We start from the raw sequence: 115,343 nt of genomic DNA on the forward strand, positions 1-115,343 counted from the left end.
AGAGCACCACCCATTTTCCCAGATAATCTGACAAACTGACATTGATGAATCAAGGGCGTTCAAAATTCTGTGTCAGTTGAATGAAAGCTGATATACTCAGCTAAATAAGGAGAACTGACATGACCGAAGAAAACACCGAATTTGATTTTCAAAAAGCCCTTAAAGGCATCCAGGAAGGTAAACCCTTCACAGGTAAGGGCGGCGTCCTTACATCATTAATCAAAAATCTTGCTGAAGCTGCTCTTGAAGGAGAGTTGGAGTCCCATCTCGGGCAGGAAGTTTCTGCCAACCGCCGTAATGGAAAAAGCAAAAAGACCATTAAATCCCTGGATGGTAAATTTGAGCTGGAAACCCCGCGTGACAGGGCCGGAACCTTCTCTCCACAGATCGTCAAAAAACATCAGACAACGCTCAGCGATGAAATTGAAAGAAAGATAATAGCCCTTTACGGCCTGGGCATGAGTTATAATGATATGGCTTCCCATTTACAGGAAATCTATGGACTTGAGATTTCAAATGCCACTCTGAGCACCATTACCGATAAAATCATCCATACCGTCAAAGAATGGCAGGCCAGGCCGTTGGAAAATGTGTACCCAATCGTATGGCTTGATGCCATACATTATAAAGTACGAGAAAACGGAAAGGTCGGCAGCAAAGCCGTTTACACAATTCTTGGGGTGAATATCGAGGGCCGCAAAGAGGTTCTTGGGCTGTACATATCCGAGAATGAGGGTGCGAACTTCTGGCTGCAGGTGTTAACAGACCTTTCAAACCGAGGGGTAAAAGATATCCTGATTGCCTGTGTTGATGGTCTAAAAGGTTTTCCCGAGGCCATTGAGACCATATTCCCGGACACAGAAGTTCAACTCTGCGTAGTCCACCAGATCCGAAATTCATTGAAATACGTTGGTTCCAAAAATAAAAAGGAATTTATGGCAGATCTAAAACGTGTTTATAAAGCGGTCAATAAGGATCTGGCCGAAGAAGAACTGGATATCTTGGAAAATAAATGGAATGACAAATACCCGATTGTGATAAAATCCTGGCGGAACAACTGGGAACGCCTCAGTCATTTCTTTAAATATCCAGAAGAGATTCGACGGATAATATACACCACAAATACCATTGAGGCTGTGCATCGACAGTTTCGAAAACTGACCAAAACAAAGGGATCATTCCCGAACCAGGACAGCCTGTTAAAGCTGCTTTACATGGGGATCCAGAACGCCAGTAAAAAATGGACAATGCCGATTCAAAATTGGTCACTGACAATTTCCCAGTTGGCAATTTTCTTTGAAGGCCGGCTGGATAAAGAGCTGGGAATTTGATAGGGATTTATTTACAGATGGAAAAGATGGTTCCAGGAACTCCACTCCAGCAAAAGTCAACTCCTCCGACGTGGCTGATTGAAGGCCCATTCTCGGACCTGACTTTTACTTCCGCTGGCGCTGAGGCAGATCCGGGAACCGAAACCGTGACACAGAATTCTGAACATTCCCGATGAATCCGCCTTTCTGGTAACCGGCTGCCGTAAATTCCGGGGCTTTTTTCCCTACTTTGATCATTGGTTTTATCTCCTTTTTCGCAGCGATGATTTCTTCCGGGATCTCTTTTGTCTCTTCCTGGGCAGGTCCGCCCGTGGGCCGGGTGCATCTGGCACTCACTTTTTCGGCCATAAATCCTCCTGTAATTAATTTGTTTGTGCAGAAGCTCTCGGGTTTTGAACGGCTCCTGCAAAAAAATGAAAGACCAGGTGTCATTGAATTTTGTGTAAGGCTTGTATCCTGGTATTTTAAATTATTTTTTTAAAAAAGAAAGGATTTAAATCAGTGATGTCCGGTTAGGTTTTTGCTTGCTCAATAATTTTTTGATCTTTGACAATATTGTCCCTGTTTGAACTATGAGAGCCCTGCTCCTCGAAGCCAAACAGGTCATTTAGAATGGCGGTTCGCAGCTGCCGAACTCTTTTGATCGTGACCTTTTCATTAAACTGTTTTTGGCAATGGATTGCCAGTAACAGGTAAGTGATAAGGCCGCCAAGAATCTGAACCATAAGGTCGTATTCACTGCGGGCAATGAGATGATATACCTTCAGATGTTCTTTCCACCATTTGAAAAAATCCTCAATGGTCCACCGGAGTTTATAAATTGTTGCTATTTGTTCCGCTGTTAAATCATGCCTGTCAGTTGCCACATAGTATTTGACGCCAGCCATTTTATAGCCAACAACCCGAACAGGCCTTTTCGTCTGGTTTTGATTCGGAGTACCAAGTTTAACCAGTGCATCATAAAAAATGTAGCTGTCGGAAGGGGTCTCGTGGTTATCAATAATTGTTCTTGTTGTCCTGGTTTTTATACGGCAGACAAAATGTTTGCCTTGCTCCTGAAGCAGGTCAAATTCTTTATGGGATTGATATCCACGATCCATAACACCTGTTTGCCCCTTGGAAAGTATTTTGGGAACAAAAGTGCGTTCAGCGCCGTTGCCTTCAGTCAAAAAGATTTTGTTTGGGATTCCGTGATTAATGTCAAATCCGCAATGTACTTTGGCTTTTTTACTTCCTTTTCTGTAGTTCGCCCAGTGCATTGAAAGGACTGCATTTATGAGACTACCGTCAATGGAAACCAACTCTCCTAACTCGGCGTGTTCACCCGGATGACACTCAAGAGCCTGTTTATAAAGATCCTCAAAGATAAATTGCAGTTGTTCGAGTCCCCTGTGATTGATGGCTTCACAGAAACTACTACGGCTGATACCACCGTCTGGCGCAATATTTTCTTTAGCAAAAACATTCTCCTTGAGATCCTGAATTAAATGTCGGGCAGACTTGTGCTCCTGAAGATGGAAATAAACCAAAGCATTTATCTGGTCTTCGAATGTCATTTTTAAAGGGCGGTCTCCTCGAGATTGTAATTCCGGTGCTTTTGAAAGTGACTTTATCAGAGGGCACCTGAAATTGTCAAAGTTCAGGGACCGTAGTTGTTTTTTAGGGACTGAGATGTGCGTCATTTGAGCTCCTTGAGTTAAGTTTTCAAGGCGCACAAAAATTTTTACGCACATTTGTCAACACAAAACAGACTGTTTTTTCAATGATTTTAGATGCTTTTTATATGCAACAACCTAACCGGACACTACTGGATTTAAATTATCAATGGAAAATAAGATAAGAGATTGGTTTAATCTATGGGGATTTACCAGAAGAAAATGTATTAAAGACTGGGTCTGCCAGGGGCGGTGGCCCCTGGCAGATAAAGATCAGGTCTTGGCTGGAAACCTGCTTTAGACCTCTTCGTCCCTTAACACCCGGCGCAACACTTTGCCGATGTTGGAAATGGGGATTTCATCCCTGAATTCAATGGCTCTGGGCCGTTTGTATCCGGCCATATTTTCCTTGCAGAATGCCGTGATTTCTTCCTGGGTGGCGGTTTCTCCCTCTTTGAGCTTGATATAGGCTTTAACGGATTCTCCGCTTTTTGAATCCGGCACACCAATGACGGCGCAGAGTTCCACCTTGGGATTGGTGTAAAGAATATCCTCCACATCCCTGGGGTAGACGTTGAATCCGCCCACAATGATCATATCTTTTTTCCGGTCCGTGATCAGAATATATCCGTCATCGTCAATGTGACCGATATCACCGGTGAGAAAATACCGTTTGCCCTCAAGGGTGATAAAAACCTCCTCATTGGCATCGGGCCGTTTCCAATAGCCTTTCATGACCTGGGGTCCGCAGGCGGCCACTTCACCGTCTTCTCCCTGGGCAAGTTCTTTTGAGGGATCTTCAAGATCCAGGATTTTTACATCGGTTCCGGGCAGGGGAAATCCAATGGACCCAATTTTCCGTGTTTTCCGATCCGTGGGATTGGCGGAAATCACAGGGGAGGTTTCGGTCAGGCCGTAGCCTTCAAATATAATGGCCCCGGTTTTTTCTTCAAACTGGCGGCAGACCTCGGGCGGCAAAGGGGCGCCTCCTGAAAAGCATCCCATGAGAGAAGACAGATCATAGTTGTCCAAAAGGGGATGATTGGTAAAGGCCACAAAGATGGTTGGAACCGCCGGCATGATGGTGGGCTTATGGGTCTGAACCGCCTTGAGCACTTCGGTGAACGGAGGATTGCCCGCCCTGGGATCCGGGATGCAGACCAGTTTGGAACCTGAGCCGGCAGCGGAAAGCAGGGCCACGGTGATGCCGAAGCTATGATACCAGGGCAATACCCCCAAAAATGTATGATATCCCCCGAAATACGCTTTTTCAGGCGGTTTGCCCTCGCCGTGGGAAAGGCGCAGGTATTCAAACAGGGCGGTGACATCATAGGTGAAATTGGTGTGGGTGAGTTCCGCGCCCTTGGGCACGCTTGTGGTGCCGCCGGTATACAGCATGATGGCGGTATCGTTTTCTGGGTCTATGGTGACCTGGGGGGGCTGGGGCTTAGACCGGGCCACCATATCGTCAAACATGATATGTCCGGGCTGGTGGGTGTCCGCCTTGGGAATCTTGCCCAGAAGGCCGCCTAAAAAGGCCTTGAATTTGGGCAGGTAGCTTTTGATATTGCAGACCACCACGGTTTCCACCTGGGTATTTTCAATGGCCTTTACCGTATTGGGATAAAACTCGGGGTGGTCCATGCAGAACGCCATTTTGGAGACAGAGTCCCGAAGCTGAAGGTTTAGTTCAGACGGGGTGTATACCGGGTTACAATTAACGGCGACAGCGCCTGCCTTGAGAATGCCGAACAAAATTTCCGGAAACTGGGGCAGATTGGGAAGGAAAATGGCCACCTTGTCTCCCTTGCCAATTCCTTTTTGAGCAAGGAAATAGGCAATTCTGTCCGCTGTATCCTTGACCTGGGCATAGGTTTTTGAGGCCCCGTTGAATATGGTAAATTCATTGGCAGGGTATTTTTGGGCGGCATCGTCCAAAAATTTAAAGATGGGAAAGTGGTAATCGGTCACGTTGTGGGCCACGCCTTCAGGCCAAAGGGTGGTTTTCCAGGCTTGATCCGTCATTGGGCCTCCTTTAATAAGGTTAATATCAATATTTGTGAATTGGCAAACCTCATATTGAAGAACGATGGAACAGTGAAAATCGCTCTTTCGTTTATAGCGTGGATTTCCGAGATTGGAAAGGAGTTTTTTTACAATTTTTTACTTGTTGATAACAAAGAATTGCTATATATTAAAGCCGTGATTATTCATGTTTTTGGATTATATTTATATTTTAACTGGGAGGCTGTATGAAAATTACCCAGAAGCAAAAGTTGGAAAACCGAAAAAAATTACTCGCTGCCCTGGTGGATATTGTGATTCAAAAGGATCTGAAAACGGCAACCATGAGGGAGATTGCCCGGCGCGCAGGCCTTGGGGATGCCACGATATATAATTATTTTCCCACCAAAGATGCCATGGTCTATGCCTATTACGAGGACCGGTTTGACCAAGTTACCCAGAGGCTTGTGGCCGTTCCTAAGTTTAATACCTATACCTTTCAAGAACAGCTCCAGGTTTTTTTTGAAACCAAACTTGAGCTGCTGTTGCCGGACAGGGAATTTTTGGAAAAAACATTTAAATCCGCCTTTTTCACCCTGAGCCAGGACTATGGACGGGTTCGTCCGGCAAAAGAAAAATTTTTAGCCATTGTCAGGGAGATTTTTGAGGCGGCTATTGAGGCCAAAGAAATTGAAGACCAGGTGTTTTTGGATCTTTTAATCCAATTTTTCTGGGAATATTATGTGGGGATTATCCTGTATTGGCTCAAGGATGATTCTGATAGTTTTGAATCCACCACCCTGCTCATTGATAAAAGCATTGATATTGCATCGGCAGTCATCAGGGCCGGAATCGGCAATAAAATTTTCGACATGGGGATCTTTTTGTTTAAAAACCATCTTTTGAGCCGGATGGATCTGGTCAAAGACCGGATCGACGCCCTCCACGGGATGAAACGCAGGTTCATGGACAAGACAGATGAATGAAAAACTGCCCACGGGCAAATTTTCCCGTACCTTTTCTTCAGGGAAAGCCGCGGCAAAAATGGGAACAAATCAGATCCAATATCTTGTGAAACGCCCCTTTCTTTCCCCTGACCGCTAAAAAGAATCCAAAGAAAAACGGGACAAGGACAATGCAAAAATCTTGTTTCAAGGGCTGTCCCTGCTCAGGGGAACCGCCCTTAAGGCCGCCCAGATGCTTAGTTTTGAACAAGATCTTTTACCGGATGCTTTTCAAAAAGAACTGGCCAAATCCTATTTTCAGGTGCCGCCCATCAACCGGGCCCTGGTCCGCAAGATTATTGTCAACGGGCTGGGGGCTCTGCCTGAAGATTTGTTTGACCGCTTTGATTTGACCGCTTTGATTTGACCGCTTTTGCCGCTGCAAGCCTTGGCCAGGTTCACCGGGCAAGGTCCGGGTGTGATCTTGCCGTAAAAGTACAATACCCGGACATGCAAAAGACCATTGACAACGATATCGGAATGATCCGTACCCTGGTCCGGCCTTTGGCAGAGTATGACCTGATCAGGGCAGCCCTGGATGAGATTCAAGGGGTATTGGCATCAGAAACCGACTATGAAAAGGAAGCTGAAAATATAAAATTTTTCAGGGATCATCTCAACCTGCCGCAGGTTAAGATTCCAGAGACATATCCTGATTTTTGTTCGGATCGGATCTTGACCATGTCATTTTTAAAGGGCCGGGTGCTGAGCCAATGGCTTAAAACCCGGCCTGATCAGGACAGCCGGAATCAAGTGGCCCAGACCCTGAACGATATTTTTGTTTAAGGCTTTTATGGGATGAACATGATTCACGCAGATCCCAATCCCGGCAATTTTCTGGTCATGGACAATTTAGATATCGGGCTGGTTGATTTCGGATGTGTCATGGCGGTGAGCCCTGGTTTTGTTGCCCAATACCAGGAACTGATCCGCATTGGCGGAAGCAAAAACAAAGAGGCCTATCACGCTTTGATGGTCCGGATGAAAATGATTTCCCCGGATCTAAATTCAAAAATTTTAAACCAAGTGATCTCCCTGTTCATGGACGTGGGGGAATGGATCAATCAATTGTTCAGGCATGAGTATTTTGATTTTAAGGACCATCCCGGTTTTATGGCCCAGGGACGAAATATGGGCCGGCATATCCAGAAAATTCGTCGGCATATCCAGGGGTTCCCGCCTGAATTCATTTTTTTGGACAGAACCCGTTACGGCCTGCTCAGGCTTTACGAGCAGATGGGGGTCAGAATCCGTTTCCGCAATGACCATGAGTATAACGACTATGTCTGATTCTTTGATGCAAAAGAATGAGAAAATCAAGCGGTTTTCTCATTCCCCGACCGGCTTTTTCCTTGCTGTCGCTCTTTGATTTTATGGATTTCGTCTTGATATTGGGGTGTTCCGATGGTAATGGATACCTAAATTTAAAGATGAGAGGGATATGAGATGAAATTGATGATAAAATATCTGATTTTGACAAGTCTTTTGATTTGCGGACTGGCTGCCCCCCTGTCTGCCAAGGATATCTATGTCACCGGGGTAACTAAAATTACCATGCGCACAGGTCCGGGAACAGAACATAAGATCGTTGTTATGCTGACTTCGGGAACCAAGCTGGAAATTGTCGAATATCAAAAGGACTGGTCCATGGTCAAAACCGCCCAGGGAAAATCCGGGTGGGTGTTAAGCCGGTTTTTAACCCAGGAGGTGCCCAAGGCCTTGATGGTCAAGCAGTTGGAAAAAGAAAACCAGGAATTGATTCAATCCCTTGATACGGCCCAGGCAAAAGCCAAGGACCTTGAGACAAAAAACACTGCCCTGGAAGGGATCGAAAAAAAATATAAACAATTGGAACAGGCCTCTGCCGATTATCTGAAACTGGATGCCAAATACAAGGATCTTTTAAAAAATTCAGAAGAACAGCAGACCTATATCAACGCCCTTGAGGCCAATATGAACAATGAAGAGAAAATTTGGTTTCTCTCCGGGGCAGGGGTTTTTATTTTAGGCCTGATCATAGGGGTAAGCACCAGGAAGAAAAAGAGAAGCTCTCTTCTGTCCTGATAGATAAAGCGGGTGTGAAAATGATTCAAACCGATTTTTTGATCATCGGCAGCGGTATTGCCGGTTTAAGCTATGCTCTGAAGGTTGCCCAGTTCGGGAAGGTCACCATTGTGACCAAGAAAAAAATCCACAAGACCAATACAGCCTTGGCCCAGGGAGGGGTGGCTTCTGTATTCGGCAGTACAGACTCTTTTGATCTCCATGTGGACGATACCCTTAAGGCAGGGGATGGGTTGTGCGACAGGGAAGTGGTAAAGATGGTGGTTGAAAACGGGCCGGCCCGGATCAAGGAATTGGTTGCCAGGGGCGCTCGGTTTAATATGGAGGGTGCAGGGCCGTATGATTTTTCCCTGGGCCAGGAAGGCGGCCACTCTGAAAAGCGGATTGTTTTTTCCCAGGATCTCACGGGCAAAGAGATTGAAAATGCCCTGATTGCCAATGTGGAAGCCCATGAAAATATCACCATCCTTGAAAATCATATTGCCGTTAACCTCATCACCTTTTCCACCAGCATCAGAAGCGGCCTGGTCAGGACCCAGCATGAAAATATCTGCTGCGGGGCCTATGTACTCAACAATCATTCCGGAAAAGTGGAGACCTTTTACAGCGGGGTAACCCTTTTGGCCACGGGCGGGGCATCCAAGGTCTATTTATACACCTCAAATCCGGATATTGCCACAGGCGACGGCATTGCCATGGCCTATCGGGCCGGGGCATCTGTTGCCAATATGGAGTTTGTTCAGTTCCATCCCACCTGCCTCTATCATCCGGAGGCCAAAAACTTTTTGATTTCAGAAGCGGTCCGGGGTGAGGGGGCCTATCTGATTGATGAAAAGGGCAGACTGTTCATGGAAGACTATTCCCCTGACAGGGAATTGGCCTGCAGGGACGTGGTGGCCCGGGCCATTGACAATGAGCTTAAAAAAACCGGGGCAGATTCCGTGTTTTTGGATATCACCCACAAAGATCCCGGGGTCATCAGGACCCGGTTTCCCAATATCCATGCCCGATGCCTGGGCTATGGGATTGATATCACAAAACAACCCATCCCTGTCGTGCCTGCGGCCCATTACATGTGCGGGGGGGTGGCCACGGATCTTAACGGGCGTACCGATGTCCAGCGGCTCTATGCCGTAGGAGAGACGGCCTGCACAGGACTTCACGGAGCCAATCGTCTGGCCTCCAACTCTTTGCTTGAAGCCCTGGTGTATGCCCATAATGCAGGGGCAGCTTCGGTTGAAGAATTTAAAAAGATTTCCCAGAAAGCCCCCCTGCCTTTGGCTCCCTGGGATGAAACCAATACCATGGACAGTGACGAAGCCATTGTGGTCACCCATAACTGGGATGAAATCCGCAGGCTCATGTGGAATTATGTGGGCATTGTCCGATCCGATAAGCGGCTGATACGGGCCAAAAGGCGGATTGAAAATATTCAGCATGAAATTGACGAGTACTATTGGGATTTTAAGATTACCTCAGACCTGATCGAGTTGAGAAACCTGGCCGTGGTGGCCGAACTGATCATACGATCCGCCCTGATGCGCAAGGAAAGCCGGGGACTGCACTATAATATCTGGTACCCGGAACGGGATGATGCCCATTGCCTGCATCCGACTATTTTGCAAAACCAGTTTTGATGATCTTTGTCAGGGGATTCTGGTGGCGTGAGTTCAACGGCAAGTGATTTGCGGCAAATTGGGCTTACCGCCATGGCCATGGCCAGGTCGTGAATTGAAACCTAGGATTCAGGGTCTTCCTTGGTGCAGGAGATGATGAATTTTTTTATGGGTTTCAGATAGGGGATGAGCACCATCACGCAGATGGCAGCAAATAGATATTGGACCATCTGGAACCGCTGTTCTAAAAATTCAAATCCGTAGCACCAGATGATGGTGGCCGTAAGTGTGCCAAGGGCCGTGGCCGTAAAATTGCTGACCAGTCTCATTTTCAGCATATACCCGATGATGGATCCGATCACAGGACCGGTGACGGGCAACGGCGCCATGACAAAGCTGAATATGCCGATCCAGCCCCAGCGTTTGATTTTTTCTTTTTTTTCCATGGCCTTGTTGGCCAGTTTGTTCATGAACCGTTTGATCCATTCCACCTTGAGATAATTGGTGGTGCTCAAGACAAATCCTGAATAAGTAAAACAGACAATCAAGGTTTCGATGTAAAAATTATAGGAGATGGTTGTCAGGGGATCAAACCCGTTGATTATGCAAAGCCCGATGCCTCCGGCCCGGCTGCCCACCAAATGGGCGAGAATCACCAGGACCAGGATCTTTGCCAGTGAGAAGTCAACAGCGCTGACCCCGCCCACAAGGGCGATGAATGTAAAGGCCAGAAAAACCCCGAATATCAGGATCCGGCCTTCTGTGGTATGATAAAGAATATGTTTCATCTCTATGGTTTGCTTTGTTCTGTTGCAATTTTTTTAAGGCAAAGGGTTTATAAATTAAGCTCCTGGGGTTGTCAAGATCTTCCAGATGGCTGTTATGTACGGTTTTTGATCTGCCAGCCCGGGTGTGGCAGAGGGTTTACTTATCTTTATGTTTTATAAAAATTACGTTTATATTACAATTTTAAGTGCCTTAAAGGGGTTTGGTCCCGACAAAGAGGGTGACAATCCCCAGGCTCATCTGCTTGAATTTTACATCCGTGAATCCTGCCGTTTTCATCTGGCCGGCAAAGGAAACAGGGCTGGGAAATTTTAATACAGATGCCGGCAGATAGGAATAGGCATTGCTGTGTTTGGAGAAAAAGGATCCGATCAGGGGCAATACCTGCTTGAAATATCCCAGATAAATCTGCCTTAAAATGCCTTGTTCAGGGGTTGACAGCTCGAGCACCACCAGCCGGCCCCCCCGTTTAAGGGTTCTGTGAAATTCCTGGATGGCCTTTTCCCGGTTCATGATGTTCCTGATGCCAAAGGCAATAAACAGGGCATCAAAATCATTGTTCTTCAACGGAAGGTTCAAGGCATCCCCATTGACCAGGTCAATGGTTGTGTTTTTTTTTTTGACCAGTTTGGCTTTGCTCAGATTGAGCATGCCCAAAGAAAAGTCCAGGCCGGTCACCTGTACCTCTTTGTCGAGGGCCGAAGAAATTTCAAGTCCTACATCACAGGTGCCACAGGCCACATCCACGACCTTTGCATTTTTTTTGAGCCTTGCGGCCCTGACCATTTCTTTGCGCCAGAAAACATCCTGCCGCATACTGAGCAGGCGGTTTAAAAAATCATATTTCGGGGCAATCTTGTCAAACATCTCTTTGACAAAATCCAGTTCTTCATTCATCGTTGACAACCTGAGAATCTGAGTTATTTTATTTTATTTGCCAGGCAGATTGGAAAACTATCACACAACAGGCATAAACACAAATATAAACGAGCTGGAGCGCGAGCGGACATAAAATATGAGTGAAAAACGTGATTATTATGAGATACTTGGGGTGGGTCGGGAATCAGGAAAGGCTGAGCTGAAAAAGGCTTATAGAAAACTGGCCATCAAGTATCACCCTGATAAAAATCCGGATAACAAAGAAGCTGAAGACAAGTTCAAAGAGGCTTCCGAGGCTTATGAAGTCCTTACAGATGATAATAAGCGTCAGATCTATGACCAGTTTGGTCACCAGGGGCTGGAAGGGGCCGGTCATTCCGGGCCCAGCGGGTTTGAGGATATTTTTTCAAGTTTTGGAGATATATTTGAAGACTTTTTCGGATTTGGCGGTGGGCGCGACAGCCGAGGCAGCCGGGTTCGGCGGGGGTCGGATCTTCGGTACAACATGACCATTGATTTTATGGAAGCGGCTTTTGGCACGGAAAAAACCATTTCAATTCCAAAAATGGAGACCTGTGACACATGCGACGGTTCAGGGGCCGCGCCCGGGAGTTCTGCCCAAACCTGTTCCCACTGCCATGGCACAGGCCAGTTTATCCAGAGCCAGGGGTTTTTCAAGGTTAAGACCACCTGTCCCTATTGCAAGGGTCGGGGGACCATCATTCCCAATCCCTGTCCCAAGTGCCGTGGGGTGGGCCGGGTGGAAATTACCCGCAAGGTCCAGGTTAAGATTCCGGCAGGGGTGGATGTGGGATCCAAGCTCAGGCTCACGGGTGAAGGTGAAGCATCTTCTACGCCCGCAGGTCCTCCGGGCGATCTCTACGTGGTCATCAATGTCAAGCCCCATAAGTTTTTTCAACGGGATAAAACCGATATTGTTTGTGCCATTGACATTTCTTTTATTCAGGCTGCCCTAGGAGATGAAATCACTATTCCCACCCTTGTGGGAGAGGAAAAATTTTCCATCCCCAAAGGGACTCAATACGGAGATTCATTCAGGCTGAGAGGAGAAGGTATTGCCTCGTTGAGAACCGGCAGGCGGGGGGATCAGATCATCAAGGTGATTATCAAGACACCGACCAAACTCAATCAGAAGCAAAAGGATTTGCTCAAAGAATTTGACAGGCTGGATTCCAATAAAATTTCAAACAAGCTCAAGAATCTGTTCAAGAACCTATAAGGAAATAATCAGGCGGATAACTATGTTCGAATTAAAGGTCAAGACGCATTTTGCAGGCGCCCATCAGCTGGCCATGGTCGGTGAAAAATGTGAAAACCTCCACGGTCACAACTGGCATGTGGAAGTTTGCGTAAAAGGGGATAAGCTGAATTCAGCCGGGGTTCTGGCGGATTTTGGAGATATTAAAAAGGCGGTCAGGGCGGTTGTGGACGGCGAGCTGGACCATCGATTCCTCAATGAACTGCCGGCCTTTGAAGGGGGGCAGCCCACCTCGGAGTGCATTGCCGTGTATATTGCCCAGAAAGTCCAGGCCTTTTTGGATCAAGAGGTTTCAGAAAACGTCCTCGTATCCAGGGTCATGGCCTGGGAATCTGACAATGCCTGTGCCATCTATTATCCGGAATAAAGAGCCCGCGGGTGGCCAATGCGGTTTAAGGTTCCGTTATTTCTTTGCCGGGGATGGATTTTTTCGGCCGGGTGGAATTTGATTTTTCCAAAGATTGCCACATAATCATCGGGCAAGGCTCTGTTGTCCCTTGAATTTAGCCAGAATATGTCATGACTATTTGAGAGGCCTGAATATTAATATCTTTAAATGCAGCAATTTATGATTGCTTGCCAAACTAATTTTAAAGGTACAAATTGTCACCCTTCAGGCGAATCTATTCGTGAAATATGCGGGTTGGATCGGGATTTTGATGATCGGAAAAGCCCTAGAACTTAATTTTTTGGGATTAAGCTCGAGGGCTTTTTTTATTGGGTCTCAATGATCCGTTTGGCAGGGATCAGGCCTGTGGCGGCCGCGGATACAATATTTCCGGCAACACCGGGGCCGTCTCCGGCCACGTACATCCCTTTTATCCCTGTTTCCAGGTGGTTGTTGGTTTCCACCTGGGTGGCAAAAAATTTGATTTCAGGGGCGTAGAGCAGGGTCTCGTCATTGGATACCCCGGGAACCACAAGGTTGAGGGCTTCAAGCCCTTCGATGAGGTTGGAAAGGATTCGTTCGGGCAGGGCCATGGCAATATCCCCGCAGACCACATTGGTCATGGTGGGCTCAATATATCCTTTGCGGATCCGGTTCCAGGTGGAGCGCCTGCCCCGTTTTAAATCTCCGAACCGCTGGAGTATGGGTTTGCCGCCGCCGATGATGGTGGATAAACGTCCAATGGATTCTCCGTATGCCTGGTTATCGGTCACAGGTTCGGTGAGGACCACTTTTGACAAAAAGGCAAAATTAGTGTTTGAGGATTTTTTGCCTGAATAGGCATGGCCGTTGACGCATACAAAATCCTTGTAATTTTCCAGGGTCACAAATCCGCCCTGATTGGTGCAGAAGGTCCGGGTCTGGTCGTCGTATTTCTGGGTCTGGATAAAAAAGGTGGGATCATAGATAACATTGCAAAGATCATCCATGATGTCGTTGTGAACCTCTACCCTTACCCCGACTTCAATTCCCCTCTGGCTCAAGGGGATGCCGTGTTTTTGGGCCACGGCAGATACCCAGTTGGTCCCGATGCGCCCGGGGGCCAGGATGACGTTGGGGGCGGTATGGGTGCCCTTGTCCGTGATCACACCCTGGACATGTCCGTCTTTTTCAAGGATATCCTCTACATTTTCTTTGGTACGGATATCAAGGCCTTTGGCCCTGATATGGGTTGCCATGTCCGCAATATATCCGGGAAGATTATCACTGCCCAGGTGCTTTTGCTTGATGAGCAGCAGGTCAATTCCGAATTTTTTGGCCTCCTTGCGTATGAGTTTGGCCTCGTCCAGGTTGGTGGGGAAAATCTGTCCGTCCATTTTAAACCGGGTAAAGATCTGCTCGGTCTCATTGATGAGTTCCTGGGCCTGGACCAACGGCATGAACTGGGTGAGATCTGTTTTGCCCAGCCTTGGGATAAAGTTGAGTTTCCCGTCTGAATAGAGTCCTGCTCCGCCAATACCGGACAATATGCCAATACCGGACAATATATTGCACGGATCGCACTGGATGCATTTTTGCAGTTTGTTGATGGGACATTTGCGTTTTAAAGAATCCTTGCCCTTTTCAATGAGCAAGACTCGAAGATTGGAGTTCTCGATCAGGTGGAAGGCCGCAAAAAGCCCTGCAGGGCCGCCGCCGACGATAATGACATCATAATCCATAAATCACCTTGGATAAAAAATTTTAATCAAAACTTTTATTAAATATGATTTTGGATTATAAGTCAATACCCGGATCTGGTATTTTTTTGTTATGATCGGATGTTTTTCAGCTGAAATTTTTTATTTCAGGACATTTTAACGGGTTAACCTCGGGTGGATCCAAACTTTTGGGCTTTGAAACTTGAAAGCCCGGGTTAAGATTTAAGCCGATAGGAAATGTGAATTTTTAAGTCTGGGTAAGATTTCATATTGATTTTATAAACAACAACTAATATAGAAAGGCAATTATCTTAATCTTTAAAAGATCCATTTGAATAAGAGGGGAAGATTATGTGAGCTAACGGCACAGGAGAAAAAGGAGCGCCATCGTCCCAGAAGGTATATTCGTAAAAACAACATCCTTATTGGAGAAAGACCATGAAACGATTCTTCATTGCAGTATTTTGCTTTGCTATCCTTTTATTGACTCATGATGCAATTGCCCAGGATCCTCAGACCCTGGTGCTGCCGACCGGTAACATGATTCTGGCGGCACCCGAGGGGGGAGATCGGGCGCCTAAGCTTTCTCCTGTAAGTTTTCCCCATTCCCTTCATTTTTCCTATTCCTGCAAGGATTGTCACCATAGCTGGGACGGGGTTGAGCCCGTGCAAAGCTGCGCCACTGCCGGCTGTCATGAAAACTTATGGGCATCAAAGCCCGGGGAACTTCCCCTGGATGCACGGCGGGTCAAATCCCTGACCGGTGCCTATCACCAGGTCTGCAGAACCTGTCACCGCATGGAGGCTGCCGAGCAAAAGGAGGCGGGGATTAAACATGTGGCCACCGGCCCCATTGCCTGTGACGGCTGTCATTCAGAAATTATTTCGGAAATGGAAGACTCCGGGGAAGAACTTTCCATTCCCCTGGGCAGCATGACCATTGAGCCTCCCGAAGAGGTGGATGCCAAACGGGGGCCAGTTGAATTTCCCCATGGGCTGCATTTTGAATTTGCCTGCCAGTCCTGCCACCATGACTGGGATGGGGAAAGTGATGTGGAAAATTGTACCGCCTCGGGCTGCCACGACGAAACAAGTCCTTCAGGCACCCGGAGTATCAAGGCCCCGGATAATGTGCTCTACTATCTGGCGGCTTACCATAATGCCTGCCTGGACTGCCATAGAGATATGGAAAAAGTCCGCCAGGACCAGATAAAAAAAGAGGAAAAACAAGGTTCTGTTAATGCGGCTGCACTGCCCAAGGCAGGGCCGGTAGGGTGCAAGGGCTGTCATTCCTGATTCCAAATTTGTACGGGATCTCTTTTGAATTGAAAAACCTGGCAAGTTTCCCTTATTGAGGGCTTGCCAGGTTTCTTGCGTATTGGTATAAGAAGGCTTTAATATTAGCCGGGTCAATGGAAAAGGAAGGCACGTGAAACAAAGATCTAACGGGATGTTTTTGGTTCTTGAAGGGATAGACGGATCCGGAAAAACCACCCAGATTGACAAACTTGTCCGGGGATTAAAAAAAAGAGGGCGTGATGTCATTTCAACCTTTGAGCCCACAAACGGCCCCATTGGTTCTCTGATCCGGCAGATGCTTGCAGGAAAAATTCCCGTGGACCAGCGGACCATTGCCTCTCTTTTTGCAGCAGACAGAACCGATCATCTGGTCAATCCTGACACAGGCATTGCACAAATGGTGGATGAGGGCAAGACCATTGTCTGTGACCGGTATTATTTTTCTTCCTATGCCTACCATGCCCAGTATATTGACATGGACTGGGTGATCCAGGCAAACCGTCTGAATGCGGATATTTTACGGCCCCATGCCACCATTTTTATTGATGTGGATCCTGACGTTTGTCTTGAGCGCATTCAGTCGAGTAGGGAAAATCTTGAAATTTATGAAAAACTGGATATTATGAAGCAGGTCCGGGCCAATTATTTTAAGGCCTTTGACCGGTTAAAGGGTCAGGAAACCGTTATTGTCATTGACGGAAATCAAACCCCCGAAAAGGTGGAGCAAGCCATTTGGGAACAGGTCTGCCAATGGGTATAAGTATTGCGGGATGATGTATGAAAAAAATTTGTATTATAGACGGCCAGGGTGGCGGCATTGGCTCGGCTGTTATCAAGCGGCTCAAGGAACGGTTTGAAGAGACCATCGAGGTCATCGCTCTGGGCACCAATGCCATTGCCACGGCCCAGATGCTCAAAGCCCGCGCCAACAAGGGGGCTTCGGGCAGCAATGCCATCGTCCAGACCGTGAAAAGGGCAGATGTGATTGTCGGGCCTGTGGGGATCATCATGCCCCATGCCATGATGGGGGAGGTTACTCTGGAGATGGCCGAGGCCGTGTGCCAGTCCCCTGCCAGAAAAGTGCTATTGCCTTTGACCCAGGAAAATCTTACCATTGTCGGTGTGACAGGCGCTCCTCTGCCCCAGCTGGTGGACGAGCTTCTTGATACCCACCTGGCATTTATAGGTTATTAATTAATATTTAAAATCAGGAGTGCATTTATGTGTGAGGCCAATGCATATCTCGTTGAAAAAGACGGACAGGAATCATTGTTGATGGAAGCAGTGGACAAGGTAGAACCGGACGAAAACGGCATTCGGCTCCTCTCTATTTTTGGGGAGCAAAAATTTGTCAAAGGCCGGATCCATGCCCTGTCCCTGGTGGACCATAAGGTATTTATCAAGCCTGAATAAGGTTGTAAAAGCAAAAGGCAGGTATTGGAAAAATTTTTCCAATACCTGCCTTTTTTTATGCGGCTTGACCCGTCAGGGTTTTGCTCTAAGGGCTTACCAGCCGATGGTCAGATAGTCGTGCATGGAGTTGGTAGCAGCCCTGCCTGCGCCCATGGCAAGGATAACCGTGGCAGCACCGGTCACAATGTCGCCTCCGGCCCATACGGCTTTTTTAGATGTTTTGCCGGTAACAGAATCGGCAACAATATTGCCCCAGCGGTTCAGATCCAGATTGGGAGTGGTGTTGGTCAGAAGGGGATTGGCATTTGAGCCCACAGAGACCACCACAAGATCACAGTCAATTTTATATTCGCTGCCCTCAACGGGAATGGGGCGGCGGCGGCCTGAAGCATCGGGTTCGCCCAATTCCATTTTCAGGCATTCCATGCCGGTGAGCCGTCCGTTTTCATCTCCGAAAAACTGGGTGGGATTGGTGAGCAGGACAAATTCAATTTTTTCCTGTTCAGCATGGTGAAGCTCTTCTTCCCTGGCCGGCATTTCATCCCTGGATCTTCTGTATACCACCTTGACCGAATCCGCGCCCAGTCTCATGGCGGTTCTGGCAGAGTCCATGGCCACGTTGCCAGCGCCCAAGACCACAACATTTTTGCCCCTGGCAATGGGGGTGTCGTATTCGGGAAAGAGATAGCCTTTCATGAGGTTGGTCCGGGTCAGATATTCATTGGCTGAATAGATGCCGATGAAATTTTCACCGGGCAGGTTCATGAACCGGGGAAGTCCTGCGCCCACACCAATATAGGCCGCGTCATATCCCTCTTCAAAAAGTTCATCAATGGTCACTGAGGCCCCGACCACGGAGTTGCATTGGATGTCTGCACCCATTTTTTCCAGGGTGGCCACTTCAGAGGCCACTATTTCCTTGGGCAGACGGAATTCAGGGATACCGTATACCAATACCCCGCCGGGTTTGTGAAAGGCTTCGAAAATGGTCACATCGTGCCCTTTGAGCAATAGATCGCCTGCAACGGTAAGTCCTGATGGACCGGAACCGATAACCGCCACTTTTTTGCCGGTTTTTTCGGCCACCTCAGGAATTCCGCCTGCCCCGTTTTTACGTTCCCAGTCTGCGGCAAATCTTTCAAGGTAGCCAATGGCAACGGGCTGTCCTTTTTTACCCAGAATACATCTGCCTTCACATTGTTCTTCCTGGGGGCAGACACGTCCGCAGACGGCAGGAAGTGCATTCCTTTCCCAGAGTTTATTGGCAGCGCCTGAAAAATCACCCTCGGCAATGCATTTGATAAAGTCGGGGATGAGAACTGACACCGGGCAGCCGTCCATACAGGCCGGTTTTTTACATTGAAGGCATCTTTTTGCCTCACGTATTGCCATTTCTTCACTCAATCCAATGGGGACTTCCTGAAAATTTCTGCGTCTGATATTCGGGTCCTGTTCGGGCATGACCGCGCGATCGACTTTTTCTTTTTTACCAGCCATTTATTCCTCCATATCTCCGCTAGGCGCGTTATTATGCTTTGGATTTGTTGTATGCATCCATGGATGCTTTTTCATCATCAAGGTAGGATGCCAGCCGTTTGGCCAGCTCATCAAAATCAACCTTGTGGGCGTCGAATTCAGGGCCGTCCACGCAGGCAAATTTGGTTTCTCCGCCAACCGTGACCCTGCAGCAGCCGCACATGCCCGTGCCGTCCACCATAATGGGGTTGAGGCTGACCAATGTTTTTACATTTTTTTCCTTGGTGATAAGGCTGCAGAATTTCATCATGGGAATGGGGCCGATGGCCACAACCATGTCAATGTCATCCTTTTCAAGAACATCTTTTAATACATCCGTGACAAATCCGTGGTGGCCTTCTGAACCGTCATCGGTACAGATGTGGAAATGGGTGGAGGCGGCTCTCATTTTTTCTTCCATGATCAGCAGGTCGTAGCTTCTGGAACCCAAAATGGTCGTGACCTCATTTCCGGCTTCTTTCAGGGCCCGGGTAATGGGATGGAGAACGGCGATGCCCGTCCCTCCGCCTACGCAGACCACTTTTCCCAGGTTTTCAATATGGGTGGGTGCCCCAAGCGGGCCGATCAGGGCAAAATAATCTTTTCCCACTTTAAGGTCTTTAAACCGGGCGGTTGATTTTCCAATGACCATATAGATAATGGTGATGGTGCCTTTTTCAGGATCTGTGTCTGCCATGGTCAGGGGAATCCTCTCCCCTGTCTCGTCAGCCTGGAGAATCACAAACTGACCGGGTTTGGCTTTTCTGGATATGCGGGGTGCTTCTATTTCGTTGAGTATAATAGTCCCTTGGGCCATTTCCTCACGACGTATAAGTTTTGCCATTCCTTCCTCCTGTTTTCTATTTTGAGGACAGCCGTCCTTTAACCGGTGTTCGAAAACATCGATAATATTCAGATCCTTTTATAAAATCAAGTATAAAAGCTTGGTAGATTGGTTGAAAAACAGTTTTGTTTTTGTAAAGGAAACAAAAGAAGTTTTTTAATAACGATGTTCGCATGCAAAAACATATGGTTTTAAGCCCTGGGTCATTGTAAAAAGAGCTTGATTTTGATAGGTTTTCAGCCCATGGCGTGATTTTGATGAAACCAATTTAGGTGAGAAAATGAAAAAAAATATTTGCCTGGCGGCTATGGCCTGTATCCTGATCATATCCCAAGTTGCGGCCGGACCTGTTGATAAAAAAGTTGAGGTTTTGGAAAAATCCAAGCTCACCCGCCAGATTTCCTATGCCCTGGGGTATGATGTGTTTACCCATGTCAGCGGTCAGATTGACCTGGATATGGATGCCTTTATCAAGGGGGTTCAAGATGCCCACAAGAAAACCCCTGCCCTGACCGAGGCAGAAATGAAGCAGATGCTCATGACGTATCAAGGTCTTGCCCGTAAAGCCGCAGCAGAGGCGAGTGAAAAAATCAGGCAAAAACATTTGGCTGCCGGCGCTGTGTTCATGGAAGGAAACAAGCTTAAGCAAGGGGTGATCACGCTTTCTTCCGGGCTTCAGTATAAGGTGATCACCCAGGGCACGGGCCCTGTGCCGGCCCTTACGGATTCAGTTGAATGTCATTACAGGGGAACCTTTTTGGACGGGACCCAGTTTGATTCCTCCTATTCCAGGGGGCGGCCTGCAAGCTTTCAGGTGACCAAGGTCATCCCGGGATGGACCCGGGCCTTGACCCGGATGCCTGTGGGCTCTAAATGGGAGTTGTATGTGCCTGCTGATCTTGCCTATGGAGATAAAGGGGCCGGCCAGACCATCCAGCCCGGCCAGACCCTGGTTTTTCAAATCGAACTTCTAGGTATTCTGGACTGATTTTTTCTGGGCATCCACTCCGAATTTTTTTTTGTTTGAATTGAGGCGAAAGGCGGTGAGCAGCCCCTTGTCCTTGATGGTGTAAAAGACAAGCTGCCGCTTGTTCATGGAAAATGTTTTTGTCCCGTAGCGTTTGAGCTTGTCCTCATCAATTTCAAACCCCAGGCCCGGATCATGGGTGGGATAGAGCATGCCCCGGTCATGGAAAAAGGGTTTGCGTAAGATTCCGTCCCGTTTTTCAACGGTCCAGGAGGGAGGATTCAAAGGATATTCCAGGGGTTTGATTCCGTTAAATCCAGAGGCTAGAAGCACGTGGAGATTCACGGCAAACCCGATGCCGTTGGTCCAGGTGTGGGGGGTGAACTTAAGGTGGTGTTTTTTACAATGCTGCGCCACCTCAAGGGTATGGGAGATCCCCCCTGTCATGACGGCATCGGGCTGGAAAATATCATAACATTTTTTTTCAATCATGTATTTGAGTTCTGCCTTGCCGTTGGTGTGGATCTCTCCTCCGGTAATGGGAATCTTGCTGTATTGGGTCAGTTTGGCAAGATTGTCGTAGTCATCCATGGGAAGAGGCTCTTCTAACCAGGCCACCCCCATTTCCGCACAGGCGTCACTAAAATATTTGGCCCGGTCAAGGTCCCAGAGTGGGGCGTCATTGACAATGGTCACCCGCCATGCCTGGTTGGCATCCACCCCGATGGACATCTCTTCTCCTACCGCGTCCTTTACCGCCCTTACATGGTCAATGTCTGTGTTTACATCAAAATCATGGACCCTGATTTTAATGGTTTTAAACCCCTCTTGAAGCCTTTGCCTGGCTTCAAAAATTCTTGAATCCCTGTCCTTGATTTCCCCTGTGGAGGCGTATAGCGCCACAGGTTCATTTTTTCCGCCCAAAAGCTGGTATACGGGTTTGTTCGCCTTTTTTCCTTTGATATCCCAGAAGGCAGGCTCTATCCAGTTGGCCCTGACCCCGAGGTATCCCACCTCCCTCAGCCGCTGGAGCATGAGATCAATATCGGTGGCATCATGTCCGATCAGGTATGGGGCGATGAGATTGCCAATGCCGGCGCGTTCAGATGCAATGGCAGGTCCTGCGGCATATCCCTGGATCCCGTCGTCCGTGGTGATCCGGATCAGGTCAAACCGATTGTCCGTGGCAGGGTAGCCCGGAATCCAGCTGGGGTAAAAGGGCTTGTCCAGAGGAATTCTGACATGGAAGATCTCTACCTGGGATATGATGCTCATGGATTTATCCTTATGATGAAATAAAAAAATCAGGTAAAATAATGGTGCCCTGGCTCTGGGCGAGTTCTTTGAGCTGTTTTTTTTGTTCTGCCAGGATATCAAAAAGCTGTTCGGGGATATTAACTTCCTTGGCATAGGCGGCTTCCTGGAGCTCGATGCGCTGGATGATCTTTTCCGTATAGATGGAGAACTGTTTGTCATACAGGGCTTTGGGATATTCTTTGTCAATGATCTGGCTGAACAATCGTTTTAGATCCGGGTACATCGGCAGATTTCCAATGGGGGTACAAAGGGAGCCCATCTCGCCATGGGCATATCTTTCCAGCCACGCCAGCCATGCTTTGACATCTTTTTTCTCTCCGAGAAGCTGGTCTGTCTCGCCTCCCCTGGCCCGGTCCGTGAGAAAATAGTTGAGCCCGGCCATGACCGGCTTATTGTCGTCACTGATGTCGGGGTTGCCGAAAAATTTAAACTGGGCATCCATATAATCTCCCAGGGCACCCGGGATAAAGGGAGCATTGGCCCAGGGGGCGCGTTTGACACCGGTAACCCCGACTTCCGTGGCCGTGGCAGCCGATACAATACAGGCACCGATGACCACGCCCGCATCCGAGGTTTTGGCCACCCATACCGGGGGCATGGTGTCAGCATCCCTGCCCGAATAGGTAAACACGCGGGTGAGCACCCCTTTGGGATTGGCTGCCTCAGGGGAATAGTTGTCCAGTGAGGTGGAGGCCAAAGTGCACCTGGAATTGGGATGGGACATGGGGATGGGCTCGTTTTTGTCATTGGTTTTGCCCTTGTACCAGTCTCCTTGGAAGTTGACGCCCTTGTCCGGCTGGGGTTCGAGGTTGCCCACCCAATGGGGAACCTTGTTTTCGTCAATTAATACATTTGACCAGATAACCTCGTGTCCGGGTTTTCGCAATACTTTCATGAGAAGGGGATCCCCTTCCTGGTTGACATCCTCAACAATGCCGAAAATGCCGTTTTCAGGATTGACCGACCGGATGCTTCCGTCCCTGGCAATCCACATCTGGGCCAGGTCATCCCCTACAAATACATTGCCTGCCATGGCGGTTGTGGTTTTTCCGCATCCTGAGGGGGCCGCCCCTGCACACCAGGTGGTCCGCCCGTTGGGGCCGTGGATCCCGGTGATAAACATGTGTTCGGATAATTCTTTGCCCCTGTTGGCATACACGGCCTTGTCCACGGCAAAACGGTGGTTCCCTTTTTTCAACAGCAGGGTATTGCCGGCATAGGTGCAGTTGTAGGCATAGGTGGTCTGAAATTTTCTGTCCATGAACACCCTTGCCTTGGGCAGATCTTCGGTCCGGTTAAGCCCCTCTGAATGGACATTGGTGAAAAAATGACCCCGGTCTTCCACCTCCTGGTTAAAATCATCAAAGGCATTTCTGTACAAAAGTTCGGCACTGTGGGCCACATAGGCCGAAGAGGTGATTTCAAGGGCCGGGTTGGAAACCGGTGCCCCCACAGGGCCTCGGTTGTAAAATCCCACAACCATGGTCATGTCGGCCATGATATCTGTCATGGTGGATCCAATATCCTTTAGGGCATCTTCCCTTGTCATCCGGTTGGCCAGGGAGGAAACATGGTCTTGGGGATCGGCAATATAAAAGGTGCGGTCAACAATTCTGCCCTGTTCATCGGCTAGATCAAAGTGGATGGTATGGTTGTCCATGGACAAAGACCGCTCTTCTTTTTTTTCAAGGGCCAGGGTCTTAATAAAGGCCTTGTCTTCGGCCGAACCGGTATTAATATATACCCTTTTAGGATTGCACACTGAAATGGCATTGGCGATTCTCACCAGGACATCCGGGTGGTGGATTTTTGAAATTTTTTCTAGGTGGTCGTCTTCGAGTTTCAGTTTGAAAAGTTCAAGGGCTTGGGCAGGGGAATTAATTCTTCCAAGTTTGTTTAATACGTCCATTTTTATATCCAAGAATTATATATGTGAAAATTAACCTCAAATGGGTTGACAATAAAGTTTTCTTCTACCATTTAATTACTAAAAATCAAATGGAATCTTAATAAATAGTGAAAAAAAAATTTTTATTTTCGGGCGGGGAATTTGTATAAAAACAGATGCCTACATCTTACCAGGTCGAGTAAAAAAGGAAATGGGTTCATGAAAAAAACAATATTTGCAGATCTGCACAATCACACCCAGGCCTCTGACGGGGATTTTTCTTCAAAAGAGCTGATTCAAAGGGTAAAGCAAAAAGGCATTAAGGTTGTGGGGATCACGGATCATGATACCCTGGAAGGGCTTGAAAAAGCCGTGTCACAAGGTGATGCCGCCGGGGTTAAGGTATTGCCCGGGGTGGAAATATCTGTCCGGTTCAACCTTGATTTTTTTACCGGCACCCTCCATGTTCTGGCTTATTTTTCACCGTCAAGATTAAGGGATAAAAACTTTGTAAAAGAGTTTAAGGGCTTGCTGGAAAAGGGAAGGGGGGATGGTCTGGTCCGGGCCAGGATTGATAAAATCAATGGGGTGTTCGGACCCCACGGTAGTATTCCCACGCTTTTCAGGGATCTGGCCTTTGAAGATATCTCCCAATATTCTAAAAATGCCTCAAGACGGCATTTTGCCCTGGCCCTGGAAAAGGATCTGGGTATCCAAGACAAGGCCGCAGTCAACCAAATTATCGGTAATGCCAGTCCTGCCTACCTGCCTTCGGGAATAGACCTTGCCCAGGTGGCTCAATTTTTAAAATCAGCCCCAGTGGTGGGAGTGCTGGCCCATCCGGCAGCCGGCTCCTTTCCGGGAGAAGGCCATTACAAAGAGGTGCTTCCCCCTGTTGAAATTGTGCAGACCCTGCTGCCCGAACTTTTATCCGCCGGCATCCAGGGCCTTGAGGTCTTTTATCCCGGCCATACCAAAGCCCATATGGCCCTTGTTTTAGACTGGGCAGACAAACATCGCCTTTTGGTTACGGGCGGGTCTGACTGCCATGATGCCCAGGAGAGGCCCGTTGGGATCTGCGGAATTTCGGAGCCTGAATTTTTGCGGCTGAAACAGGCCATTGAAAGGGCGGATAAAAAATATGGGGGCCTTTAAAGGTTTGGGCCCTCTCTAATCCTTGTCTTTGGGTGCTGTTTTTTTCTGCAGTCAAATTATTATTCTTAAATGATTAGCGGTATCCTTTATTCAGCCGTGCTGAATTTATTGTGAATGACGGCCGTGACAAGGCAGAGAAGACAGACCCCTGAGGTGAGGCAGAATATGGCCGTGGAATCGGGCAGCAGCTTGATCACCGGCAGCAGCAGGGCATAGCAGATAAGGGTGGACAGGGCATAGGCAATGGAAAAATCCCTGGGGCGCATTCCCATTTTCCCGGTTATACCGCTGGCACTGGATTGTGCATGTTTGCCATCTGCTTCAGGCAGTTCCAACGCCCTGCTTTATAAAATGATCGCAGCATAATCATTTTTTCTGCATTCTCCCGATACCAAAAGATGCATGGACCTTTAAGACGTAAATTCACGACTCTCCGAATCGAACTTTCAATAGCACCGCTGCCAATAGGTAAGTTCAACGCTTTTACAGTTGAGAAATTAAGCCTCAGTTCATTGCGCACAAAATAATCCCGTTCCGTCTTGATAGCCTTACTGTTTCTGCCTCTACAAAGCTTCTGGACGGCCTGTACCACCTCAATCGCCTTTCCCTTCAGCAGAAGACCTCGCTGCTTCGATACCCAGCGTTTGCGTTCCTTGGATGACCAGGTCTTCCTTAAGCCTGCTACTGTACCCAGATGCTCAACTGCATGGTAGAAATCGAGAAGTTCATACACACGCTCAGGAGCCAAACCCAATGCTTTTAGCAGTCCGGGGATTCGATTCCAAATCCAATGTGCCCCATCTGCAACAAACAGTATTTTGTCTGAGTTCTGAATATGAAGGGAGTTCAAATAACCCTTTAACAAGTGGAATACACCATCCGGTCCATTGAAACAGCCATCAATAAATGGTGAAAAGCTTTTTTCTTGTTTTCCATGGGCGTCCACTACATAAATGATCAAAAGCTTGGGTTCTCGCCATGCCCCACGAAATCGGGTTCTATCCTTTTGGGTTTTTGGTCCCCTTTTCTTCTCTCTGAGCCGAGTGCGGCCACCATCAGTGCTGATAACGACTCGCCGCCCTTCAAGTAAATCTCTATCATTTAATGGGATTCGGCCCGCTTGTTGTTCGGCTCGAGCCCGCTCTGCGTACCGATAGGTCAGTTTACGGATGACCTTTATACCCAACGTCATCCCACGGTCACAAAGCACTTGACGGACTTCTTCAAAAGAACTTAATAAGGCTGACCAAGAACTCACCATAGAAGCCAAAGCAGGCGAGCAGCGATCATGGATTCCAAGAAGGATTAAGCCAGCGTATGCACCTTTATATCTTTTTCCTTTTCGGCGGTCACAGGACCTTCGATAGTATCGAACATGAATATCAACCGAACTATCTGTACAAAGCTGAATCCAAACTGTCTCAAGCCCTTCGCTTTTCATCCGTCCCGGCCAATTGGACATCAATTCTTTTTCTTGGTCGACCTGTTCAGAGGAATCTACTGAGGCCTGGATCTTTTTTTTAAAAAAAAGGCGCTTATCCGATTTGTATACTCAAGGATTTCCTGCTCCATCTGTTCTAATTCGTTAGCGTTACGAACCAAGCGATTTGGATCTTCTTCCAGTTTTTTGAGGCATGCAAGGACTTCATCAACAGTATTACAATCTTCAGCTTTCTTCATTAGCACAATCCATTTATGTTCATTTCAGCGTAACAGAGGATATCATTCTTTTTGCTCTAAAAGACAGGCCTTTTTAAAACCGGGAAAATAGGAATGCGCCCATGTGGAAGCCCACGGAAAAAATACCGGGCCAGAATGCCCCTTTTCTGAAATTTTCATGATTTGAAAGCCGGTCACAAAGATGGGCCGCTACCCTGGCGGCCATGGAAAATTTTTCTTGCTCAAACACGGCTTTTTTGACGGCATAGAGGCTGTCCGCGGTATTGGAGAATCCCATGAACTGAACCCCTGTGGCGTTATAAACGGCCCCGCCCTGTGTCAGGTCTTTTCCTTTTTCAAGGGGACCCTGGATCATGGCCGAACAAAAGGGGGAGGGCAGGATGCGGGCAATGGTTTTGTCCAGGCAGGTAATGCCACGGACCATCTGTTCGATATAGTGGGAGACCTGGGCGTCATAGGCCTCAAAGACCTGGTCAAAGGTTTGGAATTCGGCTGGATCCCCGGTCTCACGGCCGGACAGATATCCAAAGATATTGTCCACCCCGTTGCTCAGGGCAAATTCCAGGCATTTGACCGCGTTGAACTGGACGGTAAAGGTGGAGCCGAAGCTTTTGCCCTGGGCATTGGGTTCCAGGCAGCCCACCACCCCGTAATCCCGGGCATCTTCTATGGTGTGCCCGGCATTGACCAGGGTTCTGACAATGGTTTCATCATTGAAAAAGTGGAGCAGCACCCCGTTCTGGCAGTATTGAACCGCCTTGACAAAAAAGGGTTCCGGTGTGCTGGGGCTGAGGCGCACCCCGAAGTTGGGCTGGACCGTCCGAATATCGGCATAGGCATCCAGGACAATATAGCTCAATTCATTGGTGGCATCATTTCCAAAGATATCCACCCCGCCTGCGGTCACATTCTGGGTGGTCTTGCCTTCGGTGCCTTCTCCGCCAGGAATATAGGCTTCTTCCAATACGTTTCAGATTTCATTCACCTTTAAAAATAAAAGAGAAACAAGGGGCTGGGCCCTTTTTTTCGTGATCCTGCCGCTGGCAATGTCTGCCTTGTAATAGGGAAAGAGGATCTGGTCAATACGGCCCAGGGAAATGGAGTTGCCTCCGGTCTCAATCTGGGCGACAAGGTGGATGAAATAGACCGCCTGGATCGCCTCGTGAAAGATTGTCGCCGGTGATCTGGGCACTTTTTTACAGATCCGGGCAATCTGTTCAAGTTCTTGTTTCCTGTCCGGATCGGATTCCTTTTGGGCCAGGTCTTGGGCGGATTCGGCATAGCGTTCGGCAAAGGCGATCACGGCATTTAAAGAGGTGATCACACTTTGGTAAAAAAGGGCTTTTTCCCCTTTTTTTTCTTCTGGCGCCAGTTGGTCCAGCCGGGCGCAAGTTTTTTGGATGATCCAATCAAGGCCTCGGGAGAGCACCGGGGTGTGGTCCATGGTAAAATGCCCTATGCCGTAGGTGATCTCCAGCATAAAGGTGAAAATATATTTGTCCATATCTTCGGCCACATCCAAGGCAAGATCTTTTTCAAAGCAATCTTCAACGGATCGTCCCTTCCAAAAGGGGAGAATCTAAGGGCGTTCAAAATTCTGTGTCAGTTGAATGAAAGCTGATATACTCAGCTAAATAAGGAGAACTGACATGACCGAAGAAAACACCGAATTTGATTTTCAAAAAGCCCTTAAAGGCATCCAGGAAGGTAAACCCTTCACAGGTAAGGGCGGCGTCCTTACATCATTAATCAAAAATCTTGCTGAAGCTGCTCTTGAAGGAGAGTTGGAGTCCCATCTCGGGCAGGAAGTTTCTGCCAACCGCCGTAATGGAAAAAGCAAAAAGACCATTAAATCCCTGGATGATAAATTTGAGCTAAAAACCCCGCGTGACAGGGCCGGAACCTTCTCTCCACAGATCGTCAAAAAACATCAGACAACGCTCAGCGATGAAATTGAAAGAAAGATAATAGCCCTTTACGGCCTGGGCATGAGTTATAATGATATGGCTTCCCATTTACAGGAAATCTATGGACTTGAGATTTCAAATGCCACTCTGAGCACCATTACCGATAAAATCATTCATACCGTCAAAGAATGGCAGGCCAGGCCGTTGGAAAATGTGTACCCAATCGTATGGCTTGATGCCATACATTATAAAGTACGAGAAAACGGAAAGGTCGGCAGCAAAGCCGTTTACACAATTCTTGGGGTGAATATCGAGGGCCGCAAAGAGGTTCTTGGGCTGTACATATCCGAGAATGAGGGTGCGAACTTCTGGCTGCAGGTGTTAACAGACCTTTCAAACCGAGGGGTAAAAGATATCCTGATTGCCTGTGTTGATGGTCTAAAAGGTTTTCCCGAGGCCATTGAGACCATATTCCCGGACACAGAAGTTCAAGTCTGCGTAGTCCACCAGATCCGAAATTCATTGAAATACGTTGGTTCCAAAAATAAAAAGGAATTTATGGCAGATCTAAAACGTGTTTATAAAGCGGTCAATAAGGATCTGGCCGAAGAAGAACTGGATATCTTGGAAAATAAATGGAATGACAAATACCCGATTGTGATAAAATCCTGGCGGAACAACTGGGAACCCCTCAGTCATTTCTTTAAATATCCAGAAGAGATTCGACGGATAATATACACCACAAATACCATTGAGGCTGTGCATCGACAGTTTCGAAAACTGACCAAAACAAAGGGATCATTCCCGAACCAGGACAGCCTGTTAAAGCTGCTTTACATGGGGATCCAGAACGCCAGTAAAAAATGGACAATGCCGATTCAAAATTGGTCACTGACAATTTCCCAGTTGGCAATTTTCTTTGAAGGCCGGCTGGATAAAGAGCTGGGAATTTGATAGGGATTTATTTACAGATGGAAAAGATGGTTCCAGGAACTCCACTCCAGCAAAAGTCAACTCCTCCGACGTGGCTGATTGAAGGCCCATTCTCGGACCTGACTTTTACTTCCGCTGGCGCTGAGGCAGATCCGGGAACCGAAACCGTGACACAGAATTCTGAACATTCCCGAGAATCTTGGTTTTCAGTTCCTCTTTTTCCGCTTCGGATATCAGGGCCCGCTGGATCTGGCGTTTGTCAAAATTGTCCACATCCCCTTCAATCCAGCGGCTCTTGTTTTCGGGAAACAGGGGCGCGCCTTTCAGTTTGCTGGTCCTGCAGCCCACCACCAGCTCATCTTCCCGGATAATGACCTGGATATTGTTTAACACATTGGCCAGACCCAGGCTTATCCGGGTCAAGGGATGGGCATCCCAATGGGTTTCCATGGCCTGGGTCATATACCTTGCCCGCTCCACACAGACTTGCTGGGGGGCATCCAGTATCCGCTGGCGGATCCTGGCCACTCTTGCCGTGTCCGATAAGACAGATGAAATTTTCATATGATCTGCGCCTTTTGGCCCGGGTTTTGCCCGGGCAGTGAAATGAGTTTAATCCAAAATGAGCGCCCCTGCTATTTGATTTTCATATGGCTGAGCAGGATATGATTTCTGACGGACCTGGGCAGTATCATGTTTAAAAACAGGAAAAAACGGCTCATGAAATCCACCTGGTTGTGGAACTTAAGATTTTTTGTTTTCGCGCATGGCCGGGATAAAGGCCTGGAACACGGCTGCCGTTCCCATAACATTGATTTCAATGCACTGGGCTGCCTTGGCAAGATCGGTTTCCTCAAACGGCCCGAAAAATCCAATGCCGATATTGGAGAGCACGATATCCACCCGGTTGTATTTTTCCATGACCCGGTCCCTGAATGCCAGGATTTTATCCCGGTCCAGAATGTTGATGGGTTCAAGGAGGTGGTCCCCGCCAATGGCGGTCAGCTCTTTTGAAAGGGAGTCAAGATCTGCCTGGTTCATGTCAAATCCTGCAATGGTATCTCCGGATTGGGCCAGCATTTTTGCCACCTGCCTGCCCATGCCCTGGGCCAGACCTGTTATGACGACAACCTGATTCATTTGTGCCTCCTTTTTATAACGGTGCCGGGCGAAAAGGACGGCGCCCCATGCACCTTATGTTTGCAGATCAATTATGCTTTTTGTACGCCTCCCCCAGTTCTGTCATGGATGCTTCAAAATCCGGGTAGGTCAGCTTGAACCCGGTCTCTTTTAATTTAGTATTGTTGACCCGGTAATCCCGGTCCAGGTATTTGACGGCCTCATATTCAAGCTCGGGAATTTGATTTTTGAATCCTGAGATGATCCCGTCTGCCCGGGCCGCTGCCCGCACCAGCCAAAGGGGGAGCCTGAGTTTCGGAGGAGATGATCCAAATGTCTGCGCGGCCAGGGTCAGGGCCCTTCCCAGGGTGGGGCTGGAATCATCGCAGATGTTGAACACCTGGCCTGAACTCTCTTTTTTTTCAGACAGAAAATAAAGGGCCGCAGCCACATCTTCTGCCCTTACGTTGGCCAGCACCTGTTGGCCTGTGCCCGGGATGGCCGATATGGACGTGGCCCTGGAAAATGCCTTGCCGGCCCCGTCCGTGCACCTGGGCCCATATACGGTGTAGGGTCTTACGATGATGGCAAAAAGACCTTGTTCCATCCGTTTGAAAATCACATTCTCCCCGTCCCGCTTGCTTTTTCCGTAATCGTTTTCAGGGTGCCGTTCATGGGTTTCCAAAAAGGGGATGCCGGTATAATACCCGTAAACCGAGGTTGAGGTCACATGGATAAATTGTTTGACCCCCTTTTTCAGGGCCAGACCGGTAATGGCTTCCACTCCCTGTACGTTGACCGGGGCCAGTTGCTTATAAGGGGTTGAAAAATTGCAGATGGCACCCAGGTGAAAGACGCGGTCAACCTTTCCGTCAAACAAAGGCTCAAGAGTGGCAGGATCTGAAAGATCTGCTGCCATATATTCCACGCCTAAATTTTCAAAAAAGGAAAGGTCTTTTCTGGGCCGGGCCGTTGCCCTGACCCGGACGCCCCGGCTTACCAGATATTCCACCACATGGCTGCCCATAAAGCCTGCAGCCCCGGTCACAAGGGAGATCCCCGAATCTGTCCTTTTTTTTTGCCTTTCATCGCTTTTGTTCGCTGATTTTTTTCCGGGTTGATTTGAGCCAGCCCAGAAACATGAGATTCATCTCAATGCCCAGTTCAGCCACCTGAGTGACATAGATATCTTTTGACTGCCATTTTTTCTGGTTTTGCCTGCGGGACTCCAGCTGTTTTTCATAGGAGAGAATCTGCTCGTCAATAAGTTCCAGCGCTCTTTTTGAGTTGCCAAACCCCAAAAAGACAAACCGCATCAAAAAAGGGTCCCGAAGCAGCATGCTTTTTTCAGGGGAGGCTGCAAGCCATTCTTGAAAGGCCTCTTTTCCCGCCCGGGTCAGGGTGTACAATTTTTTAGGCGGTCCTTTTTGCCCGTTCTGTACGGCCTTGCCCATGGAGACCAGCCCTTCTTGTTCCAGTTTTTTTAAATTGGGGTAGATCTGCCCGAAGTTCACGGACCACATATGGCCGAAATTTTGTTCAATATGTTCTTTGATGCGGTATCCGTGCATATCCTCGTAGTGCAGCAGGCCGAGAATGGAATATTTTAATGACATGGTATCTTCTCCGATGACGTCTTAGGCTATGTATAATTTTAATATATAGAAAGTATATATTGCAGGAAATCTGGTAGGTCAAGCAAAAAGATTAAATTTTCGGATAATGATAACTTGATTTTGCAATCACCCCCACTTGACATGGGGATGAAATGGCAAGTATGATTGCCCGCACATTAAAATAGACGGTATTTAAAAATATGGAGCTATAAAATATGTCTGCTCATGATCATTCTGCCTAGGGCCTCGTAAAATGGTTTCAAGCTCTTGAGATAAAGCAAAAGTTCACCCTTATATTCTGGATTTTGGTCTGCATGTTTACCTTGGTCTGCCTGGCCGGCTTGAGCCTGAATATCGGTTCTTCCTGGCTGGTTTTTTTAATCATCTGGGTATTGACCTGTCTTATCATTCGGGCGCTTTTGGTCTTTGCCGGTAATCAGATCGCTTTGGACATGGAAAATTTAAACACGGTTTCGGCCAGGATTGCCAAGGGAGATCTGAGGCTCGTACAAGGGGCTGATGTAAAAGATCCGGTTTTGAGCAGGGTTGTTTCAGATCTTGAGAATATCAGCCAGCTTATGACCCAGGCCGTGACCCTGGTTGACCAGAGCAGCCGCCAGCTTGTTCTCTCTTCAAGCCATGTGGATTCCATTTCCCTTGAGATATCCCAGGCCAACACAAAAGAGAGGGAAACTAGCGAACAGGTGATCCAGGCCACAGAACAGCTTCAAAATATTTCAAAGACGGTGGCAGAACATGTGGACAAGACGATGGTCACCGTGGGCCAGGCCCGGGAAAATGCCCTTGAAGGATTTACCATTGTCAGCCAGAACATTAATGACCTGGCAGATACGGGCACTAGTGTCCACAAGACAGCCCAGGAGATGGTGGCTTTAAAAAATATTATCGGAAGGATTCAGTCCATTGCCGGAACCATCCGGGATATTGCCGACCAGACCAACCTTTTGGGGCTCAATGCCAGGATTGAATCGGCAAGGGCAGGGGAGGCGGGCAAAGGCTTTGCCGTTGTGGCCAACGAGATTGTCGATCTTGCAGGGCAGACAGAAACCGAAACAGGCGGCATCGGCCAGGTGATCTCTCAGGTGATCGGCCAGGTGGATCAGTCCGTGGATTCCATGGAACAGGTGGTGACCAAGGTTAAAAATTCCCAGGACCAGTTCCAAACCTCGGTAGAGGCATTTGGATTAATAAAGGAAGATGTGGAGCGGACCATTGAAAATGCAGAGCATATCCAAGCCTATAATAAGGATCAGGCGGACCAGCTTACGCTTTTGCATGAACGTCTCAATGCCCTTTTAGAGGTCTTTGCCGTGAGTATCCAAAAATCAGCCTCCACATCCATGGTGGCCCGGGATCTTGTGGAGACATCTGAAAAACTCAACCAGATGATTGACCAATTTAAACTGGACCCGCCCAAGCCCCCCCAGCGCTCGGACAGGGAATTGCGGCGGGAGCCCCGGATTAAAAATCATCTTAAGGTGAGCATGTACCAAGACAACCGTGTGGTTGAAGGGTTTACAGATAATTTGAGCATGACAGGTCTCATGGTCAAGTGCGGGGAAGCCCTTGACCGGGACAGGGATATCCGGGTGGTGATGCAGCTGCCCCGGGAGATTTTTAATATGGAAAAAGATCAGCTTGAAATGACGGCTGTGGTGCTTCGGGAAAATCAGAAAAACCATGATTTTTATTTTGGGATGCAGTTTGTCAATATGACAGCTTCGGTACACAAAGATCTTTCTCGGGTCTTTGAATATTTTCAAAAATCTGTTGAATATGCATAATACCAAAATCCATTGTCTTTTTTTATAACCGGCGATATTGGGGCCTGGCCGCAAGCTGTTTCATCACAGGGCTATGGCGTATAAATTTGGGTTTTGATCCGGCAGGCGCAGGTTCTTTGATTGACAAATTCGTTAAAAATATATAATAATTTCGTCCTTTTATAACAGGGCTGACTGCTCTTTTTTTAATGGGGAGAACCCGTGGGTATTGTTGATAAAAAAAATCTGGAAGACGAGAAAAAAATATTAGAGGCGGTCCAAGGCTGTATTCCTTTGCTGGAAATGCTTGCAGAGTGTTCGGAAATTCTGGCAGCTCTGCCTGAGGATCAGCGAATTGCGTTGATCCGGGCGTCCGGGCGGATATCCAGGCCAAGCAAGCAGGAGATCAAAAAGAGAAATAAGGAAAAAAAGCGGCAAAAACGCTTGGCCATAGTGGAAAAAGAACGGCGGTTAAGGGCAAAAACCGGAATCAGAAAGGCCAGAACCAAGACGGTCTTTACTGCCCCAGGGCAGATTGCCTATTCAGGCCAGGCAAGCCCCGGTGAAAATCAAAAACTTGAAACACCGCGCAATTGCTACGTGTGCAAGGCAGAGTTTAAAACCCTTCATCATTTTTACGACACCATGTGCCCGGAATGTGCTGAGTTCAACTATCAGAAACGGTTCCAGACCGCGTCTTTAAAGGGGCAGGTGGCCCTGATCACAGGATCCAGGCTCAAGATCGGCTACCAGGCCACCTTGATGATGCTCAAAGCAGGCGCCCGGGTGATCGCCTCCACCCGGTTTCCCAAGGATTCTGCCCTGAGGTTTGCCCGGGAACCGGATTTCGGTGACTGGGGCCACAGGCTCCAGATCTACGGGCTTGATCTTCGCCATACCCCCAGTGTGGAGCTGTTTTGCGATTATATAGAACAGACCTACGGGCAGATGGATATCCTGATCAACAATGCGGCCCAGACCGTCAGACGTCCCCCTGGATTTTATGCCTACCTCATGGAAAATGAGGGGAAGAAGACCGGGCAGCTGCCCGCAAAGGCCAGGGGGCTTTTAGACCATTACGCCTCGTGCATTTCAGACCTGGGACCGGGTACAGGTCAAAAGGCGCTGCCCGTGACCTGGGACGGCAGGACCCCCGGGATCGGGCTGAGCAGTTCGGCCATGCTTTCCCAGATCCCCTATGCCTATGATCACTCTCTGGATTTGCCCCAAGTATTTCCCACGGCAAAACTGGATGCCGATCTTCAGCAGGTGGATCTTCGCAAGACCAACTCCTGGCGCCTGAGATTAGGAGAGATCCAGACCGCTGAAATGCTGGAGATTCAGCTGGTCAATGCCGTGGCGCCCTTTGTCCTGTGCAACCGCATGGCCGAGTTGATGAAAAAAGAGATGACCGGGCAAAAGCATATTGTCAATGTTTCAGCCATGGAGGGCAAGTTTCTGAGGTTCAAGAAAGGCAGCCGCCATCCCCATACCAATATGGCCAAGGCCGCCTTGAACATGCTGACCCATACCTCGGCCAGCGACCTTGCCAAATACGGGATTTACATGAATGCCGTGGACACGGGCTGGGTCACGGATGAGGACCCGGCGGTGCTTGCCGATCAAAAAAGAAAAATTCATGATTTTCAGCCCCCCTTAGATATTGTGGACGGGGCGGCCAGGGTCTGTGATCCTTTTTTCCACGGCATTCGCACAGGCGAGCATTGGTGCGGTAAATTTTTAAAGGATTATTTTCCCATTGACTGGTAGGTCCTGGTTAATTCAGCCGTTTTTTTAAACTGCCGGGTTTGAGAAAAAAGGACAGGGGCCTTTTAAGGGCAAAAGTCAATTTTGACTTGTCCCTGGCCTGACTCCACCCGGGCAAAGGATTCTGTTGTTTGACTGATGATTTTTCCCTTGCGGATAACAAAAAGTCTGACAGGTCTCAGCCGGATGGCCTCAAGCTTGGATCTGGCCTGGAGGATGATCATGTCTGCATTACAGCCTTTTTTCATCCCGTATCCCTCAAGGTTCAAGGTTCGGGCCCCGTTCAAGGTTACGGCGTCAAACAACGATTCCTGCTGGCCAATTCCGGTCATGTGAAGGGCATGGGCCCCCATGTGGGCGGCATCCAGCATATCGTGGGTCCCCATGGGATACCAGTGATCCATGACATCATCATGTCCCAGGGAGACGTTGATTTTATTGGCCATGAGTTCTGGCACCCGGGCAAGTCCCCTTCGTTTGGGGTAGGTGTCCTGGCGGCCCTGGAGGTTCATGTTGACCAGGGGGTTGCAGATGCAGGAAATCTTAGCCTGGGCCATGAGGGGCAACAGCTTGGTCACATAATAGTTGTCCATGGAATGCATGGAGGTGAGATGGGAGCCTGCCACCCGGCCTTCCATGCCCAGACGAATGGTTTCAAAGGCCAGATCTTCAATGTGGCGGGAGAGAGGATCGTCTGATTCGTCACAATGCATATCCACCATCATTCTCCTTTGTTCTGCCAGTTCGCACAATAGCCGGACGGATTTTCGGCCAAGCGCCATGGTCGGTTCAAAATGGGGGATCCCCCCGACGAGATCCAGGCCTTTGTCCAAAGCCCTGACCAAATTGTTCATCCCCTCTTTGTGTCTCATCACCCCGTTTTGGGGAAAGGCCACCAGCTGGAGATCCACCAGGGGGGCCATTTCTTTTTTCAGTTCAACAAGGGCTTCTACCGCCATGAGCGAAGGATCCGAGGTGTCCACATGGCTGCGGACGGCAAGGTTGCCCTTGGCAATGGACCAGAAGAGCAGTTTTTTTGCCCGGGCCTTGATCTCTTCAAAGGTGAGGTCAGGTTTGAGTTCTGACCAGATCTGAATGCCTTCCAGCAGGGTGCCGCTGAGGTTGAACCTGGGTTTTCCCATGGTCAGGCTGGTATCCAGGTGGACATGGCTGTCCACAAAGGGGGGGCTTACCAGGTATCCTCTGGCATCAATGGTTTCTAAGGCTTCTCCTTGAATATGAAGACAAAGTTCCGTGATTTTGCCTTGGCTGCACCCGATCTGCATCAGGTCTTTGTGCCCGTGTATGCGAGCATTTTTTATTTTTAAATCCAGCATATCATCGTTCTCCTTTTCTAAAGGGGATGAGCAGGGCCTTGGGATAGGCCGCCTTTCTGGACATGACAATCAGGGCAACAATGGAAAAGATATAGGGAAGCATCAGGTAAAACTGGTAGGGAATGGCCATGCCGGCCTGCTGCTGCACCCGCATCTGAAGCGCATCAAAGGCGGCAAACAAAAGGCATCCCCAAAGGGCTTTGTAGGGCTTCCATGAGGAAAATACCACCAGGGCAATGCAGATCCATCCCCTGCCGTTGACCATGCCGATATAATAGGCATCAAAGGCAGACAGGGTTAAAAAAGCCCCGCCCACGGCCATCATGGCAGAGCCTGCACATACGGCAAGGGTTCTCAGCCCAAAGACACTCAGACCCTGGGCCTCAACAGCCATGGGGTTTTCCCCGACCATGCAGATGGCAAGCCCCAGGGGGGTTTTGTACAGAACATAGGCCACCCCGACCACGGCTGCCAATGCCAGCAGGGTCAGCGCGGTCTGGGAAAAGAGGACCTCACCTAAAAAGGGAAATCCGCTTAAAAACGGGATATCCAGAGATTGAAACGGGACGATTTTAGGCGGGGTGGTGGCCTTGGGTAAAAGCATGCGGAATACAAAGGCCGACAGGCTGGAGCCCAGCATGGTAATGCCAAGGCCTGTGACATGCTGGCTAAGCCCGAGGTAAACGGAAAAAACAGAGTGTAAAAGGCCCAGGGTCATGCCCACACAGGCGGCAAACCCAATGCCTCCCCAGAGGCTGCCTCCTAAAAATACCCACATCCATCCCCCCATGCATCCGGCGGCCATAATGCCTTCAATGCCGAGATTGAGAACCCCTGCCCGTTCGCAGATTAGCTCTCCCAAGGTGCCGAAGATCAAAGGGGTGGCCATTCTGACCATGGCCACCCAGAATCCGGTTTCAAGGAAAAAATTTACAATGTCCATTTTATCTCCTCCTGATTCTGTATTTGGTAAAGAAAAGCGCCACAAGCACGGCCAAAAGGGAGACTGCCGTGGTAACGTCTGCAATATAGTTGGAAATATTGATGGCCCGGCTCATGGAATCCGCCCCGATATATATGGCAGCCACAAACAGGGCGCTGGCCACAACCCCCAAGGGGTGCAGGGCCGCCAGCATGGCCACCACAATGCCGGAATATCCGAACCCGGCAGAAAGATCTGTGGTCAGATATCCTTTGACCCCTAAAAGTTCGCTTACCCCTGCCATGGCGGCAAGCCCGCCTGAAATCATGGCGGTACGGACAATGGCGCTGGTCACGGGCATGCCGGCAAACCGGGAGGCCTTAAGGTTGGCCCCTGCGGCCCGGATTTCAAATCCCCATACGGTCCGTTCCATAAAGAGCCAGACGAGAACAGCCGTGGCCACGGCCAGAACAAATCCCAAATGGAGCCGTGTCTTTGAAAGGATCACAGGGAGAAGGGCTGAATCGATCACTGGCTCGGACTGGGGCCATCCCATGGACATGGGGTCTTTCCAGGGCCCAAAGACCAGCCAGTTGACAAAGAGCAGGACCACAAAGTTTAACAGCAGGGTGGTGACCACCTCATCCACCTTGAGATGGGTTTTGAGCAGGGTGGGGATCAAGAGAAACAATCCCCCTGCTAGGGCACCTGCCGTAAATAAATAGGGGATCATTACCCAGGCGGGCCAGGCCCCTTTTGTGCCTAAGAGTACGGCCATGCAGGCCCCGATATAAAATTGGCCTTCACCGCCGATATTCCAGAGTTTGGCCCTGAAGGCCACGGCTGCGGCAAGTCCTGTGAAAATTAAGGGGGTGGCCCGGGTCAGGATTTCAGTGATGGCAAATTTGGATCCCATGGCCCCTTGAACCATTAAAATCCATCCGTTCACCGGAGAGGCGCCGCCCCAGAGGATGAGAACCGAACAGACCGCCATGGCAGCGCCGATGGCCAGGATCAGGGCAGCAATAAGACCTGGGATGGACTGGGTTTCCCTGGGTTCAATCCGCATTCTTTTCTCCTCTTGTTTGTTGGCCTGCCATGATCAGTCCCAGTTCGTTCCGGTCCACCTCATCCACATCCATGGAGGACGAGAGTCTGCCCTGGGCCATGACCTGGATTCGGTCGGCCACCAGGAAAAGTTCGTCCAGATCCTCGGAAATGATGATAATTGCCGCCCCTTTCTGGGCCGCGGCCATGAGCTGGGAATGGACATAGGCGGTTGCTCCCACATCCAGCCCCCAGGTCGGCTGGTTGGCCAGGATGATTCTGGGATTGCTGGAAAATTCCCTGGCCAGAATCAGTTTCTGCATATTGCCTCCGGACAGGTTGCGCACCGGGGTGTGAATGTGGGGACAGCGGACATTGAATTTTTTGATCTGTTTTCGGGTATGTTCTGCCATGGCCTTGAACCTGAGCATTCCCCCCCGGGAATAGGCATTGTCCCTGTAAGTCTGGCTTGTCATGTTTTCCATGACACTCATTTCGGCGATGAGCCCTGTTCCGGTCCGGTCATCCGGTACCCGGCCTAATCCTGATTTGACCATGGTTCTGGGGCTGGGGTGTTCAACGGGTTTGGAATGAATATAGATTTTTCCCTTGTCCGGTGTTTCCAGGCCTGAAATAAGATCAGCCAGCTGTGACTGGCCGTTGCCCGACACCCCGGCAATGCCCAGGATTTCACAGGCCTTAAGGCTGAGACTGAGATTTTTCAGCCCGATGGTTTCCCCCCGGGGTTTGAGAAAGATTTCGTCCAGGGAAAGGGCCTCATTGCCCGGAATCAGGCGTTGGCGTGCCGGCCTTTGGATCTCTTCTCCCACCATGGCCCGGGCCAGCTGTTCAGGACTGGTATGGCAGGTATCTGCCTGGAACACGATTTTGCCCTGGCGCAGCACAATGCAGCGCCGGCTGACCTGCATGACTTCCCGCATCTTATGGGTGATGAAAATAATGCTCATGCCCTGGTTGACCATCTGATTCAGGGTGACAAAGAGGTGGTCTGACTCCTGGGGGGTGAGCACGGCCGTGGGTTCGTCCAGGATCAGGATCTTCGCATCCCGGAAGAGCACCTTTAAAATTTCCACCCGCTGCTGTTCTCCCACACTTAAATGTTTAACCCGGGCATCCGGGTCAATGACAAGACCGAATCGGTCCATCAGGCGGGTGAGTTTTTTTCGGGCGTTTTTCCGATGGCTTTTCAGCGTCCAGACAGGTTCTGTGCCCAGGATAATATTGTCCAGTACACTCATGTTGCCGGCCAGGGTAAAGTGTTGATGGACCATGCCGACCCCGGCATTGAGCGCAGCTTTGGGCGAGCCTTGGGCCAGGGGCCTGCCGTTGATCTCAATTGTGCCCTCATCGGCCAGGTAATGGCCGAATAAAATGGACATGAGGGTGGTTTTCCCGGCCCCGTTTTCCCCGAGAAGAGCGATGATTTCTCCAGGGTTCAGGTCAAAGGAAACATCGTCATTGGCCAGGACCTGGCCGAATCGCTTGGTGATACCGGATAATTTAAGTACAGGGTCTGACATGGAATTTATCTGGCCTGTAAAAACAGGCTCCGATCCTTTTGTCCGGGCCGGAACCTGTCTGTTGGCTTACCTTGTGTTTAAAAGGTGGATTTGGGTTCGGTATCGTTGATTTCAACAATAAAGGTGCCGGCCTTGATCTGGTCTGCCTTGGCTTTAATATCCCCAGGAATTTTATCTTCAAATTCATAAAAGGGGGAAAGGCTTGCCCCGCCTTTTTTCATCATGGTCCATTCCTTATAATCTTCTGCCTTGAATTTTCCTGCCTTTACAAGGGCAATGGCGTTGTTTACGGCAGATTCCATGTGCCAGAGGGCAGAGGCCACAACCACGTCCTGCCCGTTTTCTTCCTTGTTCATGTCGTTGACATTGCCAAAGGCTAAGATCCCTTTTTCCCTTGCCGCATCCACAACCCCTGCACGTTCTGCATAGAGGACATCCACCCCTGCCTCTACCTGGGCATAGGCAAATTCTTTGGCCTTTGGCGGATCATACCAGGACCCGATAAAAGAGACCTTGAACTCAACTTTGGGATTTACGGATTTGGCACCCGCCATAAAGGCGTTAAAGAGCCGGTTGACTTCACCGATGGGATATCCGCCCACCATGCCGATTTTATTTGTTTTTGTCATTTGACCTGCAATCATGCCCATGAGAAAGCAGGGCTCGTGAATATAGTTGTCAAAGACGGAAAGATCGGGTTGGGCAGGCCCGAATGTGTCTCCCATGAGATAGGCAGTTTCGGGATAATCTTTGGCTACTTTTCTAACGTCCCTGGAAATACCGAATGCCTCGCCCACGATCAGGTCCATGCCGTTTTCAGAATATTCCCTGAGAACCCGGATATAATCGGTATTCGAGACTTTTTCAGAATAGACATACTCAATATCTCCGGCATCCGCAGCTTTTTGCAGGGCCTTATGAAGACAGGCATCCCATTTTTGCTGAATGGGCTGGGTATAGATTCCGGCCACCTTGATTTTATCTGCGGCCATGGCCTGGGCAGTAAATAATACACAGAACATTAGACTTGCAATCATCAATAAACGCTTCATAAATCATCCTTTTGCGGCAAAAAAGTTAAATAATCAGGGAATGTTCAGAATTCTGTGTCACGGTTTCGGTTCCCGGATCTGCCTCAGCGCCAGCGGAAGTAAAAGTCAGGTCCGAGAATGGGCCTTCAATCAGCCACGTCGGAGGAGTTGACTTTTGCTGGAGTGGAGTTCCTGGAACCATCTTTTCCATCTGTAAATAAATCCCTATCAAATTCCCAGCTCTTTATCCAGCCGGCCTTCAAAGAAAATTGCCAACTGGGAAATTGTCAGTGACCAATTTTGAATCGGCATTGTCCATTTTTTACTGGCGTTCTGGATCCCCATGTAAAGCAGCTTTAACAGGCTGTCCTGGTTCGGGAATGATCCCTTTGTTTTGGTCAGTTTTCGAAACTGTCGATGCACAGCCTCAATGGTATTTGTGGTGTATATTATCCGTCGAATCTCTTCTGGATATTTAAAGAAATGACTGAGGCGTTCCCAGTTGTTCCGCCAGGATTTTATCACAATCGGGTATTTGTCATTCCATTTATTTTCCAAGATATCCAGTTCTTCTTCGGCCAGATCCTTATTGACCGCTTTATAAACACGTTTTAGATCTGCCATAAATTCCTTTTTATTTTTGGAACCAACGTATTTCAATGAATTTCGGATCTGGTGGACTACGCAGAGTTGAACTTCTGTGTCCGGGAATATGGTCTCAATGGCCTCGGGAAAACCTTTTAGACCATCAACACAGGCAATCAGGATATCTTTTACCCCTCGGTTTGAAAGGTCTGTTAACACCTGCAGCCAGAAGTTCGCACCCTCATTCTCGGATATGTACAGCCCAAGAACCTCTTTGCGGCCCTCGATATTCACCCCAAGAATTGTGTAAACGGCCTTGCTGCCGACCTTTCCGTTTTCTCGTACTTTATAATGTATGGCATCAAGCCATACGATTGGGTACACATTTTCCAACGGCCTGGCCTGCCATTCTTTGACGGTATGGATGATTTTATCGGTAATGGTGCTCAGAGTGGCATTTGAAATCTCAAGTCCATAGATTTCCTGTAAATGGGAAGCCATATCATTATAACTCATGCCCAGGCCGTAAAGGGCTATTATCTTTCTTTCAATTTCATCGCTGAGCGTTGTCTGATGTTTTTTGACGATCTGTGGAGAGAAGGTTCCGGCCCTGTCACGCGGGGTTTTTAGCTCAAATTTACCATCCAGGGATTTAATGGTCTTTTTGCTTTTTCCATTACGGCGGTTGGCAGAAACTTCCTGCCCGAGATGGGACTCCAACTCTCCTTCAAGAGCAGCTTCAGCAAGATTTTTGATTAATGATGTAAGGACGCCGCCCTTACCTGTGAAGGGTTTACCTTCCTGGATGCCTTTAAGGGCTTTTTGAAAATCAAATTCGGTGTTTTCTTCGGTCATGTCAGTTCTCCTTATTTAGCTGAGTATATCAGCTTTCATTCAACTGACACAGAATTTTGAACGCCCTCAATAATCACCCCGAGCGGGGCCCATCATGCGGTTTTGCGGGGATCTAAAAACCACACCATGAACAAAGGCTAAATTTTGCCCGGATTATTACCATTTTGATTGGAAAAATACAAGCACCCTGAAAAGGAGGTGTTGATTCATGACAAATTTGTAGTTTGGCAGGAATTGAAATCACAAATTTGTGTTCTAACCTGTGGCAGCCCCTGGGTGAATCCTGGGGATTACCCTATATTTTCTTTACATTATCCATCTTCCAGATTAAAAAACCTGTGCCTGTAAACGGCCCCAATATCATACCAACGGAGAGAACAAATGCTAGAGAAAATTGCCATTTCCCAGGACTGCGGCTTATATCGCATGACTTCGGGAAAACATATAGATTCAATTGTTGCCACCACCCCTGAAACCCGTGCCATTTCAAACAATCCCAAGGTGATGGGGCTTGATTATACCCATCAACTTAAAGCGGCTTGTGCAAGGATTTTAAAGCAGTTGTCAGCCCAGGGCATTTCCTGTCTGGAAGAAAAACAGACCATTGTTTATGATATTCTCAGGGGCGGGTTGAATTTCGGGCTCAGGGAGGCGCTGGGAAAGGCCTTTGGCTGGAACCGCCACGGGTGTTCCTTTATTTCGGCCCAGCGGGCCCGGGATGATGATTCCCCTGAACGATGGCACATTGTAGAGAGTGAATATTCCAAGGTTTATATGCCTAAAACAGCCTCCATTGTCATCGGGGATGTGGTGGCCACGGGCACCAGTCTTGAGCATGCCATGCAGGCCCTGGTGTCAGAGGCTGAAAAACAGGGCACCAAACTCCGGTCCATTGTCTTTTTTACCATTGGCGGCCCCAGGGCCGGTGAAATTCTTGAGAACATGGATGCCATGTGCCGCAAACGGTTTCCCGGTTATGAAAAAACCTGTCTTGTCTATCTGGAAGGCTGTTTTACCGTGCCCACCCAAAAGACCCGGGTCAGGATAAAGGTTACCGGAACCGATCTGCTCCGCCTCAATGCCGTCATGGCCCCTGAATTTATCACCTCCCAATATGAAGATCCCAGCTTTCCCATCCAGCGCTGTGCCATTTATGATGCCGGATCCAGGGCGTTCTGGCCCCCTGAATACCTTGACGACCTCCATGATTATTGGACCCGGGTCAAGGGATTGGCCGATGAAGGGGTGACCTTTGAACAGCTTTTGGCTGAACGCTGTCCCGACCTTGATCCCCAGCGGTTCGGACCGGTGGATTTAGGCGAGGTGTGTAATCGTTCCCTTGCCTGGATCCAATCCATGATCTAAAAAAAAATTCAGGGTCAGGCAGGTGCCTGACCCTGGCCGTTTTGATCTGGTTTTGTACGGGTAAAAGGGCAAGCCGGGTCGAAAAAGCGCAATGGGTTCCCTGGGTTATTTCCTTGAAAAAGGTTTACAATCTGTTCAGATTTCTGTAAGTATCCGGCCTTGCTTGTAAACCAGACTTAAGGAAAAATTATGGCCCCTATTTTCGGCATTGACTTTGGTACGTCCAACTCAGCGGTATCTGTTTCTAAAAACAATACCGTGACACTTCTCAATGTGGATCCTGAAAATCCCATCTCCAATTCCCTTAAATCCATCCTGTATTTTTTAAAACAGGGGGGAGATACCCGCTCTTTTGTCGGGTATGAAGGGGTTCGTCAATATATTGAGAATGAGGCCGAAGGCCGTTATATGCAGTCCATTAAAACCTTTCTGCCGGATACGGGGTTTGAAAAAACATCTATTTACGGGAAAACCTATACCTTGGAAGAATTAATTTCCATTTTTCTCAAGGTGATGAAGGAGAGGGGCGAACGCCTGATTAATGAAGAGGTGACAGACCTGGTTCTGGGCAGGCCTGTGATTTTTTCCCAGGACAGGGTGCGGGAGCAGACCGCCCAGGACCGCTTGATCCGGGCGGCCCACCTGGCCGGATTTAAAAATGTGGAATTCCAGATGGAGCCCATTGCAGCAGCACTTGCCCATGAAAAGAGCATGGCCCATGGAAAGGAAGAAATTGTCCTGGTCGGAGATTTCGGGGCGGGCAGTTCGGATTTTACCATTCACAGGGCCAGACAGGGTGCGGGGAAAACCATGGACCAGAGGCAGAAGGATATTCTTTCTGTGGGCGGGGTCTATATTGGCGGCGATAATTTTGACTCCATGATCATGCGGGAAAAAATCGCCTGGCATTATGGACGGGATGTGGAGGTCAAATCCATGTTCAGTGATAATCTTACAGGCCTTTCCCCCCTGGTGATCCGCAGGCTCATGCAATGGCATCTGATCCCCCAGCTGCGCCGGCCCGCCACATTGAACAATATCAAAGAGCTTAAGGTCGGCGCCAAGCTCAGGGATAAAAAGCGCCTGGAAAATCTTGAGAATCTCATTCATTCCAATTACGGGTATCTGCTTTTTAAGGCCATTGAAAAGGCCAAGTGCGGATTATCCGACCATGGGAGTGCCCAGGTTGTTTTTAACGATTCTGGCATGGCCATTGACGAACCTGTGTTCAGAAAAGAATTTGAAACCATGATCCAGGAAGAAATAGCCTCCCTTGACCAATGCATTGACCAGACCCTGTCCAATGCCGGGCTGGAGCCTGATGATATTGACCTGGTCTTTTTGACGGGCGGTTCTTCATATATTCCTTTGATCAGGGCCTTGTTCGAGGAAAAAATCGGACACCAAAAAATACGGATCGGTGATGCCTTTACCTCGGTGGCTTATGGCCTGGGCCTGTATGCCAGTTTTCTAGCCTAACCTTCCCGGTCTTGTTTTTTCCGGTGCTGTCGTCGGTCTCAGCTTTTTAGTATACGCTTGTATTTATTTTCGCCTTGCCGGAGGTCTTGCCAGAAGTTTTGACGGCCGTCCGGGCGGTCTTGGCGGGCGTACAATGGGCGGTGTGGGTTTGGGCTTTGGCGGGCGGACACCCGGGGGCGGGGGCCTGTGATGGTGGTGGCGGTGATGATAGGTTCCCCAGTGCATTCCGTAATGGACACTCACATAGGGATCAACACTTGTGGTGCCGCAACCGCCGGCCAAGGCAAAAACAAGGCCGGCGAACAAGAAGAAAAACAGCTGTCTGGCGCTCATTATTGATCCTCCCCAGTTGTTTGAGTTGGTAATTGCTGAACGGCAAATACCGCCCCGGACGGATCAGATATGATTGCCACATGGCCTTCCTTGACATTTGGCTCGGGGCTGACAAGGATTTTTCCGCCTAATTTTTCTGCTCTATGGGAAATCAAGGCCACATCGGCCACGGCAATATAGGGAAGCCAGTTGGGTTTAACATGGTCCCAGGTGATTTGAACAATGCCTGCCACAGATCGGTTTTCTTTGGTCAAAAAGGTGTATTGGCCAAAGGGTTCCATGCTGATTTCCCGTGTGCCATAGCCTGCGATCCCTTGGTAGAATTGAATTGCCGCATCCTTATGGGTGGTCCATAGTTCACTGCCCATCCATTGATTTTCCAATGTTTCCGGGGGCATGGGATCTCCGCCTTTGGCCCTGACAATGCCGAAGATGGCGCCCTGGGGATCAATGGCCACACAGACCCTGCCCCTGTCCGGCAGGTCTTTGGGCGGAATATAGAGGCTTCCCTTATTTTTCTGGATGATTTCGGATACCTCGTCAACATTTGTGACTGAAATAAACCCCAGCCATCTGGATTCTTTGATTTCTTTTTTCAGGGGTTTGGAATAGACGGCATTGCCAATGGGAACCCCGTTTTTCAAAATGGTCCGGACATTGGGGCTGCCCAGGTGTTCAAAAGACCAGCCAAACAATTTTTCATAAAAAAGGCTACAGCCTGTCAAATCATCTGTATATAAATCAAACCAGACAAATCGGCCCTCATGATATTGCCCTGTGGCCGTCTGGCTCATTTCAGGAAGCTTGATCCGGGTGCTGGCGCATCCCCAAAAAAAAGAGGCAAGGCAAAGATAAAAGAGCAAAATGGAAAAGACTTTAATCGGACTTGGGCATGTTTTTAAAGGCATTTTTTGTATCCCGATAGATTAACCAAAATTAAAATTGAGGATGCTATGATGAATTGTTTAGCAGATTATAGGGAAAAGTCAACTTCATCAGGGCTCACGCATGTAAATATTGTAAAGTGCCTATAGTTTTGATTGGTTCAAGTATCATCCAAACATAACTTCCTCCAGATATTTGATATCCATAGCAGCATTCAACCTTTTGGTTTTTACACTCCCTTTAAATGTCTTATTGTTCCGTAATAAATTTAATGCAATGTGCCGAATCGCTGCAAAATTCTCAGGAGAGTTCCCCTTTCTGACTCTGCTTTCGTCTTCACGGAACGCAATATCCAATACCCAATGCACTGAATTTTCAATTCCCCAATGCCTCCTGACAGCATTACCAAAAATATTGGGGTCGCTATCCAGGCTCGATATATAATATCGCTTTTCATGACTGATCTGGCCGTCCATTTCCCGGGTGGATTCAATCATTCCAATACTTTTCAAACCTTTCCAACTTTTTTTATCTTCAAACCAATCAATATCAGAGGTTATCACAGCCCTGCGCGTTTCGACTCGACCGTGCCCTCCGTCAACACTGGTCTGTTCATTAAACTGGTACCCCTGATTTTTCATTTCTTCCATTTTATTGAAAAAAAGTACCGCTTCATCATGCAAGGTTTTATGATTTTCTTTCAGGGCAAGGACATAGTCACACCCTTTGTTTATTATGGTTTCAGCGATTTTCTTTTGAGTGCCCATGGCATCAATGGTTATGGGCGCATTCCCATTTTCCCGGTTTTAAAAAGGCCTGTCTTTTAGAGCAAAAAGAATGATATCCTCTGTTACGCTGAAATGAACATAAATGGATTGTGCTAATGAAGAAAGCTGAAGATTGTAATACTGTTGATGAAGTCCTTGCATGCCTCAAAGAACTGGAAGAAGATCCAAATCGCTTGGTTCGTAACGCTAACGAATTAAAACAGATGGAGCAGGAAATCCTTGAGTATACAAATCGGATAAGCGCCTTTTTTTTAAAAAAAAGATCCAGGCCTCAGTAGATTCCTCTGAACAGGTCGACCAAGAAAAAGAATTGATGTCCAATTGGCCGGGACGGATGAAAAGCGAAAGGCTTGAGACCGTTTGGATTCAGCTTTGTACAGATAGTTCGGTTGATATTCATGTTCGATACTATCGAAGGTCCTGTGACCGCCGAAAAGGAAAAAGATATAAAGGTGCATACGCTGGTTTAATCCTTCTTGGAATCCATGATCGCTACTCGCCTGCTTTGGCTTCTATGGTGAGTTCTTGGTCAGCCTTATTAAGTTCTTTTGAAGAAGTCCGTCAAGTGCTTTGTGACCGTGGGATGACGTTGGGTATAAAGGTCATCCGCAAACTGACCTATCGGTACGCAGAGCGGGCTCGAGCCGAACAACAAGCGGGCCGAATCCCATTAAATGATGGAGATTTACTTGAAGGGCGGCGAGTCGTTATCAGCACTGATGGTGGCCGCACTCGGCTCAGAGAGAAGAAAAGGGGACCAAAAACCCAAAAGGATAGAACCCGATTTCGTGGGGCATGGCGAGAACCCAAGCTTTTGATCATTTATGTAGTGGACGCCCATGGAAAACAAGAAAAAAGCTTTTCACCATTTATTGATGGCTGTTTCAATGGACCGGATGGTGTATTCCACTTGTTAAAGGGTTATTTGAACTCCCTTCATATTCAGAACTCAGACAAAATACTGTTTGTTGCAGATGGGGCACATTGGATTTGGAATCGAATCCCTGGACTGCTAAAAGCATTGGGTTTGGCTCCTGAGCGTGTGTATGAACTTCTCGATTTCTACCATGCAGTTGAGCATCTGGGTACAGTAGCAGGCTTAAGGAAGACCTGGTCATCCAAGGAACGCAAACGCTGGGTATTGAAGCAGCGAGGTCTTCTGCTGAAGGGAAAGGCGATTGAGGTGGTACAGGCCGTCCAGAAGCTTTGTAGAGGCAGAAACAGTAAGGCTATCAAGACGGAACGGGATTATTTTGTGCGCAATGAATTGAGGCTTAATTTCTCAACTGTAAAAGCGTTGAACTTACCTATTGGCAGCGGTGCTATTGAAAGTTCGATTCGGAGAGTCGTGAATTTACGTCTTAAAGGTCCATGCATCTTTTGGTATCGGGAGAATGCAGAAAAAATGATTATGCTGCGATCATTTTATAAAGCAGGGCGTTGGAACTGCCTGAAGCAGATGGCAAACATGCACAATCCAGTGCCAGCGGTATAACCGGGAAAATGGGAATGCGCCCATGGTTATAATGCAGCCCGAGATATCTAAAAGTTTTAAAAGATTTGGAATGGCCGTAATTTCAGAGGGCGTTCAAAATTCTGTGTCAGTTGAATGAAAGCTGATATACTCAGCTAAATAAGGAGAACTGACATGACCGAAGAAAACACCGAATTTGATTTTCAAAAAGCCCTTAAAGGCATCCAGGAAGGTAAACCCTTCACAGGTAAGGGCGGCGTCCTTACATCATTAATCAAAAATCTTGCTGAAGCTGATCTTGAAGGAGAGTTGGAGTCCCATCTCGGGCAGGAAGTTTCTGCCAACCGCCGTAATGGAAAAAGCAAAAAGACCATTAAATCCCTGGATGGTAAATTTGAGCTGGAAACCCCGCGTGACAGGGCCGGAACCTTCTCTCCACAGATCGTCAAAAAACATCAGACAACGCTCAGCGATGAAATTGAAAGAAAGATAATAGCCCTTTACGGCCTGGGCATGAGTTATAATGATATGGCTTCCCATTTACAGGAAATCTATGGACTTGAGATTTCAAATGCCACTCTGAGCACCATTACCGATAAAATCATCCATACCGTCAAAGAATGGCAGGCCAGGCCGTTGGAAAATGTGTACCCAATCGTATGGCTTGATGCCATACATTATAAAGTACGAGAAAACGGAAAGGTCGGCAGCAAAGCCGTTTACACAATTCTTGGGGTGAATATCGAGGGCCGCAAAGAGGTTCTTGGGCTGTACATATCCGAGAATGAGGGTGCGAACTTCTGGCTGCAGGTGTTAACAGACCTTTCAAACCGAGGGGTAAAAGATATCCTGATTGCCTGTGTTGATGGTCTAAAAGGTTTTCCCGAGGCCATTGAGACCATATTCCCGGACACAGAAGTTCAACTCTGCGTAGTCCACCAGATCCGAAATTCATTGAAATACGTTGGTTCCAAAAATAAAAAGGAATTTATGGCAGATCTAAAACGTGTTTATAAAGCGGTCAATAAGGATCTGGCCGAAGAAGAACTGGATATCTTGGAAAATAAATGGAATGACAAATACCCGATTGTGATAAAATCCTGGCGGAACAACTGGGAACGCCTCAGTCATTTCTTTAAATATCCAGAAGAGATTCGACGGATAATATACACCACAAATACCATTGAGGCTGTGCATCGACAGTTTCGAAAACTGACCAAAACAAAGGGATCATTCCCGAACCAGGACAGCCTGTTAAAACTGCTTTACATGGGGATCCAGAACGCCAGTAAAAAATGGACAATGCCGATTCAAAATTGGTCACTGACAATTTCCCAGTTGGCAATTTTCTTTGAAGGCCGGCTGGATAAAGAGCTGGGAATTTGATAGGGATTTATTTACAGATGGAAAAGATGGTTCCAGGAACTCCGCTCCAGCAAAAGTCAACTCCTCCGACGTGGCTGATTGAAGGCCCATTCTCGGACCTGACTTTTACTTCCGCTGGCGCTGAGGCAGATCCGGGAACCGAAACCGTGACACAGAATTCTGAACATTCCCTAATTTCATTTGATTTTTCTTCGGTTTTTAATTGCCCTAAAACCACTTTATTAGACGAAGCCCACGCACTGATCATATGAATGGCTTTCTTATCATTGGAGGTATCGTGTGAACGCCTTAGAGTTTTGCCGTCGATTGCAATGACTTGACCTTTGGTCATCTTTGCAACCGACTGAACCCAGTGCATAAAACTGCTCTGAAATTCATTCGGGTTCATCCTTTCAAAAATTCTGCCAAAGGTGTCATGGGAGGGTATCCCATGGGGAAGGCTTAGAAATTTTGACAACCACCTTTTTCTCTTTTTGCCAAAGTTTTCAATTTGCTCATAAGTGTCTGCGCCAGCAACTACCGCACAAATTGCGATGATGACGACATCAATTAAATTATGAAGCTTATTGTGGTGTCTGGGGTCCTGAATATTGTCAAAAAAAGTTTCAAGAGATTTTTTTTTCGTTCATTGGCAACTCCTTGTGTTTATTGCCATATATATCGTATCTGTGCAGCGATGTCTAGGAAAATTTTGTTCGATGCTCATATACTATAGCAAGCCAGGAGAGCCAGGCTGGGATAGGGTGAAGGGGGTGGCGTGGCGTAAATGAGCGGCCCGCCAGGACGGCATAGGTCCGATCATTTCCGCTTCTTAAGCGGTCAGGACGACCGCTTAAGATTTAACGGAATCCCCCTCACCTATTCCAGCCGGGTAAGGACGAATCTTAATAAAAGTTACATGCGATGACCCTGTCAACTTCATGTGAACGCGTTGCCAGTCTGTTGTTCGTTCCCACCTCCTTTTTTATAGAGGCGGTCGAGAGGGTTCTGCACCCGATGAATATCCTTGCGCATGACATGGGTATATATTTCCGTGGTTTTTACATCAGCGTGCCCGAGAAGTTCTTGCAAGACGCGGATGTTCACACCATGCTCAAGCATATGAGTGGCAAAAGAGTGACGCAGGGTGTGGACGGTGGCTCGTTTATCAATATCGGATTTTGCCACCGCCGTTTTTACTGCTTTTTGTAATCCTGACTCAAGAACATGGTGACGCCGCTCGATCTTACTACGCGGATCAATAGAGCGGGAACGAGCAGGAAAGACATACTGCCACCCGGTTTTTTTTGCCGCGTTTTTATACTTTTTTGCCAGGGCATTGGGCAGATACACAGCACCAAAGCCCTCATCAAGATCCTGTTGGTGGAGACTTTTTACACGCGCAATTTGCTGCAACAGTTCCTCTACGACCATTTTAGGAAGATAGGTGGTACGGTCTTTTCCGCCCTTGCCATCTCTGACATAAATCTGACCCTGCCCAAAATCCACATCCTGGATGCGCAGCCTGATACACTCCATAAGCCGGATGCCGGACCCGTAGATCAGTCTCGCCATCAGCATGTGTGTGCCACGCATATGATCCAATACGCTTTTCACCTCCTTTTCTGTCAAAACAGTTGGCGGCCGTCTTTTCCGTTTTGAGCGAACAGGTGCGATTGAGGCATCAAGAGGGTTTAACAGAACATCACGGTAGAGAAATACCAGGGCATTAAGTGCCTGCCTCTGGGTAGAGGCGGCTACTTTTTCATGGGTAGCAAGGTGGGAGAGAAAACGCTCAATTTCTTTTTCCCCCATATCCTTTGGATGGACTTTTTTTTCAAAAAAATAGATATAGCGCATAATCCATTGGCAATAGGTCCTTTCTGTGGACCTTGCATAATGATAATAGCGCAACGTTTCGCGGACTTGGTCAAGCAGCTTAAAGTTTGGATTAGGAGTGAATTTTTTCTTGTTTTCCATGGCAACCATGATAATACTTGTTCTCATGGAGAATGTAAAGAATGGCTTGATATCCTGGAATAAGTTTTCCAGTTTAACAACAGTAATCAAAAATAATATGGAAAATATTTGCAGAGATAAGGCTATATGATGTAAAGTTTCCAATTATTATCACTGTTGGACGTCGTAATAAACATATGGAGGTTTAATGCCAACTTTTATAAATGATAATTTCTCTCTCTTTTATAATGAAAAGGGTTCCGGCCAGCTTTTATTGATACTTCCCGGAAATACAGCGTCTTCCGCATGTCATGAGGGAGAACTGGATCATTTTGGGAAATACTATCATACAGTATCTTTGGATTTTCGAGGAACAGGTAAGTCACAGCGTTTATCATCATGGCAGGATGATTGGTGGGATAAGTGTGCAAAACTGCGTGGTTATGGGAACAAGTGGTGGGGCGAATATAGCATTGCTTCTCGCAATCAAATATCCTGAACAAGTTACAGGAGTCATAGCAGATAGCTGTGCCGAATTATTTTCACCAAAGGATTTGCGTAAGGAAGTAGCGAACAGAGAATTACGTACCAAAGATCAGATAGACTTTTGGGAATATGCAAATGGTGATGACTGGGAAGATGTCGTGAACGAAGACAGTAAGCTATTGTTGAGTTTTGCGGATAGGGGTGGGAATCTTTTTGACGGAAGGCTGGACGCTATAAACTGCCCTGTTCTTCTTACCGGCAGTTTAAAAGATTCTTTTATTACTGATATTGGTGAACAGAACATACGTATGGCCAAACAAATTCAAAATTGCATCACCTTCTTAAGTAATGACGGAGAGCACCCTTTTATGTGGACGTGTCCCGATGTATTTCGATTTGTGTCTTATCAGTTTCTGAAAGAATGGGGTAAGTGATAGCACGCCCAACCAAAAAATTCAGCGGACGCAAAAAGCCGCGCCGCTGATTTAAATCGTTCTGTGTTTTGTGCAAATACTAAAATTTGTGTTGCGCATTGCGCATCATGCTGTATACTTAACTCATGATAAAAACCTTTAAACACAAAGGGCTGCGTAAGTTCTTTGAAACTGGTAAGTTGTCAGGTATTCAACCCGGGCACAAACAAAAGCTCAGAATTCGACTGATCGCACTTGATACGGCAACATGCATAGAAGATATGAATACTCCCGGTTGGCGGCTCCATAGTTTAAAAGGTGATCGCCAAGGATTATGGGCGATTGATGTAAACAAAAACTGGCGTATCGTTTTTGAGTTTAAAGATGGGAATGCCTATATTGTAGATTATGAGGATTATCACTAATGGCCATGTATAACCCTCCCCACCCTGGGGAATTCATCAAAGAAGTTTATTTGGAGCCTTTAAATGTATCGCCCCGCAGCGTTGCTTTACAACTCAAGGTTTCGCCTTCAACCTTCTCAAGGCTCATTAAAGGACAGAGTGCAATCAGTCCTGGAATGGCTCTACGACTATCAAAATGCTTGGGCCGTAGTCCTGAAAGTTGGCTTCGTATGCAGGACAGCTATGACCTTTGGCAAGCTAAACAAAGTATCGATCTTTCTGAAATAGAGCCACTATCAATTCCAGCTTAAGTAATTTGTCGAAAACCACACAGAACCCATCACTGGACGGGACCGCGAGCAGCTCAGCCGCCTTTTTCAAGTGCTGTGGCGCGGCCCGTCAGTTCAACCGTTATTTTTATAGCAAAAAAGGGCAGTCCCATGTTATTCGATGTATGTAACTACAATACGGGTTTTATGGAATGGAGAAACAAGTTTGACTGAAAACAAACAAATCGAAATCTATCAAAGCGAAGATGGCCAGACGCAAATTCAGGTCCGCCTTGAAAAAGAAACCATCTGGCTTTCACAGGCTCAGATGGCAGAACTCTTCGATAAAAATTCCGATACAATCGGCCTGCATTTAAAAAATATTTATAAATCCGGCGAATTGGAACAACCGGCAACGACCGAGGAATCCTCGGTAGTTCGTCAGGAAGGCAAACGTCAGGTTCGCAGGAAAATTAAGTTTTACAATCTTGATGCCATAATTTCGGTTGGTTACAGGGTTAATTCAAAAAAAGGGACTCGATTCAGAATATGGGCCACTCAGCGCCTGAAAGAATACCTTGTCAAGGGGTACAGCATCAATCAACAGCGTTTCAAACAGAATGCTGTTGAACTTCAACATGCAATGGCATTAATTCAGAAAGCTGCTCAATCGCCCTCTATGAAGACAGATATGGGACGAGGTCTTGTTGATATCCTCAGTCGATACACTCAGACCTTTCTATGGCTGCAACAGTATGATGAAGGATTGCTTAAAGAACCGGAAGGTCAAACTGGTGGCAAACTTGTGAACCCTGAAGATGCAATGGACTCGCTCTTAGAACTGAAAAAGCAACTAAAAGCCAAGGGGAAAGCTTCGGATTTATTCGCAAATCCATCTCACAGGGACAGTCTTGGCGCTATATTCGGAAACCTTGACCAAAGTGTATTTGGTCAACCAGCTTATCCGACAATTGAAAGTAAGGCTGCTCATCTACTTTATTTTGTGGTTAAAAATCACCCTTTTACTGATGGAAACAAACGGAGTGGTGCTTTTTTACTTGTAGATTTTTTACATCGAAATGGTCGTCTATTGTCCGATGCCGGGCAACCAGTGATTAATGACACTGGGCTTGCGGCACTCACATTATTGGTCGCAGAATCTGATCCAAAACAGAAAGACACATTAATCAAATTGATAATGAATCTCCTTTGTCAAAACCAACAAATCAAATGAAGCGGATAATACGGGAATGTTCAGAATTCTGTGTCACGGTTTCGGTTCCCGGATCTGTCTCGGCACCAGCGGAAGTAAAAGCCAGGTCCGAGAATGGGCCTTCAATCTGCCACGTCGGAGGAGTTGGCTTTTGCTGGAGCGGAGTTCCTGGAACCATCTTTTCCATCTGTAAATAAATCCCTATCAAATTCCCAGCTCTTTATCCAGCCGGCCTTCAAAGAAAATTGCCAACTGGGAAATTGTCAGTGACCAGTTTTGAACCGGCATTGTCCATTTCTTACTGGCGTTCTGGATCCCCATGTAAAGCAGCTTTAACAGGCTGTCCTGGTTAGGAAACGATCCCTTTGTTTTGGTCAGTTTTCGAAACTGTCGATGCACAGCCTCAATGGTATTTGTGGTGTATATTATCCGTCGGATCTCTTCTGGATATTTAAAGAAATGACTGAGGCGCTCCCAGTTGTTCCGCCAGGATTTTATCACAATCGGGTATTTGTCATTCCATTTGTTTTCCAAAATATCCAGTTCTTCTTCGGCCAGATCCTTATTAACCGCTTTATAAACACGTTTTAGATCTGCCATAAATTCCTTTTTATTTTTGGAACCAACGTATTTCAATGAATTTCGGATCTGGTGGACTACGCAGAGTTGAACTTCTGTGTCCGGGAATATGGTCTCAATGGCCTCGGGAAAACCTTTCAGACCATCAACACAGGCAATTAGGATATCTTTTACCCCTCGGTTTGAAAGGTCTGTTAACACCTGCAGCCAGAAGTTCGCACCCTCATTCTCGGATATGTACAGCCCAAGAACCTCTTTGCGGCCCTCGATATTCACCCCAAGAATTGTGTAAACGGCTTTGCTGCCGACCTTTCCGTTTTCTCGTACTTTATAATGTATGGCATCAAGCCATACGATTGGGTACACATTTTCCAACGGCCTGGCCTGCCATTCTTTAACAGTATGAATGATTTTATCGGTAATGGTGCTCAGAGTGGCATTTGAAATCTCAAGTCCATAGATTTCCTGTAAATGGGAAGCCATATCATTATAACTCATGCCCAGGCCGTAAAGGGCTATTATCTTTCTTTCAATTTCATCGCTGAGCGTTGTCTGATGTTTTTTGACGATCTGTGGAGAGAAGGTTCCGGCCCTGTCACGCGGGGTTTTTAGCTCAAATTTACCATCCAGGGATTTAATGGTCTTTTTGCTTTTTCCATTACGGCGGTTGGCAGAAACTTCCTGCCCGAGATGGGACTCCAACTCTCCTTCAAGAGCAGCTTCAGCAAGATTTTTGATTAATGATGTAAGGACGCCGCCCTTACCTGTGAAGGGTTTACCTTCCTGGATGCCTTTAAGGGCTTTTTGAAAATCAAATTCGGTGTTTTCTTCGGTCATGTCAGTTCTCCTTATTTAGCTGAGTATATCAGCTTTCATTCAACTGACACAGAATTTTGAACGCCCTCGATAATACCGCTTATTTGGGTAATTCACCTGGACATGCGTGGGCTGGCCAAAAAAAATCAGGATAATGCCATAAGCTGTTGTGTGCTTTGGATAGGTAAGGTCAACCCTGTTTTGATACGATCAACCGGATTTTTTCAGACAAGGATAAGATGTTTCAGGCTAAATTTTTAACCTGCCTTAAAAGCTGTTTGATCTTTGCCGCCTTGGGGCCCACTTTGGCCTGTTTTGCATGATTTGCTGAGCCGGGCAGGCAGACCGGGGAGTTGTTAAAATGATCAATGGGGATACTATGAGGATAGATTTTTTTTATTCACGGCTGTGATAAACGGCCATCAAGATCAGGTTTAGAAAATCTGCATGAATTGTTTTTGATCCATGGTTCGGATCTGATCGGCCAGCTCTGCAAGCTCCTTGTAGTTGTTTTTCTTTTCCTGGTCAGGATAGCGGATATTATATTGTCTGAACCGCCAGAAGGCCGCTGAGACTGCGGCATAGATCATAAAAATTTTGTATTGGTTTTTTTCTTTTCGTCCCAGAGGCAAGGTGGTCTGGTAGCCTTTGAGCATCCAGGCCACCTTGTCCATGTCAAAGCCCTGGCTGTCGGCGCAGCAGCCCACGGCTGTCATGCCCAGGTCAAAGAGAAAATAGTATTGGCAGGCCTCTTCAAAATCCAGAATCGCCGTAAGCCTTTCCCTGTCAAAGAGCAAATTGTCCCAGAAGATATCCCCGTGGATAAATCCTTTGGCCATGGAGGGATCCAATTGGGTTTGAATATATTGGGTTCATCAGAAAATCGCGTACCTGGACTGAGAAACATCACTGGGAAGGCAATAACACAGTAAGGATTTTTATGCTTGAAATGATGGTGTGAACATGATCATGTTCTAATTTTTTTGTGTTATTCGCACAAAATCGGAGAATGAATTAATGTCCACAAGCTTCATATACCATGCCTTTGGCCTTCGTGACTACTTTTATAAAACAACACGTTTCATCGGTGGAATAATCACTTTTGAACTCATACCAAAACCGGAGGCGGTAAAATGCCCGGAATGTAATTCCAGGTCCGTCACCAGGAAAGGGATTGTGACAAGAGATCTCAGAACAATACCGGTAGGTTCAAAACCCGTGATTCTCAGGACGGCTATCCAGAGAATTTGGTGTTCGTTCTGTCAATTTGTCCGGCAAATCAAACTATCCTTTGCCCAGGAGGGGAAAAGCTATACCCGGGCTTTTGAACGGTATGTCTTGGAGTTGTCTCAGTTCATGACAATCAAAGATATTGCCATCCATTTAAGGATCAGCTGGGATACGATAAAGCAGATCCAGAAAGAAGACCTGCTGAGGCGTTATCGAAATATCCCCCTTGAGAAAGTCCGGCAGATTGCCATAGATGAAATTTCCATAGGGAAAGGGCATAAATACTTGACCATCGTGATGGATCTGGAATCCGGTAGAATTCTGCACGTGGGAGAAGGAAAAGGTGGTGAAGCTTTGAAATCTTTTTGGACAAAAGTGAAAATATCGAAAGCAAAAATCAAAGCCGTCAGCATCGATATGTCCCCGGCATACTTGAGTGCTGTTATTGAAAATCTTTCTGGTTCAGCAATTGTCTTTGACAGATTTCATGTTGTTAAATTGTTCAATGAGAAACTGTCGGATTTCAGGCGAAAGCTCTACAACCTTCTTGCCAATACCGGGCAACAAAAACTTCTGAAGGGAGTCCGGTGGCTTTTGTTAAAAAATCCCGAAAACCTCAGTGATGACAAGAAGGAGGCCCAACGGTTAGAAGAAGCATTGAAAATAAATCAGCCGCTATTGGTAGTCTACTACATGAAAGAGGAACTCAGGCAAATATGGAATCAAAAGAAAAAAGAAACAGCTGAAAAGATAGTCAGCAATTGGATCAATCTGGCCAATATTTCCAAAATTCCAATGTTGATGAAATTTGCCAAGACCTTGGCTGTGCACAGGCAAAGAATCCTTTCATACTATGATTACAGGATATCTACAGGTCCTTTAGAAGGGACAAATAACAAGATAAAAACCATGAAACGGAAAGCTTATGGATACAGGGATTCGGAGTTTTTCAGGTTGAAACTTTTGGACCTTCACAATAAAAGGTACGCATTAATCGGATGAACCATATATTGCTTGTACGCCTTGAGCCAGGGAATAAAGGGATGGGAGATCTCTTTTTTGACGAGTTTTTCAAAATTTGAAACACCGTAGGGAAAGGCCTTGGGCAGGTATTCAGGGGGCGTTATCCTGTGAATTTCGGCCATGGCCTGCCCGATTTCTTTGACCATGGAACAGGTCAGCCGGGAAATGATCTGGCCGGGCAGAAACTCTTTAATATATACGGGTTTATCTTTAAAATGGATAAAGCCTTTTCCTGTCCGGGCGGGGATCAGCCGGGTTGAGGCAATCCCTTGGATTTCCAGGAGGGTCAATACCTTTGTCAGGCAATGGATCTCTTTGTCTGTTTTTTCATCTCAGACCGAGAGGGTGAATTCTCCCTTTGGAGTGGTGATTTTATAACTGGAATTGGCCTGCCCGCCTTCCAGGGCCCGGGCGTTTTCCAGGGGGCCGAGATCATAGAAGGCAAGAAGGGATTCAAGATCTTTTTGATTCAGACAGGTGTAATCAGCCATGGCTGCCTTTATTTTGATCTGTCATGATCCGGATCAGTTCTGATTCAAGATCCTCAAGTTTACATATCCTTAATTTTCTGATCGATTTGGCATTTTGAGTCAGTGATGTCCGGTTAGGTTTTTACTTGCTCAATAATTTTTTGATCTTTGACAATATTGTCCCTGTTTGAACTATGAGAGCCCTGCTCCTCGCAGCCAAACAGGTCATTTAGAATGGCGGTTCGCAGCTGCCGAACTCTTTTGATCGTGACCTTTTCATTAAACTGTTTTTGGCAATGGATTGCCAGTAACAGGTAAGTGATAAGGCCGCCAAGAATCTGAACCATAAGGCCGTATTCACTGCGGGCAATGAGATGATATACCTTCAGATGTTCTTTCCACCATTTGAAAAAATCCTCAATGGTCCACCGGAGTTTATAAATTGTTGCTATTTGTTCCGCTGTTAAATCATGCCTGTCAGTTGCCACATAGTATTTGACGCCAGCAATTTTATAGCCAACAACCCGAACAGGCCTTTTCGTCTGGTTTTGATTCGGAGTACCAAGTTTAACCAGTGCATCATAAAAAATGTAGCTGTCGGAAGGGGTCTCGTGGTTATCAATAATTGTTCTTGTTGTCCTGGTTTTTATACGGCAGACAAAATGTTTGCCTTGCTCCTGAAGCAGGTCAAATTCTTTATGGGATTGATATCCACGATCCATAACACCTGTTTGCCCCTTGGAAACTATTTTGGGAACAAAGGTGCGTTCAGCGCCGTTGCCTTCAGTCAAAAAGATTTTGTTTGGGATTCCGTGATTAATGTCAAATCCGCAATGTACTTTGGCTTTTTTACTTCCTTTTCTGTAGTTCGCCCAGTGCATTGAAAGGACTGCATTTATGAGACTACCGTCAATGGAAACCAACTCTCCTAACTCGGCGTGTTCACCCGGATGACACTCAAGAGCCTGTTTATAAAGATCCTCAAAGATAAATTGCAGTTGTTCGAGTCCCCTGTGATTGATGGCTTCACAGAAACTACTACGGCTGATACCACCGTCTGGCGCAATATTTTCTTTAGCAAAAACATTCTCCTTGAGATCCTGAATTAAATGTCGGGCAGACTTGTGCTCCTGAAGATGGAAATAAACCAAAGCATTTATCTGGTCTTCGAATGTCATTTTTAAAGGGCGGTCTCCTCGAGATTGTAATTCCGGTGCTTTTGAAAGTGACTTTATCAGAGGGCACCTGAAATTGTCAAAGTTCAGGGACCGTAGTTGTTTTTTAGGGACTGAGATGTGCGTCATTTGAGCTCCTTGAGTTAAATTTTCAAGGCGCACAAAAATTTTTACGCACATTTGTCAACACAAAACAGACTGTTTTTTCAATGATTTTAGATGCTTTTTATATGCAACAACCTAACCGGACACTACTGATTTTGAGTCAGAAAAGGGTGGGTGGCTGTTTCGGGCAGTTTGGGGCAAGGCTTGCCTTGGGCCTTGATCATGGCCATGGCCTTGGCTGTGGCCTCGGGAAATTTACCGGGATGGGCCGTGGACAGGCAGATGATTTTTGTGGCAGTTGAAAATTCAGGCTTCATCAGAAGGGCTCCTGCAATGCCTACGGCGGTATGGGGATCCACAAGGCAGGGACTTGGCCCCCCAAGACAGCGGCCCATAATTTCCAGTGTTTTTTCATCATCAATGGAAATTGCGCAAAAATCTTTTCCCATGGATCGCCTGGTGTCAGGATCAAGCACAACTTTTCCGGTTTTTTCCAATTGTTCCATCCACATTTGAATCTTTTTGCTGTCCCGGCCTGTGGCAAAGTAGAGAAACCGCCAGAAATTATAGGGCAGGACAATATCAATGGCCGAGGAGAGGGTGGAGACCCGGTGGTTTTTTTGAAATATTCCTGTGGAAAAGGCCTGGTAAAGGGTTTTATTGGCATTGACGCTGCAGATGAATTTCGTTACGGGCAGGCCCATGGCCTTGGCCAGATAGCCTGCAAAAAGATTTCCAAATGCCCCTGAGGGGACTGAAAAAACAATGGGGTCACCAATGGCGTCACAGGCTCTGAAATACCCGTAAAAATAATGAATCGACTGGACCATGATCCTGCACCAATTAATGGAGTTGACACTGGACAGGTTTAACTCCTGTTTTATTGCCTTATGACTAAACAGGTTTTCCACCACCCGGTCCAGGTCGTCACCGCCGTCCGGGCAGTTGTCCACCCCCACGGGATAGACATTGGGGGCGTCCAGGCAGGTCATCTGCCGTTCTTGTTCATCCGTGATCATGCCCATGGGAAAAAGGGGCCAGCAGTCAATGGTCTTTTTCCCGGCCGAGGCATGGGCTGCTGCAGGCCCTGTATCTCCGGTGGTGGCCAGGATCAGGTTGAGATGCTCTTTTTTTTGTTGGAGAAAATAATCCATGACCCGGATTAAAAATCCCATGGCAATATCCTTGAACGAGAGGCTGGGCCCGTGGAAAAGCTCCATGATCAGGATGGAGGGATCCAGAGAAGAGGGCACCAGGGGAAGGACTTCTCTCGGGGTAAATTGGGCAAAGCTCTCTTTGACGATTCTTTTTAAGGTCTTCGGGGGAATGATTTTTTCAGGGATGAATCTGGACAGGATCATATGGGCCAGGTCGGTATATGAAAGTTCGGCCATCTGGGAGAGTTGTTTTCGGGAGAACCAGGGCAGGGTGTCCGGAACAAAAAGTCCTTTGTCCCGGGCAAAGCCTGAAAGAATGGCCTCGTCAAATTCCACAGGCTGGCTGCGGCCCAAAGTAGAGATATATTTGATGGTCACCTTTGCCTCCTTTGGGTGGGATCGTAAACTTTTTTGCAGGCTAGAAAACAGGCAGTTCCCCATCCTAAACATAAAAGCCACAAATGGCACCACAGGGGTCTGACATCCTCCAGTGTTGCTCCCAGCTGGTTCAGGGCTAAAAATCCCTGAATGCCGGGGGTGCTGGGAACGAGATTGGACAACCAGACAATGGATTGGGGCAGGCTTTCAAGGGGCCAGATAAATCCTGCACTGAAAACAAGGGGCATGGAGCTGATCAATACCAGGACAATGACGTATTCGGTTGACGGAACAATGATGCCGGTCAATATGCCTGCAAAACAAACTGAAATTAAAAACGGGGTCAGAAAGATCATCAGGTCAAGGGGGCGGGCAAGGCAGCTGATCTGGTAAAAGTTAAAACTCCATCCAAAACAGTATAAACTTAATACCAGGTAGATGGCTGAAAATACCAGGGTCCTTGCCAGAATCAGTTTGAGCCTGCCCGGATTTTTCAAGTTGCCGGTGAGGCCGGGCCTGGTTTTTTTCGGGGTGGCCGTGATAATCCCGGCAGCCATGATCAGGGTCTGGTGGAGCAGGAGGATAAAGACCGCCGGCACAACATAGTGAACATATCCCATGGTGGGGTTAAAGCAGGGTTTGGCATTGATATGAACCGGGGCATATTGGGTCTTGGCCAGAACCATGGGCTCGTGTTTGACCATGTCCATGATTTTTATCTGGGCGCCCAGGGTGGCCTGGGCCTGGGTAATGCCCTGGGCAATGGCACCAAAGACAAGAAAGTATGAGGCATCTCCTGCATAGGCCAGGGTGGGGCTCTTCCCCAGTAAAATATCCTTATAAAAATTGGCGGGAATCACCAGGATGCCCGAGACCTCTTGTTTGAAAAAAAGATCTTTGGCCTGTTCCAGGCTTTGGCAGCGGCTGTGGATTTTTACCTTGTCAGTGGCATCTGCCATCCGTTCGAGCTGATAGCTTAACAGGCTTTTGTCATGGTTAACCACGGCAATGGGCTGTTCTTTGGGCACCTGGTTGGCATAGGGCAAAGGATATAAAAAAGAATAAAAAACAACCCCGCCAAATACCGTGAGCAGGACATAGGAGTTTGAGAAAATTGTTTTGATCTCATTGAGGACCAGGGTTAAAAAATTCATGGTTCAAGTCCTTGGCCGCTCGTGGGGGAAGGGGGTATCTGGGGGCTCTTGGCCTGGCCTTTGATCAAAAGAATCAAAAGGATCAGGACGATGAAAGACCCGGCCAGGGGAAAAAGTTTGATCAAGGACAGATGGGGCGCCACTCCGTAATTTGCCTGGTCGATCTGGACCTCCATATAATGGCTGACCGGCAGCATGGCCCGCCAGGCCATGGCCAGAAAGTTCATGTCCGACTTGGGAAAGGTCACGCCCATAAAGGCAAAGCTTGGTGCTGTAAATACACCGGCAAAGCTCAGGGCCCTGATGGGATCCATGAATAAAAAATAAAAAAGCGCCCCCACGGTCATGCAGGAAAAGACCATGGCTGCCTGGGCCGTAATGAGCATTGTCCAGCTGCCGTGCATGGGCCATCCCAAATATAGATAGAAAAATCCAAGAAAGGTCAGGCCCTGGACGAAGAAAAAGGGAGATAATACTCCCAGAGCCAAAAAAATATTTTTGATTGGTTTTTTTTCAAGAAGGATCAGCAAGGTGTTCTGGCGCATATAGGCTGACAGGGCCAAAATGGTGCCGACCACAATACATATTTGCCAGAGTGCCGGAAGAATGCCTGAAACCAGAAACTGGGCATAGTCTGTGCCCGGATTAAACAGGGCCGTGATCTGGGCGCGGATGGGCACCGCTTCGCCCAGGGCCTGGCTGATATCCGTGTTTCCTTTGGCAAGGTTTTTTCCCGTGCTGATCCCGGCATTCAAGGTGGCCTGGGCCTGGAGCACGGCTGAACTGATTTTTTTCCCAATGAGAATATACTGGGTGTTGTAGAATATGCTGATTTTAGGGGGAAGGTTTTGGTTGATATTTTTTTCCAGGTTTTTGGGGATCACCACATAGGCGTATACACGGCTGCGGACCATGGCCGCTTTGGCCTCTTGGGGGCTTGGAAAATAGGCCGTGACCTTAAGGTCGGGGCTGGCATCGTAATATCGGGCAATTTTCTGGGAAAGAGCCGAGTGGTCCAGATCCACAATGCCCATGGAAAGTTCTCTCACCATTCCCTGGGAAAAAATCATCCAGATTAAAAACCCAATGGACAGGGGCACCCAGGTTAAAAACCCCAGCAGCCATTTGTCCTTTAAAATGACCTGAAAAGGGCTGGGAACGCCCTCAGCTTTGTTTAAGGCCGGAATCATGGGGCAGGTGTTTGAATGTCAACCAGCACAGACATGCCCACGCGCAGATTGTTCACCCGATCCACGGGTCGGGCTTCGACTTCAAAGGTTTTCATATCAAATCCCTTGTTAGGATCTGTGGTGCGCCAGGTGGCAAAATCTCCCATCACCGACACATGGGTGACCTTAAAGGTGATCTCACGGTCAAGGGCGGGAATTCTTGCTGTAAATTTTTTCCCTTTTTGAAATTGGGAAAGCAGGTCTTCTCTGACGTTAAACACGGCCCAGGCATCTTCCATATCAACCACGGTTACCACGGGAAACCCCTGGGGTGCCAATTCCCCTTTTTTGAGCATCACCTGGGAGACCTCGCCTTTGAACCAGCTTTTGATCTTTGTGTCGGCCATATACGCCTGAACTTCAGCCACTGCCCCTGCAGCCATGTTTACCTTTTGGGCTGCGGCCTGTTTGGTCTCTTCCCGGGCCCCTTCCTTGGCCATTTTATACATCTGAAAGGCGGCCTGGTCCGTATATTTTGCAGCCTGCCACTGGGTAAAGGCCTCGTCTTTTTTCTGTTCTGACACCACCCCGTCTTTGAATAAATTATTCACCCGGCCATAGGTTTTTTCCATTAATCTTGATTCGGCCTGGGCCTTTTTCCATTGATCCCGGGCAGCGGAAATCCTTTGATCCCGGGTGCCTTTTTCCGCCTTTTGGGCCAGGGCCCCGGCAGCCATTTCCCCTGCCTTTGCCTGTTTGAGCCGGGCTTGAATTTCAGGGCTGTCCAGGGTGAAAATCAATTGTCCCTGGGTGATCATATCCCCTTTTTTGACAAAGACCTCATGGATGCGTCCCGGGACCTTGGAAGAGATAAAATATTGTTCCGCTTCGATCTGACCCTGCAGCTTTACAGGTTGGGGCTGGTAGGCATGATAAAAACTGATGCCGATCCACACTGCCCCCCCGATGAGGACGGCAGTGGTAAATAAGGTGGATAAGTGTTTTATTGTAATCCTCTGTCTGACAATTATTACAGGTATTGTGAAAATTGGCCCATCTGGTTGCTCAGGGCCAACAATTTGTTCAGGTTCAGCACATAGGTAAATTGGGAGACCAGCTGCTGGGTGGTGATGCCGGCAAGGTATAATTGGGCATCCACCACATCAAGGGAGGTGGACAATCCCAGGGAAAAGGCTTTTTTGCGAAGTTTTAAGTTTTCATTGGCAAGTTCAATGCTTTTGTTTAAGCCGTAATATTCTTCAAGGGCCTGCTGGGCCTGACAATATGTTTTTTCAACCAATACGCTCAGATCGCTTTGGGCCTGGGTTCTCAGCCGTTTGACCTGGGACAGGGCCCGATGGGCCGCCCGGACCTTGTCTTTACGGCCGCCATTGTCAAAAATGGGGATATCGATCCCGGCCCCCAGCATCCATTCGGGTAATATCTGCCCTGTCAGGCTCTCCCGTTCGTATAGGCTGTAATTTCCATAAACAAGCAGGTTGGGGTAATATGCGCTTTGTTCGGCCTTGATAAGGCTTTGGGCCTGTTTTTCTTTTGCATCCAGCAGGGAAAGCCCTGGAAAACTGGCCAGTGTTTTTTCAAGATATTGCTTCAGGGGCTCAAGGTTGCTGTTTGCAAACAAAGGGGTTTCAAGGGTGAAATCGGTCTCGGTCTTGAGCAGCCGGGCCAGGGTAAGTTTGGCAATTTCTATATCCCGTTCGGCTTTTTTACGGTCCACCCGTGCCTTGGAAAGGGAGGCTTCAGCCTGGAGGCGTTCCACCTTTGCAATCTGTCCCTGGGTTTCCAGCTTAAGGGCGGAATCCAGGTGGCTGGCAAGCCCTTTTTCAACGAAGCGCTTGGTGTCAACAACCTGGCGGGTCAGCACCACACTGAAATAAAATTTTGTCAAATCTTCATATTTTGCCTGGTATTTCATTTCCAGCAGGCTTTGGGCTTCATCTGTCCTGCCCTGGGCGGCCGTGATCTTCCAGCCGGTGAAGGCCGGCCATACCGCCCGAATGGAAGAGGTGAATATGTCTTTTTCTTCAAGGGTTGATGTGATGGAGGTCAGCCCCGGGGGGAGAATATGACCTAAAGCGCCGTAGATCGCTCCCAGGGCAGCCTGGCCCTGGGCGCCGGTGCTTTCAATGATCTGGTTTCCGGACACGGTGATATCATCGTCAAGCCGGGTATAATTTCCCGTCAGGTCGACTTTTGGCAGGTCCAGATCCAGGCTTGCCTTGTGCAGGCTTTGATACCGGAAAAGATTTTCCTGGGCCGCCGCAATGGTATCATTTTTTTTTGAACCCTTTGCCAGGCCGAGTCAAAGCTGATGGATTCGGCCCGGGTCTGAACTGAAAAAGCCAGGACGCAGAGGGTTGATGTTAATAAAATTGCGACCTGTTTTACAAGGCCTTGTATTCTAAGTTTAAAAGGCAAAGGGGTTGGGGATAAAATAAGACTGCAGACTAATGGGTTCATCTAAGACTGCAGACTAATGGGTTCATCTAAGACTGCAGACTAATGGGTTCATCGTTGTTTTGACCATATAAAAATAAAACTACTTTATAAGGAAAGGGGTAATGCTTGTCAATACGTTATCCTTGTTCGTTATTCTTTATCGCCTGTTCGGCCTTGCCTGGAACCAAGACCGGGTGGCTGTTTTGCCACCCGGTCCCCGGTTTTATTTTTTATTGCTCTTTCTCCAGATTCCCTGGACCTGGGCTGCCTTGATAAGATCCCCCCTGAAATCAGGATGGGCCAGCCCGATGACGGCTTCGGCCCGCTGCCAGGTGGGAAGCCCGTGCATGCGCACCATGCCGTATTCCGTGACAAGGTAATCCACCATCTGTCTGGGGATGGTGGTAATGGAGCCGGGGGAAAATGTGGGAACGATGCGGGATTTTACATTCCCCTCCTTATCTGTAAATGTGGAGGCAAGACAGATAAAGCTTTTACCGTTTTTGGACCATTGGGAGCCTAGGACAAAATCCCACATTCCGCCGTTGCCCGATATCTGGGTGAACCCGTTGCTTTCTGCATTGACCTGGGAGTAAAGGTCGACCTGCAGGGCATTGTTGATGGATATAAAGTTGTCATGCTGGCTGATGATTTTCGGATCATTGGTATAGGTGACAGGATAGGAAACAACGGCAGGATTGTTGTCCATGAAATCGTACATTCGTTTTGAGCCGATGGCAAAGGTGTAGGCCACCCGGTTCCGGTCAAAGGCTTTTTTAGCCCCGTTCATCCGTCCTGCTTCAATCATGTCCACATAGGCATCCACAAACATTTCAGTGTGACCGCCCAGGTTTTTAAGATCACTTTGGGCAATCATTTTACCCACGGCATCGGGCATTCCCCCGATGCCCAGCTGAATGACGCACCCGTTAGAAATCTGCTCCATAAGTTTTGAGGCGATTTTTTTATCCGTGTCACTGGGAACCGCGGCCGGGGCTTCAAAGGGACCCTGGTCTTTGGGGGCTTCCACGATAAAATCCACATTGGATATATGAACGGCCTCCTCTGCCCCGCCTAAACAGACCGGCAGGTTCTGGTTCACCTCAACAATGACTTGATGGTTTACCTCCATTTTGGTCAGGGTCTCTGAATTCTGGGGGCCCAGGTTGAACCAGCCCTTGTCGTCCATGGGGCAGACCTGGTAGATGCCTACGTTTCTGGCTTCTGATTCGCCGTTTCTGATCAGCCGGGGCAAGAGGTGATAGAGCACGGGCATGTAAAAGAGGTTCTTGTTTTCCAGTGCAAGAATCCGGGTCAGTTTGCTGAATTGCAAATCATTGTATGTAAACGCCTGGGGCTGGGTGGCCACCATGGGCACCGGGGGAAGGGAGACCGCCCCGAAAACATGGACATCTTCGAGTTCATCGGCCCGGTTTGCCAGGGCCTGGTCGCATACTGCGGGCTTTCCGTTGAAAAAGCCGTAGTCGACATTGTCTCCGGAATTTACAATTTTAACGGCATCGTCCGGGGTTCTGAGTTTTTCCTGGTATTCGCTTTGGTATGACAATACAAGTCTCCTTTTATTCAATCAATAGTCCGTTAAAGAAAAACGTTTCAATCAACTCCACCCGTTTTTCCATTGTCATTTGGGGCTCATTGTCTTGGTTGTTCATGAAAAAACCGTTGATAATACTGCGCAGGCACATCATGGGAGCCCCCTTGGGAAAGGCGTTGAACCGGCCCTTTTGTTCTCCTGTCCTGATGGCTTTTTCAACATGTTTCCCGCAGGCCCTGTACCGGGATGCAAGGGATTCGGGCAGCCCGTACCCAAGGTCTAAACCGACCCCTGCCGTGTCCCGCAGATACATGGCCATCTGTTTGGGGTAGGCATCATACACGGCCGCTGCTGACCGGATATATTGGCGGATGATCTCAACCTCATCTCCTGCCTGGGCCGTGAAAAAGTCTACTTTTTCTTCAAAGGCCTGAACCACGATGGTCTGCATGGCATGGTAGATTTCTTCTTTTCCGCCGGGAAAAAGGCGGTAAAGCGTGCCCACGCCAAATTCAACGGCCCTGGCAATTTCAGGCACGGTCACCCCCTTGTATCCTTTTTCAAAGAACAGGTTTACCGTGGCCCAGAGTACCTCCTGGCGGTTGCGTGCCTGGTTGCGCTTCTTCCGGTCTTCTCTTTTGTCTCCCATGGGTTTTCTCCATAACAATCAAGCGGAATAACTGTTCCATTTTTGAATACTTATTCCAATATAGACTCTTTTTTGAAAAAAATTCAAGTGATTTATTCTATGAACCTTATGAGAGTGGCCAAAACAATGTTTTGGGAAACAATAGCAGTTTGTCGATATTCCACGATCAAACCCCGTAGCAGCGGATTTTCAGGCCCTGGGTTTTGGGGATTAAATTGGAACGAAATTAACCCTTGGCCATCTCTATGGTAAGGGGGCCTTAAAGCCAAAGGCCATCAAAGGCGTGTTTTCTGGGGGATGACCCCCGGGAAAATAACCGTCCTATGGGGGGTTAAAAGGATTCGTTTGAAATGCTTTGAATCAGATGGTCAATGGAATAGGTGAACAGAGAGTTGAACTTTTCACCCTGGAGCAGGGTGGTTTTCATCTTTTTATAATGAAGCAGGCCCTGAAGTGCCCCCCAGAACATGATGGTAAACCGTTTGGCATGAATTTTTTTAAACTCACCACTCTCTATGCCTTCTTCAACAACCCGGCATACAAATGCGATGATTTTTCCCCCGTGACGGTCAACTTTGATTTTAAGTTCCTGGGAGAGCAATATTTCCGGAGCGTTTAAAAAATAGATGATGATGTCGTAATAGTCTTTACACTCTTCACTGAATTGAAGGAGTGCCAGGGCGGAATTTTTTAGTTTTTCCTTTGGCAGTGCATCATCTTTGTGGGACTGACGGATTTTTGTGTAGAGAAGCTCAAGTCCCTCTTCCTGAAGTTCGGCGAAAATTTCTTCCTTGCTTCGATAGTAAAAATAGATGGTCCCCACCCCAAGTTCTGCAACTTTTGCAATCTGGCTGATGGAGGTTGCTTTGATGCCTTTTTCAAACAGCAATGCCCGGGCGGCATTGAGAATTTGTTTTCGCCTCAGTAATTTTTCCCTGAGTCTTCTCTCACTCAGCCCCATATTCCCCCTTTGGTTGGTTTGTTCCGGCAACATAAACAGATCAGGCTGGATAGACCTTTTAAACAGATGCCCTTTGTATCAAAAAATATGGTTCATCCGATTAATGCGTACCTTTTATTGTGAAGGTCCAAAAGTTTCAACCTGAAAAACTCCGAATCCCTGTATTCATAAGCTTTCCGTTTCATGGTTTTTATCTTGTTATTTGTCCCTTCTAAAGGACCTGTAGATATCCTGTAATCATAGTATGAAAGGATTCTTTGCCTGTGCACAGCCAAGGTCTTGGCAAATTTCATCAACATTGGAATTTTGGAAATATTGGCCAGATTGATCCAATTGCTGACTATCTTTTCAGCTGTTTCTTTTTTCTTTTGATTCCATATTTGCCTGAGTTCCTCTTTCATGTAGTAGACTGCCAATAGCGGCTGATTTATTTTCAATGCTTCTTCTAACCGTTGGGCCTCCTTCTTGTCATCACTGAGGTTTTCGGGATTTTTTAACAAAAGCCACCGGACTCCCTTCAGAAGTTTTTGTTGCCCGGTATTGGCAAGAAGGTTGTAGAGCTTTCGCCTGAAATCCGACAGTTTCTCATTGAACAATTTAACAACATGAAATCTGTCAAAGACAATTGCTGAACCAGAAAGATTTTCAATAACAGCACTCAAGTATGCCGGGGACATATCGATGCTGACGGCTTTGATTTTTGCTTTCGATATTTTCACTTTTGTCCAAAAAGATTTCAAAGCTTCACCACCTTTTCCTTCTCCCACGTGCAGAATTCTACCGGATTCCAGATCCATCACGATGGTCAAGTATTTATGCCCTTTCCCTATGGAAATTTCATCTATGGCAATCTGCCGGACTTTCTCAAGGGGGATATTTCGATAACGCCTCAGCAGGTCTTCTTTCTGGATCTGCTTTATCGTATCCCAGCTGATCCTTAAATGGATGGCAATATCTTTGATTGTCATGAACTGAGACAACTCCAAGACATACCGTTCAAAAGCCCGGGTATAGCTTTTCCCCTCCTGGGCAAAGGATAGTTTGATTTGCCGGACAAATTGACAGAACGGACACCAAATTCTCTGGATAGCCGTCCTGAGAATCACGGGTTTTGAACCTACCGGTATTGTTCTGAGATCTCTTGTCACAATCCCTTTCCTGGTGACGGACCTGGAATTACATTCCGGGCATTTTACCGCCTCCGGTTTTGGTATGAGTTCAAAAGTGATTATTCCACCGATGAAACGCGTTGTTTTATAAAAGTAGTCACGAAGGCCAAAGGCATGGTATATGAAGCTTGTGGACATTAATTCATTCTCCGATTTTGTGCGAATAACACAAAAAAATTCAGTGATGTCCGGTTAGGTTTTTGCTTGCTCAATAATTTTTTGATCTTTGACAATATTGTCCCTGTTTGAACTATGAGAGCCCTGCTCCTCGCAGCCAAACAGGTCATTTAGAATGGCGGTTCGCAGCTGCCGAACTCTTTTGATCGTGACCTTTTCATTAAACTGTTTTTGGCAATGGATTGTCAGTAACAGGTAAGTGATAAGGCCGCCAAGAATCTGAACCATAAGGCCGTATTCACTGCGGGCAATGAGATGATATACCTTCAGATGTTCTTTCCACCATTTGAAAAAATCCTCAATGGTCCACCGGAGTTTATAAATTGTTGCTATTTGTTCCGCTGTTAAATCATGCCTGTCAGTTGCCACATAGTATTTGACGCCAGCAATTTTATAGCCAACAACCCGAACAGGCCTTTTCGTCTGGTTTTGATTCGGAGTACCAAGTTTAACCAGTGCATCATAAAAAATGTAGCTGTCGGAAGGGGTCTCGTGGTTATCAATAATTGTTCTTGTTGTCCTGGTTTTTATACGGCAGACAAAATGTTTGCCTTGCTCCTGAAGCAGGTCAAATTCTTTATGGGATTGATATCCACGATCCATAACACCTGTTTGCCCCTTGGAAAGTATTTTGGGAACAAAAGTGCGTTCAGCGCCGTTGCCTTCAGTCAAAAAGATTTTGTTTGGGATTCCGTGATTAATGTCAAATCCGCAATGTACTTTGGCTTTTTTACTTCCTTTTCTGTAGTTCGCCCAGTGCATTGAAAGGACTGCATTTATGAGACTACCGTCAATGGAAACCAACTCTCCTAACTCGGCGTGTTCACCCGGATGACACTCAAGAGCCTGTTTATAAAGATCCTCAAAGATAAATTGCAGTTGTTCGAGTCCCCTGTGATTGATGGCTTCACAGAAACTACTACGGCTGATACCACCGTCTGGCGCAATATTTTCTTTAGCAAAAACATTCTCCTTGAGATCCTGAATTAAATGTCGGGCAGACTTGTGCTCCTGAAGATGGAAATAAACCAAAGCATTTATCTGGTCTTCGAATGTCATTTTTAAAGGGCGGTCTCCTCGAGATTGTAATTCCGGTGCTTTTGAAAGTGACTTTATCAGAGAGCACCTGAAATTGTCAAAGTTCAGGGACCGTAGTTGTTTTTTAGGGACTGAGATGTGCGTCATTTGAGCTCCTTGAGTTAAATTTTCAAGGCGCACAAAAATTTTTACGCACATTTGTCAACACAAAACAGACTGTTTTTTCAATGATTTTAGATGCTTTTTATATGCAACAACCTAACCGGACACTACTGAAAAAAATTAGAACATGATCATGTTCACACCATCATTTCAAGCATAAAAATCCTTACTGTGTTATTGCCTTCCCAGTGATGTTTCTCAGTCCAGGTACGCGATTTTCTGATGAACCAAAAATATTTTTTTTGCAAGATCTCGGAATCGAACAATAGACAGAAAAAATCAGTGTTCATGGCAATTTGATCTCTGTGGAGGCGCTGTTTTTAATGTGTATTTTAAAGGTAAACAGTTGAAATTATATAATATTAATTTTTTTAAATCGAGTTTAAAAATCGATAATCTTAGTTTTGGATGGCCTAATTTATTTTGTAATATTCATCTTGACACCCGTTTTTTTTAGAATACTTTTTTAGTAAAGCTGAATGGATTCCATATATTTAACCATAATCAATGGAGGGATCTATATGTGGATTAAATTTCTGAATATCTGTTTTCTTTTTCTTCCTGTCTATTTCCTGGTGATTCTGCCCTGTCCCCAGCTTAGTGCCCAAGAGGCCAACCCGGCAGGTACTATCAAAACCAACCTTTACGCTTCGGCCCTTATTTCTCCAGATAAAATTTTAATGGTGGGCAGTGCCGGCAAGATTTTTTTAAGTCATGATGCAGGGTCCCATTGGACAACCATTGACAGCGGCACCTAAAATTCCTTGTTTTCTGTGAGCTTTCCCACGGGCCATACCGGCTGGATTTGCGGTAAAAACGGAATCATCCTTAATTCCAGGGATGGGGGGCTGACCTGGCAGCCCTAGAACAATGTTGTGGACAAACATTTGTTTGCCATCAGTTTTTTTGACCCGGATCATGGCACGGCCGTGGGGGACTGGGGCACCATCCTCATGACCGACAACGGGGGCAAGTTTTGGCAGAAATACAGGCTCAATGAAGATGTGATCCTCTATGGTGTTGCCAGGCTTTCGGTCGAGACCGCCTGTGCTGTGGGCGAAATGGGCCGGATTTTTATCACCAGAAACAAGGGGGTCTCCTGGCAGGAGGTCGATTCCCCTGTGGCCTCCACCCTTTTTTGTCTCTGCCATGAAAAAAACCTTCTTTGCGCGGCCGGACTGGACGGTGCTGCCGTCTATTCAAGGGACATGGGTCTTACCTGGAACCAAGGCCAAACCCCTGTCAAAGAATCCATCTATGGGATCTCCATCTGCGGGACACGCGTATTGGCCGTTGGAAACAGCGGAACCCTCATGGGCTCTGAAAACGGCGGCGCACAATGGGAGAGATTTACAACAGCCAATGCCCTGCCGTTCTGGCTGGGCACCATCTCCTGGGCAAGGTCCGGTGCCAACGCTTTTTCAGGGATCATTGCCGGTGCCAACGGCCGGCATATTTGTTTGAACAATAAGACCATCCATTGGCCAAAACGCCTTGTGGGCTGTGGAAAGGAGGCCCCATGAACATAAAGACAATACCATCAGGTGTTTCATGGATCAGATGGATCCTGAATCATCCCATGGCCATTTTGGCCGTGTTTTTACCCCTGACCCTTTTTTTCGGGTATCAGCTCAAGGGTATCAACGTCAGCAAAGATATGAATTTTTTGTTCCCGTCCTTTCACCCGAATATGGTGTTGAAAAAAAAGTTTAACCAGATGCTGGCAAGCCCGGACAAGCTCGTCTGCGTGCTCGAGGTTAAGCAGGCAGATATCTATACCCCCCAGAGTATCGCCCTGATCCGTCAGCTCACACATGAGGTGATGAATCTTCCCGGCTGTGATGCATCTGATATCAAATCCATTACCGAAACAAGCGTCAAGTATATGGCGGCCACGGCCTGGGGGGTGGAAACCCATCCCATTATTTTTCCCCGTGACCCTGAAACCCCCCGGGAGTTTGAGCAGTTGAAAAAACGGGTGCAGTCCGATGCGGGAATTCATGGCATTTTTGTCTCCTATGACGGAACCGCTGCCGCCATTATGGCCAAATGGAAAAAAGGGGATAACCTTAAGCTCTTATACCGGGACCTTGTGGACATTTGTCAGGCAAATACCAATGAAAAATTCAAGGTCCATTTTGCAGGGGCGCCGGCCTTGGGGGCACACCTGGTCCATTTGACAGGCCAGATCAAACCTGCTGCCCTTTGGATGCTCATCCTTTTGCTGGCAGGACTTGTCCTTTACCAGGGCAGTCTGACCGGCATTTTATTGTCATTGACAACCATGGTCCTCAGCATTGTCTGGGCCGGTGGTATGGCAGCGGTTCTGGGGATTTCCATTCATTTTTTGGCCCTTGTCTGGGTCTTGTTTTTCTGCGGGATCTGCACCTCTTTTTCAGCCTTTTGCTTCAACCAATACCGGTATTGTTCAATGGTGGTTTCAGAAAAACAATCGGCATTGGAGGCTGGATTTGCAAACAGCCTGATGCCTGGGGGGTTAGGGTTCCTCGTTTTTTGGCTGTCCTGCCTGACCCTTTCGGTCTCAGATCTGGCCCTGCTTTCGGGCACCGGATATCTGGGGGCCTGCTGGGCATTGTCAGGCGGGATCATTGTGCTGGTGATGAATCCTATTTTTCTTTGGTTTCTGCCAATTTCAAAGCCCAGGGCGATTTCTAAATCCAATATTGTTTTTAAGGAAAGTAAATCGCTGGCAGTCCTGGTCGTACTTGTGCTCGTGGCCGCAGGCGCCTTTGGCGCAACCCGGCTCAAGATCGGTAACAATGAGCCAGGATCTGCCTTTTTCTTTTCCGATCATCCCTATAACCGGGCCTTTTCATTTTTCAATGAAAAATTTATCGGTGCCTACAATATGACCATCGTGGTCGAGGGCAGGGATAAAGGTGCATTAAACAATGCAGAAACCATGGAATTGATCCGTGAATTTCAAACCTACATGGAAAATGAAACCGATGCCAGGGCATGTATCTCCATTGCCATGATGATAAGGCTTTTGAACCGGGTCTACCATGAGGGCAATCCTAAATGGGCACTCATCCCCAATGATCAAAAGGACCTTTCTTCCCTGGGCGGTGCCATCAAAATGGGGGGAACGGCCGGCAAGTGGCTGGACAACACCTGGACCCACGGGTCCATCCAGGCCATGTACGGAGATGATTCAAGTCAATTGATTGAAGAACGCCTGTCAAAAGCCCGGGCCTTTGTTTTGGCCCATCCCTCAGACCGGGTGGATTTCAGGCTTTTTACAGGCTTTTTAGGGGTGATTGACGTCATGAACCATGCCGGGGCCCGGGCCTATTGGACCTCTCTTTTAGGATCTCTGGCCCTGGTTTTTCTGGTCTGTCTTTTCGTGTTTCAAAGGCCCGGTTCCTGTATGGTCATGGGGCTTACCATGGCAGCACCCCTGGCGGCAACATGGACGGTTATGGTGTTCAAGGAGATCTGCATCAGTATTCATACGGCCCCGGCAGCGCCCCTGGCCATTGGCCTGGGATCAGCATTGGGCCTGGGCCTGGCCTCATATTACCAGAACGGACAGTCCAGATATACCAAACCTGATTCCCAGAACCGATTGGGAGATATTTTCCGGGCCAGGTCATTGGCCGGCCTGGTCCTGATTCCGGCGGTGATGATGCTGCCCTGGATCTTTATCCATATCCGTTTCATGGCGGAATCCGCAGCTTTGATCGCTGTTTTTCTTTTGGCACAAATGATTGTGGCCATGGTGATTCTCTCTTTTCTGGCAGATGATCTCAACCTGGAAAAGGAAGCTTAATTCAAATTGCAATACCCTAGAGGGGGACAACATGAATTTATATAGACCAATCAAAATTTTGGGCCTTGCCTTGTGCCTTGCCCTATTCTTTTCCGGGGCTGTCCGGGCAAAAGCCCTGAACGATTCCGGAACCCTTATTCTCACAGGAAAAATTGAAATCCGAAATACGGTCAGGATTGAAGATTCTGATCAGTACAGGTGGCCCCGGGCCAAGGCCGGGGACATGGTTCAGCAGCGCAACACCTTGCAGTTGGAGCTGGACCATGACTTGGGCGAAATTTCAGATTCCAGCCTGTCTGTTAAATACCACCTGTTGGGTCGGGCATGGTATGACGGGATTTTTTATTATGGCCCCTCGGTGTGGCGGGATGCCAGAAATTCAAGCCCGGCGGTTAAAGAGGGGATTGACGATCATAAATGGGATGTGGATCTTCGGGAGGGGTATATGGATCTGTCGACCGGGCCGGCTTTTTTAAGGGTGGGCCGCCAGAATCTGGCCTGGGGAGAGACCGATGCCAAACGACTGCTGGACGGAATCAACCCCTTGGACGGCACCATCCCCTTTCTCAAGCTGGATGACCGGCGCATCCCCTTGTGGATGGTCCGGGGAAGCTATAACCTGGGGGATTACGGATTTTTGTCCAGCCTGAACATTGAAAGTTTTGTCTCCCCTTGTTTTGGAAGCATGGACGACCGGGTCGGTCCTGCCACACCTGCGGGCTCCCCCTATTCCTTTGCTGAGGCCGAGCCCTCATCTGAATTGATTCCAGGGTCGGGCATTCCTTTGCACACGGATCGAAACGGACCGAGTTCAGATTTGAAGGATGCCCGGTGGGGGGTTCGCATCGGCGGGATTCTTGGCGATAATCTGGGCTTTACCCTGGCCCATTATAAAAGCTACCAGACAATGCCCAGCCCTTGCCGGGGGCGCCCCTGGCGGCATGCCCCCGGCCCATGTTGCCCAGCTCAATGCCCTGGGCAGCATGAGTATTTTTCCGGACTCTTTTACCAGAGAAATGGTTTATAACAGTATCCATGTGACCGGCGGCTCCATCAACTATTGGGTGGAACCCCTGGATTTTGTTCTCCGCAGTGAAATGGCCTATTTTCAGGATGAGGCCTTTTTTACCGAGAAAGATAATATTAACATGATCATGGATCAGGCCCACCTGGTGTCAACCCTGTCCCAGGACGGCCGTGTCCCCACTTCCGACGTGATTCGTTTTGCCGTGGGACTGGACAAAATGTTCTGGGTCAGGACCCTGAATCCCAGGGTTCGGTTTACCCTTGTTGCCCAGTATTTCGGGGCCTATATACGAGATTATGATTCGGATTTTTGTCTGCCCCTGACCAATCCTGATACCGGCACCTATGATTCGGTGAGACGATACGAACAGGCCATGACCCTGAAAGTGTCAACCACATATCTCAATGGCAGCTTAAAGCCTGAATTGTCCGTACAATAAGATCTCAGAGGCAATTGGGCGATCCAGCCCTGCTGCGAACTGGAAAAGGATATGTGGCGCTACAAGGCAGAAGCCACCATTGGAACCGCCAATTCCATGACCGGTACGGGGGCTGCCCGGGACCGGGATGAGATTGCATTTACCGTTGGGTATTTGTTCCGTTAACATATGAAAATTCAACATCATTCAATTGAATGATATCAAGGAGGTAAATTTATGAAACCATTAAGCAGACACCTGTGGATAATGGGTCTGTTCCTGATCTTTGCCCTGGTCCCGAACCGGGCCATGGCAGACGAAATCATTGGAACTGACAATTGGCAGAAAATACAAGGCATGGTTCCGGATACGGTTCTGGAATGGGTGAAAAAGGGGGATACCACCATCACCATTGTGGACCAGCTTAAATTTGACACCTCAAAGATCATGGCCCTGCCGGGATTTGCAGCTGAAAGTAAAAATAATAAGGGACGGTTTGCCATTCAGGAGGGATCCATTGTTGATGTGAACACCGGCAAGAGCGCAGGCTTTATATCAGGCCTTCCCTTTCCTGGCAACCTTTCTGCCGAAGACCCGGATGGGTTTCACAAGCTGTGCTATAACCGGTATTACAACCTCCACCGGATCGGCAGTATCCGCTTTGTTTTTCTATGAGAATTGGTGGGCCGAAAAACCGGGCTGGAAAAAAAGGTCATGGGAAATTTTCTCAACTATTCGTTTGACGGTTACACCCCCCAACAAGAGGTGCCCAATCCCAAAGATATCATGTTCATCAATAACATCACCTTTCCCTACGACATGAAAGGGGCGGCATCCATGATGTGGCGGTATCGGGGAACCAAAAAAGATATGTGCTACAATTATCTTCCCGGGATTCGAAGGGTTCGCAGGGGAAGTCCTGCGGGACGGTCTGATGCCTTTGCAGGGTCTGACTTGACCCTGGACGACCAGGGCGGATACCAGGGGCAGCTGGCGGCCATGAAAACCCGGGTCATTGAAGAGAAAATTGCCCTGGTGCCCTGGATAGACGATACCCCTGTCCCGGTTTACGAAAATGAAAAAGGGGAATGGGTCACGGGAAAAGATGCCCCGCTTCTGGATCTGGGGTTCAGAAAAGATGGATGGCAGGGTGCGCCCTGGGCCATGCCCGGGCTCAAGTATGTCAAACGCAGGGTATGGGTCGGAGAGATGATCTCAAAGGACCCCAGCTACAATTACGGCCTCACCCATATGTGGTGTGACAAGGAGACCGGCATGGCCTGTTATAAAATTAATTATGACCGGAAAAAAGAGTATTGGAAGACCATGATTTTAGGGCTTGCCGCCTTTGCTGCCAAGGATAATCCCGACCATACCTGGTTTGAAATGGGCTCGACCCTGATCGTGGACGACAGGGCCGATCACGGCACCGTCATCGAGCAGGTCAATCCTGAATACCCCTATGTTTTTTATGCGAAAAACGAACGGAACGATTTTTCTTTGGGAGGGTTTAATAAGTATTGTAAATAAAAGGTTAGCCCCAATCCTGCACCTCTTTGTTCAAGGGGGGCAGGATTGGGTCCCAAGGTGTACACGCGTGTTTTTTACATCAATTTTTCCAGGCCGGTACTGTTTTTTTCCTTGGCTGCGGCAGGCTTCCCCATTGGCTTTTTTACTCACAAGCCAACGTAATATCAACCCAGGTCTTTTTCAATATTATTATCCCGGGCAGCAGCTCTGGTCCACCATTTCTGGGATCACGGGATTGACCTTGCCCGGCATGATGGAAGAACACAGGCTGCATAAAGACCGATTGATTTTATTCAGCCCTCACCGTGGGCCCGAAGACATCCACCCAAGATCGTTGCGGGTTTTAGACTCCTGAACTGCGGTTTTTTAATAATAGTCTAGGGCTTTGAAGCCTGCATTGGGGGAGAAAAGCCTGATAGCCCATAGTGAAAAAACGCAAAGATACCGATACAAACCCAAACTGTTTTTCGCTAAAAGTTGAAGTCAGGATAATGCAAGTATGTTTGATTCTGATTAATTCTAAAAAGGAAATTTAACAGGGCATAAAATTTACTGTTGCAATTTTTGACAGAGAGTGCTTAATCAATTCAATTGAATTTAAAGGAGTTACGCAAATCGGGATAACATTAAAATTGTCTTGTTATACAGATAGATAATCAATTTTGAATGATACTCAGATCTGCTGATCATCTTAGCCAAGCAAAAACGGAAAATCAATGTCATATAAATTCATTGACTTACTAAAAAAGTTCAACCGAAAAGAACGATTTTACTTAATAGGGATGGCTTTGGGAAAAAAAGATTTCTCACTATCTGAAAAATTTATTCTTGAACTACAGAAGGCATTTCCCAACAATGGCATTGATTTTTCTAACCCTCTATTTTCAGCCATGGACTATCATATTGATTGGATCTATGCATCTCTCTTCCTTTCTTCAAAGTCTCCTAATGTCAAAAAATACATTGGTGATATCGCCCTATATTCTAGAGATATTGACAAACAATTGATTACAGGAACCCAGCAAGACATTGACTTTATTTCGGTGTTTTCGGATAAAACTAATCCTGAACGTAGTCACCTCATAATGTTGGAGGCAAAAGGGGCTACTGGTTGGACCAATGACCAATTGCAATCCAAAGCCCAAAGATTAAGAGCAATTTTTAATAACGATGGGAAAAAATATCATGACATCGTGCAACCTCATTTTGCTATATTGTCACCCAAAAAGCCTTCAAAGAAATTAAAGACAACAGAATATTCGGAATTTATGACACCAAATAATCAACTTGTTTGGATAAAACGGGAATGTTCAGAATTCTGTGTCACGGTTTCGGTTCCCGGATCTGCCTCAGCGCCAGCGGAAGTAAAAGTCAGGTCCGAGAATGGGCCTTCAATCAGCCACGTCGGAGGAGTTGACTTTTGCTGGAGCGGAGTTCCTGGAACCATCTTTTCCATCTGTAAATAAATCCCTATCAAATTCCCAGCTCTTTATCCAGCCGGCCTTCAAAGAAAATTGCCAACTGGGAAATTGTCAGTGACCAATTTTGAATCGGCATTGTCCATTTTTTACTGGCGTTCTGGATCCCCATGTAAAGCAGTTTTAACAGGCTGTCCTGGTTCGGGAATGATCCCTTTGTTTTGGTCAGTTTTCGAAACTGTCGATGCACAGCCTCAATGGTATTTGTGGTGTATATTATCCGTCGAATCTCTTCTGGATATTTAAAGAAATGACTGAGGCGTTCCCAGTTGTTCCGCCAGGATTTTATCACAATCGGGTATTTGTCATTCCATTTATTTTCCAAGATATCCAGTTCTTCTTCGGCCAGATCCTTATTGACCGCTTTATAAACACGTTTTAGATCTGCCATAAATTCCTTTTTATTTTTGGAACCAACGTATTTCAATGAATTTCGGATCTGGTGGACTACGCAGAGTTGAACTTCTGTGTCCGGGAATATGGTCTCAATGGCCTCGGGAAAACCTTTTAGACCATCAACACAGGCAATCAGGATATCTTTTACCCCTCGGTTTGAAAGGTCTGTTAACACCTGCAGCCAGAAGTTCGCACCCTCATTCTCGGATATGTACAGCCCAAGAACCTCTTTGCGGCCCTCGATATTCACCCCAAGAATTGTGTAAACGGCTTTGCTGCCGACCTTTCCGTTTTCTCGTACTTTATAATGTATGGCATCAAGCCATACGATTGGGTACACATTTTCCAACGGCCTGGCCTGCCATTCTTTGACGGTATGGATGATTTTATCGGTAATGGTGCTCAGAGTGGCATTTGAAATCTCAAGTCCATAGATTTCCTGTAAATGGGAAGCCATATCATTATAACTCATGCCCAGGCCGTAAAGGGCTATTATCTTTCTTTCAATTTCATCGCTGAGCGTTGTCTGATGTTTTTTGACGATCTGTGGAGAGAAGGTTCCGGCCCTGTCACGCGGGGTTTCTAGCTCAAATTTACCATCCAGGGATTTAATGGTCTTTTTGCTTTTTCCATTACGGCGGTTGGCAGAAACTTCCTGCCCGAGATGGGACTCCAACTCTCCTTCAAGAGCAGCTTCAGCAAGATTTTTGATTAATGATGTAAGGACGCCGCCCTTACCTGTGAAGGGTTTACCTTCCTGGATGCCTTTAAGGGCTTTTTGAAAATCAAATTCGGTGTTTTCTTCGGTCATGTCAGTTCTCCTTATTTAGCTGAGTATATCAGCTTTCATTCAACTGACACAGAATTTTGAACGCCCTCTAGGCTGTTGAAACGCATTATTGATGAGGCTGGACAATAAATTTTATGTCTGGTTAATCAAGGTGCCTGAGTCGGGCTGAAATCCCTGGGGGCATTAGAATTGAATTGTTCTCGCTTTTATATCTGAATGAAATGTAAGGTTTTTTTATAAAATAATATCATGCTTGATCAAATAAAATATCAAGCAACTAACAATTGAAATGACACAATACATTTCAGATTTTGAAACTGAGGCATATAAACGTTTCAGGCTATCATACTTTAAATCTGTTTCTTTTTTAATCCATCTATCAATATTGGCTCGATCTCTTTTATTTTTTATACTCAAACCATGACCCTTTACGCGGCCTAACGCTTTCCATTTTTCTTCATGATTTTTTTGTAATTCACCCAAAAAGAGGTTCATTGAAATGACATATTTTACCATAAAGGTAATCGAAAATATGGCAGAAATGATGATACAAATTGTAACCATTATTTTGAAATCCTTTTTTTTACAGCCTCAACTTTTGAGCTGAGAGGTTCGCCAGTTATGGCGCATCCTTCGTTAGTGCTTTGTTTTTGTAAAACTATAGTATTCTGGAGGCTCAAACAGGCCTCCGCAAGTGCATGTTTTAACTCCAATCACATCTTTTTTCTGGCAAGTATTGCATATTTTGAATCCAGGATCCTCTAAAAAAGATTTACCACGATAGATTTGGATCACATAATAAACAAACGATAGAATGCGCCTACCCCCAATCTTAAACCACGAAACGAGATTTCTTAAGTGGAAACTGCGCTCTCTTGTTTAGTAATATAGGCGACCTACGAGCCGCTCGTTTTTTATGCTGCTCTCTTTCCCATGTTTCTGTCCTTAATGCGTTAAATCCTCGCGCCTTAGCGCGGAACATATACCCAGTAGGGCCGCCGGAGGCATATTTGATCATAATTTCTTATGACCTCCTTTTGTGACTGTCCCTTTGATGAATACCTCAGCTGGGGTTTGCTTGTCCAGTGCAGAATGCTTCCGCTCGCAGTTATAGTAGCAGAAATAGGCATCCAGCCCTCTGTACAGCGAGTGCCCATCGCTGTAAGCTTTAGGGTAGACGTCCTCATACTTGAGTGTCCACCAAAGACGTTCGATGAATACATTGTCGATAGCTCGTCCGCGCCCATCCATGCTCAGAGCGATTTTTTTGTCTAACAACACACCCGTGAAGGCATCCGAGGTGAATTGTGAACCTTGGTCTGTGTTAAAGATCTCCGGGGTGTCTTGTTCCAAGGCCCGTTCCAGCGCTGCAATGCAGAAAAGACTGTCCAATGAGTTCGACAGCTCCCACGAAATAACATAGCGGCTATACCAGTCGATTACAGCATTCAGGTACATGAACCCATGCCGCATCGGAATGTAGGTGATGTCGGTGCTCCAAACCTGGTTAACGCGTTCAATCTCAACATTACGAAGCAGATATGGATATACTTTATGTTCAGGAGCAGGCTTGCTTGTGTGTGGTCCTGGCGTGATGGCCTGAATTCCCATACGCTGCATCAGACGAGCTACCCGCTTTCGGTTGGTACAGTGTCCCTGATCACGGAGCCAGTTCGTCATGCGCGGATAACCGAATTCCGGATGCCTCATATATTGCTCGTCGATCATACGCATCAGCAGAAGGTTTTCATTTGTTTCAGGGACGGGTTTATAGTAGAAACCCGAACGAGGTGCGCCTGCCAGTCGACATTGGCGTCGGATCGAATAGACGGAGTCAGGTTTCACCCAACTCCGACGCGTTGAAACCGGCAGGCTCATAACTTTTTTTCAAGCCACTTGATGTCCATTTTCAGTCGCCCGATCTCCTCGTAAAGTGGGGCAGTGATTTCTTCCTCGGTCTTTGGCCGCCGTTTTTTCCCTGATGGGAAAAGCTCTAGGGCATTGGTGAGCAGTTGTTTCTTCCAAGCCGATATTTGATTTGGATGAACCTTATAGGCCGTTGATAGCTCGGCTAAGGTCTTCATTCCCTTGATGGCTTCGACCGCCACTTTGACTTTAAATTTTGCCGAAAATTGTCTTCTTTTACGTGTCATTTTCATGCGTCCTTTCTTACCATTTTCAGGACGCGGATTCCACTTAAGCAAGTGGTCCTAAAATCGGGGGTAACCGCAGAATGACTGAACTATAGAGTGTCCATAAATTTGTAGCGTTATCTTCCGATGGGGTAATGAGAAGTGTGAAAATCAGATTTAAGAATAAAAACAGGGATATTGGTATAGTCGGGTTGAACCTTGATCTTTTCTGCTTGGACTGAATAAGTGAGATTTCCTTTTCTGTTTTTCTAAACCATTTACCCGTATTTTTTCCGCTCTTTAACTGGGAGACGTTATTCAGAATCTTAGAGTAGTACTTTATTGAAAAGTCTAAAAACAAGCAAACACTGAATCCGATAACCAGAGCGATATATACGCCTTCGGCAAAATTATGTCCGCCGTTTAAAGTCCACAGAATCTTACCTGGTATGTAAAATAAGTATCTCCATATTGGGTCTAATTCAATTAGGGCTTTTATTATGAAAGTGTCTCCATAGTTTGGGATAGCAGCCTGAATAATTTGTTGAAGAATAACAACGGAAAGACCATAGAACAAAAAGGGATATTTGTTAATTAGTTTCATTTTTATAGAATCAATTGATTATCAGTTCAATCCCCCTGAAACAGATAAAATCCACCCTGATCAAGGAGCAGTCAGAATTAAAGGACCATTTGATTTGAGATTAAACTTAACTCCTGGATGATTTGCAAGTTTTTTTCCTGAAAATTAAAATTCCATAGTTATAATCAGTTTGGGTATTTGAGCAATTTACACCGTCCGGACAACAACAAAAGGCCTGCCATGTGGTTTAACCATGGCAGATTTGGATCGGGCGGCAAGGGAGTTTAAGGATTTGGGCGCCCATGGCCCGGGCCGGGGCAAGGTCATGACTGGCCATGAAAATGGTGAGGTCCTTGTTTTGGTTGAGGCAGCTTAAATCATTGGCCACAAGATGCTGCCAGTTTTTGTCCAGAAAGGCAAAGGGCTCGTCCAAAAAGAGAAGATCAGGCCCGGGCAAAAGGCTCATGGCAAGGCCCAGCCGTTTTTTCATTCCACCGCTCAGCTTGGATGGGGGCAGGTTATATGCCGGTAAAAGCCCGAGCCGGTCCAGCAGGGCTTTGATCCGGGGCTCTTTTTGGGAAGAGGGATGGGACAGGATAAATGCCATGTTGGCCCCCACACTTTTCCAGGGCAGAAAAACAGGGGTTTGAAAGGCAAAGCCCATTTGGGTGGCCGATGTGTTTACCCGGCCTGTATTCGGACAGGCAAGGCCTGCGGCAATGTGAAGCAGGGTGGATTTCCCAATGCCTGAACAGGCAGATGCTCTCCCCTTTTTTAAGCTTCATGTTCACCCGGTCTAAGATAATGGTGTTGTTGTAGGCTTTGCCGATATGATCAAGGGTCAGCATTTTGTCCTCCTTTTTTTGAGGACAATACCCGTAAGGGCCGTATCCAGAAGATTTCCATGGATACCCCAATACTGATCAGCACCAGGGCCCAGGCAAAGAGGGCTTCCATGTCCATCATGCGAAAGGCCCAGTAAACCCGGGCGCCCATGCCCTGGTCAGCGCCCAGAAATTCAGCCACGGCGGTAATTTTCAGGCAGGAGCCCAAGGCATAGGAAAATCCAGCCAGAAAATGGGGGAAAATACCGGGCAGGATCAGGTCTTTGATCATGACCCATTTTTTGATCTGGTAAATTTGGGCCAGGTCAAACAAGCGTCGGTCCAGGTGGGCTGCGGCCGTGGCCGTGGAGATAAACAGGGGAGGGAACAAAGAGGCTGTGACCACCAGGACGGGCAAAAGCGTGCCTGTGCCGGCCCAGACCATGACCAGGGTGATCCAGAGGATGGGGGGGGGGTGGTCTGGAGAATGGCGGCCAGGGGCATGATCATATCCATGATCTTTGGGTTCCGGCCGGCAGGGATGCCGGTTGCCAGCGCCAAGAGCGTTGTGATGGACAGGGCCACAATCCCGCGGAACAGGGTGATGCTGATATGGGCCCAAAAATCCGGGGTTAGGGCCAATCGCATAAGGCAGGCCATGGTTCCGGACAAAGAGGGCACCAGACCATTGCCGAAAATATGGTTGGCCGTGATCCAGGCCAGGGTCAAAATGGTTATGGAGATCCCAAACCCCATGCTTATTTCCAGAACAGATCTTTATTGTCTGGATGGGGGGTGCCGAGAACCGAGAGATAGTTTTGGATTTCTTCTTGAATCCCATGGCTTTTTCGGACCATAAACAGGTCCCGGCCCAGGGATTTTTCGATCAGATCCCGGGAAATAAAGGATTCAAAGGCCTTGGGCAGGCAGGCAATCCCCTTGGCAGGATCCTCTGAAAGCAACTGGGCCGCGGCCAGTATTTCCTGGGCCAGAAAGGCCATAAGTTCCGGGTATCGCTTTGCCGTCCTTGCGTTTACGGCAATTCCTGCAATGGGCATTCTGGCGTTTGTTTGGGTAAATCGGCCATAGGCCTGTTCAAGGTTTTCTCCCACCGTAAGGTAAGGCATTTTTTCTAAAAAAACAGTGACCAGGGGTTCGGGTACCAGGGCTGCCCTGATTTCCCCTGTTATCAATTTTGCGGCCAGCTGCCGGGGCCCATGTGAAAGGAAGATGATTCTGGGTTTGTCAGGGTCCAGGATATGGTTGAGGATGGGGATGGCCGGAGACCCCTGGGGGGCAACGGCCAAGGGTTTACCGTAAAAATCGAGGGCGTTCAAAATTCTGTGTCAGTTGAATGAAAGCTGATATACTCAGCTAAATAAGGAGAACTGACATGACCGAAGAAAACACCGAATTTGATTTTCAAAAAGCCCTTAAAGGCATCCAGGAAGGTAAACCCTTCACAGGTAAGGGCGGCGTCCTTACATCATTAATCAAAAATCTTGCTGAAGCTGCTCTTGAAGGAGAGTTGGAGTCCCATCTCGGGCAGGAAGTTTCTGCCAACCGCCGTAATGGAAAAAGCAAAAAGACCATTAAATCCCTGGATGGTAAATTTGAGCTGGAAACCCCGCGTGACAGGGCCGGAACCTTCTCTCCACAGATCGTCAAAAAACATCAGACAACGCTCAGCGATGAAATTGAAAGAAAGATAATAGCCCTTTACGGCCTGGGCATGAGTTATAATGATATGGCTTCCCATTTACAGGAAATCTATGGACTTGAGATTTCAAATGCCACTCTGAGCACCATTACCGATAAAATCATCCATACCGTCAAAGAATGGCAGGCCAGGCCGTTGGAAAATGTGTACCCAATCGTATGGCTTGATGCCATACATTATAAAGTACGAGAAAACGGAAAGGTCAGCAGCAAAGCCGTTTACACAATTCTTGGGGTGAATATCGAGGGCCGCAAAGAGGTTCTTGGGCTGTACATATCCGAGAATGAGGGTGCGAACTTCTGGCTGCAGGTGTTAACAGACCTTTCAAACCGAGGGGTAAAAGATATCCTGATTGCCTGTGTTGATGGTCTAAAAGGTTTTCCCGAGGCCATTGAGACCATATTCCCGGACACAGAAGTTCAACTCTGCGTAGTCCACCAGATCCGAAATTCATTGAAATACGTTGGTTCCAAAAATAAAAAGGAATTTATGGCAGATCTAAAACGTGTTTATAAAGCGGTCAATAAGGATCTGGCCGAAGAAGAACTGGATATCTTGGAAAATAAATGGAATGACAAATACCCGATTGTGATAAAATCCTGGCGGAACAACTGGGAACGCCTCAGTCATTTCTTTAAATATCCAGAAGAGATTCGACGGATAATATACACCACAAATACCATTGAGGCTGTGCATCGACAGTTTCGAAAACTGACCAAAACAAAGGGATCATTCCCGAACCAGGACAGCCTGTTAAAGCTGCTTTACATGGGGATCCAGAACGCCAGTAAAAAATGGACAATGCCGATTCAAAATTGGTCACTGACAATTTCCCAGTTGGCAATTTTCTTTGAAGGCCGGCTGGATAAAGAGCTGGGAATTTGATAGGGATTTATTTACAGATGGAAAAGATGGTTCCAGGAACTCCACTCCAGCAAAAGTCAACTCCTCCGACGTGGCTGATTGAAGGCCCATTCTCGGACCTGACTTTTACTTCCGCTGGCGCTGAGGCAGATCCGGGAACCGAAACCGTGACACAGAATTCTGAACATTCCCTAAAAACAGAAAAACGGGAAAAAGAGGTTGAGACCAGATAAAATTTGCGCCACCCTGTGGTGAGCATGAGTTTTACCGGCGCTCCCCTGGCCGCTGCCCGGGCAAAGCCTTGGGTGTGACCCAGCCACAAATCCCCTCTCCCGGCCAAAAGAATGCCCCTCAGATCATTCAGGTGTTTCCACTGCCTGACCCTCAGTCGGCATTTTTCAAGGATATGCCCCTGGTTTACGGCATGCCAGAAGGCCAGTTGGGGGGTTGTGGCAAGGCCTGTGGTATAAAAGGTTAAAACCGGCAGGTTTGGGTTGTCCCCCAATAAAAATTCATTTTCCGAAGGTCGGGTCAGGCATATATAGGCGCCCAGAGAGATCAGGGCCATCACCAAAAGCCCCAGAAAAATTCCCTGTATTTTGTGTGAACCTTTCATGATTTAAAATGTCATTTTCCAGGCCAGGTAGGCGTTGAATCCGGGCTCTGACAATTCAACGCCCCGGGAGGTGGACAAGTGGTTGGCATACGCTTTGTCAAGCAGATTGTCTATTCCCAGCACCAGATCATGATGGGTCTTGCCGATCAAAAATCGATATCCAGCCTTGAGATTGACTGTGGCCCATCCCGGGGTCCGGGTCTCTTCTGAACTCACCTTGTTCTGGTGTGCGGCCCAGGTCAGATTTATGTCACCCCAAAGCCCTGGGCTGTTTTTGTTGTATCCCATGCCGGCCAGGCCGTTCAAGGGCGGTATGAATGAAAGATCGGTGTTGTCGGTTTCATTGGTCCCACGGGTGTAGGCAATATTGGCATACAATTGCCAGAGGCCAAAAGGACGGTATTGGACGTCAAGTTCTCCGCCCAGCAGCCTGGCCTTGTTCAGGTTTTCCATTTGATAGACCGTGGCGGATCCTGGAACAAGGGCCTCGGTGATCATCTCATTGAGGAAATTGGCGTACAGGCCGCTGAAACTCTCAAGACCTGCGTATTGTAGTGAAGCCCGTATTCAAAAAACATGGAGCGTTCAGGGTCCAGGTCCGGGTTTCCGTATATCTGCCCGCCGGAAAAGGCAAGGTACTTATACCGCTCCATAAGATCGGGTGACCGAAAGGCGGTTGCACAAAGAAATGTCATGGAAAGATGCGGGACCCATTGCTAGGTCATGCCTGCATGGGCATTCCAGCTTAGGTCATGGCTTGACTGGGCATCACGCATTAAAGCGGGAACCATGGCGGGTAAAGGGGGAATGACCCAATTGTACAAGGCATCAGATTTTGTTTTCATATAATCGATTCGTCCCCCCAGGTTCAGGATCAGGGAGGGAAAAATTTGTATATCATCTTCCATGAAAAAACCCACCGAGGTCTGCCGGGCATCGGCCAAAGGGGTATCAATACCGGTAAGGCCCGATGAAAAATTTTTTTCGCGAAAGGTATCCATGGCCCAGGACCAGGTGTCCAGGCCCGCAACCAGGCTGTGGGCGTCAAGCTCGACCGTATTTATCCATTTGGCCCCAAAGGTTTTATGAATCCCTGTGGGCTTGATGGTGTCCATGGGGCTGGTTTTGGGAAAATCCATTTTTACGTTTCGCTCTATTTTTTGGTAATAGAGGTTGAGATCGGATTGGGACAGGACATTGGATTCCGGGGTCAGGTGGTGGGTCAGGCTGACCAGGGTCCGGTAAGTATCAGGATAGGTGATGGCGGGGCCGGCAGGAAGGGCCAATCCTTTGCCCGGGATCCCAATGTCATTTCCCTTGGTATATTGGATGTTAATTTGGGTGAGGTTGGCAGGGTTCCATTTGACCGCGGATTTGAGCCCCAGGGTATCATCCGCAAAAAAACTGTGGTCCTGGACGGTTCCTTTTCCCGTTTCATAGGGGTCATAGTCCCGTCGGCCTCCGAATGCATAGATCCAGAAGTTTTTTGAGTTCAGGGCGGTCTGGCCAAAGGCGCTGAACCCCTGGGGGTTTAAACCGGTGCTGCCCCCAATGGTGCTAGAGGTCCGGGTCTGGTCGGAAAATGTTCCTTTGCGGGTAATGATATTGATGACACCGCCCATGGTTCCGGATCCGTAAAGAGAGGATATGGGGCCTTTGAGCACTTCAACCCGCTGGATCTCATTGGGATTGATCAGGCCGAACCGGGCATTGATATCCGTTGCCGTGTTCACCCGGGTCCCGTCAATGAGAAAAACCACCTGCTCCCGGCCCAGACCCCGGATGTTCACGGCAGATCCCCAGGCAGAATCCGAAGATTTTTTCACTCCGGGAATTTGGGTCAGGGTATTGGTGATTGAAGGGTCCTGGGCCTGGAAAATGTCCTGACTTTCCATGACAGCCGTTCCTCCGGGGGTGAGGCAGACACTGCTGTCTTTTCCCCGGGCCGTGACCAGGATATCTGCTAGCGTATAGCATTCTGATGCCAATAGGGGCATGGCCTGAATCAAGACCAGGCATGCTGCAACCATGACTCCGAGTCGTTTTTGGGGTGTCATTTTATTCTCCTGTATTTTTTTGACTGCCCAGAGCAAAGTCCAAGATCCATGCCATGGCATGAAAAAAGGGTATCTGGGAAAGGGCCTTTGGTTTTAACCCCTGGAATTACACTGAGATAAACAAAAAGAAAAAATTTTACGGCCAGGATAAATTTCGGGCCGCTTTTTTGAGGGAAACAAAGTTTTTTAACACCCTGTAAAGAAAAACAACACCTGACCGGGGGGCGTGGAGGATAAATTTTTGCCAATCCCACCCTGTTCAAGGCCTTTCCAGGTTTTATTTTTTTTGGAACCCTCTGGCATGCCCATTGCTGAAAACAATGATCGGGCACCCTTGAATCTGGGTTTGACCCGGCCTTTGGGGCAATGGATGAACACAAATAAAGGAAGATCACATGGCAAAAATTATATTCGGGGTCTGGGACGGGAATGTCATTGATAATCGCGGGAAAAAGATATTTGAGATTGAAGAGCACCCCGAGTTTGGCGATTTCGATGAGTTCAATCCTGGAAACCCCATCAAGGCGTTTTTCGGGGCCCATGGGTTTTTTATCTTTGAAAAAAATGTCAACCTTCTGGATTCGGCCTTTCAATACATGGCGCGGGCCGCCCAGGAGTCCTGCGAGAAATGCACCCCCTGCAGAGTGGGCACCCAGATCATCACCTCCAAGCTGGCGGATCTGACCCAGGGCAGGGGAACCCTTGAGATGCTGGACGAAATCCAAATTGTTGCAGAACATGTCAGGGCCACTTCCCTGTGCGGCCTCGGGCAGATCGCCACCGTGGCCCTGCTGGAGATGCTCAAATATTTCAGAAACACCCTGGAAAGGGAGATCCAAGAGGGAAAGGTCATCACACCCCAGCCCTGCACCACCTATGTTACGGCCCCCTGTATTGAGGCCTGTCCCTCAAAGGTGGATGTTCCCCGGTATATTGACTATATCAAGGACGGCAAATTTACCCATTCTCTCGGGGTGATCCTCCAAAAATATCCCATGGCTGCTACCTGCGGCCGGGTCTGTGTGAGATTCTGCGAGCTGGCCTGCCGCAGAACCCAGGTGGATGAGGCCGTGGGCATCAAGGTCTTAAAACGCTTTGTTGCCGACCATGAAGCCTCTGGCCAGGGATTTTCCTCGTATATGGTTTCGGATAAAAAAGATCCTGATTTAAAGGTGGCCGTGATCGGAACCGGTCCTGCCGGTATTTCAGCGGCCTACCATTTGCTGCTCAAAGGATATCCTGTGGATGTGTTTGAGGCCAAATCCGTGCCCGGCGGGATGGCGGCTACGGGGATCCCTGAATACCGGCTGCCCAAAGATGTGTTGTCCAAGGAGATCAGCATCATTGAAACCCTGGGGGGCCAGATTTTTTACAATCGGAAAATGGGCCGGGAGTTTTCTCTGCAAAGCCTTTTTTCCAACGGGTATAAGGCGGTTTTTCTGGGGGTGGGCACCCATAAGGGCAATATGATGGGTGCCATAGGGGAAGATCCCAATCTTGAGGGATATGATTTTGGGGTGGATTTTTTGTTGCGCATCAACCACGATTATATTGACCGGGGCATTCCTATGACATTGGGAGAAAAAATGGTGGTGGTGGGCGGGGGCAACGTGGCCATGGACTGTGTCCGGTCTGCCCTGAGAATGGGGGTCAAAGAGGTTCACCTGGTCTACCGCAGAAGCCGCAGCCAGATGCCGGCTGATCCTGAAGAGATCGAGGCCGCTGAAAAAGAAGGGGTGATCTTTCATCTCCAGGTCAACCCCTGTTATTTCCCAGGACGGGAAAATAACAGGGGTTGAACTGATTGAGATGGTACTTGGAGATCCGGATGAAAGCGGCAGAAGAAGCGTTTTTCCCAAAGAGGGGTTTGAATTTGTGCTGGAAACCGACCACCTGATACCGGCCATCGGCCAGAAAGTTGAGACAGGGTTTTTGTCCCCGAAAATCGATAATGTCTCGTTTACCAGCAAAGGCACCCTCCAGGTGGGCAAGGATTCTTTGATGACCACACGCAAAGGGGTATTTGCCGGCGGAGACTGCGTCACATGGCCTGCCACCCTGGTCCAGGCCATGGCCCAGGGGGAAACGGGGGCCAGAAATATTGACGATTACCTGACCTGCGGCCGGGTCAGATTTTATCCCAGAGACCGGATGAGCCAGTTGGTGGGTCATGTCCAGCCCATGATCGATTCGGGGGTGACCCTGCTGGTAAGACACGAGTACCGGGTGAAAATAAAAGAACTGGACCCTGATGTCCGCAAGCAGATATTTGAAGAGGTTGAAAAACCCATTTCCGTGGAAGAGGCCTATCACGAGGCCCACCGGTGCATGAGATGCTACCGGGTCTATTCCGTAATCACAGAACAACAGGGGGGCAGTATATCATGAAGGGAACCATTAACGGCAAACCCGTGGAATTTATGGAAAATCAAACCATCCTGACCGTGGCAAAGCTGAACGGCCACTTTATTCCCACCCTCTGCGAGATGGCGGATATCAACCACACCCCGGGCACCTGCCGGGTCTGCCTGGTGGATATCAAACGGGAAAATGATCCAAAACACCAGATTGTCACCTCCTGCACCACACCTATGGAAGCGGGGATGGACGTGCTGACCCGGACTCCCAAGGTCAGGCAGATGCAGCGGCTCCAGGTGGAACTGCTCCTGGCCGACCACAATCAGGACTGTGCCTCGTGCATTCGCCACGGCAATTGCGAACTCCAGGACGTGGCCCAGTTTGTGGGGCTGCAGCAGACCCGGTACCATTATCCCCATTTTTATCTGAACCGGTCCAAGGATACCTCGTCTCCCTGTGTGGTCCGGGACATGAGCAAGTGTATCCGCTGTTTTCGGTGCGTGAATGTCTGTCGGGAGATCCAGGGGGTGGATACCTTGGTGATCACGGAAAGAGGGCTGGGCACCCAGATCAGTGTCAGGGACCATCTGCCCCTGGGAGACTCTGATTGTGTGGGCTGCGGCCAGTGTATCCTGGTCTGTCCGGTGGGGGCTTTGGCAGAGAAACAATGATATTGAGCAGGTCATGGATTATCTTTATGATCCGTCGGTCACCACGGTGTTTCAGTTTGCTCCGGCGGTTCGCACGGCTTTGGGAGAGGAATTTAATCTCCCTGCCGGAACCAACCTTGAAGGCCAGATTATTTCCGCCCTTAAAAAACTGGGGGCTGACCTGGTTTTGGACACCAATTTTACCGCGGACCTGGTGATCATGGAAGAGGGAAACGAACTGCTTAAAAGGGTAAAAGAAAAGGCAGAATTGCCCATGTTTACCTCCTGCTGTCCGGCCTGGGTCTCCTATGTGGAAAAAAATTATCCCGAGATGACCCCCCATATTTCCACCACCAAATCCCCCCAGCAATGTTTTGGTGCCATGGCCAAGACCTATCTGGCCGGGAAAATGGGGCTGGATCCAGGGCGCATGCGGGTGATTTCCATCATGCCCTGCACGGCCAAAAAAGGGGAGGCCAAGCGGCCTGAATTCATGACCAACGGCCAGGCCGAGGTGGATGCCGTGCTGACCACCCGGGACTTTGCAAGGCTGTTGAAACGGGAGGGCATTCACCCCCGAAACCTGGATTCTTCCGGGTTTGACAACCCGTGGATGGGGGAGTATTCCGGGGCTGCCGTGATTTTCGGCACCACCGGCGGGGTCATGGAAGCGGCCTTGCGAACCGTCCACAAGGTGGTCACAGGCGAGGAATTGGACCCCATAGAATTTCAAAAGATCCGGGGAATGGAGCATATCCGGAAAGCAGATGTGGATCTCGGCCCTGATCTGGGCACGGTTAAGGTGGCTGTGGTTCATACCCTAAAGGCTGCGGCAAAACTGGTTGATGCCGTCAAATCAGGTGAGGCGGATTATACCTTTGTGGAAGTCATGGCCTGTCCCGGGGGCTGTATGGGGGGCGGGGGCCAGCCTAGAAGCAAACATGCCTACCAGGCCTGCTGCGACCAGCGGCGCCAGGGCCTTTATGATATTGATTCCCGGGCAAAGGTCCGTCAGTCCCACAACAATCCATTGATTCAAAAACTCTATGATGAATTTTTGGAAAAACCCCTGGGCCATAAGTCCCACCGTTTGCTTCACACCTCATATACGGACCAGAAAAGAATGGTCAGGCACGCCATGAAAGATATATGGGAGGAAATTGAGAACAGAACCTGAAAAATAGACCCTGTGCCGGCCGGAAAAAAGGTTTCCGGCCGGCACAGGGTCAGGTTCTTTAGATTAATCCCTTGCCGGCCTGGGCCTGAATTGCGGTAATGGCTACGGTATTCACGATGTCCGGGATGGTGCATCCCCGGCTCAGATCGTTCACCGGTTTGTTCAGCCCCTGGAGTACGGGACCGATGGCAACGGCCTTTTCCGAAGCGCGCTGAACCGCTTTATAGGTATTATTTCCCGTGTTAAGATCCGGAAAGATAAATACCGTGGTTTGGCCGGCCACCCTGGAGTCGGGCAGTTTGGTTTTGGCCACCTCAGGATCAATGGCGGCATCGTATTGGAGCGGGCCTTCCAAGAGCAATTCAGGTGATTTCTCATTGGCGATCCGGGTGGCCTTGATGACTTTTTCTACATCCACCCCGGTGCCCGAGGGCCCTGTGGAATAAGAGAGCATGGCCACCCGGGGGTCAATGCCGAAGGTTTTTGCGGTATTTGCCGATGTGATGGCGATTTCCGCCAATTGTTCGGCCGTTGGATTTGGATTCACCGCGCAATCGCCAAACACCAGCACCCGGTCCTTGAGGCACATGAGAAAGACCGAAGAGACAATGGCGGCCTGTGACCGGGTCTTGATGATCTGAAATCCGGGACGGATGGTGTGGGCCGTGGTATTGATTGATCCTGAGACCATGCCGTCGGCATGCCCCTTTTGAACCATCATGGTGCCAAAATAGGTGGGATCCATGATCATATCCCGGGCCATATCCCGGGTGACGCCCTTTGCCTTTCTCAAATCGTAAAAGGTTTGGATATAGTTTTCTGTTTTCGGACTTTCTTCCGGAGCTATGATATTCACCCCGGCAAGGGTCAGCCCCAGTTCTTGGATCTTTTTATTGACCCTTTCAGGCTTTCCAATCAGGGTGATTTCGCAGACTTTGCGCCGTAAAAGAATATCTGCGGCCTTTAAAATTCTCTCCCCCATGCCTTCGGCTAACACGATATGCTGGAGATTTTTTTTGGCCTTTTCAATGAGGCTGTACTCGAACATCTGGGGGGTGATCCGGATTGATTTTCTGGCTGCCAGTTTTTTCCTCAGCTCATCTGTTGCCACATGGGCCTCAAAGGTGCCAAGGGCCAGGGCGATCCGTCTGGGATTTTCCGGGGAAATGCTTCCCTGGAGCCGGTTCAAGGCCGTTGCAGTGACATGGGTGGTCTCCCCGGTCTGGATGATGGGCAAAGGAACCCCTTTCCATCCCTTGATAAGCCTCATGATCGTATCGGGTATTTCAATTCCTCCGGTGACCAGAATGCCTGAAATATCAGGATATGCCGAGGAATATCTGGAGGCAAGGCAGGTCAGCACAATGCTTGACCGGTCCCCGGGGCATACCACCAGGCAGCCTTTTTTGATGTGATTGAGAAAATTGGGTGCCAGCATGGCCGCAACCACGTAATCTGAGATCTGGTTGTCCATGGCCTGTTCGCCAAAAAGAATTTTGGAACCCAAATATTTTTGAACATCCTCCATGGTCGGCTGTCCCAGGGCGGCCAGTTCCGGAATGGCATAGACCAGGCAGTCCGACCGGTGGACAGCCTTTTTCAGGCAGGTCTTGAGGGCCTCCAGGTCCTGGGAATCCACCCGGTTGACCAGAAGGCCCAATACATCCACCCCTTTATTTTCAAGGCTTTCAATGGAAAGCTGGCCCGAGGAGACCACCTCGTCAATGGGTTTATGGTGACCGTTTGACACCACCAGGGCAGGAATGCCAAGGTCGGCCATGATCTCCGCATTGATGTCAAATTCAAAGGCTTCACTGCCTGCGGCAAAATCTGTCCCTTCACAGAGAACAAACCGGCATTTTTTTTCAAGCTCTTTGTACTTGTTGAGAATGGTCTCCATCATTTGAGCCTGTTGGCCGGCATTGATCATTTTTTTGGCCTCTTCCATGGTGTAGGCATAGGTCTGTTCATACGCTGTCCCAAGATGGAAGTGGTTGAGAACAAGATCAATGTCCGGGTCTTTGCCCTGGTGACCCCGCGGATTTATGATGGGCCTGAAAAAGCCTACGATCCTTATATCTTTTAATAAAAGCTGCATAATCCCGAGAACAATCAAGGATTTTCCACTCCGGGTTTCAGTGGGGGTGATGTAGAGACTGTTTGCCATATTTTTATCCTTTTTATCTATGAAACTTAAGCCGATAATTTGCAATCGTCAGCGGTTTTTTTGTTGTGGCCAGAGGTCATTCGCCGGCCATGCCGGTGATTAAGGCGGATGGTTTAAACCCAATGCCATAGGCGTCTGGTCAATGGTATTTTACTGCCCTTGAATTGGGGCCGGAAAAATCCATCTAAGGATTCAAAAAGCAATATAAATGCCAGGTTTTTTTTGTGTGCAAATGAAAAAAAACGCCATGGCAAGATAGCTTGTATTGTCGATAAACCCAGTATAAACAAGGTGATGCATCGTTTTAGATATAGGCGTTATCTTTGGGTGACCCAACAAATTTTCATTCCAGGGGTGTCAGCCTTTTTTTCATATTGTAAAAAAGAGGCTATATTTTATTTGGGGCAATGAATCCAGCACTTTTTTTATACTGAAAGATTAAACCGGGCCATCGGAAGATCGCGCAGTGTCGGCGGCCTTGCCCCCGGGATGAATAAGGTGCCCATACGGTCATAGAGAAGACCGCCCACAAGGATTCCCACGATCCTGCCCATGCCGCCCATGCTTTCAAGCTGCCCCATGATCCGGCTTCGGTTGCCCTGTTTGTAAATATCTGAAATCATGGCGCTCCATCCGATATTGGACATGGACCAGAACAGTTCAATCACGGACAGCCCCAGAAAATGACGCAGGTAAATGGTCAGGTAGGAGAAAAAAAGCCCCCACCTGAACACGGCCAGGACCTGGAAAGAGGATATGCCGATAAAGGTTTTCATAGGAGTGTAACTCTATTAAAACAAGGTGTAAAGATCAAGGGAATCCCCATGCAGGGCTCACGCATGTAAATATTGTAAAGTGCCTATAGTTTTGATTGGTTCAAGTATCATCCAAACATAACTTCCTCCAGATATTTGATATCCATAGCAGCATTCAACCTTTTGGTTTTTACACTCCCTTTAAATGTCTTATTGTTCCGTAATAAATTTAATGCAATGTGCCGAATCGCTGCAAAATTCTCAGGAGAGTTCCCCTTTCTGACTCTGCTTTCGTCTTCACGGAACGCAATATCCAATACCCAATGCACTGAATTTTCAATTCCCCAATGCCTCCTGACAGCATTACCAAAAATATTGGGGTCGCTATCCAGGCTCGATATATAATATCGCTTTTCATGACTGATCTGGCCGTCCATTTCCCGGGTGGATTCAATCATTCCAATACTTTTCAAACCTTTCCAACTTTTTTTATCTTCAAACCAATCAATATCAGAGGTTATCACAGCCCTGCGCGTTTCGACTCGACCGTGCCCTCCGTCAACACTGGTCTGTTCATTAAACTGGTACCCCTGATTTTTCATTTCTTCCATTTTATTGAAAAAAAGTACCGCTTCATCATGCAAGGTTTTATGATTTTCTTTCAGGGCAAGGACATAGTCACACCCTTTGTTTATTATGGTTTCAGCGATTTTCTTTTGAGTGCCCATGGCATCAATGGTTATAATGCAGCCCGAGATATCTAAAAGTTTTAAAAGATTTGGAATGGCCGTAATTTCATTTGATTTTTCTTCGGTTTTTAATTGCCCTAAAACCACTTTATTAGACGAAGCCCACGCACTGATCATATGAATGGCTTTCTTATCATTGGAGGTATCGTGTGAACGCCTTAGAGTTTTGCCGTCGATTGCAATGACTTGACCTTTGGTCATCTTTGCAACCGACTGAACCCAGTGCATAAAACTGCTCTGAAATTCATTCGGGTTCATCCTTTCAAAAATTCTGCCAAAGGTGTCATGGGAGGGTATCCCATGGGGAAGGCTTAGAAATTTTGACAACCACCTTTTTCTCTTTTTGCCAAAGTTTTCAATTTGCTCATAAGTGTCTGCGCCAGCAACTACCGCACAAATTGCGATGATGACGACATCAATTAAATTATGAAGCTTATTGTGGTGTCTGGGGTCCTGAATATTGTCAAAAAAAGTTTCAAGAGATTTTTTTTTCGTTCATTGGCAACTCCTTGTGTTTATTGCCATATATATCGTATCTGTGCAGCGATGTCTAGGAAAATTTTGTTCGATGCTCATATACTATAGCAAGCCAGGAGAGCCAGGCTGGGATAGGGTGAAGGGGGTGGCGTGGCGTAAATGAGCGGCCCGCCAGGACGGCATAGGTCCGATCATTTCCGCTTCTTAAGCGGTCAGGACGACCGCTTAAGATTTAACGGAATCCCCCTCACCTATTCCAGCCGGGTAAGGACGAATCTTAATAAAAGTTACATGCGATGACCCTGAATCCCCATGTTTTTTTCAAAATTCTGACCAAGCCCTGATTATAGTTTTTTTTCATACCGTTTAAGCATCAAAGAATTTAACACAACGGACAATGAGGAGAGCCACATGGCAATACTTGCAAACTCAGGCTTGAGGGTCAGGCCGTAGGGGAAATACAGAACCCCGGCTGCCACAGGGATCATGAGCAGGTTGTAAAAAAAGGCCCAGAAAAAATTATACTTTATGGTTTTTAAGGTCTTTTTACCCAGGCGGATAGAGGGCGTTCAAAATTCTGTGTCAGTTGAATGAAAGCTGATATACTCAGCTAAATAAGGAGAACTGACATGACCGAAGAAAACACCGAATTTGATTTTCAAAAAGCCCTTAAAGGCATCCAGGAAGGTAAACCCTTCACAGGTAAGGGCGGCGTCCTTACATCATTAATCAAAAATCTTGCTGAAGCTGCTCTTGAAGGAGAGTTGGAGTCCCATCTCGGGCAGGAAGTTTCTGCCAACCGCCGTAATGGAAAAAGCAAAAAGACCATTAAATCCCTGGATGGTAAATTTGAGCTAGAAACCCCGCGTGACAGGGCCGGAACCTTCTCTCCACAGATCGTCAAAAAACATCAGACAACGCTCAGCGATGAAATTGAAAGAAAGATAATAGCCCTTTACGGCCTGGGCATGAGTTATAATGATATGGCTTCCCATTTACAGGAAATCTATGGACTTGAGATTTCAAATGCCACTCTGAGCACCATTACCGATAAAATCATCCATACCGTCAAAGAATGGCAGGCCAGGCCGTTGGAAAATGTGTACCCAATCGTATGGCTTGATGCCATACATTATAAAGTACGAGAAAACGGAAAGGTCGGCAGCAAAGCCGTTTACACAATTCTTGGGGTGAATATCGAGGGCCGCAAAGAGGTTCTTGGGCTGTACATATCCGAGAATGAGGGTGCGAACTTCTGGCTGCAGGTGTTAACAGACCTTTCAAACCGAGGGGTAAAAGATATCCTGATTGCCTGTGTTGATGGTCTAAAAGGTTTTCCCGAGGCCATTGAGACCATATTCCCGGACACAGAAGTTCAACTCTGCGTAGTCCACCAGATCCGAAATTCATTGAAATACGTTGGTTCCAAAAATAAAAAGGAATTTATGGCAGATCTAAAACGTGTTTATAAAGCGGTCAATAAGGATCTGGCCGAAGAAGAACTGGATATCTTGGAAAATAAATGGAATGACAAATACCCGATTGTGATAAAATCCTGGCGGAACAACTGGGAACGCCTCAGTCATTTCTTTAAATATCCAGAAGAGATTCGACGGATAATATACACCACAAATACCATTGAGGCTGTGCATCGACAGTTTCGAAAACTGACCAAAACAAAGGGATCATTCCCGAACCAGGACAGCCTGTTAAAGCTGCTTTACACGGGGATCCAGAACGCCAGTAAAAAATGGACAATGCCGATTCAAAATTGGTCACTGACAATTTCCCAGTTGGCAATTTTCTTTGAAGGCCGGCTGGATAAAGAGCTGGGAATTTGATAGGGATTTATTTACAGATGGAAAAGATGGTTCCAGGAACTCCACTCCAGCAAAAGTCAACTCCTCCGACGTGGCTGATTGAAGGCCCATTCTCGGACCTGACTTTTACTTCCGCTGGCGCTGAGGCAGATCCGGGAACCGAAACCGTGACACAGAATTCTGAACATTCCCGGCGGATGGCCCGGTCAACATCCAGAAGGCTGTTTCGTACAAGAACCACCTCTCCTGTTTCCTTGGCCGTGTCCGTTCCCGACCCAATGGCAATGCCGATATCTGCCTGGGCAAGGGCCGGTGCATCGTTGATCTCGTCTCCCACCATGGCCACCTTGAGTCCCTTGTCCTGGTATTTTTTAACCCAATTGATTTTATCTTTTGGCAGCACCTGGGCCTCGACCATGGAAATGCCGACTTGTTGGGCAACGGACCAGGCTGCGGCCTGGTTGTCTCCTGAGATCAGTCCGGTTTTTATGCCGGCCCGGTCAAGTCGCTGGATCGCAGCCTGGGAATCCGGCTTGATGACATCGGCCAGTCCAATGATCCCGATGACCTGGCTGTCCTGGCTGATGAAAATGGTGGTTTCCCCCTTTTGGGATAGTTCTGTTTCTTTTGATTTCAAGGCGGCCGGGATCTGGTCATTTTTTACCAGCTGAAGATTTCCTGCCTTTACCAGGCGTTTGTCCAACCGGCATTCAACCCCGTGTCCTGCCACCTCCCGCGCCTGGGTGGTTTTTTTCAGGGCAATTCCTTTGTCTTCGGCCATTTTGATGATGGGGGCAGCCAAAGGGTGGGAGGAGTTGGCTTCAGCGCTTGCTGCGATTGTTAACACATGGTCCGGGTCCACCCCTTTGGCCGGATAGATGCTGGGGGCGCATTCCCATTTTCCCGGTTATACCGCTGGCACTGGATTGTGCATGTTTGCTATCTGCTTCAGGCAGTTCCAACGCCCTGCTTTATAAAATGATCGCAGCATAATCATTTTTTCTGCATTCTCCCGATACCAAAAGATGCATGGAACTTTAAGACGTAAATTCACGACTCTCCGAATCGAACTTTCAATAGCACCGCTGCCAATAGGTAAGTTCAACGCTTTTACAGTTGAGAAATTAAGCCTCAGTTCATTGCGCACAAAATAATCCCGTTCCGTCTTGATAGCCTTACTGTTTCTGCCTCTACAAAGCTTCTGGACGGCCTGTACCACCTCAATCGCCTTTCCCTTCAGCAGAAGACCTCGCTGCTTCGATACCCAGCGTTTGCGTTCCTTGGATGACCAGGTCTTCCTTAAGCCTGCTACTGTACCCAGATGCTCAACTGCATGGTAGAAATCGAGAAGTTCATACACACGCTCAGGAGCCAAACCCAATGCTTTTAGCAGTCCGGGGATTCGATTCCAAATCCAATGTGCCCCATCTGCAACAAACAGTATTTTGTCTGAGTTCTGAATATGAAGGGAGTTCAAATAACCCTTTAACAAGTGGAATACACCATCCGGTCCATTGAAACAGCCATCAATAAATGGTGAAAAGCTTTTTTCTTGTTTTCCATGGGCGTCCACTACATAAATGATCAAAAGCTTGGGTTCTCGCCATGCCCCACGAAATCGGGTTCTATCCTTTTGGGTTTTTGGTCCCCTTTTCTTCTCTCTGAGCCGAGTGCGGCCACCATCAGTGCTGATAACGACTCGCCGCCCTTCAAGTAAATCTCTATCATTTAATGGGATTCGGCCCGCTTGTTGTTCGGCTCGAGCCCGCTATGCGTACCGATAGGTCAGTTTACGGATGACCTTTATACCCAACGTCATCCCACGGTCACAAAGCACTTGACGGACTTCTTCAAAAGAACTTAATAAGGCTGACCAAGAACTCACCATAGAAGCCAAAGCAGGCGAGCAGCGATCATGGATTCCAAGAAGGATTAAGCCAGCGTATGCACCTTTATATCTTTTTCCTTTTCGGCGGTCACAGGACCTTCGATAGTATCGAACATGAATATCAACCGAACTATCTGTACAAAGCTGAATCCAAACGGTCTCAAGCCCTTCGCTTTTCATCCGTCCCGGCCAATTGGACATCAATTCTTTTTCTTGGTCGACCTGTTCAGAGGAATCTACTGAGGCCTGGATCTTTTTTTTAAAAAAAAGGCGCTTATCCGATTTGTATACTCAAGGATTTCCTGCTCCATCTGTTCTAATTCGTTAGCGTTACGAACCAAGCGATTTGGATCTTCTTCCAGTTCTTTGAGGCATGCAAGGACTTCATCAACAGTATTACAATCTTCAGCTTTCTTCATTAGCACAATCCATTTATGTTCATTTCAGCGTAACAGAGGATATCATTCTTTTTGCTCTAAAAGACAGGCCTTTTTAAAACCGGGAAAATGGGAATGCGCCCGATGCTGGTGACTTGGGGTCGGCCCTGGGTGATGGTTCCGGTCTTGTCAAAGAGGACCATGTCCAGTTTTGAAATATGTTCAAGCGCCGCCCCTTTTTTAAACAAAATTCCCTTATTTAGCCCCACACCTGTGCCGACCATGATGGCGGTGGGGGTGGCAAGGCCTAAGGCGCAGGGACAGGCAATCACAAGTACGGCGATCATTCGTTCAAAGGCGAATAAAAAAGGAGAGACCCCGTGGCTCAGACCTGCCAGAAAATATCAATAGCAGAATGTGGCCAAAGCAATGGTTACCACCACCGGAACAAATACATTGGAGGCCATGTCTGCCAGACGCTGGATCGGGGCCTTGTCTGCCTGGGCATCTTCCACCAGTTTGATGATTCCGGCAAGCACGGTATCATTCCCTGTTTTGGTGGTCGTAAGGGTAATGGTGCCGGACTGGTTGATGGTGGGGCCGATCACCTTTTTTCCCGGGGATTTTTGGACGGGAAAGGATTCTCCTGTGAGCATGGATTCATCCACCAGGGTTTGGCCTTCAATAACGTCACCGTCCACCGGGATTTTTTCTCCGGCAACCACCCGGACGATATCCCCTTTTTCAACCATGGACGCGGGAGTGATTGTTTCTTTTCCGTTCCTGATCACCCGGGCGGTATCTGCATTCAGGGCCAGCAGCTCTTTTAATGCCTGGCCGGTCCTGCCCTTGGCATTGGCTTCAAGCATTTTGCCGATCATGATAAAGGTGATGAGCATGGCGGCACTGTCAAAAAATACAGGGGCTGCGGAATCCATGAAAAACAGGGAAAACAGAGAGTAAAAATAGGCTGCAGAGATCCCCAGAGTGATCAGAACATCCATGTTGGCAGCACGGTTTTTCAATGAATAATAGGTACCTTCGTAAAAGGCGCGGCCCGAGACAAACTGGACCAAAGAGCCCATGGCACAGAGAATATAGTTGGTAACCACCCGGTCAAAAAGCCCAAGGTGCATGATTCCCATCATGGGAAGGGTGAGGCTCAAAGCAAAGAGAAACCTGAATTTTTCTTTGCCCACGTTTTTTAAATCGCTGTTGTTTTCAGATACAGCCCCGTAACCTGCCTGGCTGACAATATTAAAGACGGCTTCATCATTCAGGATTCTGGAATCATAGGTGACAAACCCTTTTTCCAGGGGCAGGTTGATGGCGCAGGAGTCAATCCCCTCTGCCCGTTTAAAGGCTTTTTCAATGGCAAGGGAGCAGTTTGCACAGCTCATGCCCTGGATGTTAAAGGAGATGCTGGCAAGATGGGTCTCATCTTCAATGGGCGCCTTTTTTGAAACTGTGGTCTCTGTTTCCGGTTCTGGACTGCCGGATTGAGGCGTTAAAAAATATCCTTCTTGGCAAATGGTTGATTCCAGGTCTTTGACCAAGGTTTTTGCCGGGTCAAGGTCCAGAATGACCTTGTTGTTTTCAAATGAAGCCCTGACATGACTGACCCCGGGATGATTTTCCAATGCCTTTGTCACGGCTTGCTCACAATGCTGGCACATCATGCCGTAAACCTTGATTTCATGGGTTTTGATCATTTTTAATGCCTCATAAGGTGGTGGACGGCCTTGGCTGGCCGTCAATACCCCGCATATTTCACGAATCGATTTTGCTCTAGCTGCAAGGCGTCAGGCCGTAAAGCCGTAGTGAGTCTACTGCGAACGGTCTGCAACGACGCAGATGAGGTAAAATCGGTTCGCCCGAAGGGTGACCACCCTTGAAATTGGTTTGGTAATTATAACTTTCTGTATTTAAAGAAATTAATACATACCTTCCTCAAATTGTCAGTTTCTGACCTTCAGGTTATGAAATATTCGGGTCTAAAGGACTTTGGCTGTGAACCCGAATGCGGTGATCTCTTTGATCACAAGATCCATATCCACAGGGGTCTCTGATTCAAATCGGGCCGTTTGGGTCTCAAGATCCACATGAACACGGGATACATGGTCCAGGGATTCAAGATAGGTTTTTACCCGGCCCGTGCAATGGGCGCATGACATGCCTTTTACGCTCAGTTTATTTTCCATGATATCTTTCCTTTCTTTATATGAAACCGCGCCCAAGAGATTTTTCTCATAAGCGTTTTATTTTTGTTGTGGGCAAACATGGATGAAATACCAGGTCGGCCCATGGCCGTTATTTTCGGCTGTACTTGTAAACGGTTTCAATGAGTTCGTTTATCTTTTGCTGGCCTTCCCCCTTTTGAATGGCAGCGGTAACACAGGATTCCACATGGCGTTTCATGATGATTTTGGCTACCCCGTGAAGGGCTTTTTCAGCCGCTGTGATCTGGTTGATGATATCAATGCAGTATTTTTCATTTTCAACCATTTTCCCGATTCCCCTGATCTGTCCTTCAATTTTTTTTAGCCGGGTTGAGGCATCTTTTTTCACTTCCGGGTTGAACATTTTTTTTCCTTTGAGTTTGTTGTTTTCTACCATACCCCCGTAGGGTATAAAAATGGAGATCAATTCAGGATATGTCAATCCCCCGGATAAAAAAAAAGGGAATCGTTTGATTTTACAAAAAGATCAGTCTACAAAAAGAGCCAGTTACAAGAAAAAGCAGGCGGATGTGCAGAAATTAAATCGATTTAGTTGAGAAAATTAAGGGATATAACATGGGCGTTGATTTAGTTCATTTCCAGGATCTTGCATTAAAAGATCCCAAAATTGTTGTCAACGATACCGGAGCCAGGTTTGATCCTCAAACCTGCACCTTTGATCTTAAGGTATGGGACCGCAGGTATGAGGTGGATTTGAAAAAAGGGCAGGTAAGGTCTCTGGATCCTGAATTTCCCCTTTTGCATCCGTTTATGGACCTGTTCATTGTTCACTATCTTATGACCGCCGTATCCTTGCCATTGTCCGGAGTTTGGGTGTCGGAAAAGGATATTCCCGGGGGAAGTGCTTTTTTCAGGGGGCCCCACACCCTTCCCACCCGGGGGGTTGCCAAGACTTTTGGAGATGATTTAAACGGATTTACAACACTTGGCAAAACCCTTGGGGGCCGAGCCCTTGACATGGGTGATGCCGCCTTTGCCTTTGAGATTACGCCCCATATAGTTGTGGCTGTTTTGCTCTGGCAGGGGGATGAGGATTTTGAGGCCGAGGCCAAACTTTTGTTTGATAAAACCATTTCTTCTCACCTGGCCCTGGATATTATCTATGCCCTGGCCGTGATGGTCTGTGACGCGTTCAGCTGATATGGACGAGCATGTTTTTAAGAGGGCCTTCCATGGGCCCCGAAATGGTCCGGGGCCCGGTAAAGACGGTTTTCCTAGAAAATCGTTTTGGCAAGGTCTTGTATTTGAATTCCCAATTGCTCGGGGGTAAAGCAGTACTGCATGTCCAGGAAGGGCTGTCTCAGCCTTGTGATTTCATCCTTGATATCTGACCCTTTTAGAATATGGTCGGCCATGAGTTGTGCAAGGGTGTTAAAGTCTGTTTTTTTCATGCCGAACCGTGTCATTTCAGAGACCCCCATGCGCAGGGCGCCGGATGCGGTAAACCCTTCTTCTTCCGGGGTGGCCTGGTAGTTGACAATGATATTCTGGGCTTCGAGATCCTGGGCAATCTGCGCCCCTTTTCCATATCCCACGTTGAGGATGACTTGGTGGGTCTGGGTATAGGAAATATCCGGGTCTCCTGCCACATCCAGACCCTGGGATTTCAGGGCCAGGGCAAAGGCCTTTGCATTGGCAATGGTCTGGGCCTGGTAATCGTCCTTGAACTGGTTCATCTCATAGGCGGCAAACAAGAGTCCGGTCATGGTGCCCAAATGATGGTTGGACACGGATCCCGGAAAGGTTCTGCGTTTGACGGCTTCCCAGAAATCATACTCAGGGGTGCCATAATTCTTTTCGTCTAAAAAGTTGCCGGCAATCACCCCTCTCTGGGTGCCGAAAAAGGTTTTATGGGTGGAGCCTGTGATCACATGGGCGCCCTGTTTTAGGGGCTCCTGGAAATGAGGGCCGTAGAGTCCCAACACATGGGCCATGTCATACATGACCAGACAGCCCGGAGCAAATTCATCCACCAATTGTCTGATCTCTTTTACAGGCTCTTTGTGGATGATCATACTTTTGCCCAGAATGACAAGTTTGGGCTGGTGGGCTTTTATCAGGTCTTTACAGGCCTTGATATCAATTTTATAGGGGTTGTCCGCCAATACCGGGAAATTGACCACTGCAGGTTTTTCCGTTTTGGGATCCCTGGCCACAAAATCCCGTAAAGCCCCCATGGGCTGGGCGCTTAAATGGCCACCCCGGATGATATGGTTGTTCATGACCTTGGCCAGGCGGCGCTGTTCATTTTTCCGGTCGTTCCGGTTCACAAAGTCGACCAAAGCCGAGAATAAAGCGGTATTGGCCATCTGCCCTGAAATAACCCGGGATTCCACGGCATTGCAGTCAAAGAAGGTCATGAATTCCTGGTTAAGCCTTGTTTCAACCTCCTGGATAAATCCTGTGCCCTGGTAGTAAAAGACATCTTTTCCAAAAAAGGCTTTAATATCCTTGTGTTCGGCATACCGGTTCACAGGATCGGATATGGAGAGCATTCTGGTGACCAGGGACTGGCTCATCTCAGAGGGGATCAGGTTGATACAGGATTTTTGGCGCCAGCCATGGTTAAAAATGGTCTTGTCCACAAGGGTTTTGGCTGCGGACAGACTTGTGTTTGCCGGATTTTGGGGGCCTTGTGTTTTCAATTGGTCATGGGGAATGCTTCGCACATAGGGCGGGGCTTCAGACCGCATATGATAGGGCATGGTGCAGGCCGCACATCTTTTTTTTCTGATTTCAATTTCCAGGACAGCCCCTTCGTTTATGTTGCTGTCTATGAGACCCAGGGCAATGGCACGGCGTTTGGGATCTGTTTCAAAATTTCCAAAAAGTTCCGGGCCGGATCCTTTAAGATAGGGCACCATGGTGCCTGAGGTGATATAGCCCACATGGCGTCCATTGGAAAAAATTTTGTATCCTTCCCGTGCAATGCCTTTGCCGGTGACGGCAATGGGGGTGATGATTCTGGGCAGGGCCGGGTCCAGCAGACCCCCTGTCTTTTTTTCCATGGCCGCACAAAAGGCTTTGAACTGTTCGTACAGGGCCTGTTTACCGATGAATTCACCTTTTAAGGGCGAAAACGAGACAGCAAATTTAGAGAGCCTTGAGGCAAATATGGGAATCTCTTTTGTCTCGGGATCTGTGCCCAGTTCATGACCGTAAAGGGGGAGGCCTGCTTCCAGGCGCAGGGTATCCCTTGCGCCCAGGCCAATGGGAACAGCGCCGGCCTTGACCAGGCGGTCCCAGATGTCTCGGGCATGGGCATTGTCCACAAAGAGTTCAAACCCCAGGGGTTCTCCTGTATAGCCTGTGCGGGCAATATCCACCGGGGCATTTCCCATATATGCCCGGCAAAGATTGTTTCTGGCAGGTTCGGGCAGACTGCCCTGGGTGATCAACGGCAGCAGAATGGATTTTGATTTTGGACCTTGCAAAGAGATCATGGCCCGGTCAAAGGTTTTATCCTGCATGTCAACCCCGGGAAACTCATTTAGATGGGCCTTAAAATGGTCCAGATCTTTTTTTCGGTTGGAGGCGTTGACCACCAGCAGGTATTCGTCCTCAACAAAGCGATACAGATAGGCATCGTCAATGGCGCCGCCGTTTTCGTTCTGGATCAAGGTATACTGGCTTTCTACGATTTCAAGGGCAGCGGCATTGTTGGTGAGCACATGCTGGAGAAAGTCTAAGGCTTTTTCTCCTTTAAAATAGAGTCTGCCCATGTGGGAGACATCAAATATTCCGGCGATGGTCCTGCAGGCTAGATGTTCTTTGATAATGCCGTCAGGGTATTGGATGGGCATCTCCCATCCCCCGAATTCAATCAGCTGGGCTGAAAGGGTCTTGTGATTTTCAAGAAAAATTGTCTGTTTTAAATCGCTCATATTTCCTCCGTATCATAAGCAAAATACCCTTTGGCCGCCTGTTCAAAAGCCTGTGGGAATTACCTGTGGAAATTTTTGGATGTCAGGGTCTGCCATCCCGTATTAAGTTCAAGTATACTCAAGTATAAATTGGAGGGCGGCGGCCCTCCCAAGGTTAAATACCCTAGTCCTTTCCGAATATCCTGTCAATGCGTATTCAGCTTTAGGAATGAAAAACCAATTAAAAGGGATACCAGGGCCAGAATCGTACAGAAGCCTGAAACCAGGCTGATGCCCACGAGGCCGTGGTTCGTCCAGATCAGACCCCCGCAAAGCGCCCCGATCACCCGGCCGATACCGGCAACGGCATAGAAGGCTGACATGGTGGAGGCCCGAAGGCCCGGGACCAGTTCCGTGCTTAGGCTCATTGAGGTGACAAAGGTGAACTCAAAGCAGAAAAAGACCAGAAAAAGACCAGAAAAAGTCCGGCCAGGACACATCCTAGGCCCATGTCTGCGAAGGGCAGAATCAGATAGGCCCCAGCACTCAGGGCTGTGCCTGTGATCACGGATGTTTTCAGACCGATCCGGTCTGAAAACAGTGAGGTGCAGCCCTCTCCTAAAATTTCTGATATGCCGATGAATATGGTGCCGAACCCTATGGCTGCCAGGGAAAGCCCATAGGATTTTTCCAGCCATGCCCCGTAAATGACAAAAAGATTATCATTGGCCAGGGACATGAAAAATGAAAATCCCAGAATACCCAGGACCTGGGGATTTTTGACAATGGTTTTCCAATTGCTCAAAATGTTTTGTTTTGCAGGGGATCGGGGACTTGTCCCCGGGAGGCGACAACTTGTCCTTTGGCATGAATTTTAAGATAAGAAAAAAACAGACCAGGGAAAATATACCCAGGATGCAAAAGGGGGTCTGCCAGGAAAATCGTTCAATCAGAATGCCGGCCAGGGGGATCCCCGCAAGGGTAGAGCCTGCCCAGGCCGTCTCTGTGATGCCAATGACACGGCCCCTCTGTTCAATGGGTACATGCTGGCCGATAAAGCCCTGGAGGCTGGGGTCAAATATATTTTTGGTCAGCCCGGTTAAAAAAAGGGCGATCATGAGTACCGAATACATGGGGATAAGACCGGCGGCAAAGGTGCCGATGGTTAAAAACCCCACGGACAGAAGCATGAGCAGCTTATATCCGTATTTGTCGGCAAAGGAGGCCCCCACTGGGCCGAGAACGCCTGTGGCCTGGTTTACGGCAATCAAAGAGGTGATGGCAGACAGATCCACGTTCAGTCCCCTGGCAAATTCAGGGGCAAAGGGGTAGATCATCCGTTTGCTGATGTTCATCACAAGTTTGGTAAAAGTGGCAATGGAGATCAGCCCGTAAAAGGCTTTTGAGTCTTGGGTCATGGTTGTCTTTTTTCTTTAGAATGCGGCCAGAATTCTGAACTTGTCAAAAATCAGGAGCAGTCCGATGAGAATGAGCAGAATCCCTGCAATTTTATTGATGATGCCCATGATTTTTTTGGTTTTTTTCATAAAGCTGAGCATGGAGTTGATAAATATGGAGATGAGAATAAAGGGCAGGGCCATGCCTGAAGAATAAACCGCCAGAAGCCATACCCCTTTGAGTACGGTTTCCTGGCTTCCTGCCACAATGAGAATGCTGCCCAGCATGGGGCCGATACAGGGGCTCCACCCGGCCCCAAATGCCATGCCGATCGCAAAGGTGCCTGCCAGATGAAAGGGGGTTTCCTTGACATGGAAGCGTTTTTCAAATTGAAATCCCTTGATATTGATGATGCCCAGAAGATGGAGCCCGAATACCAGAATAACCCCGCCACCCACATACCTGACCACCCAGGCGTATTCTGAGGCAAGGCCCCCGAGAAAAGAGGCCGATGCCCCGAACAGAATAAAGATAAAGGAAAAGCCTGCCACATAGGCCAGGGTGGAGATGATGACTTTTTTCCTGATCGCTTTGTTGTCTGCGGTGAGTTCGTCAAGGGAGAGCCCGGTAATAAATGAAAAATACGCCGGGATCAGGGGGAGAACACAGGGCGATAAAAATGAGAGCAGTCCTGCAGCAAATGCGGCCGGAAAAGTGATGGTTTCAGTGAACACGATGATATTTCCTTTTTATCTATATTTAATCCACCCTAATCATTTTTAATTGGGTTTTCAAGCCTGGTCCGTCCGGGATGAAAAAATAATGAATATTTCAGGTCGATAAAATTTTGGCATACCCGAATAATGATTTTGGATTATATAAATTTTATATAGGAAATTTGAGTTATTTCATTCATTTCTTGACAAACTCACTCTCTTTGGGTAGGGCTGATTCTTGAAACAGACTATCATTTTTATTCGGATTATTATACCATACCTGGCTATGATGCAATTGAATCAACCCTAGTGATTGACCTTGGGAAACCACCCCGGGCAGTCCAAATTATGGAGTAAAAAGAATGGCAAAGAAGAAAAAAGAAGTTACATTGATGGATAAGGTTGTGTCCCTTTCAAAAAGAAGAGGGTTTGTATATCCGGGGTCTGAAATTTATGGCGGACTTGCCAATTCCTGGGATTTCGGCCCTTTGGGGGTTGAATTGCTCAACAACCTTAAAGCGGCCTGGTGGAAAAAATTTGTTACCGAGAGAACCGATATGGTGGGCCTGGATGCCGCCATCCTCATGAATCCGGATACCTGGGTGGCCTCGGGCCATGTGGGCAGTTTTTCCGATCCCCTCATGGACTGCAAAAAATGTAAATCCAGGGAACGGGCAGATAAACTTGTGGAAGCCTGGCAGTTTGAAAATAATTCAGAGGAAGGCCCGGCCAATTGGGCCGGTGAAAAAACCCCGCCCCAGGATATGCTGGATTTCATCAATGAGAAAAATATTACCTGTCCCCAGTGCAAGGCATTGGATTGGACCCTGCCCAAGGCCTTTAATCTGATGTTCAAGACCGAGCAGGGGGTTGTGGAAGGCAAGGGTAAAGATATCTATCTGAGACCGGAGACTGCCCAGGGTATTTTTGTCAATTTTAAAAATGTCCAGACCACCTCCCGAAAAAAAATACCCTTTGGCATTGCCCAGATCGGCAAGGCGTTCAGAAACGAGATCACCCCGGGTAACTTTGTGTTCAGAACAAGGGAATTTGAGCAGATGGAAATTGAATTTTTCTGCAAACCCGGCACTGAACTGGAGCACCATGAGTTTTGGAAAAACTTTGTCATGGACTGGTACAAGGGACTGAATGTAAACCCTGAAAATTTAAGGTTCCGGGACCATGACTCTGCCGAGCTTTCACATTATTCCAATGCCACCGCTGATGTTGAATATCTTTATCCCTTTGGCTGGGGCGAGCTTTGCGGTATTGCTTCAAGAACCAATTATGATCTGTCCCAGCATATGGAGCACTCATCCAAGGATCTTCAGTATTTTGACGAGGCTGCCAAGGAAAAGTATCTCCCCTTTGTGATTGAGCCTTCCCTGGGGGTTCAGCGCTCAGCCCTGGTATTTCTCTGTGATGCCTATGACGAAGAAGAGGTCAAGGAAGGCGATACAAGGGTGGTGTTGCGACTTCACAAACAACTGGCCCCTGTCAAGATTGCGGTCATGCCTCTGTCCAAGAAACTGGGGGAGGATGCCCAAAAGGTGTTCACCCTTCTGGTTCAGGAGTTGGGTATCAACATTGATTTTGATGTCCAGGGTAGTATCGGCAAGCGGTACCGCCGCCAGGATGAGGCCGGCACACCCTATTGCGTGACCTTTGACTTTGATTCTTTGGAAGACGGATCCGTGACCATCAGGGAGAGGGATACCATGGATCAGCAGCGGATGAAAATTGATGAACTTTCCGGATTTTTCAGGGATCAGTTCAAGTACTAAAAGATGATCATTTGCTGTGACAACGGCAGGCAGGTGGATACCTCAAGGCTGAGCCCTGAAGAGCGGCATATCATCCAGAAACTTTTGGCCTGGAACAGTCTTGCCGACTCCGTGGCAATGTTTCAAGAAAAGATTCAGGCGGCCCTGGCTGCAGGCTGGAACGATTCAGGACCTGTGGCCAGAACCCCTGGTTTATCTCTTGTTATTGACCATTTGGAAAAAAAACTCCGGAACCGGCTCATTGCCGGTTCCGGATAAAACATTAATTTAAAAGTCTTTAAAATCGTCATCCTCGTCAAAGGGGATGACTTGATCCGGCCGGATCTCTTCTTGTGACCTGATCTGCGTTTTTGGTGCCTGTGCAGGTTTATGGGCAAGGGTCCTTACCGAAGGCCGGCTGATCCGGCCCGCCTTGAGGTCCTGTTTTCCTGTGACCATCATGACAAGATCCCCAACATAATCCCTGAGCTGTTCGGCCTGGGCGTTCATCTCTTCCGATGCAGAGGCAGATTCTTCTGCGTTGGCAGCATTCTGCTGAACCACTCGGTCCATTTCGGAGATGGCCGTGTTGACCTGGTCAATGCCTTCGGATTGTTCCCTGGAGGCTTCTGAAATTTCAGCCACCAAGTCCCCGACTTTGGAGGTGCTTTGGGCGACCTGGGTAAAGGCCTCGTTGGTGGAGGAGACCAGGTTTGACCCGGTTTCCACCTTTTGAACCGTGCCCTCAATGAGCTGAGAGGTGTTTTTGGCTGCATCTGCCGCGCGCATGGCCAGGTTTCTGACCTCATCGGCCACCACGGCAAATCCCGCACCTGCCTCTCCTGCACGGGCAGCTTCCACGGCAGCATTCAAGGCCAGCAAATTGGTTTGAAAAGCAATTTCGTCAATGGTTTTAATGATTTTTGATGTTTCCTCACTGGCCTTGGTGATATCTTCCATGGACTGGTGGGCGGTTTTTACCACCCCGTTGGCCTCTTTCATCAATCCGTCCGCATGGATGGCATTTTCTGCATTCTTTTTGGTCATCGAGGACATCTCTTCCATGGAGGATGAGGTCTCCTCAATTGAGGCTGCCTGTTGTGAGGCGCCTTCGGCCATGGACTGGCTGGATGAAGAAACCTGGCCGGCAGCCGATGCCACCTGGTTGGCCCCTTCTCCAAGCCTTCCTGTAATTGTGGTCAATACCCGGATGATGCCTTTGGATATGAAAAAGGCCATGAATATGCCGATGGCAACGGCCACAGAAACCAGAATAATGACAGAGAGTTTGGTTTTCTGGGCAGCGGCAAGCATGATATCGTCGGTCATGATATTGTTCTTGGCCTCTTTTCGCAATTGCCCAAGCAGGGACTGAACTTGGTTTAAGGCCGGCAGGGTACGGGTGGTGTAAATTTGCCTGCTCTCTTTCATACCCTTGAGTTCATGCAGGGCTTCTTTTCGAAGTCCTGCCAGGCCGGCCATGGTTTTGTCTAGCAGGGGCAAAGTGGTTTTGTTAAACACCCCAATGGCCTGGTCCAGCTGGCCTGCCTGAAGGTGGGATTCAATTTGATCAGCTGAACGGTGAAGGCCGTCATGGGAGGTTAACATTTTATCCCAGGCCTGTTTAAA

At 47.8% G+C, this 115,343-nt stretch carries 109 protein-coding genes and 8 pseudogenes (2 of these 117 only partly in view); 43 read left to right on the top strand and 74 right to left on the bottom strand.

The features are described 5' to 3' along the window. A pseudogene (locus HUN05_08270) lies at positions 1 to 49 on the bottom strand (peroxiredoxin) (it extends 467 nt beyond the left edge of the window). A gap of 70 nt (positions 50 to 119) precedes the next feature. Here HUN05_08270 and HUN05_08275 point away from each other — a divergent pair. Next, the gene (locus HUN05_08275) at positions 120 to 1,331 is read left to right on the top strand and encodes an IS256 family transposase (GenBank protein WDP85132.1); all 1,212 of its coding nucleotides are present in this window, start codon (positions 120 to 122) and stop codon (positions 1,329 to 1,331) included. Between the two features lie 105 nt (positions 1,332 to 1,436). Here the strand turns inward: HUN05_08275 and HUN05_08280 are convergent, their stop codons facing one another. The 3 genes from HUN05_08280 to HUN05_08290 form a co-directional block, all read right to left on the bottom strand. Continuing rightward, positions 1,437 to 1,679 carry a peroxiredoxin gene (locus tag HUN05_08280; GenBank protein ID WDP85133.1) on the bottom strand — a complete coding sequence of 81 codons (243 nt, stop codon included), beginning with the start codon at positions 1,677 to 1,679 and terminating at the stop codon, positions 1,437 to 1,439. Between the two features lie 164 nt (positions 1,680 to 1,843). Continuing rightward, a complete protein-coding gene (locus HUN05_08285) occupies positions 1,844 to 3,013 on the bottom strand; it encodes an IS4 family transposase (GenBank protein WDP87979.1) in 1,170 nt (389 codons plus the stop codon). A gap of 270 nt (positions 3,014 to 3,283) precedes the next feature. Then, a complete protein-coding gene (locus HUN05_08290) occupies positions 3,284 to 5,011 on the bottom strand; it encodes a long-chain fatty acid--CoA ligase (protein ID WDP85134.1) in 1,728 nt (575 codons plus the stop codon). A gap of 227 nt (positions 5,012 to 5,238) precedes the next feature. On the opposite strand from HUN05_08290, the gene HUN05_08295 reads away from it, so the two are divergent. From HUN05_08295 to nadB, 6 genes are all read left to right on the top strand, one after another. Then, positions 5,239 to 5,976 carry a TetR family transcriptional regulator gene (locus tag HUN05_08295; GenBank protein ID WDP85135.1) on the top strand — a complete coding sequence of 246 codons (738 nt, stop codon included), beginning with the start codon at positions 5,239 to 5,241 and terminating at the stop codon, positions 5,974 to 5,976. Between the two features lie 160 nt (positions 5,977 to 6,136). Next, positions 6,137 to 6,361 (top strand): hypothetical protein, encoded by a 225-nt coding sequence (locus HUN05_08300; GenBank protein ID WDP85136.1) that lies wholly within the window; start codon positions 6,137 to 6,139, stop codon positions 6,359 to 6,361. Continuing rightward, on the top strand, positions 6,358 to 6,780 hold the full coding sequence (locus HUN05_08305; GenBank protein WDP85137.1) for a hypothetical protein: 423 nt from the start codon (positions 6,358 to 6,360) through the stop codon (positions 6,778 to 6,780). Before HUN05_08300 ends, HUN05_08305 begins: the two co-directional genes overlap by 4 nt. A gap of 18 nt (positions 6,781 to 6,798) precedes the next feature. Then, positions 6,799 to 7,284, top strand: coding sequence for a hypothetical protein (locus tag HUN05_08310; protein WDP85138.1), 486 nt, complete (start codon positions 6,799 to 6,801; stop codon positions 7,282 to 7,284). A 156-nt stretch (positions 7,285 to 7,440) separates the two neighbouring features. Next, the gene (locus HUN05_08315) at positions 7,441 to 8,058 is read left to right on the top strand and encodes a TIGR04211 family SH3 domain-containing protein (GenBank protein WDP85139.1); all 618 of its coding nucleotides are present in this window, start codon (positions 7,441 to 7,443) and stop codon (positions 8,056 to 8,058) included. A gap of 20 nt (positions 8,059 to 8,078) precedes the next feature. Continuing rightward, on the top strand, positions 8,079 to 9,695 hold the full coding sequence (gene nadB, locus HUN05_08320; protein ID WDP85140.1) for an L-aspartate oxidase: 1,617 nt from the start codon (positions 8,079 to 8,081) through the stop codon (positions 9,693 to 9,695). A 101-nt stretch (positions 9,696 to 9,796) separates the two neighbouring features. On the opposite strand, the gene HUN05_08325 is transcribed toward nadB, so the two are convergent. Both HUN05_08325 and ubiE read right to left on the bottom strand, forming a co-directional pair. Next, on the bottom strand, positions 9,797 to 10,462 hold the full coding sequence (locus HUN05_08325) for a small multi-drug export protein (GenBank protein WDP85141.1): 666 nt from the start codon (positions 10,460 to 10,462) through the stop codon (positions 9,797 to 9,799). A gap of 190 nt (positions 10,463 to 10,652) precedes the next feature. Continuing rightward, on the bottom strand, positions 10,653 to 11,357 hold the full coding sequence (gene ubiE, locus HUN05_08330; protein WDP85142.1) for a bifunctional demethylmenaquinone methyltransferase/2-methoxy-6-polyprenyl-1,4-benzoquinol methylase UbiE: 705 nt from the start codon (positions 11,355 to 11,357) through the stop codon (positions 10,653 to 10,655). Positions 11,358 to 11,475: 118 nt separating this feature from the next. Here ubiE and dnaJ point away from each other — a divergent pair, with 118 nt between their 5' ends. Further along, positions 11,476 to 12,579: a molecular chaperone DnaJ gene (gene dnaJ / locus HUN05_08335; protein WDP85143.1), complete on the top strand. Its 1,104-nt coding sequence runs from the start codon at positions 11,476 to 11,478 to the stop codon at positions 12,577 to 12,579. A gap of 22 nt (positions 12,580 to 12,601) precedes the next feature. Then, complete coding sequence (gene queD, locus HUN05_08340) at positions 12,602 to 12,985, top strand: 6-carboxytetrahydropterin synthase QueD (protein WDP85144.1); 384 nt, start codon at positions 12,602 to 12,604, stop codon at positions 12,983 to 12,985. A gap of 347 nt (positions 12,986 to 13,332) precedes the next feature. On the opposite strand, the gene HUN05_08345 is transcribed toward queD, so the two are convergent. Continuing rightward, complete coding sequence (locus tag HUN05_08345) at positions 13,333 to 14,727, bottom strand: FAD-dependent oxidoreductase (protein ID WDP85145.1); 1,395 nt, start codon at positions 14,725 to 14,727, stop codon at positions 13,333 to 13,335. 417 nt (positions 14,728 to 15,144) lie between these two features. On the opposite strand from HUN05_08345, the gene HUN05_08350 reads away from it, so the two are divergent. From HUN05_08350 to HUN05_08365, 4 genes are all read left to right on the top strand, one after another. Next, on the top strand, positions 15,145 to 16,002 hold the full coding sequence (locus HUN05_08350; protein WDP85146.1) for a class III cytochrome C family protein: 858 nt from the start codon (positions 15,145 to 15,147) through the stop codon (positions 16,000 to 16,002). A gap of 154 nt (positions 16,003 to 16,156) precedes the next feature. Further along, a complete protein-coding gene (gene tmk / locus HUN05_08355; protein ID WDP87980.1) occupies positions 16,157 to 16,765 on the top strand; it encodes a dTMP kinase in 609 nt (202 codons plus the stop codon). A 17-nt stretch (positions 16,766 to 16,782) separates the two neighbouring features. Continuing rightward, on the top strand, positions 16,783 to 17,199 hold the full coding sequence (locus HUN05_08360) for a DUF3842 family protein (GenBank protein WDP85147.1): 417 nt from the start codon (positions 16,783 to 16,785) through the stop codon (positions 17,197 to 17,199). A gap of 27 nt (positions 17,200 to 17,226) precedes the next feature. After that, a complete protein-coding gene (locus tag HUN05_08365) occupies positions 17,227 to 17,418 on the top strand; it encodes a CooT family nickel-binding protein (GenBank protein ID WDP85148.1) in 192 nt (63 codons plus the stop codon). A 93-nt stretch (positions 17,419 to 17,511) separates the two neighbouring features. Here the strand turns inward: HUN05_08365 and gltA are convergent, their stop codons facing one another. Next, on the bottom strand, positions 17,512 to 18,915 hold the full coding sequence (gltA, locus tag HUN05_08370; protein ID WDP85149.1) for an NADPH-dependent glutamate synthase: 1,404 nt from the start codon (positions 18,913 to 18,915) through the stop codon (positions 17,512 to 17,514). A 31-nt stretch (positions 18,916 to 18,946) separates the two neighbouring features. Next, a complete protein-coding gene (locus HUN05_08375) occupies positions 18,947 to 19,777 on the bottom strand; it encodes a sulfide/dihydroorotate dehydrogenase-like FAD/NAD-binding protein (protein ID WDP85150.1) in 831 nt (276 codons plus the stop codon). 307 nt (positions 19,778 to 20,084) lie between these two features. On the opposite strand from HUN05_08375, the gene HUN05_08380 reads away from it, so the two are divergent. Beyond that, positions 20,085 to 20,765: an FKBP-type peptidyl-prolyl cis-trans isomerase gene (locus tag HUN05_08380; GenBank protein WDP87981.1), complete on the top strand. Its 681-nt coding sequence runs from the start codon at positions 20,085 to 20,087 to the stop codon at positions 20,763 to 20,765. Here the strand turns inward: HUN05_08380 and HUN05_08385 are convergent. Both HUN05_08385 and HUN05_08390 read right to left on the bottom strand, forming a co-directional pair. After that, positions 20,748 to 22,019, bottom strand: a complete 1,272-nt coding sequence (locus HUN05_08385; GenBank protein WDP85151.1) for a mandelate racemase/muconate lactonizing enzyme family protein — start codon at positions 22,017 to 22,019, stop codon at positions 20,748 to 20,750. The genes HUN05_08380 and HUN05_08385 overlap by 18 nt on opposite strands. A gap of 10 nt (positions 22,020 to 22,029) precedes the next feature. After that, a complete protein-coding gene (locus HUN05_08390; GenBank protein WDP85152.1) occupies positions 22,030 to 23,970 on the bottom strand; it encodes a phosphoenolpyruvate carboxykinase (GTP) in 1,941 nt (646 codons plus the stop codon). Positions 23,971 to 24,168: 198 nt separating this feature from the next. On the opposite strand from HUN05_08390, the gene HUN05_08395 reads away from it, so the two are divergent. Then, complete coding sequence (locus HUN05_08395; GenBank protein ID WDP85153.1) at positions 24,169 to 25,104, top strand: PHP domain-containing protein; 936 nt, start codon at positions 24,169 to 24,171, stop codon at positions 25,102 to 25,104. 86 nt (positions 25,105 to 25,190) lie between these two features. Here HUN05_08395 and HUN05_08400 read toward each other — a convergent pair whose 3' ends face one another. From HUN05_08400 to HUN05_08420, 5 genes are all read right to left on the bottom strand, one after another. Beyond that, the gene (locus tag HUN05_08400) at positions 25,191 to 25,370 is read right to left on the bottom strand and encodes a hypothetical protein (protein ID WDP85154.1); all 180 of its coding nucleotides are present in this window, start codon (positions 25,368 to 25,370) and stop codon (positions 25,191 to 25,193) included. A 14-nt stretch (positions 25,371 to 25,384) separates the two neighbouring features. Continuing rightward, positions 25,385 to 26,545, bottom strand: coding sequence for a hypothetical protein (locus HUN05_08405; protein WDP85155.1), 1,161 nt, complete (start codon positions 26,543 to 26,545; stop codon positions 25,385 to 25,387). Positions 26,546 to 26,601: 56 nt separating this feature from the next. Then, positions 26,602 to 26,784: a hypothetical protein gene (locus tag HUN05_08410; GenBank protein ID WDP85156.1), complete on the bottom strand. Its 183-nt coding sequence runs from the start codon at positions 26,782 to 26,784 to the stop codon at positions 26,602 to 26,604. Positions 26,785 to 26,857: 73 nt separating this feature from the next. Continuing rightward, on the bottom strand, positions 26,858 to 27,748 hold the full coding sequence (locus HUN05_08415; protein WDP85157.1) for a hypothetical protein: 891 nt from the start codon (positions 27,746 to 27,748) through the stop codon (positions 26,858 to 26,860). Between the two features lie 6 nt (positions 27,749 to 27,754). Continuing rightward, complete coding sequence (locus tag HUN05_08420) at positions 27,755 to 28,363, bottom strand: hypothetical protein (GenBank protein WDP87982.1); 609 nt, start codon at positions 28,361 to 28,363, stop codon at positions 27,755 to 27,757. 70 nt (positions 28,364 to 28,433) lie between these two features. Here HUN05_08420 and HUN05_08425 point away from each other — a divergent pair, with 70 nt between their 5' ends. Continuing rightward, positions 28,434 to 29,645, top strand: a complete 1,212-nt coding sequence (locus HUN05_08425; protein ID WDP85158.1) for an IS256 family transposase — start codon at positions 28,434 to 28,436, stop codon at positions 29,643 to 29,645. A gap of 105 nt (positions 29,646 to 29,750) precedes the next feature. On the opposite strand, the gene HUN05_08430 is transcribed toward HUN05_08425, so the two are convergent. The 4 genes from HUN05_08430 to HUN05_08445 form a co-directional block, all read right to left on the bottom strand. Further along, positions 29,751 to 30,188, bottom strand: coding sequence for a hypothetical protein (locus HUN05_08430; GenBank protein WDP85159.1), 438 nt, complete (start codon positions 30,186 to 30,188; stop codon positions 29,751 to 29,753). Positions 30,189 to 30,368: 180 nt separating this feature from the next. Beyond that, a complete protein-coding gene (locus HUN05_08435) occupies positions 30,369 to 30,764 on the bottom strand; it encodes an SDR family NAD(P)-dependent oxidoreductase (protein WDP85160.1) in 396 nt (131 codons plus the stop codon). A gap of 67 nt (positions 30,765 to 30,831) precedes the next feature. Then, on the bottom strand, positions 30,832 to 31,770 hold the full coding sequence (locus HUN05_08440) for an NAD-dependent epimerase/dehydratase family protein (protein WDP87983.1): 939 nt from the start codon (positions 31,768 to 31,770) through the stop codon (positions 30,832 to 30,834). A 58-nt stretch (positions 31,771 to 31,828) separates the two neighbouring features. Continuing rightward, a complete protein-coding gene (locus HUN05_08445) occupies positions 31,829 to 32,359 on the bottom strand; it encodes a PadR family transcriptional regulator (GenBank protein WDP85161.1) in 531 nt (176 codons plus the stop codon). A 314-nt stretch (positions 32,360 to 32,673) separates the two neighbouring features. Here HUN05_08445 and HUN05_08450 point away from each other — a divergent pair, with 314 nt between their 5' ends. Both HUN05_08450 and HUN05_08455 read left to right on the top strand, forming a co-directional pair. Beyond that, positions 32,674 to 34,164 carry a methyl-accepting chemotaxis protein gene (locus tag HUN05_08450; protein WDP85162.1) on the top strand — a complete coding sequence of 497 codons (1,491 nt, stop codon included), beginning with the start codon at positions 32,674 to 32,676 and terminating at the stop codon, positions 34,162 to 34,164. Between the two features lie 282 nt (positions 34,165 to 34,446). Then, positions 34,447 to 35,913 (top strand): SDR family oxidoreductase, encoded by a 1,467-nt coding sequence (locus HUN05_08455; GenBank protein WDP87984.1) that lies wholly within the window; start codon positions 34,447 to 34,449, stop codon positions 35,911 to 35,913. A gap of 62 nt (positions 35,914 to 35,975) precedes the next feature. Here HUN05_08455 and HUN05_08460 read toward each other — a convergent pair whose 3' ends face one another. The 6 genes from HUN05_08460 to HUN05_08485 form a co-directional block, all read right to left on the bottom strand. Further along, positions 35,976 to 37,247: an amidohydrolase family protein gene (locus HUN05_08460; GenBank protein ID WDP85163.1), complete on the bottom strand. Its 1,272-nt coding sequence runs from the start codon at positions 37,245 to 37,247 to the stop codon at positions 35,976 to 35,978. Position 37,248: 1 nt separating this feature from the next. Next, on the bottom strand, positions 37,249 to 38,190 hold the full coding sequence (locus tag HUN05_08465; GenBank protein WDP85164.1) for an ABC transporter permease: 942 nt from the start codon (positions 38,188 to 38,190) through the stop codon (positions 37,249 to 37,251). 1 nt (position 38,191) lies between these two features. Further along, positions 38,192 to 39,238: an ABC transporter permease gene (locus tag HUN05_08470; GenBank protein WDP85165.1), complete on the bottom strand. Its 1,047-nt coding sequence runs from the start codon at positions 39,236 to 39,238 to the stop codon at positions 38,192 to 38,194. Then, positions 39,228 to 40,757 carry an ABC transporter ATP-binding protein gene (locus HUN05_08475; protein WDP85166.1) on the bottom strand — a complete coding sequence of 510 codons (1,530 nt, stop codon included), beginning with the start codon at positions 40,755 to 40,757 and terminating at the stop codon, positions 39,228 to 39,230. The genes HUN05_08470 and HUN05_08475 overlap by 11 nt, the downstream gene beginning before the upstream one ends. Before the next feature lie 77 nt (positions 40,758 to 40,834). Continuing rightward, on the bottom strand, positions 40,835 to 41,809 hold the full coding sequence (locus HUN05_08480; GenBank protein WDP85167.1) for a BMP family protein: 975 nt from the start codon (positions 41,807 to 41,809) through the stop codon (positions 40,835 to 40,837). Positions 41,810 to 42,016: 207 nt separating this feature from the next. Then, on the bottom strand, positions 42,017 to 43,228 hold the full coding sequence (locus HUN05_08485; protein WDP85168.1) for an IS256 family transposase: 1,212 nt from the start codon (positions 43,226 to 43,228) through the stop codon (positions 42,017 to 42,019). A 381-nt stretch (positions 43,229 to 43,609) separates the two neighbouring features. On the opposite strand from HUN05_08485, the gene HUN05_08490 reads away from it, so the two are divergent. Together HUN05_08490 and HUN05_08495 are read left to right on the top strand one after the other, a co-directional pair. Then, positions 43,610 to 44,593: a hypothetical protein gene (locus tag HUN05_08490; GenBank protein ID WDP85169.1), complete on the top strand. Its 984-nt coding sequence runs from the start codon at positions 43,610 to 43,612 to the stop codon at positions 44,591 to 44,593. A 189-nt stretch (positions 44,594 to 44,782) separates the two neighbouring features. Beyond that, the gene (locus HUN05_08495; GenBank protein ID WDP85170.1) at positions 44,783 to 46,072 is read left to right on the top strand and encodes an Hsp70 family protein; all 1,290 of its coding nucleotides are present in this window, start codon (positions 44,783 to 44,785) and stop codon (positions 46,070 to 46,072) included. A gap of 63 nt (positions 46,073 to 46,135) precedes the next feature. Here the strand turns inward: HUN05_08495 and HUN05_08500 are convergent, their stop codons facing one another. From HUN05_08500 to HUN05_08510, 3 genes are all read right to left on the bottom strand, one after another. Further along, positions 46,136 to 46,405 (bottom strand): hypothetical protein, encoded by a 270-nt coding sequence (locus HUN05_08500; GenBank protein WDP85171.1) that lies wholly within the window; start codon positions 46,403 to 46,405, stop codon positions 46,136 to 46,138. Next, complete coding sequence (locus HUN05_08505) at positions 46,405 to 47,313, bottom strand: VOC family protein (GenBank protein ID WDP85172.1); 909 nt, start codon at positions 47,311 to 47,313, stop codon at positions 46,405 to 46,407. Before HUN05_08505 ends, HUN05_08500 begins: the two co-directional genes overlap by 1 nt. Positions 47,314 to 47,457: 144 nt before the next feature. Further along, entirely contained in the window at positions 47,458 to 48,057 is a 600-nt protein-coding gene (locus HUN05_08510) for an ISAs1 family transposase (protein WDP85173.1), read from the bottom strand. Positions 48,058 to 48,173: 116 nt separating this feature from the next. On the opposite strand from HUN05_08510, the gene HUN05_08515 reads away from it, so the two are divergent. From HUN05_08515 to HUN05_08525, 3 genes are all read left to right on the top strand, one after another. After that, positions 48,174 to 48,356 (top strand): hypothetical protein, encoded by a 183-nt coding sequence (locus tag HUN05_08515; GenBank protein WDP85174.1) that lies wholly within the window; start codon positions 48,174 to 48,176, stop codon positions 48,354 to 48,356. Positions 48,357 to 48,412: 56 nt separating this feature from the next. Next, a complete protein-coding gene (locus HUN05_08520; protein WDP85175.1) occupies positions 48,413 to 49,573 on the top strand; it encodes a hypothetical protein in 1,161 nt (386 codons plus the stop codon). Positions 49,574 to 49,726: 153 nt separating this feature from the next. Continuing rightward, positions 49,727 to 50,938: an IS256 family transposase gene (locus HUN05_08525; protein ID WDP85176.1), complete on the top strand. Its 1,212-nt coding sequence runs from the start codon at positions 49,727 to 49,729 to the stop codon at positions 50,936 to 50,938. 7 nt (positions 50,939 to 50,945) lie between these two features. Here the strand turns inward: HUN05_08525 and HUN05_08530 are convergent, their stop codons facing one another. Then, positions 50,946 to 51,527: an ISAs1 family transposase gene (locus HUN05_08530; protein WDP87985.1), complete on the bottom strand. Its 582-nt coding sequence runs from the start codon at positions 51,525 to 51,527 to the stop codon at positions 50,946 to 50,948. Between the two features lie 329 nt (positions 51,528 to 51,856). Beyond that, positions 51,857 to 52,897, bottom strand: coding sequence for an integron integrase (locus tag HUN05_08535; GenBank protein ID WDP87986.1), 1,041 nt, complete (start codon positions 52,895 to 52,897; stop codon positions 51,857 to 51,859). Between the two features lie 311 nt (positions 52,898 to 53,208). Between HUN05_08535 and HUN05_08540 the strand changes: the two genes are divergently transcribed. From HUN05_08540 to HUN05_08555, 4 genes are all read left to right on the top strand, one after another. Next, entirely contained in the window at positions 53,209 to 53,796 is a 588-nt protein-coding gene (locus tag HUN05_08540; protein ID WDP85177.1) for an alpha/beta hydrolase, read from the top strand. Between the two features lie 125 nt (positions 53,797 to 53,921). Beyond that, entirely contained in the window at positions 53,922 to 54,200 is a 279-nt protein-coding gene (locus tag HUN05_08545) for a type II toxin-antitoxin system RelE/ParE family toxin (protein WDP85178.1), read from the top strand. Next, positions 54,200 to 54,490, top strand: coding sequence for a HigA family addiction module antidote protein (locus HUN05_08550; GenBank protein WDP85179.1), 291 nt, complete (start codon positions 54,200 to 54,202; stop codon positions 54,488 to 54,490). The genes HUN05_08545 and HUN05_08550 overlap by 1 nt, the downstream gene beginning before the upstream one ends. Positions 54,491 to 54,629: 139 nt before the next feature. Continuing rightward, on the top strand, positions 54,630 to 55,682 hold the full coding sequence (locus HUN05_08555) for a virulence RhuM family protein (GenBank protein WDP85180.1): 1,053 nt from the start codon (positions 54,630 to 54,632) through the stop codon (positions 55,680 to 55,682). 183 nt (positions 55,683 to 55,865) lie between these two features. On the opposite strand, the gene HUN05_08560 is transcribed toward HUN05_08555, so the two are convergent. Then, entirely contained in the window at positions 55,866 to 57,077 is a 1,212-nt protein-coding gene (locus HUN05_08560; protein ID WDP85181.1) for an IS256 family transposase, read from the bottom strand. Between the two features lie 413 nt (positions 57,078 to 57,490). Continuing rightward, on the bottom strand, positions 57,491 to 57,895 hold the full coding sequence (locus HUN05_08565) for a phosphotransferase (GenBank protein WDP85182.1): 405 nt from the start codon (positions 57,893 to 57,895) through the stop codon (positions 57,491 to 57,493). Positions 57,896 to 58,073: 178 nt separating this feature from the next. Here HUN05_08565 and HUN05_08570 point away from each other — a divergent pair, with 178 nt between their 5' ends. Beyond that, positions 58,074 to 59,288: an ISL3 family transposase gene (locus HUN05_08570; protein WDP85183.1), complete on the top strand. Its 1,215-nt coding sequence runs from the start codon at positions 58,074 to 58,076 to the stop codon at positions 59,286 to 59,288. Here the strand turns inward: HUN05_08570 and HUN05_08575 are convergent. The 13 genes and pseudogenes from HUN05_08575 to HUN05_08635 form a co-directional block, all read right to left on the bottom strand. Continuing rightward, a complete protein-coding gene (locus tag HUN05_08575; GenBank protein WDP85184.1) occupies positions 59,258 to 59,599 on the bottom strand; it encodes a hypothetical protein in 342 nt (113 codons plus the stop codon). The genes HUN05_08570 and HUN05_08575 overlap by 31 nt on opposite strands. A gap of 42 nt (positions 59,600 to 59,641) precedes the next feature. Continuing rightward, positions 59,642 to 59,800: a hypothetical protein gene (locus HUN05_08580; protein WDP85185.1), complete on the bottom strand. Its 159-nt coding sequence runs from the start codon at positions 59,798 to 59,800 to the stop codon at positions 59,642 to 59,644. A gap of 113 nt (positions 59,801 to 59,913) precedes the next feature. Then, on the bottom strand, positions 59,914 to 61,083 hold the full coding sequence (locus HUN05_08585) for an IS4 family transposase (GenBank protein WDP87987.1): 1,170 nt from the start codon (positions 61,081 to 61,083) through the stop codon (positions 59,914 to 59,916). A 122-nt stretch (positions 61,084 to 61,205) separates the two neighbouring features. Continuing rightward, a complete protein-coding gene (gene thrC / locus HUN05_08590) occupies positions 61,206 to 62,594 on the bottom strand; it encodes a threonine synthase (protein WDP85186.1) in 1,389 nt (462 codons plus the stop codon). Beyond that, on the bottom strand, positions 62,591 to 63,748 hold the full coding sequence (locus HUN05_08595; protein ID WDP85187.1) for an ABC transporter permease: 1,158 nt from the start codon (positions 63,746 to 63,748) through the stop codon (positions 62,591 to 62,593). The genes thrC and HUN05_08595 overlap by 4 nt, the downstream gene beginning before the upstream one ends. Then, positions 63,745 to 64,938, bottom strand: coding sequence for an ABC transporter permease (locus HUN05_08600; GenBank protein ID WDP85188.1), 1,194 nt, complete (start codon positions 64,936 to 64,938; stop codon positions 63,745 to 63,747). The genes HUN05_08595 and HUN05_08600 overlap by 4 nt, the downstream gene beginning before the upstream one ends. Further along, positions 64,935 to 65,924: an HlyD family secretion protein gene (locus HUN05_08605; GenBank protein ID WDP87988.1), complete on the bottom strand. Its 990-nt coding sequence runs from the start codon at positions 65,922 to 65,924 to the stop codon at positions 64,935 to 64,937. Before HUN05_08605 ends, HUN05_08600 begins: the two co-directional genes overlap by 4 nt. A 23-nt stretch (positions 65,925 to 65,947) precedes the next feature. After that, a pseudogene (locus HUN05_08610) lies at positions 65,948 to 67,398 on the bottom strand (TolC family protein). A 202-nt stretch (positions 67,399 to 67,600) separates the two neighbouring features. Further along, complete coding sequence (locus HUN05_08615) at positions 67,601 to 68,944, bottom strand: acetyl-CoA hydrolase (protein WDP85189.1); 1,344 nt, start codon at positions 68,942 to 68,944, stop codon at positions 67,601 to 67,603. A gap of 13 nt (positions 68,945 to 68,957) precedes the next feature. After that, the gene (locus HUN05_08620; GenBank protein WDP85190.1) at positions 68,958 to 69,581 is read right to left on the bottom strand and encodes a TetR/AcrR family transcriptional regulator; all 624 of its coding nucleotides are present in this window, start codon (positions 69,579 to 69,581) and stop codon (positions 68,958 to 68,960) included. Between the two features lie 331 nt (positions 69,582 to 69,912). Continuing rightward, positions 69,913 to 70,542, bottom strand: coding sequence for a TetR/AcrR family transcriptional regulator (locus tag HUN05_08625; protein ID WDP85191.1), 630 nt, complete (start codon positions 70,540 to 70,542; stop codon positions 69,913 to 69,915). Positions 70,543 to 70,634: 92 nt separating this feature from the next. After that, complete coding sequence (locus HUN05_08630; GenBank protein WDP85192.1) at positions 70,635 to 71,849, bottom strand: ISL3 family transposase; 1,215 nt, start codon at positions 71,847 to 71,849, stop codon at positions 70,635 to 70,637. A gap of 54 nt (positions 71,850 to 71,903) precedes the next feature. Continuing rightward, the gene (locus HUN05_08635; protein WDP87989.1) at positions 71,904 to 73,073 is read right to left on the bottom strand and encodes an IS4 family transposase; all 1,170 of its coding nucleotides are present in this window, start codon (positions 73,071 to 73,073) and stop codon (positions 71,904 to 71,906) included. 536 nt (positions 73,074 to 73,609) lie between these two features. Between HUN05_08635 and HUN05_08640 the strand changes: the two genes are divergently transcribed. The 7 genes from HUN05_08640 (at position 73,610) to HUN05_08670 (ending at position 79,856) form a co-directional block, all read left to right on the top strand. Continuing rightward, positions 73,610 to 73,846 carry a hypothetical protein gene (locus tag HUN05_08640; GenBank protein WDP85193.1) on the top strand — a complete coding sequence of 79 codons (237 nt, stop codon included), beginning with the start codon at positions 73,610 to 73,612 and terminating at the stop codon, positions 73,844 to 73,846. A gap of 117 nt (positions 73,847 to 73,963) precedes the next feature. After that, complete coding sequence (locus HUN05_08645; GenBank protein WDP85194.1) at positions 73,964 to 74,611, top strand: hypothetical protein; 648 nt, start codon at positions 73,964 to 73,966, stop codon at positions 74,609 to 74,611. Then, complete coding sequence (locus tag HUN05_08650; GenBank protein WDP85195.1) at positions 74,608 to 76,881, top strand: hypothetical protein; 2,274 nt, start codon at positions 74,608 to 74,610, stop codon at positions 76,879 to 76,881. The genes HUN05_08645 and HUN05_08650 overlap by 4 nt, the downstream gene beginning before the upstream one ends. A 31-nt stretch (positions 76,882 to 76,912) precedes the next feature. Continuing rightward, positions 76,913 to 77,908, top strand: a complete 996-nt coding sequence (locus HUN05_08655; protein ID WDP85196.1) for a hypothetical protein — start codon at positions 76,913 to 76,915, stop codon at positions 77,906 to 77,908. Then, positions 77,898 to 78,347, top strand: coding sequence for a hypothetical protein (locus HUN05_08660; protein WDP85197.1), 450 nt, complete (start codon positions 77,898 to 77,900; stop codon positions 78,345 to 78,347). The genes HUN05_08655 and HUN05_08660 overlap by 11 nt, the downstream gene beginning before the upstream one ends. A gap of 216 nt (positions 78,348 to 78,563) precedes the next feature. Then, the gene (locus tag HUN05_08665) at positions 78,564 to 79,001 is read left to right on the top strand and encodes a hypothetical protein (GenBank protein ID WDP85198.1); all 438 of its coding nucleotides are present in this window, start codon (positions 78,564 to 78,566) and stop codon (positions 78,999 to 79,001) included. Positions 79,002 to 79,007: 6 nt separating this feature from the next. Next, positions 79,008 to 79,856 (top strand): outer membrane lipoprotein-sorting protein, encoded by an 849-nt coding sequence (locus tag HUN05_08670; protein WDP85199.1) that lies wholly within the window; start codon positions 79,008 to 79,010, stop codon positions 79,854 to 79,856. Positions 79,857 to 80,045: 189 nt separating this feature from the next. On the opposite strand, the pseudogene HUN05_08675 reads toward HUN05_08670, so the two are convergent. Further along, positions 80,046 to 80,177, bottom strand: a pseudogene (locus tag HUN05_08675) (hypothetical protein). 395 nt (positions 80,178 to 80,572) lie between these two features. Here HUN05_08675 and HUN05_08680 point away from each other — a divergent pair. Further along, positions 80,573 to 81,322, top strand: coding sequence for a hypothetical protein (locus HUN05_08680; GenBank protein ID WDP85200.1), 750 nt, complete (start codon positions 80,573 to 80,575; stop codon positions 81,320 to 81,322). Between the two features lie 7 nt (positions 81,323 to 81,329). On the opposite strand, the gene HUN05_08685 is transcribed toward HUN05_08680, so the two are convergent. From HUN05_08685 to HUN05_08715, 7 genes and pseudogenes are all read right to left on the bottom strand, one after another. Then, positions 81,330 to 82,541, bottom strand: coding sequence for an IS256 family transposase (locus tag HUN05_08685; GenBank protein ID WDP85201.1), 1,212 nt, complete (start codon positions 82,539 to 82,541; stop codon positions 81,330 to 81,332). 213 nt (positions 82,542 to 82,754) lie between these two features. Beyond that, positions 82,755 to 83,084 (bottom strand): hypothetical protein, encoded by a 330-nt coding sequence (locus tag HUN05_08690; GenBank protein ID WDP85202.1) that lies wholly within the window; start codon positions 83,082 to 83,084, stop codon positions 82,755 to 82,757. Positions 83,085 to 83,534: 450 nt separating this feature from the next. Then, positions 83,535 to 84,673 (bottom strand): annotated as a pseudogene (locus tag HUN05_08695) (IS3 family transposase). A 43-nt stretch (positions 84,674 to 84,716) separates the two neighbouring features. Further along, complete coding sequence (locus HUN05_08700; GenBank protein ID WDP85203.1) at positions 84,717 to 85,256, bottom strand: hypothetical protein; 540 nt, start codon at positions 85,254 to 85,256, stop codon at positions 84,717 to 84,719. 226 nt (positions 85,257 to 85,482) lie between these two features. Further along, a complete protein-coding gene (locus HUN05_08705) occupies positions 85,483 to 85,980 on the bottom strand; it encodes an ATP-binding cassette domain-containing protein (protein WDP87990.1) in 498 nt (165 codons plus the stop codon). A gap of 89 nt (positions 85,981 to 86,069) precedes the next feature. Continuing rightward, positions 86,070 to 86,681, bottom strand: coding sequence for an ABC transporter permease subunit (locus tag HUN05_08710; GenBank protein WDP85204.1), 612 nt, complete (start codon positions 86,679 to 86,681; stop codon positions 86,070 to 86,072). Positions 86,682 to 86,817: 136 nt separating this feature from the next. Continuing rightward, positions 86,818 to 87,396, bottom strand: coding sequence for a hypothetical protein (locus tag HUN05_08715; GenBank protein ID WDP85205.1), 579 nt, complete (start codon positions 87,394 to 87,396; stop codon positions 86,818 to 86,820). A 56-nt stretch (positions 87,397 to 87,452) separates the two neighbouring features. Here HUN05_08715 and HUN05_08720 point away from each other — a divergent pair, with 56 nt between their 5' ends. Continuing rightward, positions 87,453 to 88,664 (top strand): IS256 family transposase, encoded by a 1,212-nt coding sequence (locus HUN05_08720; protein ID WDP85206.1) that lies wholly within the window; start codon positions 87,453 to 87,455, stop codon positions 88,662 to 88,664. 7 nt (positions 88,665 to 88,671) lie between these two features. Here the strand turns inward: HUN05_08720 and HUN05_08725 are convergent, their stop codons facing one another. From HUN05_08725 to HUN05_08740, 4 genes and pseudogenes are all read right to left on the bottom strand, one after another. Next, positions 88,672 to 89,259, bottom strand: coding sequence for a hypothetical protein (locus HUN05_08725; GenBank protein WDP85207.1), 588 nt, complete (start codon positions 89,257 to 89,259; stop codon positions 88,672 to 88,674). Between the two features lie 3 nt (positions 89,260 to 89,262). Then, a complete protein-coding gene (locus tag HUN05_08730; protein WDP87991.1) occupies positions 89,263 to 89,757 on the bottom strand; it encodes a TonB-dependent receptor in 495 nt (164 codons plus the stop codon). A gap of 27 nt (positions 89,758 to 89,784) precedes the next feature. Further along, positions 89,785 to 89,954 (bottom strand): annotated as a pseudogene (locus HUN05_08735) (TonB-dependent receptor). Positions 89,955 to 89,975: 21 nt separating this feature from the next. Beyond that, a complete protein-coding gene (locus tag HUN05_08740; GenBank protein WDP85208.1) occupies positions 89,976 to 91,316 on the bottom strand; it encodes a TonB-dependent receptor in 1,341 nt (446 codons plus the stop codon). A 395-nt stretch (positions 91,317 to 91,711) separates the two neighbouring features. On the opposite strand from HUN05_08740, the pseudogene HUN05_08745 reads away from it, so the two are divergent. Together HUN05_08745 and HUN05_08750 are read left to right on the top strand one after the other, a co-directional pair. After that, a pseudogene (locus HUN05_08745) lies at positions 91,712 to 93,704 on the top strand (FAD-dependent oxidoreductase). Further along, positions 93,701 to 95,501 (top strand): annotated as a pseudogene (locus HUN05_08750) (iron hydrogenase small subunit). Before HUN05_08745 ends, HUN05_08750 begins: the two co-directional pseudogenes overlap by 4 nt. Positions 95,502 to 95,559: 58 nt before the next feature. On the opposite strand, the gene pta reads toward HUN05_08750, so the two are convergent. The 3 genes from pta to HUN05_08765 all read right to left on the bottom strand — a co-directional run bounded on the left by pta (position 95,560) and on the right by HUN05_08765 (position 99,631). After that, positions 95,560 to 97,668 carry a phosphate acetyltransferase gene (gene pta, locus HUN05_08755; GenBank protein ID WDP85209.1) on the bottom strand — a complete coding sequence of 703 codons (2,109 nt, stop codon included), beginning with the start codon at positions 97,666 to 97,668 and terminating at the stop codon, positions 95,560 to 95,562. A gap of 425 nt (positions 97,669 to 98,093) precedes the next feature. Continuing rightward, the gene (locus tag HUN05_08760) at positions 98,094 to 98,444 is read right to left on the bottom strand and encodes a hypothetical protein (protein WDP85210.1); all 351 of its coding nucleotides are present in this window, start codon (positions 98,442 to 98,444) and stop codon (positions 98,094 to 98,096) included. A 107-nt stretch (positions 98,445 to 98,551) separates the two neighbouring features. Continuing rightward, positions 98,552 to 99,631: an ISAs1 family transposase gene (locus HUN05_08765; protein ID WDP87992.1), complete on the bottom strand. Its 1,080-nt coding sequence runs from the start codon at positions 99,629 to 99,631 to the stop codon at positions 98,552 to 98,554. Positions 99,632 to 100,278: 647 nt separating this feature from the next. Between HUN05_08765 and HUN05_08770 the strand changes: the two genes are divergently transcribed. After that, positions 100,279 to 101,490, top strand: coding sequence for an IS256 family transposase (locus HUN05_08770; GenBank protein WDP85211.1), 1,212 nt, complete (start codon positions 100,279 to 100,281; stop codon positions 101,488 to 101,490). A gap of 7 nt (positions 101,491 to 101,497) precedes the next feature. Here the strand turns inward: HUN05_08770 and HUN05_08775 are convergent, their stop codons facing one another. The 7 genes and pseudogenes from HUN05_08775 to HUN05_08805 all read right to left on the bottom strand — a co-directional run bounded on the left by HUN05_08775 (position 101,498) and on the right by HUN05_08805 (position 106,317). After that, a complete protein-coding gene (locus tag HUN05_08775; protein WDP85212.1) occupies positions 101,498 to 102,331 on the bottom strand; it encodes an HAD-IC family P-type ATPase in 834 nt (277 codons plus the stop codon). Positions 102,332 to 102,376: 45 nt separating this feature from the next. Beyond that, a complete protein-coding gene (locus HUN05_08780; GenBank protein WDP85213.1) occupies positions 102,377 to 103,057 on the bottom strand; it encodes a hypothetical protein in 681 nt (226 codons plus the stop codon). 180 nt (positions 103,058 to 103,237) lie between these two features. Next, positions 103,238 to 103,537 (bottom strand): hypothetical protein, encoded by a 300-nt coding sequence (locus HUN05_08785; GenBank protein WDP85214.1) that lies wholly within the window; start codon positions 103,535 to 103,537, stop codon positions 103,238 to 103,240. 56 nt (positions 103,538 to 103,593) lie between these two features. Continuing rightward, entirely contained in the window at positions 103,594 to 103,776 is a 183-nt protein-coding gene (locus HUN05_08790) for a hypothetical protein (GenBank protein ID WDP85215.1), read from the bottom strand. A gap of 56 nt (positions 103,777 to 103,832) precedes the next feature. Then, positions 103,833 to 105,446 (bottom strand): annotated as a pseudogene (locus HUN05_08795) (heavy metal translocating P-type ATPase). Between the two features lie 282 nt (positions 105,447 to 105,728). Beyond that, the gene (locus HUN05_08800; protein WDP85216.1) at positions 105,729 to 105,935 is read right to left on the bottom strand and encodes a heavy-metal-associated domain-containing protein; all 207 of its coding nucleotides are present in this window, start codon (positions 105,933 to 105,935) and stop codon (positions 105,729 to 105,731) included. A 109-nt stretch (positions 105,936 to 106,044) separates the two neighbouring features. Next, positions 106,045 to 106,317, bottom strand: a complete 273-nt coding sequence (locus tag HUN05_08805) for a metal-sensitive transcriptional regulator (protein ID WDP87993.1) — start codon at positions 106,315 to 106,317, stop codon at positions 106,045 to 106,047. Between the two features lie 212 nt (positions 106,318 to 106,529). Between HUN05_08805 and HUN05_08810 the strand changes: the two genes are divergently transcribed. After that, on the top strand, positions 106,530 to 107,114 hold the full coding sequence (locus HUN05_08810) for a DUF3786 domain-containing protein (protein WDP85217.1): 585 nt from the start codon (positions 106,530 to 106,532) through the stop codon (positions 107,112 to 107,114). Between the two features lie 74 nt (positions 107,115 to 107,188). Here HUN05_08810 and gcvT read toward each other — a convergent pair whose 3' ends face one another. The 5 genes from gcvT to HUN05_08835 form a co-directional block, all read right to left on the bottom strand. Further along, positions 107,189 to 109,858 carry a glycine cleavage system aminomethyltransferase GcvT gene (gene gcvT, locus HUN05_08815; protein ID WDP85218.1) on the bottom strand — a complete coding sequence of 890 codons (2,670 nt, stop codon included), beginning with the start codon at positions 109,856 to 109,858 and terminating at the stop codon, positions 107,189 to 107,191. Between the two features lie 185 nt (positions 109,859 to 110,043). Then, a complete protein-coding gene (locus HUN05_08820) occupies positions 110,044 to 110,265 on the bottom strand; it encodes a hypothetical protein (protein WDP85219.1) in 222 nt (73 codons plus the stop codon). Next, a complete protein-coding gene (locus tag HUN05_08825) occupies positions 110,262 to 110,576 on the bottom strand; it encodes a hypothetical protein (protein WDP85220.1) in 315 nt (104 codons plus the stop codon). The genes HUN05_08820 and HUN05_08825 overlap by 4 nt, the downstream gene beginning before the upstream one ends. Beyond that, a complete protein-coding gene (locus HUN05_08830; GenBank protein ID WDP85221.1) occupies positions 110,560 to 111,255 on the bottom strand; it encodes an MFS transporter in 696 nt (231 codons plus the stop codon). The genes HUN05_08825 and HUN05_08830 overlap by 17 nt, the downstream gene beginning before the upstream one ends. A gap of 15 nt (positions 111,256 to 111,270) precedes the next feature. After that, on the bottom strand, positions 111,271 to 111,969 hold the full coding sequence (locus HUN05_08835; protein ID WDP85222.1) for a cytochrome c biogenesis protein CcdA: 699 nt from the start codon (positions 111,967 to 111,969) through the stop codon (positions 111,271 to 111,273). A gap of 344 nt (positions 111,970 to 112,313) precedes the next feature. Between HUN05_08835 and HUN05_08840 the strand changes: the two genes are divergently transcribed. Both HUN05_08840 and HUN05_08845 read left to right on the top strand, forming a co-directional pair. Continuing rightward, positions 112,314 to 113,735, top strand: a complete 1,422-nt coding sequence (locus HUN05_08840) for a glycine--tRNA ligase (GenBank protein WDP85223.1) — start codon at positions 112,314 to 112,316, stop codon at positions 113,733 to 113,735. Positions 113,736 to 113,738: 3 nt separating this feature from the next. Beyond that, positions 113,739 to 113,993 carry a hypothetical protein gene (locus HUN05_08845; protein WDP85224.1) on the top strand — a complete coding sequence of 85 codons (255 nt, stop codon included), beginning with the start codon at positions 113,739 to 113,741 and terminating at the stop codon, positions 113,991 to 113,993. 9 nt (positions 113,994 to 114,002) lie between these two features. On the opposite strand, the gene HUN05_08850 is transcribed toward HUN05_08845, so the two are convergent. After that, positions 114,003 to 115,343, bottom strand: the 3' portion of a protein-coding gene (locus HUN05_08850) for a CZB domain-containing protein (GenBank protein WDP85225.1). The gene runs 603 nt beyond the window's last position; 1,341 of the gene's 1,944 nt are visible here — the last part of the coding sequence; its start codon lies off the right edge, out of view — the gene reads right to left on this strand; it ends in the stop codon at positions 114,003 to 114,005.

Source organism: Desulfobacter sp., assembly GCA_028768545.1.
Lineage (GTDB): Bacteria > Desulfobacterota > Desulfobacteria > Desulfobacterales > Desulfobacteraceae > Desulfobacter.

Coding starts and splice junctions, on each gene's coding strand:
- HUN05_08460 (WDP85163.1), bottom strand. CDS start 37,247: ATGCTGGATTTAAAAATAAAAAATGCTCGCATACACGGGCACAAAGAC.
- HUN05_08520 (WDP85175.1), top strand. CDS start 48,413: ATGAAAAGCGAAAGGCTTGAGACCGTTTGGATTCAGCTTTGTACAGAT.
- HUN05_08480 (WDP85167.1), bottom strand. CDS start 41,809: ATGAAGCGTTTATTGATGATTGCAAGTCTAATGTTCTGTGTATTATTT.
- HUN05_08685 (WDP85201.1), bottom strand. CDS start 82,541: ATGACCGAAGAAAACACCGAATTTGATTTTCAAAAAGCCCTTAAAGGC.
- HUN05_08375 (WDP85150.1), bottom strand. CDS start 19,777: ATGGCAAAACTTATACGTCGTGAGGAAATGGCCCAAGGGACTATTATA.
- HUN05_08500 (WDP85171.1), bottom strand. CDS start 46,405: ATGAGCGCCAGACAGCTGTTTTTCTTCTTGTTCGCCGGCCTTGTTTTT.
- HUN05_08475 (WDP85166.1), bottom strand. CDS start 40,757: ATGTCAGACCCTGTACTTAAATTATCCGGTATCACCAAGCGATTCGGC.
- HUN05_08345 (WDP85145.1), bottom strand. CDS start 14,727: ATGGATTATGATGTCATTATCGTCGGCGGCGGCCCTGCAGGGCTTTTT.
- HUN05_08525 (WDP85176.1), top strand. CDS start 49,727: ATGACCGAAGAAAACACCGAATTTGATTTTCAAAAAGCCCTTAAAGGC.
- HUN05_08390 (WDP85152.1), bottom strand. CDS start 23,970: ATGGACGTATTAAACAAACTTGGAAGAATTAATTCCCCTGCCCAAGCC.
- HUN05_08545 (WDP85178.1), top strand. CDS start 53,922: ATGATAAAAACCTTTAAACACAAAGGGCTGCGTAAGTTCTTTGAAACT.
- ubiE (WDP85142.1), bottom strand. CDS start 11,357: ATGAATGAAGAACTGGATTTTGTCAAAGAGATGTTTGACAAGATTGCC.
- HUN05_08560 (WDP85181.1), bottom strand. CDS start 57,077: ATGACCGAAGAAAACACCGAATTTGATTTTCAAAAAGCCCTTAAAGGC.
- HUN05_08325 (WDP85141.1), bottom strand. CDS start 10,462: ATGAAACATATTCTTTATCATACCACAGAAGGCCGGATCCTGATATTC.
- HUN05_08655 (WDP85196.1), top strand. CDS start 76,913: ATGAATTTATATAGACCAATCAAAATTTTGGGCCTTGCCTTGTGCCTT.
- dnaJ (WDP85143.1), top strand. CDS start 11,476: ATGAGTGAAAAACGTGATTATTATGAGATACTTGGGGTGGGTCGGGAA.
- HUN05_08665 (WDP85198.1), top strand. CDS start 78,564: ATGAAACCATTAAGCAGACACCTGTGGATAATGGGTCTGTTCCTGATC.
- HUN05_08360 (WDP85147.1), top strand. CDS start 16,783: ATGAAAAAAATTTGTATTATAGACGGCCAGGGTGGCGGCATTGGCTCG.
- HUN05_08565 (WDP85182.1), bottom strand. CDS start 57,895: ATGGCCAAAGGATTTATCCACGGGGATATCTTCTGGGACAATTTGCTC.
- HUN05_08385 (WDP85151.1), bottom strand. CDS start 22,019: ATGAGCATCATATCCCAGGTAGAGATCTTCCATGTCAGAATTCCTCTG.
- HUN05_08285 (WDP87979.1), bottom strand. CDS start 3,013: ATGACGCACATCTCAGTCCCTAAAAAACAACTACGGTCCCTGAACTTT.
- gcvT (WDP85218.1), bottom strand. CDS start 109,858: ATGAGCGATTTAAAACAGACAATTTTTCTTGAAAATCACAAGACCCTT.
- nadB (WDP85140.1), top strand. CDS start 8,079: ATGATTCAAACCGATTTTTTGATCATCGGCAGCGGTATTGCCGGTTTA.
- HUN05_08275 (WDP85132.1), top strand. CDS start 120: ATGACCGAAGAAAACACCGAATTTGATTTTCAAAAAGCCCTTAAAGGC.
- HUN05_08800 (WDP85216.1), bottom strand. CDS start 105,935: ATGGAAAATAAACTGAGCGTAAAAGGCATGTCATGCGCCCATTGCACG.
- HUN05_08790 (WDP85215.1), bottom strand. CDS start 103,776: ATGAAGAAAGCTGAAGATTGTAATACTGTTGATGAAGTCCTTGCATGC.
- HUN05_08785 (WDP85214.1), bottom strand. CDS start 103,537: ATGAAAAGCGAAGGGCTTGAGACCGTTTGGATTCAGCTTTGTACAGAT.
- HUN05_08620 (WDP85190.1), bottom strand. CDS start 69,581: ATGGGAGACAAAAGAGAAGACCGGAAGAAGCGCAACCAGGCACGCAAC.
- HUN05_08730 (WDP87991.1), bottom strand. CDS start 89,757: ATGATCACCGAGGCCCTTGTTCCAGGATCCGCCACGGTCTATCAAATG.
- HUN05_08535 (WDP87986.1), bottom strand. CDS start 52,897: ATGGAAAACAAGAAAAAATTCACTCCTAATCCAAACTTTAAGCTGCTT.
- HUN05_08825 (WDP85220.1), bottom strand. CDS start 110,576: ATGTCCCTGGCCAATGATAATCTTTTTGTCATTTACGGGGCATGGCTG.
- HUN05_08690 (WDP85202.1), bottom strand. CDS start 83,084: ATGGTTACAATTTGTATCATCATTTCTGCCATATTTTCGATTACCTTT.
- HUN05_08630 (WDP85192.1), bottom strand. CDS start 71,849: ATGTCCACAAGCTTCATATACCATGCCTTTGGCCTTCGTGACTACTTT.
- HUN05_08585 (WDP87987.1), bottom strand. CDS start 61,083: ATGACGCACATCTCAGTCCCTAAAAAACAACTACGGTCCCTGAACTTT.
- HUN05_08350 (WDP85146.1), top strand. CDS start 15,145: ATGAAACGATTCTTCATTGCAGTATTTTGCTTTGCTATCCTTTTATTG.
- HUN05_08315 (WDP85139.1), top strand. CDS start 7,441: ATGAAATTGATGATAAAATATCTGATTTTGACAAGTCTTTTGATTTGC.
- HUN05_08465 (WDP85164.1), bottom strand. CDS start 38,190: ATGGACATTGTAAATTTTTTCCTTGAAACCGGATTCTGGGTGGCCATG.
- HUN05_08435 (WDP85160.1), bottom strand. CDS start 30,764: ATGAATCAGGTTGTCGTCATAACAGGTCTGGCCCAGGGCATGGGCAGG.
- HUN05_08700 (WDP85203.1), bottom strand. CDS start 85,256: ATGAAACTAATTAACAAATATCCCTTTTTGTTCTATGGTCTTTCCGTT.
- HUN05_08760 (WDP85210.1), bottom strand. CDS start 98,444: ATGAAAACCTTTATCGGCATATCCTCTTTCCAGGTCCTGGCCGTGTTC.
- HUN05_08450 (WDP85162.1), top strand. CDS start 32,674: ATGTTTACCTTGGTCTGCCTGGCCGGCTTGAGCCTGAATATCGGTTCT.
- HUN05_08365 (WDP85148.1), top strand. CDS start 17,227: ATGTGTGAGGCCAATGCATATCTCGTTGAAAAAGACGGACAGGAATCA.
- HUN05_08400 (WDP85154.1), bottom strand. CDS start 25,370: ATGCGCCCCAGGGATTTTTCCATTGCCTATGCCCTGTCCACCCTTATC.
- HUN05_08810 (WDP85217.1), top strand. CDS start 106,530: ATGGGCGTTGATTTAGTTCATTTCCAGGATCTTGCATTAAAAGATCCC.
- HUN05_08845 (WDP85224.1), top strand. CDS start 113,739: ATGATCATTTGCTGTGACAACGGCAGGCAGGTGGATACCTCAAGGCTG.
- HUN05_08380 (WDP87981.1), top strand. CDS start 20,085: ATGGCCTGTATCCTGATCATATCCCAAGTTGCGGCCGGACCTGTTGAT.
- HUN05_08725 (WDP85207.1), bottom strand. CDS start 89,259: ATGAAAGGTTCACACAAAATACAGGGAATTTTTCTGGGGCTTTTGGTG.
- HUN05_08740 (WDP85208.1), bottom strand. CDS start 91,316: ATGACACCCCAAAAACGACTCGGAGTCATGGTTGCAGCATGCCTGGTC.
- queD (WDP85144.1), top strand. CDS start 12,602: ATGTTCGAATTAAAGGTCAAGACGCATTTTGCAGGCGCCCATCAGCTG.
- HUN05_08640 (WDP85193.1), top strand. CDS start 73,610: ATGTGGATTAAATTTCTGAATATCTGTTTTCTTTTTCTTCCTGTCTAT.
- HUN05_08440 (WDP87983.1), bottom strand. CDS start 31,770: ATGGGCAGCCATGTGGTGGAATATCTGGTAAGCCGGGGCGTCCGGGTC.
- HUN05_08470 (WDP85165.1), bottom strand. CDS start 39,238: ATGCGGATTGAACCCAGGGAAACCCAGTCCATCCCAGGTCTTATTGCT.
- HUN05_08680 (WDP85200.1), top strand. CDS start 80,573: ATGTCATATAAATTCATTGACTTACTAAAAAAGTTCAACCGAAAAGAA.
- HUN05_08455 (WDP87984.1), top strand. CDS start 34,447: ATGCTTGCAGAGTGTTCGGAAATTCTGGCAGCTCTGCCTGAGGATCAG.
- pta (WDP85209.1), bottom strand. CDS start 97,668: ATGGCAAACAGTCTCTACATCACCCCCACTGAAACCCGGAGTGGAAAA.
- HUN05_08650 (WDP85195.1), top strand. CDS start 74,608: ATGAACATAAAGACAATACCATCAGGTGTTTCATGGATCAGATGGATC.
- HUN05_08660 (WDP85197.1), top strand. CDS start 77,898: ATGGTTTATAACAGTATCCATGTGACCGGCGGCTCCATCAACTATTGG.
- HUN05_08600 (WDP85188.1), bottom strand. CDS start 64,938: ATGATTCCGGCCTTAAACAAAGCTGAGGGCGTTCCCAGCCCTTTTCAG.
- HUN05_08405 (WDP85155.1), bottom strand. CDS start 26,545: ATGAAAAGCGAAGGGCTTGAGACAGTTTGGATTCAGCTTTGTACAGAT.
- HUN05_08515 (WDP85174.1), top strand. CDS start 48,174: ATGAAGAAAGCTGAAGATTGTAATACTGTTGATGAAGTCCTTGCATGC.
- tmk (WDP87980.1), top strand. CDS start 16,157: ATGTTTTTGGTTCTTGAAGGGATAGACGGATCCGGAAAAACCACCCAG.
- HUN05_08510 (WDP85173.1), bottom strand. CDS start 48,057: ATGGGCACTCAAAAGAAAATCGCTGAAACCATAATAAACAAAGGGTGT.
- HUN05_08580 (WDP85185.1), bottom strand. CDS start 59,800: ATGGCTGATTACACCTGTCTGAATCAAAAAGATCTTGAATCCCTTCTT.
- HUN05_08635 (WDP87989.1), bottom strand. CDS start 73,073: ATGACGCACATCTCAGTCCCTAAAAAACAACTACGGTCCCTGAACTTT.
- HUN05_08805 (WDP87993.1), bottom strand. CDS start 106,317: ATGTTCAACCCGGAAGTGAAAAAAGATGCCTCAACCCGGCTAAAAAAA.
- HUN05_08550 (WDP85179.1), top strand. CDS start 54,200: ATGGCCATGTATAACCCTCCCCACCCTGGGGAATTCATCAAAGAAGTT.
- HUN05_08490 (WDP85169.1), top strand. CDS start 43,610: ATGCTAGAGAAAATTGCCATTTCCCAGGACTGCGGCTTATATCGCATG.
- HUN05_08770 (WDP85211.1), top strand. CDS start 100,279: ATGACCGAAGAAAACACCGAATTTGATTTTCAAAAAGCCCTTAAAGGC.
- HUN05_08310 (WDP85138.1), top strand. CDS start 6,799: ATGATTCACGCAGATCCCAATCCCGGCAATTTTCTGGTCATGGACAAT.
- HUN05_08595 (WDP85187.1), bottom strand. CDS start 63,748: ATGAATTTTTTAACCCTGGTCCTCAATGAGATCAAAACAATTTTCTCA.
- HUN05_08840 (WDP85223.1), top strand. CDS start 112,314: ATGGCAAAGAAGAAAAAAGAAGTTACATTGATGGATAAGGTTGTGTCC.
- HUN05_08830 (WDP85221.1), bottom strand. CDS start 111,255: ATGACCCAAGACTCAAAAGCCTTTTACGGGCTGATCTCCATTGCCACT.
- HUN05_08280 (WDP85133.1), bottom strand. CDS start 1,679: ATGGCCGAAAAAGTGAGTGCCAGATGCACCCGGCCCACGGGCGGACCT.
- HUN05_08495 (WDP85170.1), top strand. CDS start 44,783: ATGGCCCCTATTTTCGGCATTGACTTTGGTACGTCCAACTCAGCGGTA.
- HUN05_08430 (WDP85159.1), bottom strand. CDS start 30,188: ATGAAAATTTCATCTGTCTTATCGGACACGGCAAGAGTGGCCAGGATC.
- HUN05_08425 (WDP85158.1), top strand. CDS start 28,434: ATGACCGAAGAAAACACCGAATTTGATTTTCAAAAAGCCCTTAAAGGC.
- HUN05_08820 (WDP85219.1), bottom strand. CDS start 110,265: ATGAGCCTAAGCACGGAACTGGTCCCGGGCCTTCGGGCCTCCACCATG.
- HUN05_08555 (WDP85180.1), top strand. CDS start 54,630: ATGTATGTAACTACAATACGGGTTTTATGGAATGGAGAAACAAGTTTG.
- HUN05_08295 (WDP85135.1), top strand. CDS start 5,239: ATGAAAATTACCCAGAAGCAAAAGTTGGAAAACCGAAAAAAATTACTC.
- HUN05_08505 (WDP85172.1), bottom strand. CDS start 47,313: ATGCCTTTAAAAACATGCCCAAGTCCGATTAAAGTCTTTTCCATTTTG.
- HUN05_08445 (WDP85161.1), bottom strand. CDS start 32,359: ATGTCATTAAAATATTCCATTCTCGGCCTGCTGCACTACGAGGATATG.
- HUN05_08720 (WDP85206.1), top strand. CDS start 87,453: ATGACCGAAGAAAACACCGAATTTGATTTTCAAAAAGCCCTTAAAGGC.
- HUN05_08570 (WDP85183.1), top strand. CDS start 58,074: ATGTCCACAAGCTTCATATACCATGCCTTTGGCCTTCGTGACTACTTT.
- HUN05_08625 (WDP85191.1), bottom strand. CDS start 70,542: ATGGGGCTGAGTGAGAGAAGACTCAGGGAAAAATTACTGAGGCGAAAA.
- HUN05_08395 (WDP85153.1), top strand. CDS start 24,169: ATGAAAAAAACAATATTTGCAGATCTGCACAATCACACCCAGGCCTCT.
- gltA (WDP85149.1), bottom strand. CDS start 18,915: ATGGCTGGTAAAAAAGAAAAAGTCGATCGCGCGGTCATGCCCGAACAG.
- HUN05_08410 (WDP85156.1), bottom strand. CDS start 26,784: ATGAAGAAAGCTGAAGATTGTAATACTGTTGATGAAGTCCTTGCATGC.
- HUN05_08290 (WDP85134.1), bottom strand. CDS start 5,011: ATGACGGATCAAGCCTGGAAAACCACCCTTTGGCCTGAAGGCGTGGCC.
- HUN05_08485 (WDP85168.1), bottom strand. CDS start 43,228: ATGACCGAAGAAAACACCGAATTTGATTTTCAAAAAGCCCTTAAAGGC.